Genomic DNA, 112,326 nt, shown 5'->3' with positions numbered 1-112,326 from the left:
CCCGGTCCGAGACCGGGAGCCTTGACTGGCACGAGGGGTACATCCGCCCTGACGTGCCGTAACGCTGGAGATCTCGATCTCGGACGAAGCTTCTCCTGGTGCGACGCCTAAGCTTCGAGACCGGCACGCTGGAGCAACCCGCGTCGGCAGAGGCCGTTCCTACTGGTGTTCGCGGAGCTGCCGCTCCAGGTCGATCGCCTGGTCGGCATTGTAGGCGCGTTTCAGCAACGAATTGCGTTCCTGCCCGGGAGGCTTCTGATCGGCCTCCTCGCGCAAGTTCATGGCGAACTGCGCCAGCCTGGCTTCGAGAGAATCTGTTTGCCTGAATCGTCGCCTGCGCTTGATCAACGTTGACACTCCCTTCAGTCGTCGGGAGTTGTATCTCCGCCGCAATGCAGGCCGCAGGAACATAAGTTAATATGTCCATGCAGTCTTTTTTTGTCCGGTCGTATCAAATGTTACGGTGGGCGAGCGGCCCGGCGGCTGGTCCGATCATCAGAATTGTCTTCGGGCGGCTACCAATTGCTGTGACAGTACACTTAAAACTCAGACAGCGGCTTCACCGCAGAAGCGTCGTGAGTTCATAGACGGCGACAGCCGTTCCGAGACAGCGCCGCCAGGGGTTGACGCCGCGAACGATCTCGTCGGCGGCCCAGACCAGAAGTCCGCCCTTGACGACAGCCGCAAAGGCAACGCTGACCTGACCTGACGAGGGCCAGATCCAGAGCAGAAGCGCCGCCACGATCACGATCCACAGCACGAGATTGGGCCACTGCGCGACCGTGATGGCGCCAGTCACGCGATTGCGGAAAAACCAGTTCAGGATCTTGCGCACGATTCTCGTATGGTTTGAACCATCTGCCGCGTGTTAACAACCAAGCGTTGGGATCGTTGCCATAACAAGCCGATCGGGCAGAGATCATGTTCGACGTTCTGATGAACCTCCTTATTCTGTCTTTCGGTTTTCCCGCCATCCCATGGCTTTTCGGGTCCCAATGGGGATCGAGAGGCGTTTGGTTCAGTACAGGATTAGCCGTCGTCTTCCTGCTATGTCTTTTTCCAATATTGCTTTGGGTTACATGCGGTGCCTGTGGGCAGGGCGCGATCGCCATCTTCGTGCTGGGGCCGGTCTGGATTGTTTCGGCATTGCTCACGGTGACTTCGGCGGCGCTGGCACACTACAAATTCGCGCACTGATCTCCGCAAGACCGCGAAGACGCGGGGGTAACATGCTTCCCACAAGCACGCGACAGACGCGATTGAACCGGAACGGACCTCGTCAAGCGTACACACCCGTTGCAGACGATCTGTACAACACGTACCGTCGCCGATACCGAAGCAAGGAACCCCAATGACTGATCGAGAAAAGATTCTGATTGCCCTTCGCGAAAAGCCCCTGAAGACTTTCGAAATCATGAAGCGCGTGAACATAAAGAACCAGGACGACTGCCAATCGCTTCTGTTGAAGATGCGTGACGACGGTGCCGTGAAGTTCGACATTCACAAGGGAAACTGGCGCGTTGCGTGACGTTCGCTTGGTCACCGACGGCGGGTAGAGCTGCCTCCAATTGCCTTTCAGCACAGGGAAAGCGATTAGCTGCTTTCGGGCAGTTTTTCTTTTGGCGGTAACTTCCATTAGTCACTTCAGACATGGCCTTGGGCTGCGGGATGCCCGTTCGTACGGGTAAACCTGTTCGAAGGGAATCAAGGCGCCGAGTTGCGAAATCGACCGATTGGAGACAATCTGCGGGAGATTTGACAGGCACCTCGAATTGCCAAGGAGGCTGTAATGCCCGTGAGGAAAGCATTTTCCTTTCCCATTTTTGCGGTGATTGGTTTGGCGCTTGTGACCGAGAGCGCCGTGGCTGACGAACTCAAGCGGGTATCAATCAACGGCTATGAGCTTGCTTACGTCGAGCAGGGGCAGGGGGAACCGGTAGTTTTCGTTCACGGCGGATTGCAGGACTATCGTATGTGGCGCGCGCAGCTTCCAAAATTCGCGTCCCGCTATCGTGCCATCGCGTACAGTCGTCGGAATAACTATCCGAATGCAGTGAGCCCGGAAGGCACCCCGGATGGCGCGGCAGATGTGCACGGCGAGGACCTCGCGGCGTTGGCGAACGCTCTTGGTTTTTCAAAAATTAGAGTAGTGGCACATTCTTCGGGAGCGCACGCAGCGCTGTTCTTTGCCGCCAAACACCCGGACATGATCGTCAGTCTGGCCGTGAATGAGCCGCCAGCCCTCGGTATGCTGAGCGGCCTCCCAAACCGGGCGGAGATTTTAAAGGAGTTCGCCGGCTTAGGGGCCGCCAGAGAAGCTCTCAAGGCCGGCGACGTCCAACGCGGCATCCCCATGTTTGTGGATGTGGTCGGCGGCCCGGGAGCCTATGAACGCCGTTCGGATGCTGACAAGAAGATGAATCTGGACAACGTCTCGTCGTACCAGGCGGATGCCATCAAGTTGCCGCGACCAATTTTCACATGCGAGATGGCCAAGGCGATCACGGCGCCCACGCTTCTGTCTGATGCGGAACGCAGCCCACGTCTATTTCATCACGTCCTGGATCAGCTGGAAGATTGCTTGCCAAACCGAGAGAGGGTCGAAATTCCCACGAGTTCGCACACCGTTACGGTCGATAATCCCAACGCCTACGAGCAGGCCGTCCTCGCATTCTTCGCAAGACATTAGCAGTGCGCTGCCATGGCAGATGCGCCAGCTTGTGGGCCGTGGGAGATATGCCGGGCGGTCTGACGATGTTCATTCACAGAGTTGGACCGGAAGAACGGTACGCGGCCAAAGTGACGCGATTGACCCGAAGCGGACTCTGTCGCGCGTTCGACTGATAATTATAGGTTCGGATGCTCAATCGAGGGGAACGGCTTCGAACAGGCCGAAGCTTGCGCCGTCCATAAGCGGCCCAATCCGCACCAGCCGGAAACCTGCGCGGTGTAACAGGGACCGATACCATTGCTAAAGCCCTTTGCTGCGGTGTGGTGGCAAGCTTGTCAAAGATGCAGCAGTGCTGTCCTTTTGACCCCCAAATCCATGGTGATAGTGTTGTAAGGGCGGTCTGTCCGGGAGGACACAATGCGATGGTTTGACCGGCTGTTTGGAAGGGCGTCGGCGCCTGCTACCAGACTCTTTGCGAGATTTAGGCGGAAATCGCGGGCACCCACAGATCCTGATCTTCTGAAGATTGCCAAAGACCGAAAAGGGCATATTTCGCGAAGAGCCGTGAGAGATGAATATAACCGGCTGCTTTTGGAGAAGTACGCGCACGACAGGTCCTGATCTTAATCTCATCCGGTAGTTCCACTGCGTGCCAGCGAAGCTCTTCGTCTCGGCGGCTTCTTTCTCGCCTCGCTTATTGGCCCTCAACGGGACAGGCTGACTGCCGCCATCGAGAGCCGTTGCCCTCCAAGGGACGCTTACATGAAATCTCCCTCCCTCGAGTTAGCTTGAAATATAAAGTGCAGGCCAATGTCGTCATTGTCGCTCAGGTTCTGACCCATGAAGCGACGGCGCTACGTCAGTATCGGCAGCATGGTTATCGCCGTGGGTCTGGTTTTTGCCGGGGCCGTGGTGGTCGGTCAATCGCACGTGCCGTCAGAGGCCATAGCGACATCGGTAACGCGTACTCCGGAGCTTATGGAGCGTGCGTGGCACCTGCCCGTGGCAGCTACATTCCAAAGCCACGTTAACTGGCAGTCAAATGGCTCTCGCTGCGGACCTGCAGCTGTTGCGAATGCGTACCGGTCACTTGGCGAGGCGGCAAGGACGGAGGGCCAGGTGTTGGCCGGTACATGGAGCTGCTGGACAGGCGTATGCATCATGGGTCTCACGCTCGATGAGCTGGCCAAAGTCGCCCAGGCCAACACGAGCCGGAAAGTCAGGGTCCTACGCGATCTCAGTGAGAACCAGTTTCTAGAGCATCTCCGTCGCTCCAATGATCCGGGCCGACGCTACATCGTCAATTTCGATCGCACTCGAATCTTTGGTGCCGGAAGCGGACATCATTCCCCAATTGGGGGCTATTTCGAAGCCGAGGATCTCGTCTTCGTGCTCGATGTCAATTTCAACTTCCAGCCATGGCTGATCGAGCGGAAGCGGCTGTTCGACGCTGTAAATACGTTCGACGGCGATAAGAAGCGCGGGCTGCTGTTGGTCGAGTGATATCCCACTGCGTGTCGCCTTTTGGCCCGAATGCGAAGTCTAAGCGGGCCGCCAAAAGTCTGCTTACTGGGGGTGACCGGAAACGGCGATGCGCCCGCGAGCAATAGCCTCTGCACTCGCGGCCGGTTGTTCAAGGACGTCCGACAAGCAACGGCAGCACATCTGCACCGCCCGCCATGAGCGGATTCGACGGCTCGAAATGTTCCCGCAATTCTCGCTTCCGGACGAGTGAGCGCGCATCGAGGAACGCATCCTTCAGGCTGACGGCTTTCCGGAGCGCGACGTTGAAAAAAGCATCGCCAAAATAGGTCCACTTGGCTTTGTCCTGGCAGCCGAACGACGGATGCTTGTCATCGGCCGCGGTGATGACCAGCACATCGGGAGTCGCCAGGCGCGGGATAAAAACCCCGGAATAACAAGCCGAGATGACCACCACCTTGTGTCGCACACCTGTCTTCGCGAGCATGTCGCGGAGACGAGATGGTGTGAGCGTTTCTGTGAGCCGCCCCGCCTTGATTGCAAGGCCATCAGGAGAGCCATGCGAGGTGAGAATCAAAAAGAGAACATCTTTCTCGGCATCCAAGCGGCTGGCTGCCGTCTGCAACGACTTGGCCAGAGCTTCGATCGTTGCACTTCCCCCTTTCTTGGAATTGTACTCCACGTTGATCGGTCCAGTCTCGAAACGGCTGGCCACGACCTGAGCCGCGCCGGTCGCTTCGGATCTAAACACGCCTTGATCCCCGTACAGTCCAAAGGACACCACGCCAACCTTTCCAGCGTCCGCAATAGCATCTACCGGAGGAACCAACGGCCAGATGGTCAGAAAGAAAGCGACGAGCGGCGCGCCGAGCCGCCTGATCGAGGACCTGGAGGTCATCGCGAACCTCGTTTCGAGATCGCCGCTACAGAACTGCGGCTCAACACAACATAGCGGAAAGCCCGTGAATTTCATCCATCCTTCGGAATGGCACGAGCAAGGGCCCGGATATGGCCCATCGGCGAGGTGCCGGCAGTCCTCCACGATGTCCGCTCACCAAGGCATGGCGGACCGGATTTGCTCACGTTGAGATCTTCGCATTTTGACCCGTAGCTGACCTCGCCACTCCGCTGACGACCTCGTTGCGTCCAGAAGCGGACAACCACGGCTGAGATTTGCGTGCTCACCGGAAGAGAGAAACCGCTTCGAGCCGCGGCTGGTGACAAGGCGATCGGCACCAACTTATCTGCCGACGGGAAAGGAACTCTGGATTACCGATATTTCAGCGACAGCAGCTGGCTTTGTTGAGCCGCTGCCGACCGACTCATGCGCAATTGACGCCGGGCCGCACGTTGATCTTTGCGAGCTCACGACGCTCGGCCTCCGACAACTGCCAATCCTCGCACTGACTGCCGAGCTGCCGGAAAACGTCATGTAGCTTGCTTCGAGCGACCTTGACGATTTCGGTGTCGTCGAATTCGCAAGAATTCAGGAAGATTGGCAAGGCAAAACTGGTTTGATGGCTCTCGAATTGAAACGTCAAACGGATGTCCTCGCCTCGTTCGTTCGGCGAAACCATCTCGATGCGTGCGACCCTTATCTTGAATTTGCCCATTGTCTCACCTCGCTGGGTCGATTTTGACCGATCCTTCCGGATGAAACATCACTTACCAAAGGCAGCGCGGACTTCTGGTCCTCATGCCGATCGGGCTGAACAGCGATGTGGCCGTGATCGTAACCAGAATGCCAGCGAGGCTGAGTGCGATCCGGCAGCGCTCCTCTGGCGGTCTTATTTATAGCTGGGGCTCGCTATTCAGCCCTTCGTCCCCACATCCAAGTCTACCTTGGTCAACCATCGATATTGACCAGAGTGCGCGGAGACTTCCCAACGAAAGGGCTCTGCATATGTTCAAATCTCAGCAGCATCGCACGAGAGCAACCGCGTCCGGCGAACTCGTCAAGGATTCGATCTGCGCTGAGGAAAGCAGCGAATTCAAGACCTGGAGCGCCGGCTTCGTCTTGTTGACGGAGCACAGGCGCAAGAATGAAGCCGGTCGCAACAAGCTGCCTTTAACGAGGAATACGCCTAGCGATGCGAGATCTGGCGATGCCGCTCTGTCGCGATGGGAGAACGAGGGAGGCTCAGTCCGCGGCGAACTGCCGATGTGAGTAAACGCAGAAAAACCGGAGGACTCATGATGTCACTTGCACAGTTTAGCGTCGATGACGGTCCCCATAGCATGGATGGGCTACGGCTTTTTGCCCAAGATGGAACTGAACGCATCGAGGCGTTCGTAGGCCGCAAAGTGATGGACGTCTGGCCGAATCTGCCGAGCACCATGGCGGGCGGCAAAGTCTGTTCCGCGATCAATACAATGCGTTTGGCGAACTGAACCTGGCGGCGTCCAACGGATCGTCCGTTCAGGTGTTCCTTTTTGAACAGACTGCCACGTCTCTCCCCGATTTATTCCGTGCATTGCCTGACTTGGAACATATTATCGATCAGCCCGGCCCTCATGGTCGGGCTTTTCGCTTGGGAGGCCGTTCGCGGTCGATGCGGGTCGAACAGCAGCCTCACCTCGGCGTCCAGGCAAGCGAGAAGAGCTTCCTTGGAAGAGTTCGCCGGACTGCGGGTACGCAGCCGGGTCTCGTGTCTTTTCCTTTGAGCAGATAGTCGTCTGCCTCCTGGAAATCGGTCCATCCTTTCCCTTGTCTGCCGTTCGGCCATGAGCGAGTTGACCTAGAAATCCATACCACCCATGCCTCCCATGCCTCCCATGCCGCCGCCACCCGCAGGCACGCCGCCGCCCGCATTCCTCTTCGGCACCTCGGCCACCATGGCTTCAGTGGTAATCAAGAGAGCCGCGACCGAGGCCGCGTTCTGGATCGCCACGCGAACCACCTTGGTCGGGTCGATGATGCCCTTCGAGATAAGGTTGACGTACTCGCCTGTCTGAGAGTCGAACCCGTAGGCGTAGGTTTTGCTCTCCAGGATCTTGCCCACGATCACCGAGCCGTCTTCGCCGGCGTTGATCGCGATCTGGCGAGCGGGGTAGGACAATGCCTTGCGCACGATCTCGACGCCGGTCTTTTGATCGTCGTTCTTGGCGCGCAGGCCCTTGAGTTGCTCGGAGGCGCGGAGCAAGGCGACGCCGCCGCCCGGGACGATGCCTTCCTCCACCGCCGCGCGGGTCGCATGCATCGCGTCATCAACGCGATCCTTGCGCTCCTTCACCTCGACCTCGGTCGCGCCGCCGACGCGGATCACCGCGACGCCGCCTGCGAGCTTGGCGAGACGCTCCTGGAGCTTCTCTCGGTCGTAGTCCGAGGTGGCTTCGTCAATCTGGGCCTTGATTTGATTGACGCGCGCCTCGATGTCAGCCTTCTTGCCCGCGCCACTGACGATCGTGGTGTTTTCCTTGTCGATCATCACCTTCTTGGCGCGACCGAGCATTGCAAGCGTCACGTTTTCCATCTTGATACCGAGATCTTCCGAGATCGCCTGGCCGCCGGTCAGGATCGCGATATCCTGCAGCATGGCCTTGCGGCGATCGCCGAAGCCCGGCGCCTTGACCGCGGCGACCTTCAGACCGCCACGCAGGCGGTTGACGACGAGGGTAGCAAGCGCTTCGCCTTCGACGTCCTCGGCGATGATAACCAACGGCTTGCCGCTCTGAACGACCGCTTCGAGCAGCGGCAGCAGCTCGTTGAGCTGAGACAGCTTCTTTTCGTTGATAAGGACGTAGGCATCCTCCATTTCAACGCGCATCTTGTCGGCGTTGGTGATGAAGTAGGGCGAAATGTAGCCGCGATCGAACTGCATGCCCTCGACCACCTCGAGCTCGGTCTCCAGCGACTTGGCTTCCTCGACGGTGATCACGCCCTCGTTGCCGACCTTCTTCATGGCATCGGCCAGGAACTTGCCGATCTCCGCGTCGCCGTTCGCCGAGATGGTGCCGACCTGGGCGATTTCGTCGTTCGAGGTGACCTTCTTGGAGTTCTTGATGAGGTCGGCGACCACGGCTTCCACCGCGAGGTCGATGCCGCGCTTGAGGTCCATCGGGTTCATGCCGGCCGCAACCGACTTGGCGCCCTCGCGGACAATCGCAGCCGCCAGAACAGTCGCGGTGGTGGTACCGTCGCCGGCCGCGTCAGCGGACTTGGAGGCGACTTCGCGCACCATCTGCGCGCCCATGTTCTCGTACTTGTCCTCAAGCTCGATCTCCTTGGCGACGGTGACGCCGTCCTTGGTGATGCGGGGAGCGCCGAACGACTTGTCGAGCACGACGTTGCGGCCCTTGGGACCAAGGGTCACCCTGACAGCGTTTGCGAGAATGTCGACACCGCGAAGCATGCGATCGCGCGCGTCGACGCCGAATTTGACTTCTTTGGCTGACATAGGATCTCCGTTTTCAACTGGTCAAATCTCAAAGAGCGCGCAACTGGCGAGCTTTTGAGGGATGAGATTTGAATTGCGGCCTTACCCTTCGGAGAACCCGGCTAAGCCGAATCGCTAGGGTAAGGAAAACTGGTTGGCGCTTACGCGGCCTTCTTCTTGGTAGTGGGCAGATCGGCGAGAACGCCCATGATGTCGCTCTCCTTCATGATCAGCAGGTCTTCGCCATCAAGCACGACCTCGGTACCGGACCATTTGCCGAACAACACGCGGTCACCGATCTTGACGTCGATCGGAATGAGCTTACCCGCTTCGTCGCGCCCTCCCGCACCCACCGCGATGATCTCGCCCTGCGAGGGCTTCTCCTTGGCAGTGTCCGGAATGATGATGCCACCAGCGGTCTTGTCTTCGGCCTCAATGCGCTTGACCACGACACGGTCATGGAGCGGACGGAATTTCATGCGATTCTCCCTGGCTTTTGTAATTGTTTCTGGATTGGCAGTCGTAATGCACTACGTGCCGTAACCGGAGTCTTCCGCGTCCATGAAGACGAGAGTCTTCGTTTTCAAAAATTAGCGGCGACCAGATCGTAAGAACCCCTGCTGCCGCGGACGTACACCCTGGCAGCGGCGGCACATATCAGATCACGATTGGAATCGAATGCGTTTAGGAAACCCGATTCATTGGGGTGAGCGCCCGGTTGAAGTCGCCTCAGCGCGTCTTCCTCTATGAAAAACGACGCCTCTAGCGCGCTATCGTATCCCCAAAAACGCACGGCATGCCGCGTTCGGTCATATGAACGACTATGATTTGGAAACTCGATCATGGTGGGTCCGATCAAGTCTGCGCACCGGGAGGAGATGCTGAAAGCAATCCGGCGGCGCTAATCTGTAAATGGCTACTCTGGAATCGGATTACAACTGCCCGCGACAATTAAGCCTACGACCAGCCTCGTGATTCGGCGGAGCGTCACCATATCCCCCACATCACCGCGCGTCCCCCGGGTGTTATCGGTGACTGAGAGTGTTGCGCTCCCGCCCTTTTTGAAAAGGCGGTCCCAAATGTCGAATATCGATAGATTCAGTGTTCGTGAGTGGCTCGTACCTCCAGTATTGCTGCCGATCTTTTTCGGGCTGTTGATCGTCGCTGCAATGGTCATTCAGCGGTAGTCGCCCTCGGCGATGTCCGCTATCGCGCGTTATCGGCGGAAAGCGGACATCACGTGCGCCGGAGCCGAGCGCTCCGGTCTAATCTGCGTAGACGCGGCCTTGGGCGCGCCTACTCCTCGTCTTCGTCTTCATCGTCCTCTTCATCATCCAGCTCTTCCAGGTGCTCGAGCGTCGCGAGCGGCAGCGTCTCGCGGAACAGATCGCCTTCCGCGCCCATCCAAAGGCAGAGAATGTTGTCGCCTTTCACCTCGGCGACGGTCAGCGGCTGGCCGCCGGATTTCAGCATGACGATATCGCCGGCTTTCAGTTCCATGGATGGTCCTTTCGTTGATTGACTTTAAGAAGCTAGCAAGCCGGCATGACAGGCCGGTCACGGCATGCTCGATCGGCGATGTGCTGCGGCAGCGCGCATCCGCTGCCCAGGCTGTCGAAGCGCCGATGAGGGCGCTTCAAGCCGGAAGCGGGACCATGACGGAGGCAAGAACGCCTGCTCGATGGGTTGCGCAGGGGCTGTTTCGTCCCATGCGCCGCGATGATGGCATCATGCGCCTGTTTTGCCCGACGGGTCAAATGATTTCGAAAATTCAGCAATTCGGTTGCGGTTGCCGCAAGCCCTTGATTTTGCAGCAGTCGGCTACTGTGCATGGGGTTGTTTTCGATGTTTTTGCTTTGGTGCCCCGGTCTAATCGCGGCCGGGCACCAGCTCGGTCAGCGACCGGATGATGCGGTCGGGCTTCACGGTCGAGCCTTCCGGCAGGCCGTCGCCATGCACGTCGATCCAGATCGAATAAATGCCGAGCCGCTGCGGCGTCACGACTTCCCATTCCAGATTGTCGCCGATCATCCAGGTGTCCTCGGCGCTGACGCCGAGCGCCTCCATCGCGTGCAGATAGGCGCGCTCCTCGGGCTTGCCGAAACCGTGCTCGCCCTCGATCTGGATGTGGTGGAAGCGGTGCGCGAGCTCGAAGCGCTCGACCTTGGCGCGCTGGGTGTCGCCGGCACCGTTGGTCACCAGCGCAAGCTTGATGCCGAGCGCCTTCAACTGATCGATCGCCTCATGCGCGCCGGGGAAGACGAACATCTCCTCCTCGCGATAGGCGGTGAAGCGGTCGGCGAGGCGAATGGCGAGGTCGTCGGAGAGGGCGCGGTGGCCGGCGGCCGCGAGCGCGGCGAAGCCGCCCTTGACGGTTAGATGCCGGGCTTCGGCGAGCTTCAGCCGCCACGAGGCGTCCGCATTGGCCCAGAAGTTTCGTGCGAAGGCGAGGACGGTGGTTGCGACCAGCTCCGGCGGTAGCGGTGCAAGCTCCTCGGCGAACTCGTTCGCGATCGTGTCCCAGGCGATCTCGGGCCGGCCATAGGCCGACAGGATGGTGTCGTCCATGTCGATCAGCATGGCGCGCGGCAGCGGCCTCATGGCAGGCTTCATCGTCGTCATGGCCATTTCACCTCCGGCGGCAGCGACGACAGGATGGAATCCACATTGCCGCCGGTCTTGAGCCCGAAGATGGTGCCGCGGTCGCAGAGCAGGTTGAATTCGACATAGCGGCCGCGCCGGATCAGTTGCTCCTCGCGATCCTCAGCGGTCCAGGCGGTCGCAAAATTGCGCCGCACGATCTCAGGGTAGATCTTCAGGAAGGCGCGGCCGACATCCTGGGTGAAGGAAAGGTCGGCGTCCCAGTCGCCGCTGTCGTGCCAGTCGTAGAAGATGCCGCCGATACCGCGCGCCTCCTTGCGGTGCGGCAGGTAGAAATACTCGTCGCACCACTTTTTGTACTTGTCGTAATCGGCGACGCCGTTCGGCTGCGCACAGGCCTGCTTCATCGCGGCGTGGAAAGCGATGCTGTCGGCGTCGTCCTGCGTGCGCCGGCGCTCGAGCACCGGCGTCAGATCGGCGCCGCCGCCGAACCAGGCTTTCGTGGTGACGACGAAGCGCGTGTTCATGTGCACGGCGGGGACGTGCGGATTGCGCAAATGCGCGATCAGCGAGATGCCGGAGGCCCAGAATTTCGGGTCGTCCGCCGCGCCGGGAATCTGCGCACGAAACTCGGGCGCGAATTCGCCGTGCACGGTCGAGCAGTGCACGCCGACCTTCTCGAACAGGCGGCCATGCATCATCGACATCACGCCGCCGCCGCCGGCCGCGCCGGTGTGGTCGGTGCGCTGCCAGGGCGTGCGCTCGAAGCGGCCGGCCTTGCCGGCATAGAGGCTTTGCGGCGCGTCGTCCTCGATCTGTTCGAAGCTCGCGCAGATGTCGTCGCGCAAGGCTTCGAACCAGGCGCGGGCACGGCTTTTGCGGTGTTCGATCAAAGTCGAGTCCATCGTGGATGCCATTCCCTCAGCCCTGCGGACCGTAATAGGTGCAGCTCTCGTTGCAACTGTCGCGGTGGATGCTGACGCGCGTCAACGTGCCGATATGCGCCAGCCGCTCCCAGACGAAGCGCGAGAGGTTTTCCAGCGTCGGTGTGCCCAGCGCCTCGATCTTGTTGAGGTACTTGTGGTCGAGCGTCAGGCGCACCTCCTCGATGGCGCGCTGGAGGAGGCCGAGATCGACCACCATGCCGGTCGCAGGGTCGGGCACGCCGCGCACCGTCACCTCGGCGCGGAAGGAGTGGCCGTGGATCTCTTCGCTGGCCGCGCCGAACGTCGTTCCCGACAATGAGTGCGCCGCCTCGAAGCGAAACGATTTCGTCAATTCCCACATCTGTCCGTCAACCGATCCTATCTGATGCCGAGCGATTTATGCGTCTGCACGCTGAGCCGCCATTGCGGATGACGCAGGCAATAGTCGATCGCGCGCGCGGTGTTTTCGGCGACCTCGGGCCCGTCCATCGGCTGCAGCGAGAAGCGCTCGAAAGCGAGATCCTCGAAAGTCTCGGGCGCCGCGAGCGCCTGCGGATAGACCAACTTCAGCTCATGGCCGCGGCGCAGCACCAGCTCGCTGCCGCCCTTGGGGCTGACGCAGATCCAGTCGAGCCCTGCGGGCGCAGCAATCGTGCCGTTGGTCTCGACGCCGATCTCGAAGCCTTGGGCATGGAGCGCGTCGATCAGGGCGGCGTCGACCTGAAGCAGCGGCTCGCCGCCGGTCAGCACCGCGTAGCGATTGCCGGCGGAGGCGGTCCATTGCGCCGCGATGGTGTCGGCGAGTTCCGCAGCCGAGGCATAGCGGCCGCCGAGCGTGCCGTTGGTGCCGACGAAGTCCGTGTCGCAGAATTTGCAGGTCGCGCCCGCGCGGTCGGCCTCGCGGCCGCTCCAGAGGTTGCAGCCGGCAAAACGGCAGAACACCGACGCGCGCCCGGCCTGGGCGCCTTCGCCTTGCAGGGTCAGGAAGATTTCCTTGACCGCGTAACTCAATCGTCTCTCCTCAATCCTATGGGCCCGTGGGGTTCCGGAGCTGCCGCAGCGCCTCGCCTGCGGCCATCGCCGCGGTCATGGCGACATTGAGCGACCGCAGTCCCGGATTGATCGGGATCACCAGCCGCGCGTCCGCGGCCTCGACCACCGCGTCGGTGACGCCGGCGCTCTCGCGCCCGAATAGCAGGATGTCCGCCGTCTGGTAATGAAAATCGCGGTAGTCGGTGGCCCCCTTGGTGGTGAACAGCAGCAGGCGGGCGCCCTGTGCCGCGCGCCAGTCCTCGAATTTCGACCAGGAGTCGTGGCGGGTCAGGCTGACATGGTCGAGGTAGTCCATTCCCGCCCGACGGAACAAGCGGTCGGAGACAGGGAAGCCCGCCGGTTCGATGATATGGGCGGCGATGCCCAGACAGGCGCACAGCCTGAGAATCGTGCCGGTGTTCTGGGCAATGTCGGGTTGGAAAAGCGCGATCTGCATGGGCTGTGCACGGGCTGTATCGGGGGTCGATGCGGGCCGGAAATGTCTCAATAAAACATCGCTGGCCGCGGAATTCGTGCATTGCACGCTCCCACGCCGTTAGCGGGCTTGCGCTCGCCCGGCAAGGGTGCCAATAGAACGATTCTGGACTGCTGTTTTCGCCTTGTTTTGGCGGGGACGAGTGAAGTTCTGCCGCCGCGGGGGGCCGCGGGCGCTGGCAGACTGTTCCGGGGACCTTGGGGGCTCCCGGAACGGTTCCACCGGCAGCATAAGAAGAAAGGGTTGGAATCGTGACGACAGCGTCTTCGGCGGACCATCCGACACGCCGTGATTTCTTATTCGTTGCAACGGGGGCAGCTGCAGCAGTAGGGGGCGCGGCTGCGCTCTGGCCCTTCATCTCCCAAATGAATCCTGATGCGTCGACCATCGCGGCCGGTGCGCCGATCGAGGTCGATCTCAGCCCGGTCGCCGAGGGCCAGGACATCAAGGTGTTCTGGCGCGGCAAGCCGATCTACATCAGCCACCGCACCAAGAAGCAGATCGACGAGGCGCGCGCCGTCAACGTGGCGAGTCTGCCCGATCCGCAGACCGACGAGGCCCGGGTCAAGTCCGGCCATGAACAGTGGCTGGTCGTGATCGGCATCTGCACCCATCTCGGCTGCATCCCGATCGCCCATGAAGGCAATTACGACGGGTTCTTCTGCCCCTGCCATGGTTCGCAGTACGATTCGTCCGGCCGCATCCGCCAGGGGCCCGCGCCCGCGAACCTGCCGGTGCCGCCGTACACTTTCGTTTCCGACACCAAAATCCAGATCGGCTGAGCTTCGGACCCGCATCCGACGCTTCGCGCCGTCTCGTCGTTTTATTTCCTCAGGATCGCATCATGAGCGGACCATCCGACTACCAGCCGAGCAATCCGGCCCTGCAATGGATCGAGCGACGTCTGCCGATCCTCGGTCTCGTCCATTCCTCCTTCGTCGTCTATCCCACCCCGCGCAATCTGAACTACTGGTGGACGTTCGGCGCCATCCTCTCCTTCATGCTCGGGATACAGATCCTGACCGGCGTGATCCTGGCGATGCACTACACGCCGCACGCCGATCTCGCCTTCAAGTCGGTCGAACTGATCGTTCGTGACGTGAACTATGGCTGGCTGCTCCGCAACATGCATGCGGTCGGCGCGTCGATGTTTTTTGTCGCCGTCTACATCCACATGTTCCGCGGCCTCTATTACGGATCCTACAAGGAGCCCCGCGAGGTGCTGTGGATCCTGGGCGTGATCATCTACCTGCTGATGATGGCCACGGGCTTCATGGGTTACGTGCTGCCTTGGGGCCAGATGAGCTTCTGGGGCGCCACCGTCATCACCAATCTGTTCTCCGCCATTCCCTATGTCGGCGAGAGCGTCGTGACGCTCTTGTGGGGCGGCTATTCGGTCGGCAACCCGACGCTGAACCGCTTCTTCTCGCTGCACTATCTGCTGCCGTTCCTGATCGCGGGCGTCGTCGTGCTCCACGTCTGGGCGCTGCATGTTGCCGGCCAGAACAATCCTGACGGCGTCGAGCCGAAGACGGAAAAGGACACGGTTCCGTTCACGCCGCACGCGACCATCAAGGACATGTTCGGCGTCACCTGCTTCATGCTGCTCTACGCCTGGTTCATCTTCTACATGCCGAACTATCTCGGCGACGCCGACAACTACATTCCGGCGAATCCGGGCGTGACGCCGCCGCACATCGTGCCGGAATGGTATTACCTGCCGTTCTACGCGATCCTGCGCTCGATCCCGAACAAGCTCGCGGGCGTGATCGGGATGTTCGGGGCGATCATCATCCTGTGCTTCCTGCCGTGGCTCGATGCCGCCAAGACCAAATCGTCGAAATATCGTCCGCTGGCCAAGCAGTTCTTCTGGATCTTCGTCGCGGTCTGCATCCTGCTCGGGTACCTCGGTGCGCAGCCGCCGGAAGGCATCTACGTGATCGCCGGCCGGATTCTGACGTTCTGCTATTTCGCCTACTTCCTGATCGTGCTGCCGCTGCTTTCGCGCATCGAGACGCCGCGGCCGGTGCCGAACTCGATCGCCGACGCGGTGCTCGCCAAGACCGGCAGCAAGTCGACGCCGATGGTGTCGACCGCGATCGTGCTGGCGCTCGCCGGTTCGTTGTTCGCGGGCTCGATCGACAGCGCGAAAGCGTCTGAAGGAAGCGACACGCCGCCAGCCAACAAATGGTCGTTCTCCGGCCCTTTTGGTAAGTTCGACCGCGGCGCGCTCCAGCGCGGCCTGAAGGTCTACAAGGAGGTCTGCGCCAGCTGCCACGGCCTGTCCTACATCGCCTTCCGCAACCTCGCGGAAGCCGGCGGACCCGGCTATTCGGTGGCGCAGGCGGCCGCCTTCGCGTCCGACTACAAGGTCAAGGACGGTCCGAACGACGCCGGTGACATGTTCGAGCGTCCCGGCCGGCCGGCCGACTACTTCCCCTCGCCATTCCCGAACGAGCAGGCAGCGCGTGCCGCTAACGGCGGTGCGGCTCCGCCCGATCTCTCCCTGATCGCCAAGGCGCGCTCCTATAAGCGCGGCTTCCCGATGTTCATCGTCGACTTCTTCACCCAGTACCAGGAGCAGGGCCCGGACTATGTCGCGGCGGTGCTTCAGGGCTTCGAGGACAAGGTGCCGGAAGGCGTGACCATTCCGGAGGGCTCCTACTACAACAAGTACTTCCCGGGCCACGCCATCAAGATGCCGAAGCCGCTCAACGACGGCCAGGTGACCTATGACGACGGCTCGCCGACCACGGTGGCGCAATATTCCAAGGACGTCACCACGTTCCTGATGTGGACCGCCGAACCGCACATGGAAGCGCGCAAGCGCCTCGGCTTCCAGGTGTTCGTCTTCCTGATCATCTTCGCGGGCCTGATGTACTTCACCAAGAAGAAGGTCTGGGCCGACTCCCACTGAGTGGCGCGAAACACGATATGAAGAAGCCCCCGCGAGGGGGCTTTTTTGTTGGACACGAGCGTGTGTTGATTACCGCGTTGCCTATCGCGCTCCGAGCGGCCAAAATACCTCCAACTGCTCCCCAGCACATCGTGGAGGACATCATGGGAACCGCCATCACGTTCAAGCGCCCGGACGGCAAGGACGCATCGGGCTATCTCGCCAACGCCGCGCGCGGCAATGCGCCGGGCGTGGTCGTGATCCAGGAATGGTGGGGCCTGTCGGATCAGATCAAGGGCCTGTGCGACCGCTTTGCGCTGGCCGGTTTCGACGCGCTGGCGCCCGATCTCTACAAGGGCAAGGTGGTGCCGTATCACGACACGGATGCGGCCGGCAAAGAGATGAACTCGCTCGACTTCATGGACGCCACCACGCAGACCGTGCGCGGGGCCACCCAATATCTGTCGCGCAACGGAGCCAAGGTCGGTCTGACCGGCTTCTGCCTCGGCGGCGCTGTTACCATCATCGGCGCGGTGCATGTGCCGGAACTCACCGCCGGCGTCGTGTTCTACGGCATCCCGCCGGAGCAGGCCGCCAAGCCTGCCGACGTCAGGATCCCGCTCCAGGCCCATTTCGCCAACAAGGACGACTGGTGCACGCCGGAGCTGATCAACGGCTTCGAACAGGCCATGAAGGCCGCCGGCAAGTCGCTGGAGCTGTTCCGCTACGACGCCGAGCACGCCTTCGTCAATGAACAGCGCCAGGCCGTGCACGACCGCGAAGCCGCCGAGCTCGCTTGGGGCAGGGCAACGGAGTTTTTCCGGAAGCATCTGGGGTAGGACCATAGCGACCGATCGGAGCAGCGGAGCATGTCGACGTCGTCTTTCACACGTCTTGTGCTTGGGCTGATCGTTGGATCGATGGCCGGCGTTGCTGGCGTCACCGCGCTGACGACCGCTCAGGCGGCGGCGCAGCAGGCATTCGTCACGCTGAACGGCGACCTAAAGAAAGAGGCCTGGTGGGTCATTGCGGATTTCCATCCGTTCACGACCGAGGTTCGCGGCATTCCTGCGAACCAGATCCGCAACAGCTGGTGCAAGGCGACTGAATTCCGCAAGGACCTGGTTCCGAAAGAGCTGTTGTTCGAAGATGGTGTCGATGTGATGCAGTCAGCCGGCATGTCGTTTGCCGTCGAAGGCCGCTTCGACGGCACGGCGGCAAGGCAGATCGCGGTGGTCGGCGTCTTTCAGGAGTGCGCTGGCCCGAAGGGCCGGTTCGTGCTGATCCTCGATCACTCCGCCGACGGAAAGCCCAAGGTGCGGTTTGTCACCGCCGTGCGCACGGACCGTCAGTTCGGCGCGCTTCGGAAGGGGAAGGGCGGCACGCTGGTCGCCTCGGCGTGCATGCAATGCGACGACAGCTCAGTCCTGAAATGGGATCGGAGGAAACGCAAATTCGACTGGGTGCCTGACGCCGACGAGCTTTAGCCGCGCGCAGGCAACCGCCGGCTGGCGGGCGCTCAGTCCGAACTGGCCCAGGTTCCCCGCCCTTGACGCCGTCGCCCGGCCATGGTGAGTATCCGCCCATGAGCACCGCCGTCCGCCCAGCCCGTCTTTGGTGGCGCACCTCCTGAAGAGGTGGCCGGTGCGATTTCATTTCCCAAAATCGTCTGAGGTCGCCCACGCAGTGCGGCGGCCTTCTCGTTTGTCCTGTGTGGCGTTTCCTCGGCAAGTTTCGTAAGAGGACGACATGAACAGGACAGTCTTTGCCCTCCCGGCCAGAAGCGATTACGTGACCCGCGCGGGTCTCGCGATCACGCGCGTGGCCGAGCAGTTTACCGGCGGCGCCAGCCGGCTCGACGACCTCGTCAACCTGCTCGACCGCCGCCGCGGCGTGGTGCTGTCGTCGGGCACGACCGTGCCGGGCCGCTACGAGAGCTTCGACCTCGGCTTCTCCGATCCGCCGCTCAAGCTCGAGACCACTGGCGTCAATTTCAAGCTGGAAGCGCTGAACGAGCGTGGGCAGGTGCTGATCGCCTTCCTCGCCGATGTCCTGCGCCAGCCCTGCGTCGTGATCTCCGAGAAGACCACGTCGCGGCTCGCCGGTCACATCATCCGCGGCGATGCACCGATCGAAGAAGACCAGCGCACGCGGCGCGCCAGCGTGATGTCGCTGGTGCGCGATCTCGTTGCCGCCTTCTCGGCCAATGACGACGGGCTGCTCGGCCTGTTCGGCGCCTTCGCCTATGACCTCGTGTTCCAGATCGAGGACCTCGTGCAGAAGCGCCCGCGCGAGGCCGATCAGCGCGACATCGTGCTCTACGTCCCCGACCGCCTGCTCGCCTATGACCGGGCCACCGGCCGCGGCGTGGTGCTGACTTACGATTTCGCCTGGAAGGGCCAATCCACCGCGGGCCTGCCGCATGAGACGGCCGAGAGCCCGTACCAGAAGACGCCCCGCCAGGGCTTTGCCGATCACGCGCCTGGCGAATATCAGGCCACCGTGGAGACTGCGCGCGCCGCCTTCGCGCGCGGCGATCTGTTCGAGGCCGTGCCCGGACAACTCTTCGCCGAGCCCTGCGACCGCTCGCCGGCCGAAGTCTTCCAGCGGCTCTGCGTCATCAACCCGTCCCCTTATGGCGCGCTGATGAATCTCGGCGAGGGCGAATTCCTGGTGTCGGCGTCGCCCGAAATGTTCGTGCGCTCCGACGGACGCCGTGTCGAGACCTGCCCGATCTCGGGCACGATCGGGCGCGGCCTTGATGCGATCGGCGATGCCGAGCAGATTCGCCAGCTCCTGAACTCGGAGAAGGACGAGTTCGAGCTCAACATGTGCACCGACGTCGACCGCAACGACAAGGCGCGCGTCTGCGTTCCCGGTACGATCAAGGTGCTGGCGCGGCGGCAGATCGAGACCTATTCGAAACTCTTCCACACCGTCGACCATGTCGAGGGCATGCTGCGCCCCGGTTTCGACGCGCTCGACGCCTTCCTCACCCATGCCTGGGCCGTCACCGTGACAGGCGCGCCAAAGCTCTGGGCGATGCAGTTCGTCGAGGACCACGAACGCTCGCCGCGGCGCTGGTACGCCGGCGCGATCGGTGCGGTGAATTTCGACGGCAGCATCAACACCGGCCTCACCATCCGCACCATCCGCATGAAGGATGGTCTGGCCGAAGTGCGCGTCGGCGCAACCTGCCTGTTCGACTCCGATCCCGCCGCGGAGGACCGCGAATGCCAGGTCAAGGCGGCCGCGCTGTTCCAGGCGCTGCGCGGCGATCCGCCAAAGCCGCTGTCGGCGTTCGCGCCTGATGCGACGGGCTCGGGCAAGCGGGTGCTGCTGATCGACCACGACGACAGCTTCGTGCACATGCTTGCCGATTACTTCCGCCAGGTCGGTGCCGACGTCACTGTGGTCCGCCATGTGCATGCGCTCGACATGCTCAAGCGAAAGACATGGGATTTGCTGGTGCTGTCGCCTGGTCCGGGACGCCCCGAGGATTTCGGGATCAAGAACACCATCGATGCGGCGCTGGAGAACAAGCTGCCGGTGTTCGGCGTCTGCCTCGGCGTGCAGGCGATCGGCGAATATTTCGGCGGCGAACTCGGCCAGCTCACGCATCCCGCCCACGGCCGGCCCTCGCGGGTGCAGGTGCGCGGCGGACGCTTGATGCGCAACCTGCCGAACGAGATCGTCATCGGCCGCTATCACTCGCTCTTCGTCGAGCGCGACAGCATGCCGGAAGTTTTGTCCGTCACTGCCAGCACCGAGGACGGCGTCGCGATGGCGCTGGAGCACAGGACGCTGCCCGTCGCCGGCGTGCAATTCCACCCGGAATCGCTGATGTCACTCAGTGGCGAGGTGGGTTTACGAATTGTCGAGAATGCGTTCCGGCTGAATGCGGACGTCGATTGAGAGGCACCAATGACCTTTGACCACGATCTGAAGGCGAGCGTCCGCACCATCCCCGACTATCCCAAGCCGGGGATCATGTTCCGCGACATCACGACCCTGCTCGCGGATGCGCGCGCGTTCCGCCGTGCGGTCGACGAACTCGTCAATCCCTGGGCCGGCAACAAGATCGACAAGGTCGCCGGCATGGAGGCGCGCGGCTTCATCATCGGCGGCGCGGTGGCGCATCAGCTCTCGGCTGGCTTCGTGCCGATCCGCAAGAAGGGCAAGCTGCCGCACACCACCGTGCGGATCGCCTACTCCCTGGAATACGGCATCGACGAGATGGAGATGCATGTCGACGCCATCGCGCCCGGCGAGCGCGTCATCCTGGTCGACGACCTCATCGCCACCGGCGGCACTGCGGAGGGCGCGGTGAAGCTGCTGCGCCAGATCGGCGCCAATGTGGTCGCGGCCTGCTTCATCATCGACCTGCCCGAACTCGGCGGTGCCGCCAAGCTGCGCGCCATGGACGTGCCGGTGCGCACGCTGATGACGTTCGAGGGGCACTGAGTAGCACGGGCGAAATAGATCGCCCGGGTCAATTTACAAATCAGGACCGTTGCAGGATCAGGCTGAGCTCCAGCTCCCGGAACGCGAGGTAATTGCGCCGGGTCCATTGGTGCAACTCGGTCGAGGTGTCCTTCTCCTGCCGGAGGTAACCGGTGAAAGAGAAGTTCAGCCGGTCGATATAGGTCTTGAGGAAGCCGGGCAGCGCGGGCAGGCGGAATAGACGGCCGCCTTCCATCGCAGCAGGCAATTCGCCGCGGATGACATATTCGTTGTCCACCGTGATCAGGTTCATCCGCGGGATCTGGCCGCGCAGCATCTCGTGGGCGCGGGCCGAGACGCGGTCGGTGTCGGCGACAAACAGGATCTGCGGTGCGACATGCCGGCGCGCCGCTTCCTTCAAAAGCCCGATCTCGTCGGCCATCTTGAAGAACTCGTCGAAGGCGTGGAAGCCGAGGTCGATGACCTTGGCAACACCATCATCGACGATGACCCGGTCCATCAGCTGCATCTTGCCGAACGTATCGATCACGTCCGCCGTTTCGGTGACCTTCGGCAGGTAATCGAGCAGCGACGGCTCCTTCAGGTTGACGTCGAAGGCCGCGACGTTGCCGTTCTTGAGCAGCAGGAATTCGGCAAGCAGCCGCGCCAGCAGGGTCTTGCCGACCTGCGGGCGGGGCGAGCAGATGATGTAGACGGGTGTCGCGGGCATCACGAGCTATTATCTGAGCGAACTCTCCGCCCAATCCAGCCGTATCCACACCTCGCCCGCAACTATTTTTCGCTATTGCGGCCGGCGGACTTCGAACCGACGATGTCGGTCAGGCGGATGCGGTCGAACTCGCTCCAGACGTTGGCCAGCCAGTGCCGGACGTAACCGCGCAGCACGAACGAATAGTTCGCGGCCTCGTCGTTGATGCCCTTGTTGGCGACGAATTTCAGGAACGGGACCGAGGACACCTCGACCTGCTCGTAGGCCATCTCGTTGAGCTTGGGGATGGTCAGCTCGGTCGCGTCCTTGATGCGGTGGAAGTAGGAATTGTAGGTCGCCTGGTCCCACTGGAAGAACTGGGTGTCGTTGATGAAGTTCTTCACCAGGAAATATTTTGCGCCGGTCATGAAGCCCGCGGTCTCGGCGATCTCGTCCAGCGAAGCGATCGAGGGGCCCAGGATGTGGAACACCGCAAAGGTGATCTGGCCGGCCTTGGCGGCGTCGAGGAAACCGATGTCACGCAGCGAGGCCAGAGCCGGCGAGAGCAGGCCGGCGCGGACGTCGATCACGGTCACCGACGGGCTGGTCGCGTTGAGCGTGTCGAAGATCTTCATCTGATCCGACGTCGTCGTCATGTCGACGATCTCGGTGATGTCAGGGTGGAAGCGCTTCAGGGTTCCGCGGGGCGACTCCGTGTCGAAGGCGCGTGTCGGCACGTTGTTGGCGGAAAAATAATCGAGCAAGGTACGCGACACCGTGGTCTTGCCGACCCCGCCCTTGTCCGCGCCTACCACAACCACTGCCGGCTTTGCCATTGCTGTCCCCTAACGCGCCCTCCGATTGCGCTTTGCAACCGGCCGGGCCCCAAATCGATGTCCCGAGTCTGCTGTTGGGCGCGAACATGGCAGAAACAAGGGAGAATTCAAATCTCTGGCACCCGGTTGAGGCAATTCCCGGAGTTTTTCCAAGGCCTCGCGAAACCAGCCGCACGTGACGGCAAATCACGCCCCTCAATGGCGGCCCCAAGGGCCCATGGGATTGATCGGGGTGGCTGTTGCGGTTCCGGCGGGACTCGGCGCGGGCACGGGCGGCGGACTGGCCGGGCCGCCTGCATCGTCCCAAGGTCCTTGGCGCAGCGGCGGCGGTTCGTCCTGCTGTTCGGACTGCGCCTCAGGCGCGTCCGCCTCGTCGCCGGGCGTCGGCAGCGGGCCGGGATCATGGCCGCCGGCGAACTTGACCAGCGCGTCGACCCGCGACTGCACCGACGGATGGGTCGCGAACAGATCGGCAAAACCCTCGCGCGGGTTGTCGACGCAGAGCTCCATCACCGCCGAGGTCGCGCCCGGCAGTTCGCCGCGGTTCTCGATCTTGCGCAGCGCCGAGATCATGGCATCGGGGTCCTTTGTCAGTTCGACCGAGCCGGCGTCGGCGAGATATTCGCGCGAGCGGGACAAAGCGAGCTTCACCACCTGCGACAACAGCCAGGCCACCACGATCAGCACGACCGCGATGATGATGACGATCACCGCCCCGCCGCCGGAGCTCTTGCTGTCGCTGGATGACGAGGACGATCGCGAGGATGAAGAGGAGTCCGACGACCACGAGCCGCCACCGGAGTTCCAGCTCAAATTCGTGAACAGGCGGAAGAACAATTCGCCGAAGAAGCCGACCACGCCGGCGATGATGACGGCGACGACCATCAGTTGCACGTCGCCGTTCCTGATGTGGGTCAGCTCGTGGCCCAGCACCGCCTCGATCTCCTTGTCGTTCAGCGCATCGAGCAGACCGGTGGTGACGGTGATCGAATATTGCCGCGGATTGAGGCCGGTCGCGAACGCGTTCAGCGCCGGGCTGTCCATGATCTTCAGCTTCGGCATGGTGATGCCGCGCGAGATGCAGAGATTTTCGAGCAGATTGTAGAGCCGCGGCTCTTCCTGCCGGGTGATGTCGTGACCGCCGGTGACTGCATCGATTATCGACTGGTGGAAGAAATAGGCGATCACGACCCAGGCGGCCGCAACGATCGTCGCAACCGGCGCGGCGACGATCAAATCGTGGAAGGCGCGGCTCAGGTAGAAAGCAACGGTCTGGTTGCTGTCGATGAGAGCCTCGGCGATCAGCGCACCGGCATAGACCAGTACGTAGATCAGCAGGAACAGGCCGGCAAGCAGCAGCATCGAACGAAACTTGTTCGAGGCGATGTGCGTGTAGAGACCATACGCGGCCATGACGCGCCTTCGTCAATGTCCATCGTTCCGGGGCGCGCCGAAGGCGTGAACCCGGAACCTCGAGATTCCGGGTTCGTCGCTTTGCGACGCCCCGGAATGACGAAGAAAAATAATGGACATGTCAGACAATCAGAACTTCACCTGGGGCGTGGCCTCGACGTCGGTGCGGCTCGCGCCGAGATCGAAGAAGTCCTTCTTGGTGAAGCCGAACATGCCGGCGAACAGGGCGGCGGGCATCTGCTGGATGCCGGTGTTGTATTCCTGGACCGCGCTGTTGAAGAAGCGGCGGCTCGCCGCGATCTTGTTCTCGAGGTCGGAAAGTTCGCTGGCGAGTTGCTGGAAATTGGCGTTGGCCTTGAGGTCGGGATAGGCCTCCGACAGTGCGATCAGCCGGCCGAGCGCGCCGGAGAGCTGGTTCTCGGCGGCGGACACCTGCGACGGTCCCTGCGCGGACATCGCCGAATTGCGCGCCTTGATGACGTCGTCGAGCGTGCCGCGCTCATGCGAGGCATAGCCCTTCACGGTCTCGACCAGGTTCGGGATCAGGTCGTGACGCTGCTTGAGCTGCACGTCGATGTCGGCAAAGGCCTGGCCGACCCGTTGGCTCAGTGCCACCAGGCGGTTGTATGCGCTGAACGCCAGGAACACGAGGACGACGATGACGCCGAGAACGATCCAGCCGGTCGACATGGAGAACTCCTGAAGGGGGAAGAGGCGGGTGCAGCCTAGACCAGATTGGCGCGGAGCGAGAGCCCCGGCGCAGAGGGAAGGTAGGATTTGGTCGGAGCGGAAGCCATCCGAGTTCAAGGCGAAAGCGGCGATCGAGGTTAACTTTCGGACAGAACGGCGTCGCCCCAGCGCCAGCGTCGGGCGCTTGCATAAGCGGCCCTGTCGCGGCGCGGCACCTTCGTCGCGGCGACACCGTCCTCAGTGCAGAGCTTCGCCGTGATTTCGGCCTTGCCGACCTCCGGCGGCGCCAGCACGCGCGAGGTGCGCGTGGCGGGCGGCGTGCGGGTCAGGGCGACGTAAATAAAACGCTCGTCCTCGAACGGCACGTCGGCGCCCTTGATCTGGCGGTGCGCCTGCGAGCGCGGCAGGCGCTGGTTGAAATGACACCAGTCCGGTGCGGTGAGGGGGCAGGGCTTTTCATGCGGGCAGGGCGCGGCGACATGAGCGCCGGCTGCGATCAATTGCTGGCGCAGCGCGAGGATGCGCGCGTAACCGGCGGGCGTGCCGGGCTCGATCACGACCAGCGCGCGGCGGGCCTTGGCCCACATGGCGTCTGCGAGTTTGCGCTGATCGCCCTCACCGAGCTCGCCGATGACGTAGCTCGCGACCACGAGATCTGCCTGCGATGCGTCGGCGAGGTTGGTGCCGGCATCGCCCGGCAGATAGCGGCAGTCCGCCAGACGCGTGCTGTCGCGGGCGAGTTCGAGCGCGAGCCGGCTCAAGGTGGCGTTGGCGTCGAGCAGCGTGAAGTCCTGCAGCGACGGAAAGGCTTCCGCCGCGGCCCAGCTTGCGGTGCCCGGACCCGCACCGACGTCGAGCAGTGTCTCCGGGGCAAGGCTTGGTGCGATCTCGGTCAAAGCGTTCAGGCTGGCGGCCACCGCCGCGTAGGTCGCCGGCATGCGCGCCAGAGCATAGGCCAACGCATCGGCGTCGGTTTTGATCGTGCCCGAGCCGCCGCCGGCGCGGTAGGTGGTCGAGATTTTCTGCGAGCGCTGTGCAGCGTCGGTGCGCGAAAAGCCCTGGAGCTTGCCGTCGAGGGAGGCCTTGAGTTCAGGCGGGAGTGTGGGCGAGATCATCTTAATTCGCCGTCATTCCGGGGCGCGCGTAGCGCGAACCCGGAATCTCGAAATGGTGGCACGAGATTCCGGGTTCGATGCTGCGCATCGCCCCGGAATGACGGCCAAAAAATCACGCCACGTTCTGGTCGAGGATGTCCACCGCCTCCGACAGGCTCACCGACACCAGTTGCGAGACGCCGCGCTCGGCCATGGTGACGCCGAACAGGCGGTTCATCCGCGCCATCGTGATCGGATTATGCGTGATGATGATGAAGCGTGTGTCGGTCGAGCCGGTCATCTCGTGCAGCAGGTTGCAGTACCGCTCGACGTTGTGGTCGTCGAGCGGCGCGTCGACTTCGTCCAGCACGCAGATCGGCGAGGGATTGGTGAGGAACACCGCGAAGATCAGTGCCATCGCGGTCAGCGCCTGCTCACCGCCCGAGAGCAGCGACAGCGTCTGCGGCTTCTTGCCCGGTGGTTTTGCGATGATCTCGAGGCCGGCTTCCAGCGGGTCGTCGCTCTCGATCAGGTGCAGCGCGGCCTCGCCGCCGCCGAACAGTTCGACGAACAGGCGCTTGAAGTGGTTGTTGACCACCTCGAACGAGGTCAGCAGCCGCTCGCGCGCCTCCTTGTTGAGGCTCTGGATGCCCTGGCGCAGCCGCTTGATGGCCTCGACGAGGTCGTCGCGCTCGGTGACGAGACCGGTGTGCTGGGTCTCGACCTCGCGCAGCTCTTCCTCGGCGCGCAGGTTCACCGCGCCCAGGCGCTCGCGGTCGCGGCGCATCTTCTCGAGCTCTTCCTCGATGTCGTGCAGCGGCGGCAGCTCGGCGCCGGGCTCGATCTCGGCGAGGCCGGCAACGGCCTGCGGCTCGACCTCCAGCATGTCGCGGATCTCACGCTCGATGTCCTCGAGGCGGCGCCGGGCGCTCTCCATGCGCTCCTCGGCGCGGGCGGTGGCCTCGCGGGAGCTCGACAGCGCCTCGAGCGTCAGCTTCGCGACGCGATCGGTTTCGGCCATCGCGCTTTCCGCGGCGGCGAGCGCGTCGGCGGCCATCCGGCGGTCGTTTTCGGCGTATTCGATCTCGGTGATCAGCGCGCTGCGTTTCTCGGCGAACACCGCGGGCGCGTTTTCGAGATCGCCACGCTCGATCGAGAGCTCGGCGATGCGGGCCTGGATGGTGTCGATATGGGAGGCCGCGCTCTCCTTGCGGTTCTGCCACTCCGTGCGCTCGGCGAGGATCGCCTGGACGCGGCGGTCGGCGAGCTCGGCCTCGCGCGCCAGCGCCTGCGCCTCGGCGCGGACCTGGGCGGCCATGCGGCGATGGCCTTCGATGTCACTGCGGACGGCCGCGAGATGGGTCTCGGTGTCCTCGCTCGACGGCAGCTCGGTGATGCCGGCCTCGGCATATTCGTACGCGGCCTCGGCCTCGGCGCGGTCGGCGGCGAGGCGGCTGTGCGCCTCCGACAGCGTCGCCTTGCGGGCGGCGTGGCGGCTGATCTCCCGCTCGGCGGTGGCGTGGCGCTCACGCGCGACGTTCAGCTCGCGCTGCGCAGCGCGCCAGGCTTCGCGGCTGGCACCTTCGGTGCTCGCCGCCATCTGCAGCTCGGACTCGGCGTTCTCCAGCGCCTGACGCTTGATCTGCGCGTCGATGCGGGCCTGCTCCAGCTCGTTCTCGATGTCGACGAGACGGGCGCGCTCGGCAAGCCGCCGGGCCGCGCCGGTCGGAGCGTGAGCCGCCGCGACGAAGCCGTCCCAGCGCCAGACGTCGCCTTCGGGCGAGACCAGCCGCTGGCCGGTCTTGAGCTGCGAGACCAGCTCGGCACCGCGCTCGCGCGGCACCACGCCGATCTGCGCCAGGCGGCGGGCCAGCTCGGCCGGGGCCTGAACGTGATTGGCAAGCGGCACGACGCCCTCGGGCAACTCCGGATCGCCGTCAGTGACGCCGGCATTGGTCCAGCGCATCGGCGCGGAGGGATCAACCGGCGCATCGAGATCGTCGCCGAGCGCGGCGCCGATCGCCTTCTCAAACCCCTTGTCGACGGTGATGCCGTCGATGATCGGCGGCCACAGATTCTTGGTCTCGCCGTTGACGATCTTGGAGATCGTGCGCGCCTCGGTCTCGAGCCGCTGCACGCGCTTGTCGGCTTCGACCAGCGGCGAGCGCGAGGATTCCAGCGTCTGGCGCGCGGCGACATGCGCAGCTTCGCTGGCCTGCGCGGCGGCTTCCGAAGCTGCCAGCGTCTGCTCGGCGGTCTCGACCGTCGCGGTCAGCTCGTCGAGATCGCCGAAGCCGCCGGTCTCCGTAGCGAGCTTCTGCTCCTCCGCGGCGACATTCGCGATCTCCTGATCGAGACGGGCGAGCTTGTCGCGATGGGTGCGGACGTTGGCTTCGAGCTGGTTGCGCTTGGCGGTGAGGTCGGCGAGCGCGGTGGTGAGCTCGGCGAACTGCTGCTCGGTTTCGGTCAGCACCGCCTCGGCTTCGGCGACGCGCTCGTCGACGCCGGAGCGCTTCTCGACGCGCGACTTGATCTCTTCCTTCAGCTCGGCGTCTTCGGTGTCGAGCCGCTGCAGCGCGACGTCGGCGTCCATGGTCTGCTGCTGGGCGCGGGAGATGTCGCCCTCGAACTGGGCGAGGCGGCGCTCGAGTTCGGCGACGCGCTCCTTGGCGCGCTCTTCCTCGCGGTCGAGCAGCTCGCGGGCATTGGTGAGGCGCTGCAGCCCCGCCGCAGCGCGCGCTTCGGCATCGCGTAGCGCCGGCATTTCTGCGGCGCGGATGGCCTGGATGCGGGCGGCTTCGGCCTGGTGCTGGGTACGCTCGGCCATCTCGCGAACGGCGAGATCATGGGTCTGGCCGGACTCGTTGACGTCGGCATGGGCGCCGATCCAGCGCAGATGGAACAGTGTGGCTTCGGCCTTGCGGACCTTGGCCGCGACCTCGCGATAGCGCACGGCCTGGCGGGCCTGCTTCTTCAGCCCTTCCACTTGCCCCGCGAGCTGGCCGATCACGTCCTCGACGCGGGTGAGGTTGGTTTCGGCCGCCTTGAGCCGCAGCTCGGCCTCGTGGCGGCGGGCATGCAGGCCAGCGACGCCGGCGGCGTCTTCCAGCACGCGGCGGCGCTGCTCCGGCTTGGCCTGGATGATCTCGCCGATCTTGCCTTGGTGGACGAGGGCCGGCGAGCGCGCGCCGGTGGCGGCGTCGGCGAACAGGATCTGCACGTCGCGGGCGCGCACGTCGCGCCCGTTGATGCGGTAGACCGAGCCGGCCTCGCGCTCGATGCGGCGGGAGATTTCCAGCAGCTGGCTGTCGTTCATCGCCGCCGGCGCGGTGCGATCGGCATTGTCGATCGTCATCGTCACTTCGGCGTGGTTGCGGGCGGGACGGTTGCCGGAGCCGGCGAAGATCACCGCGTCCATGTCGGCGGCGCGCAGCGACTTGTACGAGGTCTCGCCCATCGCCCAGCGCAGCGCTTCGACCAGATTCGACTTGCCGCAGCCGTTGGGTCCGACCACGCCGGTCAGGCCGGGCTCGATGACGAAGTCGGTCGGCTCAACGAAGGACTTGAAGCCGTGAAGTCGCAGGCGGGTGATTTTCATAAGCACGCATCTCTGTTGGCAGGCGCGAATCCCCCTGCCGGGACAATACCATGGAAGGCAGTGTCGCTATCCGGGCGAGTCGCGCGAGGCGCCTCATGCGGTCGGACAATGGCCGCCGCGCGCCGCGAGGGCAACCGGCGAAAGCCGCTTTTCCCAAGGGATTTATGCCGGGAAAGCTACGGCTTTCGAGATGCGAATCAGGATCGTGACGAGCGAATCAGCTCTTCAGCAGCGGATTGATCTTCTTGGCGAAGTCCTCGAACGAGGTCTCGCCCTTGATCTTCTCGCCGTTGATGAAGAAGGTCGGTGTCGAATCCACCTTCAGCACGTCGCTGGCATATTTCTGGTCGGCGGCGATCTTGTCGAGCAGCGCCTGGTCCTTCAGGCAGGCCTCGACCTGCTGCTGGGTGAGGCCGGCCTGCTTGCCGATCCGTGTCAGGGTCTCGGTGGTGTTCTTCATCACCCAGTCGTTCTGCTGGCGGAACAGCATGTCGGTGACCGCGAAGTATTTCGGCGCGTCGTCCTTGGCGATGCAGCGCGACAGCATCGAGCCGGCGGCGGCTTTGATGTCGAGCGGGAACTCACGGAAGATGTAACGCACCTTGCCGGTGTCGATGTATTCCGACTTGATCTTGGGGAACACCTGCTCGTTGAACGCCGCGCAATGCGGGCAGGTCATCGAGGCGTACTCGGTGATGGTGACGGGGGCCTCCTTCGGACCGAGCGCCATGTCGGGCAGCGACACCGGCTTGGCGACGTCGCCGGCCGCCTGCGCCATGGCGTCGGAGATGAATCGCAGCGGCGAGAACCCGGCAACCGCGGCAAGCCCGGTCAGCGACAGCATCGTGGTGAAGGCGCGGCGGGTGATGATCAAGGTCGGCTCCCGAATTGGCGTGGCTCGCCCGCGTATCGTAGGTTCCGGGCGGCCTGTCGCTAGCTTGAAACGTGGTTTGAGGCAATGGCGAGCGGCAGGGACGGGTCCAGATTGGGCGCGAAATAAGGCTCAATTTCGCTTGATGGCGGCCCCGAGCCGCGCCAGCGCCGTCTTCAATTGTTCATCTTCGATGTCCCCCAGGCTCTCCGCCTCCCTGGCCACCGATTTGGGATCCGGCGGGGCGGGGCGGGCCGGCCGATGGGCGCGCGACAGCGGAGCCTGGCGGAAGGCGAGCTTGCCGACCGCGCTCCAGCCGAAGAAGCGGTTGACCCGCTCCAGGATCACGTCGGCCGAATGCTGGATCTCCAGCGCCATTGGCCCTTCGACCCGCAGCACCAGGGTTGCCGGCTCCTGCGGCTGGCCCTCCACCGGCCGCGGCCATTGCATCTTGAGCGGCTCGGCATGGGCCGCGATCTCCGGTCCGGCGATCTGCGCCCACCGCGTCACCAGCTCGCGGGCGGCAAAACCCTGCTTGGCATAGGCCTCGGCAAAGACGTCATTGAGCAGGACCCCGAGCGGCTTGGCACTGATGGGACCGGGCTTGAAGATGGGAGGAGGCTTGGACATGGGCCCTGTCCGTTATGCCGCCGCGCGGGGCCGGATGGCCTTGAGGTCGCGATCGATTTCACGGCGCCGCTGCATCAGATCGTAATCCATCTGGAGCCCCAGGAAGAAGCCCTCCGACAGACCAAAATAGCGGGCGAGCCGCAGGTCGGTGTCGGCGGTGATATCACGCTTGCCCAGCACGATCTCGTTGATCCGGCGCGGCGGTACGCGAACGGCACGCGCCAGCGCATTCTGGCTGAGATCCATCGGCTTCAGGAACTCCTCGAGCAGGATTTCACCGGGATGGGGATTGCGGAGAAGCCCGTTCCTAGTCGTGGTAGTCGACGATTTCGACATCTCTCGGTCCTCCGTCGTCCCAAACAAAGCAGATGCGCCATTGATCGTTGATCCGGATCGAATGCTGGCCCTGGCGGTCGACCTTAAGAGCTTCGAGCCTGTTGCCCGGAGGAACCTTGAGATCGGCCAACAGCCGGGCTTGATTCAACAGACGCAGCTTTCGCAAGGCTACATTTTGAATGTCGGGCGGCAGTTTCCGACTTCGCCGCCCGGACCAGATCAACTCTGTCTCGGAGTTGGCGAAGCTCTGGATCATGCTTGTGTATAACGCAAGGCGTTATAGCAGGCAACTTCCCTGTCGCGCTGGCCACGGGCGTAATCCTCCTCTAGTAAAAGCGGATGCCCCCCACGACCGCGCTCAAGAAGGAACGGAGCTCGGCGGCGAGCACCTCATCGGCTCGCCCGAAGCTTCTGCTCGCCTGGTACGACCGCCACCGCCGCCGATTGCCCTGGCGCGCCGCGCCCGGGGAGGCGTCGGATCCCTACCGCGTCTGGCTGTCGGAGATCATGCTCCAGCAGACCACGGTGAAAGCCGTCGGGCCCTATTTCGAAAAATTCGTCGCGCGCTGGCCTGACGTCACAGCGCTGGGGCGGGCGTCGCAGGATGACGTGCTGCGGATGTGGGCCGGGCTCGGCTATTACTCGCGCGCGCGAAACCTCCATGCGTGCGCGGTCGCGGTGACGCGCGAGCATGGCGGCGTCTTTCCCGATACGGAGGCGGGGCTGCGCGCGCTGCCCGGCATCGGGCCCTACACGGCGGCGGCGATCGCGGCGATCGCGTTCGATCGCCGCACCATGCCGGTCGACGGCAATATCGAGCGCGTGGTGTCGCGCCTCTTTGCTGTTGAAGAAGAGCTGCCGCAGGCCAAGCCGCGGATCCAGCAGTTGGCGGCGACGCTGCTTGCGGATTCTCGCGCCGGCGACAGCGCGCAGGCGCTGATGGATCTCGGTGCCTCGATCTGCGCGCCGAGGAAGCCGGCCTGCTCGCTGTGCCCGTTCAGCGATGATTGCACCGCGCGCGCGCTGGGCACACAGGAAACCTTTCCGCGCAAGGCGCCGAAGAAGAGCGGGACGTTGCGGCGCGGCGCGGCCTTCGTCGTCACGCGCGGCGACGAGCTGCTCGTCCGCTCGAGGCCTGAAAAGGGCCTGCTCGGTGGCATGACCGAGGTTCCGGGCTCGGATTGGCTCGCCGGTCATGACGACGCTCAAGCCAAGCAGCAGGCGCCCGAGTTGAAGGGGCTGTCGCGCTGGCAGCGCAAGGTGGGCGTCGTCACCCACGTCTTCACGCATTTTCCGCTGGAGCTGGTGGTCTACACGGCGACGGTCGAGGCGCGTACCCGCGCGCCCGAGGGCATGCGCTGGGTGCCGATCGCGACGTTGGTCAGCGAAGCGCTGCCCAACGTCATGCGCAAGGTGATCGCGCACGGATTGGATCTCTAGGATCCATCCTGCTGACACCATGCTGTCAGTAGCGGTGCGCTATCCAGCGACGGCAACGGAGGTTTGCATGGTCAAGACTGCGCTGGACAACTTTCGAAAGCCGCCCTGCGCCGAGCTGCTCGGCTGGCGCCTGCTCGATGCGCGCCCGGAGGAGGGCTGGATCAAGCTCGCCTTTGAGGGCAAGCCGGAGTTCTGCAATCCGGCGGGGTTCATCCAGGGCGGCATGCTTTCGGCGATGCTCGACGACACCATGGGGCCGGCGGTGCTGGTGATGAGCGAGGGCCGGCTCTACACCACCACGATCAGCATGACCGTGAATTTTCTCAGCCCCGCCAGGCCCGGCCCCATCATCGGCGAGGCGAAGGTCACGCAACTCGGCAAGACGATTGCGTTCGTCGAAGGCAAGCTGATGGCCGAAGACGGCACGGTGCTGGCGACGGCCAGCGCGACCGAGCGGCTGCTGGAAGCGGCGAGGGTGGTTGGTAAATAGCCAGCCGCGGTTTCTTCTTCCCTTAGGTGGCGCGAAGCGCCGGTTGAGGGGTTGGTTCAGCGATCTCGAATGCGAGAGGTTTACTCGGAGAGAACCCCTCACCCGTGTGAGCCCGCGTCTACCGGCATTGCTGCCCTCTCCCACAAGGGGCGAGGGCACATCAATGCGCATCTCGCTACAGCGAGAGTATTACCCGCCCACCCGCTTCGCATCCCTACTCACGATCGGCGGCTTCGCGTTCAGCGCTTCGACCTGGAATCCCGCTACGCGCTTGTAGTTCGCGGCGATGTCTTCCAGCTCCTTTTGCGACAGCACGTCGGTCACGACGCCATAACCATGCGGCGCGCGCTCCTCGACCAGCTGCATCACCTGCTCGGGCCCGTTCTTGCGGTTGAGCAGGACGAGGTCGGTGGTCGCGGGCCGCCGCTCGGCCTCATAGGCGAGCAGAGCGGCCTGCGTCGGACCATGCGCCAGGATCTCGCGGGTGATGGTGCGGGCATCCAGGATCGCCTGCGAGGCGCCGTTCGAGCCGATCGGGTACATCGGATGCGCGGCGTCGCCCATCAGCGTGACCTTGCCAAAGGTCCATTGCGACACCGGATCACGGTCGACCAGCGGATATTCATAGGCGTGCGGGCAGTTCTTGATCAGGCCGGGCACGTCCAGCCAGTCGAACTGCCAGCTCTCGAACCACGGCAGAAACTCCTCCAGCCGCGCGGTGCGGTTATAGTCCTCGCGCCGCCATTGATAGGTCGGCGGCATGTGCCGCTCGGCAACCCAGTTGATCAGATGGTCGCCCGCCGCATCCGGCGCCTTGGAGATCGGGTAGCAGACGAATTTCAGGATCTCGTGCCCGGCCATGATCATGGTGCGGCCGGACAGGAAGGCTTTTGCCGGCGTGACTCCGCGCCAGAGGATGCGGCCGTTCCAGATCGGCGGGCCTTCGCCCGGATAGAGCTTTTCTCGCGCGGCGGAATGGATGCCGTCGGCGGCGATCAGGATCGCTCCGTCATAGGTCCCGGCGGCCTTGCCGGTCGCCCTGTCGATGAAATCGGCGCGCACGCCGTTTGCCGTCTCGCTCCAGCCGGTCAGATGATGGCTGGTCAGGATATTCTCGCGGCCGAGCCGCTCGATCGCGGTGTCGAGCAGGAGCTGTTGCAGCGTGCCGCGATGGATCGAGAATTGCGGCCATTTGTAGCCGGCCTCCAGCCCGCGCGGCTCGCTCCAGATCGGCTTGCCGTGCTTGGAGAAATAGGCGAGCTCGCGGGTCCGCACGCCGCTGGCATCCAGTTTGTCCATCAGCCCGAGCTCGATCAGCTCGCGCACCGCATGCGGCAGCACGTTGATGCCGACGCCGAGCGGCTTCAGCTCCGCGACGCTCTCGAACACTTTTGCGGGAACGCCGATTGCGTGCAGGCTGAGCGCGAGCGTCAGCCCGCCGATGCCGCCGCCGGCGATGAGTACGGTCATGACAAAACCCCTCCGATTGCTGGCGTCTTGGCACAGGCGAGCGGATGTGGGCAACTGCGAAGAGAATGTCCTGCTATAGACCTGAGGGGCGACAGCCGCTAATTTCCAATTTTCCCATGAGGTCCGACATGCTCAAGCTCTACTACGCCACCGGCACCTGCGCGCTCGCCACCTACATGACCCTGGAGGAGGCCGGCGCCGATTACACGGCTGAACGGCTGAGCTTCAAGGACAACCAGCAGACCAGCCCGGACTATCTCGCGATCAATCCGAAGGGCCGTGTGCCGGCGCTGGTGACCGATCGTGGCGTCCTCACCGAGACGCCGGCGATGCTGGCCTATATCGCGCAGACCTTCCCCAAGGCCAAGCTCGCGCCGCTCGACGACCCCTTCGACTTCGCCCAGGTGCAGTCGTTCAACTCCTATCTCTGCTCGACCGTGCACATCAACCATGCCCACAAGATGCGCGGCGCGCGCTGGGCCACGCAGGAGAGCTCGTTCGCCGACATGAAGGCGATGGTCCCGAAGACCATGGGCGCCTGCTTCGCCCTGATCGAGCAGAAGATGTTTAGAGGACCCTGGGTGATGGGCGATCAGTTCACGATCTGCGATCCCTATCTCCACACGCTCTCGCACTGGCTCGAAGGCGACAGCGTCGACATCAATGCCACGCCGAAGATCGCCGATCACTTCAAGCGCATGTCCGACCGCCCCGCGGTGCGCAAGGTGATGGACGCGCAGAAGGCGTAACAACCTCGGTGTCGTCCCGGGCAAGCGTAAGCGCAGACCCGGGACCCATACCGCGGAATCTATCGATCGCGTTCGCCAGAAGTACCGAACGACCAGTCTTCGCCAAACCACGCCCTGTGGTTATGGGGCCCGGATCGGCGCTTCGCTCCAGACAACGCTACGCGTTGCAAGAGCTGCGCTTGTCCGGGACGACAGCGGATTTTTTGAAGCCGCGTTCTATCCGGCCTTCCGCTTCTCCAGCCCCCGTCCCGTCTCCAGCATCAGCCGCCGCAGCCAGATCGAGCCGGGGTCCATTTGAGCGCGGGTCGGATAGAACATGAACTGCTCGTCGATCCCGGGGTCGAGCGGCGGCGCCACCGCGACGAGGCCAAACTGCCTTGACAACGCCGCGATGAGGCGGCGCGGCACGAAGGCGACGAGGTCGGTGCGGGCGGCGACGTGGAGCGCCTCGAGATAACCTGACACCATCAGCGAAATGTGCCGCTCGATGCCCTTGGCTCGCAGCCAGGTGTCGATCAGGTCCTCGCTCTGGCCACGGATGATCACGCCGACATGACGCGCGGCGAGGAAGGCCTCGTGCCGCTTCAGCTTCGCGCCAACCGGATGGCCGCGCCGGACCGCCAGCGCATCGCTGTCGGTGTAGAGCAGCTGGCGGTGAAAGCCCTTGAAGGCGTTGCCGATCGAGATCACGAGATCGATGGTGCGGGCGAAGTCGGCGTGGAAGATCGGAGAACTCCGCCACGGCACGACGTCGATGCGGACGTTGGGGGCGGCCCGCGTCACCTTCTCCATCAGCGGCGGCATCAACAGCTCGACCGCGAGATCAGGCATCATCAGGCGAAATTGCCGCTCGCTGCGCGCGGCGTCGAAATCATCAGGCACGAACAGCCCGCGCACCTGGTCGAGTGCCTGCGCCAGCGGCGCGCGCAGGGCTTGCGCCCGCGGCGTCAACTCCATCCGCGCGCCGGCGCGCACCAGCAGCGGATCGCCAAAAATGTCGCGCAGCCGCTGGAGCGCGTGGCTCGCGGCCGGCTGCGACAGTCCGATCCGAAGTGCGGCGCTGCTGACGCTGGCATCGCGCAGCAGCGCGTCGAGCGCGGTCAGCAGATTGAGGTCAAGCGAATTCAAATTCATGAGGCGAATAGATATCATATTCGATATCGATTTGAAGAATTCATCTCGCGCAGCGATCATCTTCGTATCGCCACCACACGGAGATGCCGCCATGAGCGCGAGCGCCAACAAGAAACTGATGCAGGATATCTTCGCCGCTGCCGCCAACCCCGACCCGGCCGTGCGCGACCGCTCCCTGTTCACCTCAAGCCTTGCCGACGATGCCAGATGGGTCGTGACCGGCCAGTATTCCTGGTCGCGCACCTTCACAGGCAAGGAAGCGATCCTCAACGATCTGCACGGCTATGTCCGCACCCGCCTGCGTGACCGGACACGCACCGTCGCCCACCGCTTCATCGCCGAGGGCGATACCGTCGTGGTGGAAGCCAAGGGCGACAACGTCACCCCGGAAGGCGTGCGCTACGACAACGACTATTGCCTGGTGTTCCAGCTGGAGGACGGCAAGATCAAGGAGATCAGGGAATATTGCGACTCGATCCTGACCGAGAAGGCGCTCGGTCCGTTCCCGCAAACGGGTGCGAGGGCCGCGAGCTGATCCGGTTGAGGACCATCTCGTCCGCCGGCCGGTGTCGTCCGCCCCGGCCGGCGGTGGTCGCGTCGATCTGGCGCAAATTGTCAGCGATCGTCCGTATCAGGCGCGAGCGGTCGCGGGCCCGGTATCACCTCGCCGCCATGAGCGAGCGCGAACTCCAGGACTGCGGGATGTCTCGTGCCGAGATCGCGTACGAGCTGACGAAGCCTACCCGGCGAAAATAGAGCGCGCGAGGGCTGCGGGGCGTCAGATTGCAGCAGGCCACCGCCTGACAAGCATGCCTCCGGGCTCCCGTGCAGAGATTTGCATGGGGGCGCCGGCCTTGCGCCGGATCATCGCGCAACTGGCCACAAAATCAGCAGATTTTGTGCGCGCGACGCGGGGGCGCGCGAAAAATGGGAAGGTTCAATTAACAAGTGTCCCTCATTGTGTCGCAGTGCAGCGTGGGCGCCGAAAGGCGGCTTGCGGCTGCCGGGGTGGCCGTGACGATCGCCGGAGTCGTTGGTCCGCCCGAATTCACATGCATCCGGGTGGACAGTGGGAATGCCGAACTTTCGTTTGCGGATCAGGGGACGCCTGTACGCAGGATTCATGGCCTTGGTGGCGGTTGGTCTCGTGATGGCGGTGGTTGCCGTCTGGAATTTACGGGAAGTGCAGGATCAGGTCGGGCGACAATCGGCGCTTTCGGACAGCACCGCACGGGTCCTGGAGATCTCGACCCATCTTCAGGCGATCCAGCGGGCCAATCTGCGATACATCTACGACGCCAGCGAGCCCGCAATGAAGGAGGCCGCAGAGCGCGAGACCGCGGCGACCGAGCTGTTGCAGGTCGGCGCGAAAGGCACCGCCTCCGAGGAGCGGCGGAAGCTCTACAATGAGTTGATCGCCGACATTGCCAAGATGAAAGGCCTGCGCGACAATCTCGGCGATGCCGTCAACGAGGCGAGAACGGGCAAGGCGACGCTGCTGCCGAGCGGCGACGAATTGACGGTCAAGATGAACAAGCTGGTCGATGTGGCGCGGGCCGCCGTCGACGAAGACACCGGGGCTCTCGTCGCCGATCTCGAATCCAGGCTGCTCCTCGTTCAGATCGCGAACTGGCGTTTCTTGGCGCTGCGCGACGTCAAGGGGCCCGCCAACTTCAGAACCAATGTGGACCGGGCGTCGCAGCGGCTTTCAGCGCTCGAAAAGAGTCCGCAGGCAACCGAATTGCGGACCACGCTCGCACCGGTGAAGACCTCGCTCGGAATCTACAAATCCGCCTTCGAGACCACGTCGGCGGCGATGCTCCAGGCCGACGAGATCTACCACAAGAACCTCGCGCCGCTCATCGTCGACAGCATTGCCAAGCTCAAGGTCGCCGAAGCCACCCTGAAGAAGGACTACAAGGAGTCGCGCAACACCGCCGAAGCCGTGATCGACGGCACGACCACCGTGCAGGAGATCGCGGGCGGCCTTGCCATCCTGTTCGGATTGATCGTCGCTTTCCTGATCGCCCGCAGCATCGTCGGTCCCCTGACGTCGATGACGCGCGCGATGGCGCTGCTTGCCGGCGGCAATCTCGAGGTCGAGATCCCCGGCCGCGGCAAGGCCGACGAGATCGGCGACATGGCCAAGGCGATCGAGGTGTTCAAGACCAACATGATCGACACCGAGCGTCTGCGCAATGAGCAGAGCGAGATCGAGGCGCGACAGGCCGAGAGCCGCAAGTCCGACATGGTTCGGCTCGCCGACCAGTTCGAGCAGGCGGTCGGCGAGATCGTCGACACCGTGTCGTCGGCATCGAACGAGCTGGAGGCCTCGGCCGGCACGCTGACCGCGACCGCGACACGCGCGCAGGATCTGTCGACCGAGGTGGCGTCGGCGTCACAGGAGGCCACGGCCAACGTGCAGGCCGTTGCCTCGGCGACCGAGGAGCTGTCCTCCTCGGTGACGGAGATCGCCCGCCAGGTGCAGGAATCCGCCCGCATCGCCAGCGAGGCGGTCGGTCAGGCGACCAAAACCAACGAACGCGTCAGCGAGCTCTCCAAGGCGGCCGCCCGCATCGGCGACGTGGTCGAGCTGATCAGCACCATCGCCGGCCAGACCAACCTTCTGGCGCTGAACGCCACCATCGAGGCCGCGCGTGCGGGCGAGGCCGGCCGCGGCTTTGCCGTGGTCGCCACCGAGGTCAAGGCGCTTGCCGAGCAGACCGCCAAAGCCACGGGCGAGATCGCCCAGCAGGTCTCCGGCATCCAGGCCGCGACGGAGGAGTCGGTCGGCTCCATCCGGGAGATCAGCGGCACCATCGAGCGGCTGTCGGAGATCTCCTCGGCGATCGCCGCCGCCGTGGAGGAGCAGGGCGCGGCGACGCAGGAAATCTCCCGCAACGTCCAGCAGGCGGCCCACGGCACGCGGCGCGTCTCGACCAATATCGGCGACGTGCAACGCGGCGCCTCCGAGACCGGATCGGCCTCCTCGCAGGTGCTGTCGGCGGCGCGCTTGCTATCGGCCGACAGCAGCCGCCTGAAGCAGGAAGTCGCCAGGTTCCTGAGCTCGGTCCACGCCGCCTGAGCCTCGAGACGCCAAAGGCCACGCGCATGCGCGTGGCCTCGACGGGCGGCACGCCCGATCAGGCGACCTTGGTCGTCATGTGCTTGAACATGTTGGCTCTCGCCTCGTCGTCCATCTCGGCCTTGAAGGTGAACTTGTCCTTCAGCGCGACCGCGCGCGCCGCCGCCGGCCGCGCCGAGATTTCGTCCACCAGCCGCTTCACATTCGGGTATCGCGCAAAGGCGTCGTCGCCGAGCTTGAACGGCACCATCCGCGCCCAGCCCCACAGCGCCATGTCGACGATCGAATAATCGTCGCCGACCATGTAGCGGCGGCCCTTGAGGTGACCGTCGAGAATCCTGTAGTGGCGATCGGTCTCGTACTGGTAGCGGTTGTGGGCGTAGTCGTGGTTCTGGTCCTTCGGCGCAAAATGCTTGAAGTGCACAGCCTGGCCCGAATACGGCCCGACGCCGGACGCGACGAACATCAGCCAGGACAGCGTCTCGCCGCGCGCGCCGGCGGCGGGCAGGAACTTGCCGGTCTTCTCGGCGAGATAGAGCAGGATGGCGTTGCTGTCGAACACGATGGTGCCGCCATCGTCGATCGCCGGCACCTTGCCGTTCGGATTGATCTTGAGATAGTCCGGCGTGAACTGCTCGCCCGTCCGGGTGTCGATCTTCGCCGGCTCGAAGGGCAGGCCGGCCTCTTCGAGATAGAGCGCCACCTTGGTCGGGTTCGGCGACCCGTTGAAATAGAATTTGAGCATCAATCATCTCCCATTGTTTGTCGGCCGAGAGCGAACGCGGCGGCATGGCCGCGAGGCTGCCTTCCCTTGCCTGAACCTAGTCGGCGAGGGCAACCGGCGAGTTTGCCGGGCGGTGTCTGCGCGGTACGCAGGTCAGCCGGCGTAACAAAGGCCGATCGCCGCCGTAATGATCATGGCCGCGCCCACGGCCTCCAGCCGCAGCCCGAGCCGCGCGGCGAGATGCATGTCGGAGGCCCGTGCCTTGCGCTCCGATCCGCGTGAATAGCCGTGGACGATGACGTCGTGATTGAAATTGTCGTGGGCCTCGTTGCTGCTGGCGAGCCCGACGCAGATCACCAGCACGCCGAACAGAGCGAGGCCGAAGAATCCCAGGAGCGCGATCAGGAACATCGGAAACATGCCGATCAGGAAGATCGGCAGCAACGGCACCAGCAGCAATGTCTCGGACTGTCGTCGCATGGGAGCCGGACCGGTCAGGACGGGGCTGACCGGGCGAATGTAGTCCTGGCGGCGGCGGCTTTCAACCACTGCCGCCGTCATTCCGGGGCGCGCCTCTCGGCGCGAGTCCGGAATCCATTGGGCCGCATGTTGTGTGGTTAGATGGATTCCGGGTTCTCGCTTCGCGAGCCCCGGAATGACGGGGAGGGAAAACTACCCCGCTCCCATGCCCGCGCGGATCTCGGCGCGCAGCTCGTCGATCAGCTTGAGACCCTTCTTGGTCTCGACGTGCCAGTAGGTCCAGCCGTTGCAGGCTTGGGCGCCTTGCGCCACGGCGCCGATGCGGTGGATCGAGCCGACCTTGTCGCCCAGCATGATGGCGCCGTCGGCGCGGACCAGGGCGCCGAGCTTCTTCTTGGCGTCGAACAGCTTCGTGCCGGGCATGATCATGCCGCGCTCGATCAGCTCGGAGAACGCCACCCGCGGCGCTTCGCGCGCGGTCATGAACGGGGCGAGGCTTGCCTCGGGCAGCGGCTCGACCGCGGCGATGCGCGCTTCAGCCGCCTTGGCATAGGTCTTGTCGCGCTCGAAGCCGATATAGGAGCGGCCGAGGCGCTTTGAGACCGCGCCGGTGGTGCCGGTGCCGTTGAAGGGGTCGATCACGAGATCGCCGGGCTTGGACGACGACAGCAGCACGCGCGCGAGCAGGCCCTCCGGCTTCTGCGTCGGATGCACCTTCTTGCCGTCGGCGCCCTTGAGGCGCTCCTCGCCGGTGCACAGCGGGATCAGCCAGTCGGACCGTGCCTGCACGTCCTCGTTCGCGGCCTTCAGCGCTTCGTAGTTGAAGGTATAGCCCTTGGCCTTCTCGTCGCGCGCGGCCCAGATCATGGTCTCGTGCGCGTTGGTGAAGCGGCGGCCGCGGAAGTTCGGCATCGGATTGGTCTTGCGCCAGACGATGTCGTTCAGGAGCCAGAAGCCGAGGTCCTGCATGATCGCGCCGACGCGGAAGATGTTGTGATAGGATCCGATCACCCAGATCGTCGCCGACGGCTTCATCGCGCGGCGGGCGGCAAGCAGCCAGGCGCGGGTGAAATCGTCATAGGCGGAGAATGAATCGAACTTGTCCCAGTCGTCGTCGACGGCATCGACATGGGATTCGTCGGGGCGCTTGAGATCGCCCTTGAGCTGGAGATTGTAGGGCGGATCGGCGAACACGAGGTCGACCGAACCAGCCTGAAGCTTCGACATCTCGGCGACGCAATCGCCGAGAATGATGCGATGCGAAGGGGACTCGAAATTTGTGCGGGGCGCCCTTGCAGACGCCCCGCGACGCGACTCTACCATGACTCAAGAACTCTGACTCAGGCGACGCTGTCGGCGACGCGGGACCAAACAACCGACTGACCGTTACATTGAAGCGGCAAAGTAAAAATCGACTTAACCCGCCGCTTTCGTGAGCAGCCATCGCATCGTGTGCCGAGCGCGGAGCATCGCGCGCATTCGCCGTGTTTTACAGTGTATTTCGCGTTCGCCTTGCCGACGGAGCAATCATGGCTCCAAAAAGGCGCCAAATTTCTCTCGGAAAAAATTGCTCGACCCTCGGAAAAAATTGCTGGCAGGCGCACGCTGTCGCACTAGGCAATAATTGCCGAGCGGGATATTGATTAAAGCAACGGAAATTTTACGTGTGTGGCGCGTTGACCTTTGGCGCTCTTGCGCCCCCGAGCAACGCCCACCAAGGACCGAGGAAGCCCGCCATGCGCTATGATGATTTCCGCCGCAGCGACGATATCGAGGATCGTCGCGATGATGGTGGCGGAGGCGGTGGTGGAGGCGGGTTCGGCTTGCCGATGGGCGGCGGCGGTTTGGGCATCGGCACCATCATCGTGCTCGGCCTGGTCGGCTATGCCTTCGGCATCGACCCACGCATTCTGATCGGAGGCGCCGAGATCCTCACCGGCGGCGGCCATGCGCCGAGCTATCAGACCGATCGTCAGGCCTCCTCCGGCAAGCGCGGCGCGCCGACCGACGAGATGGGCAGCATGATCTCCGGCATCCTCGGCGAGATCGACGACCGCTGGACCGAGATCTTCCAGGCCTCGGGCCAGTCTTTCACCGGTCCGAAGGTCGTGCTGTTCCGCAACGTCACCAATGGTGGGCGCTGCGGCCGGGCGGAGTCGGCGATGGGACCGTTCTATTGTCCGCCCGACCGCACCATCTTTCTCGACACCGGCTTCTTCCGCGAGGTCGAGACGCGCTTCCGTGGCTGCTCCGGCAAGTCCGCCTGTAACTTCACCACCGCCTACATCATCGCGCATGAGGCGGGCCATCATATCCAGAACCTGCTCGGCATCATCCCGCGCGTGACGCGGATGCAGCAGCAGGCCGGCAGCAAGGCCGAAGCCAACGCGCTTCAGGTGAAGGTCGAATTGCAGGCCGACTGCCTGTCCGGCGTCTGGGTCAACCGCGAGGCGCAGAAGCGTCCGAATTTTCTCGAGCCCGGCGACATCGATGCCGCGCTGACCACGGCGAGCGCGATCGGCGACGACACGCTGCAGCGCCAGGCCACCGGCCGCGTCGTGCCCGATTCCTTCACGCACGGCTCGGCGGCGCAACGCAAGCAATGGTTCATGACCGGCTATCAGCAGGGCACGGTCCAGGCCTGCAATACGTTCGGTAGCGGGTCGTAATCGTTATATGACCTCGTGCCCCGGACGCAGCGCAGCGCTTCTTCAGCGGTGCGCTGCAGAGCCGGGGCCCACAACGCCGGTCTCCCGGATAATGGGTCCCGGCTCTGCGCTGCACCGCTGACGCGCTGCATCGCGTCCGGGACACGTGAGGAAGTACCAATGGCCTCCATCGACGAGACAAAACAGTTCATCCCGCTCAACATCGCGGTTCTCACGGTCTCCGACACGCGTGCACTTGCCGACGACAAGTCCGGCCAGACGCTGGTCGATCGTCTCACCGCGGCAAGACATCGTCTCGCCGCGCGCGAGATCGTCACCGACGATGTCGAAGCGATCCGCAGCACGATCCGCCGCTGGATCGCGGATGCCGGCATCGATGTCGTCATCACCACCGGCGGCACCGGTTTTACCGGACGCGACGTCACGCCGGAGGCGATCGAGCCGCTGTTCGAGAAGCGCATGGACGGTTTCTCGATCGCATTCCACATGCTGAGCCACGCCAAGATCGGGACCTCGACGATCCAGAGCCGCGCCACCGCCGGCGTGACTGGTGCGACCTACATCTTCTGCCTGCCCGGTTCGCCCGGCGCCTGCCGCGACGGCTGGGATGGCATCCTCGCCGCTCAGCTCGACTACCGCACGCGCCCGTGCAATTTCGTCGAGATCATGCCGCGCCTGGACGAGCATCTGCGAAGGCCGAAGGCGCAGGGCGCGACGGTGTAGCTTTAGCATCTCGGCCCAGCTGCATTTGGCTGTGCGAGATCGCTACAAATCCCGCTCCCACGTTTCCCCAATCAGGTCCTGCCCAAAACTGTGATGCGGCTCGGTGGCGACCAGCTTGAACCCTGCGCCCTGATAGATGCCGCGTGCGGCGACCAGGATGCTCTGCGTCCACAGTGTCATCTTGCTGTAGCCTCGCTCGCGTGCGCCCTGGATGCATTGCTCGACCAGCGCCCGGCCGACACCAAGTCCCCGCGCTTTCTTCTCCACCTGCAACAGGCGCAGCTTGGCGATCTCGTCGGTGGCCTTGACCAGGAAGATCGAGCCGACCGGCTCGCCTCCCACCTCCGCGATCCAGCAGTGCTCGCGCGCGGCGTCGTAATTCTTGATGAACTGCGCGCAGATCTCGGCGACCAGCGCTTCGTAGCTGATATCCCAGTTGTAGTCCGCGGCATAGGCGGCCGCTTGCTTCGAGATGACCCAGCCCATGTCACCGACGCGATGGCTGCGCAGCATGAAAGAAGCCGGCTGGCTTCGACGTTGCTCCAGCACGGCCTCGATGGTCGCCATCGCCTGCGTGAGCCGCGCTGCATCCTCGGCCGATAGATCAGCCAGCATTGCGGCGACCTCGTTTTGCGAACCCAGGTTCAGCTTGGCGAAGGCTTGGCGGCCTTTGGCGGTGAGGCTGAGCTGGTATTGCCTGCGATCCGCGGGCAGGGGCTTTCGCGTAATCAATCCTTTTTCGTCGAAGCTTTGTATGATGCGACTGAGATAGCCGAGGTCGAGGCCAAGTTCGTTTCCGATCTCCTTTGCCGCAAGGTCCTCGCGTTGCGCGAGCTCGTAGAGCACGCGGGCCTCGCTGAGCGAGAACGGGCTCTTTCCAAGGTGCTGGTCGAGCACACCGAGCTTGCGGATATAGAAACGGTTGAAGGCGCGAACTGCTGCGATCTGATCGTCGGTACCGTTGCTTGCCATCGGCTCACCTCAATATTTGCCATTGTCAAACAATTATTTGACTTTGGCAAATATTTGGCGGCTTCAGCCGACCATGACGATCCGGCTGCGCAGCATGATCCGGGACGAGCGGCCGAGCCGCCGCAGCAGCCGCGCCTCGGCACGGCGGGCCTGGGGCGGATAGCCGCCGATCCGGTCGTAGTGATCACGGGCGATCAAAAGTCCCTGATCGCCGAACGGCCCGGCCAGCTTGCGCGCCACGGCGCGGAGAATATCCCAGAAGCCAGCATCGGCGTATGGCGAACGTGCGTAGCGGAACACCGCTGCACGATCGCGGCCGCTGGTCGCGACGGCCTGGATGAATTGGGTGGTCTCCTCGATCCAGCCGGTTTCCAGCACAGCGCCGGCGGGGAGGAACATCAGCCAGGGCGAACGTGCCTGGAGTGCGCCGGCGGCGAGCGCCGCGCCCTGCGAAGACCCCTCGAAGCCGATGAAACGGCAGCCGGCGACGTCGGCAACGCGCTCGATGACGCCATTGCGGGTGCCGTCGACCAGCAGCACTTCGCGGATGACGCCCGCGGCCGCACCGGGGACCAGCGCGGCGAGAGTTGCGACCGCCGTCTGCTCGACGCCTTCGGTCGGAATGATGACGCTCAGCATGATTGAGGCTTCGGTGTCTGCACTTCGGGAGAAGCGTAGCTCGTTATGATGTTGTCATAAACACGCGGTGCTGCCGAGTGCAACTTTTCGGCGGCCCCGCGGCATGCGATGGTAAACTGCCGGAGCCGTCGCATCCAAATATGTCCCGCACGGGGTGGCGATATTGCTGAATGTTTCGGCACAACCGCACCCTGACCGTATTAATCCGGTGTTCGGCCGCGATATCGCGCGCGCGAGGTCCGCGCGCGGGATCAGGAAAATCGTGCAATCCACGGTGCTGACGAGGGCTTTGAATGAACGCCGATCAACTTGCCGTTAACGCGCCGGCAACGTCTCCCAGGCCGGACGCTGCGCCAACCTTGCGGATCCGCGCCGTGATGCTGGGCGAGCGCATCAATCCCTCCGGGCTCGAGATCGGCCCGGTGGTTTCGTCGACGCCTGCCGCCTTTCGCCTCCATGCCGGCCTCGTGGTCATCTTCCGCTACGGGGTCGTGGTGTTGATCGGCTTGCTGCCTTCGGAGGAGAAGGTTCTGATCGACAGTCTGAAGCCGAGGGTGACCGGCGAGCTCAGTCCTCATGAGGAGGAGACGGCGCAGGCCCAGCTCTGCAAGGACGAAAGCGCGGAGGCGATCCAGCCCGGCGGGCCGATCTGCCTCGCCAAATTCTCCGACGACCGGCTGCTGCTGATCGCGGACGCGCTCGCCAAGAGCACCTCGCTCGCCCGCGACGAGCGCCGCGTCGCCGCGGTCTTCGACGTGATCGAGCCCTTTGCGCGCAAGCTCGCCGAGCAGGGCCGCACGCCGCCGAGGCGCAAGGGCATTCTGCAGCTGATCGGCAATGCGCTGCTCGTGCAGCAGCGCGTGGCCGGCCGTGTCGCAGTCGCTGAGAAACCGGACGTGCTCTGGGAGAAGCCCGAGCTCGATCGTCTCTATTCCCGCCTCGAGGACGAGTACGAACTGAAGGAGCGTCTCGACACGCTCGAGCGCAAGGTGACCGCGATCTCGGAAACGGCCAACGCGCTCACCGACATCATCGATACCCAGCGCTCGCTCCGGCTCGAAATCGCGGTGGTGGTGCTGATCGTGATCGAGGTCGCGATCGGGTGTTTTCAGATCTGGTCGGGTATTCACTGAGACTTTTGCAGCACGGCCGCGCAATGCCGCGCGATCATCAGCTCCTCATCTGTCGGAATGACGAAAACATCAATGGTGCTGTCGTCACCACTGATGCGCGTGCGTGCCTCTTCATTCGCAGCCGCTTCGATGCGCACGCCGAGCCAGCCGAGATGCTCGCCGACCGCGCTGCGGATCTCCTTGGCGTGCTCGCCGATGCCGCCGGTGAAGACCAGGCAATCCAGTCCGCCGAGCGTGGTGGCCATCACGGCGACCTGCTGCGCGGCGCGCAAGGTGAAGAGCTCGACCGCCTCCCGCGCCGCAGTCTCGTGGCTTGCGAGCAGCGTGCGCATGTCGGCGGAGAGGCCGGAAACGCCGAGCAGGCCCGACTCGTGATAGAGCAGGTGCTGGATGTCCTCGGTGGACATCTTCTCGTGCTGTTGCAAATACAACAACACGCCGGGATCGATCGTGCCGCTTCGCGTGCCCATCACGAGACCGTCGAGCGGCGTCAGCCCCATCGTGGTGTCGACGCTGCGGCCGTCGCGCAATGCGCACAGGCTGGCGCCATTGCCGAGATGCGCGATCACGGTGCGCTTTGCGACAAGCCCGGGCGCGATTTCGGCGAGGCGACCCGCGACATATTCGAACGAAAGGCCGTGGAAGCCATAGCGGAGAATGCCGCGCTCCTCGAAGCGTCGCGGGATCGCGAAGCGGCTCGCGGGTGGCGCCATGCTCTGATGGAAGGCGGTGTCGAAACAGGCGACCTGCGTCAAATCGGGCTTGATCGCCCCGATGGTGCGGACCGGCGCGAGGCTCCGCGGCTGGTGCAGCGGCGCCAGCGGCGTCAGCGCCTCCAGACTTGCGGTGAGGTCGTCCGTCAGCGCGACCGGGCCTGAATAATCCGGCCCGCCGTGAACGATGCGGTGGCCGACCGCGCGCAAGCTGTCTGCGCCGAACCGGTCGTCGACGAAGGCGAGCACGTCGGCGAACAGGTGGCCGCCGTCGGCATCCTTCGCTTCGCTCCGCCTCTCGAACAGGTTTTCGCCCGCCGGGCCTTTCACCAGGAGCCGCGGCTTGTCCTCGTGCTCGTCGAGCAGGCCCTTGCCAAGCAAGGAGGGGTCGGCCGCCGAGATATCGAACAGGCCGAACTTGATGCTCGACGAACCCGAATTGAGGACGAGGACTGTGTCCGGCATGGCGACGTCAATCGCCGGCTTCGGCCGGCGTGTTGCCGCCGGCGCTATTGGGCCAGACCCAGTCGCGCACCTCAGGCATGTCCTCGCCATGCTCGCGGACGTAACGCGAATGCGCAATCAGCTTGTCGCGGAACTGCTGCTTCACCTGCGCGGCCTTGGTGGCGAGGCCCGGCACGCGCTCGATCGCTTCGATTGCGAGGTGATAGCGGTCGAGTTCATTGAGCACGACCATGTCGAACGGCGTCGTCGTGGTGCCTTCCTCGGCGAAGCCGCGCACATGCAGGCCGGCATGGTTGGTGCGGTTATAGGTCAGACGGTGGATGAGATAGGGATAGCCGTGATAGGCGAAGATCACGGGCTTGTTTGTCGTGAACAGGCTGTCGAAGTCGCGATCGGACAGGCCGTGCGGATGCTGCTCATTGGGCTGCAGCGTCATCAGATCGACGACGTTGACGACGCGGGTCTTCAGGTCAGGCAGCGCCTTGCGCAACAGGTCGACGGCGGCGAGCGTTTCCAATGTCGGCACGTCGCCGGCGCAGGCCATCACCACGTCGGGCTCTCGTCCTGTGGCCTCGTTGCCGGCCCAGGTCCAGATGCCGATGCCGGCATCGCAATGCGTGGCCGCGTCCTGCATAGACAGCCATTGCGGCGCCGGCTGCTTGCCGGCGACGATGACGTTGATGCGGTCATAGGTGCGCAGGCAGTGGTCGGCGATCCATAGCAGCGTGTTGGCATCCGGCGGGAAGTAGATGCGGACGATGTCGGCCTTCTTGTTGGCGACGAGATCGACGAAGCCGGGGTCTTGGTGGCTGAAGCCGTTATGGTCCTGGCGCCAGACATGCGAGGTCAGCAGATAGTTCAGCGAGGCGATGGGGCGACGCCACGGCAGATCGCGGGTCACCTTCAGCCATTTGGCGTGCTGGTTGAACATGGAATCCACGATGTGGATGAAGGCCTCATAACAGGAGAACAAGCCGTGCCGCCCAGTGAGCAGATAGCCCTCGAGCCAGCCCTGGCAGAGATGCTCGCTCAGCACCTCCATGACGCGGCCGTCCTGTGCGAGGTGCACGTCGTACGGCCCGGTCGGCTCCATCCAGACGCGTTCGGTCGCCTCGAACACCGCGTCCAGCCGGTTTGACGCTGTCTCGTCCGGGCCCATGATGCGGAAGTTGCGCTGCCCGGCGTTGAGGCGGATGACGTCGCGCAGGAATTTGCCGAGCTCGCGCGTCGCTTCTCCCACGACGGAGCCGGGCTGCGGCACGTCCACGGCGAAGTTGCGGAAGTCCGGCAGCTTCAGCTCCTTCTTCAACAATCCGCCATTGGCGTGCGGATTGGCACCCATGCGCCTGTTACCTTCGGGCGCCAGCGCCTGAAGCTCCGGAATCAGGGCACCGCTCGCGTCGAACAGCTTTTCGGGTTCGTAGCTGCGCATCCAGTCTTCGAGAATCTTGAGATGCGCCGGGTTCTCGCGGCAGCTCGCAACAGGAACCTGATGCGCCCGCCAAAAGCCTTCGACCTTCTTACCGTCGACTTCCTTCGGGCCGGTCCAGCCCTTCGGGCTGCGCAGCACGATCATTGGCCAGCGCGGCCGCTCGATCGACTTGCGCCCGTCGCGGGCGTGCTGCTGGATCGAGCGGATGCTGGCGAGCGCGACGTCGAGCGCATCCGCCATGGCCTGGTGCATCAGCCGGGGTTCGTCGCCTTCGACGAACAGCGGCTCGTGGCCGAGCCCGCGGAAGAGTTCGCGGATCTCGCGGTCGGGCATCCGCCCGAGCACGGTCGGGCTCGCGATCTTGTAGCCGTTGAGATGCAGGATCGGCAGCACCGCGCCGTCATGCGCGGGATTGAGGAACTTGTTGGAGTGCCAGGAGGCCGCAAGCGGGCCGGTCTCGGCCTCGCCGTCGCCGACGACGCAGGCGACGATCAAATCGGGGTTGTCGAACGCTGCGCCATAGGCATGCACCAGCGCGTAACCGAGCTCGCCGCCCTCGTGGATCGAGCCCGGCGTTTCCGGCGCCGCGTGGCTCGGGATGCCGCCGGGGAAGGAGAACTGCCTGAAAAGTTTTCGCAATCCGTCCGTATCGCGCGCGATATCAGGATAGATCTCGCTGTAGCTGCCCTCGAGATAGGTGTTGGCGACCATGCCCGGGCCGCCATGGCCGGGGCCGCAGACATAGAGCACGCTGACATCAAGCGCGCGGATAACGCGGTTGAGATGGGCGTAAATGAAGTTCAGACCGGGCGTTGTGCCCCAATGTCCGAGCAAACGCGGCTTGATGTGCTCGGGCCGCACCGGCTCGCGCAGCAGCGGGTTGTCGAGCAGATAGATTTGCCCGACCGAGAGGTAGTTCGCAGCCCGCCAATAGCGATCGAGCAGATCGAGGTCGCTGCTCGCCGCGCGCGATTGTTGTTGATTTGTCATGTTCCTACCGACTTTGACCGCGATCGTCACCAACCGAGTTCCGGCGAGATCGATCCTTTGGCGGCATCAAACGGGATCGGGGTCACGTGGTGTTCCGTGACGTCAAAGGCTGCCGCGCGAAATTTGGGCAGCTCTACTGTGCATGGGGTTGTTTTCACGTTTTTTGTTTGTGTTCTTGATTTGTTCCTACGGCGTGCTATCTTGGCTTCATGAGTCCAGCATCCTCTCATGCTCTCAAGCACCCGCCGGTCACGGCGCCCTCCGAGCCGGCGGGTGCGCCTTCTGACTTCCCTGAGCTGGCGGTCGCCATCGACCGCCAGCGCAGGCGAGGCCGGGGCGCGCAATCCAACGCCAGCGGCCGCTATGAGGCCGAGGCGCGCGTCGCCTTCGACGACGGCTGGCAGAGCCTGGAAGACCTGCCGCCATTCAAGACCAGTGTCGCGGTCGATACCTCGCGCAAGGTGATCACCCGCAACGATTCCCCCGACATCGGCTTCGACCGCTCGATCAATCCCTATCGCGGCTGTGAGCACGGCTGCGTCTATTGCTTCGCGCGGCCGACGCACGCCTATCTCGGCCTGTCGCCGGGGCTCGACTTCGAGTCAAAACTGTTCGTGAAGCCCGATGCGCCGGCGCTGCTCAAAAAAGAGCTTGCCGCAGCAGGCTACGAGCCGCGGATGATCGCGATCGGCACCAACACCGATCCCTATCAGCCGATCGAGCGCGAGCGCAAAATCATGCGCGGCATTCTCGAGGTGCTGGAGCGCGCCGGCCACCCCGTCGGCATCGTCACCAAATCGGCGCTGGTCGTGCGCGACATCGACATTCTCGCGCGCATGGCCAAGCGCAATCTCGCCAAGGTCGGAATTTCCGTCACCTCGCTCGATCCGAAGCTGGCGCGTACCATGGAGCCGCGGGCGTCGACGCCGCCGAAGCGGCTGGAGGCTCTGAAGCAGCTTTCGGAGGCCGGCATTCCCACCACCGTGATGGTTGCGCCCGTGATCCCCGCACTGAACGATTCCGAGATCGAGCGCATTCTCGACGCCGCCGCCCATGCCGGCGTCAAGGAAGCCTCCTACGTGCTGCTGCGGCTGCCGCTGGAGGTGCGCGATCTCTTCCGCGAATGGCTGATGGCCAACTATCCGGACCGCTATCGTCACGTCTTCACGCTGATCCGCGACATGCGCGGCGGCCGCGACTACGACGCCAAATGGGGCGAGCGGATGAAGGGCACCGGCCCGATGGCCTGGACCATCGGCCGCCGCTTCGAGATCGCCTGCGACAAGCTCGAGCTCAACAAGCGGCGCTCCAAGCTGACGACGGATCACTTTGCCAGGCCGAGCCGGAACGGCGATCAGCTCAGCCTGTTCTGACGAGTCGCTGAATAACGGGAATTGCGCGCGGTTCCCGGTTGCGCAGGCCGGGCTGCTTGCGCACGATCCCGGCCATGATTCGGGACCATTCCGCCAAGAAGCCGGCCCAAGACGCGCCCAGGAAGGCCGCTGCGAAGCAGCTCGCGCCCGCGACGGCGGCCAAGACTGCCGCGACGAAGACTGCTGCCGGCAAGACCGCTGCCGGCAAGAAAGGCATCATCGCCGTCGCGCCCCCAAGCTTCCGCCGCGAGCGCACGCTGATCAAGCGCGGCGTCTGGCCGGTCGCCGGCTGCGACGAGGCCGGGCGCGGGCCGCTGGCCGGTCCCGTGGTGGCGGCCGCCGTGATTCTCGATCCCGACCGCATCCCGCGCGGTATCGACGATTCCAAGCGGCTGACGGCCGAAGAGCGCGAAAGGCTATTCGACAAGATCTGCGCCACCGCGCAAGTCTCGGTCGCCGTCGCCTCACGCGCCCGGATCGACCGCGACAACATTCTGCGCGCCTCGCTGTGGGCCTTGAAGCGCGCCGTGGTGGCGCTGCCCGAGCCGCCCCGTCACGTCTTCGTCGACGGCCGCGACCGGCTGGATACGTCGTGCGACTGCGAGGCCGTAATCGGCGGCGACGGCATCGTGCTGTCGATCGCCGCGGCCTCGATCGTTGCCAAGGTGACGCGCGACCGCCTGATGTGCGCGCTGGCGCAGGACTGTCCCGGCTATGGCTTCGAGCAGCACAAGGGCTATGCCGTGCCCGAGCACCTTGACGCGCTCGACCGCCTCGGTCCCACCGTCCATCACCGCAGCTTCTTCGCCCCCGTCGCGGCGGCCCGCGCCAAGCACATGCCATGGACCATCGAGCCGGTGCAGGACCTGTTCGCGGTCGCCGAGGTGGAGGTGCAGGTGGAAGCCGCCCTCGAAATCGATGCGACACCGAGCCCCTAGAACAGACTGCCGTTGCCACGACGCGCAGCGCCCTTTATCAAAACAGTCGTGAGCGAACAGGGCCGGCTGGACGGGTTGGCTGCATCTTCAGGCATTGCATGCGGTTTACCTCCCTGGTCATCGAGCTCATTCGCGCCCGGCCGCGGCTGATCGTCTGGATCGCCGTGCTGCTCCAGTCCGCGATGTGGCTGTTCGTGGCGCTGGTGTTTTACCGCAGCCCGCCGGGTGCGCTCGCCACGCTTTTGGCCTTCGGCCGCGAATACCAGGTCGGCACCGATCTCGGCCCACCCTTGCCGGTCTGGCTCGCCGACATCGCCTACCGCGCCGCTGGTGGCCACATGTTCGGCGTCTACGTCCTCGCCCAGCTCTGCGAGGTCGCGACCTTCGTCGCCCTCTACCATCTCTCCCGCGCCGTGGTCGGCTCGCAGCAGGCGGTGCTCGCCGTGCTCTTGACCATGACCGTGCTGGCCTTCTCCTCGCCCGCACTCGATTTCGGATCCCTGGTGCTGGCGCGTCCGCTCTGGGCGCTGCTGCTGCTGCATTCCTGGCAGATCATCGGCCAGCGCCGCGGCAATGCCTGGTTCGCCTGGTCGATCGAGGCGGGCCTCTTGCTGCTGACGACACCCGCAGCGATCTTCCTGCTGCTCCTGCTCGTCATCTTCGCCGTCTCGACCGCCCGCGGCCGTCGCACCTTGCGCGCGCTGGATCCGCTGTTCGCGCTGATCGTCGTCGCCGTGCTGGCGCTGCCCTATGCGGTCTGGCTGATGCGCGCCGAGACGCTGGTGCTGCCGAATCTGCCGCAAGTCGACGAGCTGAACGCCCGGGCGCTGCATGCGGCCTGGCTGCTCGGCGGGCTCGTGCTCGGGGCTGCCGCGATCCCGGCGCTGACCTTCCTCAATGCCGGCCTGTTCGTCGCCAAGGGCGAGGAGGCGCCGATCATCTATCGTCCGCCGGTCGAGCCGCTCGCGCGCAACTTCGTCCATTTCTTCGCGCTGGCGCCCGCGCTCGGCGCGGTCCTGATCTCCGGCATCCTCGGGCTCGAGACCCTCGTCGCCGGCGCCGGTGTCCTGCTGGTCATGTCCGGGCTTGCCGTGGTCGTCGTGGCCGGCGATCTCATCGCGATGCGCCGCGCGCGGATGCTGCGGACGGTGTGGGCCGCCGCCGTCGTGGCGCCCGCAATCGGCGTCGTGCTCGCCGTCCTGCTTCTGCCCTGGACCGGCACCGGCGAGATCGCGACCTCGATGCCGGCACGCGCGATCTCCGATTTCTTCGACGAGAGCTTTGCCCGCCGCACCAATCATCGCCTGCGCGCGGTCGCCGGCGAGACTCAAATTGCGAGCCTGATCGCGCTGCATTCCGGCCGGCCGCATCTGTTCATCGACGCTCAGCCCGCGCGCACGCCGTGGATGAGCCAGGCGAAATTCAGCGAGACCGGCGGCGTCGTGGTCTGGCGCGCCTCCGAAACCGCCGGCACGCCGCCGCCGGAAATCCTCGCGCGTTTCCCCGGCATCGTGCCGGAAGTGCCCCGCGCTTTCGAGTGGCTGGTGACCGGCCGCCAGCAGCTTTTGCGGATCGGCTGGGCCATCGTGCGGCCGAAGGGGACGTAGCGACAACGCAGCAATCGTAGCGTGGGCAAAGGCGCAAAGCGCCGTGCCCACCGTCAAGTCTATCCGTCGTCGAGATAAAGATGGTGGGCACGCTTCGCTTTGCCCACCCTACGAGAGCCTGCTACCCCGCCAGCACCTTTGCGATCGCCCGCAGATCCTGCCAGGCCAGCCGCTTGTAGGAGGGCGAGCGGAGCAGATAGGCCGGGTGGAAGGTCGGTAGCGCGCGGATCGTGCGGCTGCCCGTCTCGTACTCGAACCAGCGGCCGCGCGTGCGCATGATGCCTTCGCGGGTTCCGAGCAGCGTCTGCGTCGAGGGATTGCCGAGCGTCACCAGCACGTCGGGATTCACCAGCTCGATCTGGCGCTGGATGAAGGGCAGGCAAATTTGTGTCTCCTGCGGCGTCGGCGTGCGGTTGCCGGGCGGCCGCCAGGGAATCACGTTGGCGATGTAGGCCGTGCTGCGGTTGAGGCCGATAGCTCCTATCATCAGATCGAGCAGCTTGCCGCTGCGCCCGACGAAGGGCAGCCCCTCGATGTCCTCGTCGCGGCCCGGCGCTTCACCGACGAACATGATGCGCGCCTGCGGGTTGCCGTCGGCGAACACCAGCCGCGTCGCGGTGTGCTTCAGCGCGCAGCCCTCGAAACTCTGCATCAGCTCGCGCAGCGCCTCGAGCGTCGGCGCGGTGCGCGCGGCCTCGCGCGCGGAGGCGATCGCGATCTCGGGCGCAGGTGCGGCTTCGCCGCGCATCACCGCGGGCGCTGCGACCGGCCGCGGCGCCTCGATGGGCGGTGCTGCGCGCGGGGCCGGCGGCGGGGCGTCCAATTCCGCCAGGCGGTCGATCGGCTCCTCCGCGAGCGCGCAGTCGACCCCGGCCTCCAGATAGAAGGCGAGAAGCTCTCGGACGGTGGGTGCGGGGTCGGGGATCATTTGGAAAGTCAGACTTTTATATCAGTTTGCGCCGCCTTGCATCCCACCGGAACGCATTTCCGTGGTTGTCCTACCCGGAAAAATCGGAAACAAGAGGGCGCAATCGACCCAAGGACCGTCTCAAGGGCTGAGATCAGATGAGCACCGAAGAACTTCCTCCGCGCGAATCCATGGAATTCGACGTCGTCATCGTCGGCGCCGGCCCCTCGGGCCTGGCTGCGGCGATCCGGCTGAAGCAGCTCAACGCCGATCTCAACGTCGTCGTGGTGGAGAAGGGCTCCGAGGTCGGTGCGCATATTCTCTCCGGCGCCGTGATCGACCCGGCCGGGCTCGACAAGCTGATCCCGGACTGGCGCGAGGATTCCGATTGTCCGCTGAAGACGCAGGTGAAGGACGACCGCTTCTACTGGATGACCGCTGGCGGCGCGATCAAGCTGCCGAACTTCATCATGCCGCCGCTGATGTACAATCATCACTGCTATATCGGCTCACTCGGCAATGTCTGCCGCTGGCTGGCGCGCAAGGCCGAGGCGCTCGGTGTCGAGATCTATCCGGGCTTTGCCGCGGCCGAGGTGCTCTATGACGAGCAGGGCGCGGTGAAGGGCATCGCCACCGGCGACATGGGCGTCGGCAGGGATGGCAAACCGAAGGATTCCTTTACCCGCGGCATGGAATTGCTCGGCAAGTACACGCTGTTCGCCGAAGGCGCCCGCGGCAGCCTGACCAAGCAGTTGATCGCGAAGTTCGCACTGGACTCCAACAGTGAGCCGGCGAAGTTCGGCATCGGCCTCAAGGAAGTCTGGCAGATCGATCCCGCCAAGCACCAGAAGGGGTTGATCCAGCATTCCTTCGGCTGGCCGCTCGACCTGAAGACCGGCGGCGGCTCGTTCCTCTATCATTACGATGACAATCTCGTCGCCGTCGGCTTCGTCGTGCATCTCAACTACGACGACCCGTACCTGTCGCCGTTCGACGAATTTCAGCGCTTCAAGACCCATCCGTCGATCCGCGGCACCTTCGAAGGCGCCAAGCGGCTCGCCTATGGCGCGCGCGCCATCACTGAAGGCGGCTATCAGTCGGTGCCGAAGCTGACCTTCCCCGGCGGTGCGCTGATCGGCTGCGCGGCCGGCTTCGTCAACGTTCCCCGCATCAAGGGCGTGCACAATGCTATGGGCACCGGCATGCTGGCTGCCGAAAATGTCGCAGCGGCGCTCGCCGCAAATCGCGCCAATGACGAGATCATCGACTACGAGAACGCGTGGCGCTCCTCGTCGGTCGGCAAGGATTTGTTCCTGGTCCGCAACGTCAAGCCGCTGTGGTCGAAATTCGGCACCGTGCTCGGCGTCGCGCTCGGCGGCTTCGACATGTGGTGCAACACGCTGTTCGGCGCCTCGCTGTTCGGCACCCAGTCGCATGCCAAGCCCGATCGCGCCACGCTCGATCCGGCCAAGCAACATGCGCCGAGGACCTATCCGAAGCCGGACGGCAAGATCACCTTCGACAAGCTGTCCTCGGTGTTCCTGTCCAACACCAACCATGAGGAGGACCAGCCGGTTCATCTCAAGGTCACGGACATGAATCTGCAGAAGACCTCCGAGCACGACGTGTTCGCCGGTCCCTCGAACCGCTATTGCCCGGCCGGCGTCTATGAGTGGGTCGAGGAAGGTTCGAGCCCGCGCTTCCAGATCAACGCCCAGAATTGCGTCCACTGCAAAACCTGCGACGTGAAGGACCCCAACGGCAACATCACCTGGGTTCCCCCGGAGGGGGGCGGCGGCCCGAATTACGAGGCGATGTAAGCCGGGACAATTGGACCGAGGCGATCAAGCCACGGCCAATGTGACGTGCCTCCGGCATTGTGACGCACGTTCGCGTGAGAACCGGGCCGTGGTGGCGGCCCATGGCCACGATAAGGCCATACTGGCAGCGTCTTGGGGCGCTGACGGCCGGTTTGGGACGCGCGGAGGGGATCGCACGCCCGAATCCTTGCGGTGAAGCGCCAAAAGCGGCATTGTCGGCCTGACGGTTCCGGGTCCCGATGCCACCGGCCGCGTTGGCATGCGATACGGCCTTCTGCTGCAAACCCAGGCACTACCAACTCAAGGCGAGCCCTGATGTTCTCAAATCGTTTCAACCGCTGGACCGCTGCCGCCATCGCCCTCATGGGCACCGCGATTGCGACGGTCCCCGGCGCGGTCCTGGCGCAGACACCGGATCATCCGTCCGACACGGCGGCGCAATTTCCGACCCGAAACGATCTGAAGTCGCTGACGACCTCCGGCAGCTATCTCGCTGCGCGCCACGCCAGCGTCGAGCGCGACGCGACCTCCGCCGCCGCCTTCTACCGCTCGGCTCTGCGCACCGACCCGAAGAACAACGAGCTGCTCGACCGCGCCTTCATCTCGTCGGTCGCCGACGGCGACATCGACGAAGCCGTCAAGCTCGCCGAGCGCATCCTCACCATCGACAAGACCAACCGCGTCGCGCGTCTCGTCGTCGGCGTGCACGATCTCAAGACGAAGAAATATGCGACGGCGCAGACCAACATCAACCAGTCGATCCGAGGTCCGATTACCGATCTCGTCGCTACGCTGTTGTCGGGTTGGGCCGCCTATGGTGCGGGCGATGCCAAGGCCGGTGTCGCCACCATCGACAAGCTCGCCGGTCCCGAATGGTATCCGCTGTTCAAGGATCTCCATGCCGGCATGATCCTCGAGCTCTCAGGCAAGGAGAAGGATGCGGGCACCCGTTTCGAGCGCGCCTACAAGCTCGACGATTCCATGCTGCGCGTCACCGAGGCCTATGCGCGCTGGCTGTCCCGCAACAAGGACTCCGCCGCCGCGACCAATGTCTACCAGGCCTTCGACAAGAAGCTCGCCCGCCATCCGCTGATCGTGGACGGCCTGCGCGATACCAAGGCCGGCAAGAAGATGCCGCCATTGGTCGATTCCGCGCAAGCCGGTGCGGCCGAAGCGCTCTACGGCATCGGCGCCACGCTGACTCGCCGCGGCGGCGAGGATCTGGCGCTGGTCTATCTCCAGCTCTCGCTCTACCTCCAGCCGACCCATCCGCTGGCGCTGCTCTCTCTCGCCGATCTCTACGAATCGGTGAAGCGGCCGCAGATGGCGATCAAGGTCTACGAACGCGTGCCTGCGAACTCGCCGCTGAAGCGCAACGCGCAGATCCAGCTCGCCATCGATCTGGACTCCGCCGACCGCACCGAAGAGGCCATCAAGATCCTCAAGGGCGTCACCACTGACGATGTCAAGGATCTCGAAGCCATCATGGCGCTCGGCAACATCGAGCGCGGCCGCAAGAAGTTCGGCGATTGCGGCGCGACCTATTCGCGGGGCATCGACGTGCTGCCTGCCGGCAACGACAAGGCCAACAGCGTCTGGTATTATTATCGCGGCATCTGCGAGGAGCGCTCCAAGCAATGGAGCAAGGCCGAAGCAGACATGAAGAAGGCGCTCGAACTCCAGCCCGACCAGCCGCACGTCCTCAACTATCTCGGCTATTCCTGGATCGACCAGGGCGTGAATCTCGACGAAGGCATGAAGATGATCAAGCGCGCCGTCGAGCAGCGGCCCGACGACGGCTACATCGTCGACTCCCTCGGCTGGGCCTATTACCGCATCGGCAATTACGAGGAGGCGGTGAAAAACCTCGAGCGCGCGATCGACCTCAAGCCCGAGGATCCCACCATCAACGATCACCTCGGCGATGCCTATTGGCGCGTCGGCCGCACCTTGGAAGCCAAGTTCCAGTGGGCGCATGCACGCGATCTCAAGCCCGAGGCGGAAGAGCTTCCGAAGATCGAGGCCAAGATCGCCAACGGTTTGACCGAAGACAATGCGAACTCCTCGGCCGCACAGGCGGAGAAGAAGAAGGACGACGGCAAGGGCGGCTAGTCTGAGTGAAGTTGGGGGTTGCTCGGCAATGCCGGCGTTGATTGAAGAAGGACGGGCGAAGGTCAATCTGAGCCTTCGCGTAATCGGCCGTCGTGCCGACGGCTATCATGACCTCGAAAGTGTGGTCGCGTTTGCCGACTGTGCCGACCGGCTCACGCTGGAGCCCGGCGGCGAGCTGAAGCTTTCCACCACGGGGCCGCTTGCCGCAGCCTGCGGCGATACCGCGGACAATCTCGTGTTCAAGGCGGCCAAGCTGTTGGCCGAGGCCGTGCCGAACCTGAAGCTGGGCGCCTTCGCGCTCGACAAGGTGCTTCCCGTTGCGGCCGGCATCGGCGGCGGATCGGCTGATGCCGCAGCGGCGCTTCGGCTGTTGGCGCGTCTCAACAATCTGTCGCTCGATGATGCCCGTCTTCAGAAGGTCGCGCTCGCGACCGGCGCCGACGTGCCGGTGTGCCTGTTCTCGCGCGCCTGCGACATGACCGGCGTCGGTGAGCAGCTGTTGCCGCTCGCGCTGCCGAGCATGCCCTGCGTGATGGTCAATCCGCGCGTGCCTGTCGCCACCAAGGACGTGTTTCGGGAACTGGGCCTGCGCAACGGCGAATTGCTGGTCGGCGTCACCGATGTCATCCGCGCTACGGCATGGCCGGACGAGGGCGCCTCCATTGCCGATTGGGTCGATATCCTCGAAAACATACCCAACGATCTCGAAGCCCCTGCGCTGCGCATCCAGCCTGTCATCGGTGACGTGCTGGAGGCCTTGCGCGACTCCGCCGGCGTCAAGCTCGCTCGCATGTCCGGCTCGGGCGCGACCTGCTTTGCGATCTATGGCACGCCTGCCGATGCGCATGCCGCCGCCGAAAGGATCCGGCGTGATCACTCCGGCTGGTGGGTGCATGCGGGGATGTTGAGCTAACCGCCGTGTTCAGCGAGCCCGAGAAACCGACGGATCTCGCCCAGCACCTCCTGCGGCTTGTCATGCTGCAGCCAGTGCCCCGCGCCGGCGATCGTCTCAATACGCGCGTCTCGGAAATAGCGCTCCAGCCCCGCCGCCCTGGCGCCGGCGAGAAAGCTCTCGCCGGCATTGAGCAGCAGCGTCGGGCAGGCGATGCGCGACCACAGCGCGACGTGATCGTCTGGCCACAGCCGGTGCGGCGCAGAGGCGCGCTGGTAGGGATCGAACTTCCAGCTATAGGTGCCGTCCCCGTTCTGCCGCGTGCCGTGCGTGGCGAGGTGCAGCGCGAGCTCGCGGGACAGCCGCTTGTTGTGCAGCACCATCTGCGCGGCCGCGTCTTCGAGAGTCGCATAGCGGCGCGGCGTGCGCTCGTGCAGCCTGTCGAGCTGGCCGACCCATTTGGTGATGCGCTCATGCGTTGGCGCTTTGGGCGTGTCCGGCAGCATGGTCACGCCGTCGAGGACGACGAGCTTCGAGACCTTCTCGGGGAAAGATCCTGTAAAGATCAGGCTCACCATGCCGCCCATGGAATGGCCGATCAGAGTGATCTGAGGCGCCGCGATGCTGCGGACGAGCTGGGCGAGATCGTAGACATACTCCGTCAGCGCGTAGCTGCCGCCCTTGGTCCAGTCGGAATCGCCGTGGCCGCGCAGGTCGGGCGCGAGCACGTGGAAATGCGGCTGCAGCGACCGGGCGATGACGTCCCAGCTCCGGCAATGATCGCGGCCGCCGTGAACTAGGATGGCGACCGGCGCGCCCTCATTGCCCCAATCGGCATAATGCAGCCGCAAGCCGTGCGATTCATGGAAGCGGCTTTGCGGAGCGCTAGCCATTGGCCGGGCGCCGCGCCAGTGCAAGCGAGAGGCCGAGGCCGGTGATGAACAGTCCGGAGCCCTGGGTGAGGCGCCGCATGAGCTGCGGCCGTCCAATCAGCCGCGTGCGCGTCGCGGAGGCCATCAGCACCACCACGACGTCGGCAAGCGTGTTCAGCGTCACGGAGATCGCACCCAGCACGATGAATTGCAGGGTGATGTTGGATCCCGCCGGATCGAGAAACTGCGGAATGAAGGCGAGGAAGAACGCCGCGGTCTTCGGGTTCAGCGCCTCGACCAGCACGCCGTCGCGAAACGCGCGGCTGTCGCCGACCAGCTCGCTCTCCAGCGACGCCGCGCGGCCGGCGCTGCGAAAGGTCCTGATGCCGAGCCAGACCAGATAGAGCGCGCCGACGAATTTCACCGCGGCAAACAGCTCGGCGCTGGCCAGGATGATCGCGGAGATGCCAAGGCTGCCCGCGACGACATGAACCATCCCGCCGAGTGCCGTGCCCGCGGTCGAGGCGAAACCGCTGGCGCGTCCTTCCGACAAGGTCCGGGCCGCGACGTAGAAGATGCCTGGGCCGGGAACGGCGGCAATGAGACAAGCTGCGGCCAGGAACAGCCAGAAATTCGTTCCGATCATCCTGTTTTGGTAACGAAGCCTGCCGCGATTGCAAGGCCTCTCATCAGCCCATCCGGCGGAAGATCGCGCTGGCGTTGACCCCGCCGAAGCCGAAGCCATTGGTGATGGCGCTCTGCATCGGCATCGGCCGCGCACGGCCTGAGACGATGTCGATGCCATCAGCGCCCGCATCAGGATTTTCGAGATTGAGCGTCGGCGGCGCGATCTGGTCGCGCAGGGCGAGGATTGTGAAGATCGCCTCGAGGCCGCCGGCGGCGCCGAGCAGATGGCCGGTGGCCGATTTGGTCGCGCTCACGGCAATCCCGCGGTTGCGGCCGAACAGCGCGGCGATGGCGCCAAGCTCGCCCTCGTCGCCGGCCGGCGTCGACGTCGCGTGCGCGTTGAGGTGCTGCAGATCGGCGGGCTCAAGGTTGGCCTGCCGAAGCGCGATCTCCATGGCGCGGCGGGCGCCGTCGCCGTCGGGCGGACCCGACGTCATGTGATAGGCATCCGCCGTCGTGCCGTATCCGACGAGCTCCACGATCGGCGTCGCGCCGCGCGCCAGCGCATGCTCGAGATCCTCGATCACCAGGATGCCGGCGCCCTCACCCATGACGAATCCGTCGCGGTCGCGATCGAACGGGCGCGAGGCGCGTGCGGGCTGGTCGTTGAAGGAGCTCGACAGCGCGCGGGCCGCGGCAAAGCCGCCGAGGCTGACGATATCGATGCAGGCTTCCGCGCCGCCGCAGATCGCGATGTCGGCTTCGCCGCCGCGGATCATGCGCGCGGCATCGCCGATCGCCTGGACGCCGGCGGCGCATGCCGTGACCGGCGTGCCCAGCGCGCCCGTGTAGCCGTATTTGATCGAGACGTGGCCGGCCGCGAGATTGGCGAGGAACGAAGGGATCGTGAACGGCGAGAGCCGGCGCGCGCCGCGCTGCTCGGTGATGCGCACCGCCTCTGCCATTGCGGGGAAGCCGCCGACGCCGGAGCCGATGATCGTTGCGGTTCGTTCCAGCGCGCTGGCGTCCTGCGGCATCCATTTGGCCTGCGTCACCGCTTCCGCGGTGGCGAGCAGCGCGAACAGGATGAAGCGGTCCATCTTGCGCTGGTCTTTTGGCGCGGCGGCCTGCGCGGGATCGAAACCGCCGTCGGCATCGTCGGCCTTGTCGGGCACGCGGCCGGCAATGCGCGCAGGCAACGCCTGCGCCCATTCGGGCAGGGGGCGCAGTCCGCTTTGGCCGGCGAGCAGCCGCTGCCAGGACAGTTCAACACCACAGGCGAGCGGCGACACCGCGCCCATTCCCGTCACGACGATACGACGCATGTCAGTCTCCCGCCGGCGCGACGGCCGGGTTCATGGCTTTGAGCGAGGCGAGCCGCGCGCGCATGCCGCGGCTGGCGCGGGGACCCGCGATAAGCACCGCATTGGCGAGCGTGATCGGACGCATGTCGGCGGCATCGACCACGATCGGATCGAACGGACGAACGTCACTCCGGTTCGCCAGCACGATCGATTCGCCCTTCGGCGCGAGATGCTTGTTGCCCCAGGCGAGCAGCGCCGCGACCACGGGAAAGAAATCCCGTGCCTTGTCCGTCAGCACATAGTCGTAACGCGGCGGCCGCTCCTGATAGCGGCGGCGGACGAACATGCCGCTCGCGGTGAGATGGGCAAGCCGCCGCGACAGGATGTTCGGCGCAATCCCGAGGCTTTGCGAGAATTCGTCGAACTTGGTCGCCCCCTGGAACGCATCCCGCAGGATCAAAATGCTCCACCACTCGCCGACCGTCTCCACGGCGCGGCCGACCGGGCATTCCTGGATGGACGGCGATTTGGGCTGCATGGCGGCAAGGTAGGGGAGTAGCTTGCAAAATGCAAGTCACTAGCCGGGCTGCCCGGACGCAGCGCAGCGCTTCTTCAGCGGTGCGCTGCAGAGCCGGGGCCCATGTTGCTGATGATTGCGGATGTCGCGTGGGTCCCCGGATCTGCGCAGCAGCGTTTCACGCCGCAGCGCGTCCGGGACACGAGAGTGGGGCGACGCCGGCGCACCCTCCTCCATCATTGCGAGCGCAGCGAAGCAATCCAGAATCTTTCCGCGGTGGCGGTCTGGATTGTTTCGCTGCGCTCGCAATGACGAGGGGGAATGGCTCACCCATATCTATCACCGTCACCCTGAGGTGCTCGCCTCTTCGGCGAGCCTCGAAGGGCGGCGGCCGGCTGCATCGCGGCCGTGCATCCTTCGAGGCTCCCCATGGGACGCGTTGCGTCCCATGCCTCGCACCTCAGGATGATGACGGGCTACTGCAAGTGTAGGAGCGACCAGCGCGTCGAGCCGAAACGCGAATTAATGCGACCTTGCCAAACAGAACGCCACGACCTGCTCCAGCGCGCTCTTCATCGGCGACGACGGGAACAGCGCGAGCGCATCGACGGCCATGGCGCCGTAGTGGTGGGCGCGGCTGATTGTATCCTCAAGTGCGCGGTGCTTGTTCATCAGGCCGATGGCGTGGTCGAGATCGCCGTCACCGATCTCGCCGCGCTCCAGCGCGCGAATCCAGAAGGCGCGCTCGGTGTCGTTGCCGCGGCGGAAGGCGAGCACGACCGGCAGCGTGATCTTGCCTTCGCGGAAATCGTCGCCGGTGTTCTTGCCGAGTTTCGCACTCTTGCCGCCATAGTCGAGCACGTCGTCGACGAGCTGGAAGGCAATGCCGAGATTCATGCCGACAGAGCGGCAGGCGGTCTGCTCCGCCTTGGGGCGGTTGGCGATCACCGGCCCGACCTCGCAGGCGGCGGCGAACAGCTCGGCGGTCTTGCCGCGGATCACGGCGAGATACTCGTCCTCGGTGGTCGCGGTGTTCTTGGCGGCCGCAAGCTGCATCACCTCGCCCTCGGCGATGGTGGCGGCGGCGGCGGAAAGGATGTCGAGCGCGCGGAGCGAGCCGACTTCGACCATCATGCGGAAGGCCTGGCCGAGCAGGAAGTCGCCGACCAGCACGCTCGCCTCGTTGCCCCAGAGCATGCGCGCCGACAGCTTGCCGCGTCGCATCTCGCTCTCGTCGACGACGTCGTCGTGGAGCAGGGTGGCGGTGTGCATGAATTCGACGGACGCGGCGAGCTTGACGTGGCCGTCGCCGGTGTAGCCGGCGAGGCTGGCCATGGCGAGCGTGAGCATCGGGCGCAGGCGCTTGCCGCCGGAGGAGATGAGGTGGTTGGCGACCTCCGGGATCATGGTCACGTCCGACCCGGTCCGCGACAGGATCGTGGTGTTGACGCGCTCCATGTCGCCGGCGACAAGGGCAACCAGCTGTTCGATCGACGCGCCGGGAGTTTCGAAAGGTACGATGACGGCCACGCCGGTCTCCAATATTTTCCCCGGAAGGGCTATTCTGATGGAAAGACAATAGAAACTGGCGGCGGATGCGGCAAGGGCTGCAGAACCATTGACATTCGCCGCTTTAACCCCCTTCAGGCAGGAGACCTGCTTTGCGCGAACTGGTTCGAACCAACGATATTGTGCTGGTGTCGGCGATCGGCGCGCTGCTCGACGGCGCCAACATCCATCATCTGGTGCTGGACCAGAACATGAGCATCATCGAGGGCTCGCTCGGTATCTTGCCGCGGCGGATCCTGGTCCATGAGGACGACGCCCAGGAGGCCAGGGAACTCCTCACCGAGGCCGGCCTCAGCCACGAACTGCGCGGCGATGATTGAGGCCCTGCCGGACATCACCGAGGACGCCTTTCTCGGCGGCCAGCTGCGCCTGAAGCAGAAGCGGTCCGGCCATCGCGCCGGGCATGATGCCATTTTGCTCGCGGCGGCCACGGAGACCCGAGCCGGCGAGCGTGTGGTCGATCTCGGCGCCGGGATCGGCACCGCCGGGCTGGCGCTTGCCCGGCGTGTGGCCGGGATCAGACTTGGTCTGATCGAGATTGATCCGGAACTGGCGGAGCTCGCGCGCGCCAATGCGGCGGCGAATGCGATTGCGGCCGAGACGATTGTGCTCGACGTGACGGCCGACGCGCAGGCGTTTGCGGCAAATGGCCTCGGGCCCGACAGCGTCGACGTGGTGCTGATGAACCCGCCCTTCAACGATCCCGCACGTCATCGCGGCTCGCCGGATCAGGCGCGCCACACCGCGCATATGGCGACGGAGGAGACGCTGCATGCGTGGGTGCATGCAGCGCGGCGCATCCTCCGGTCGAATGGCGCGCTGACATTGATCTGGCGTGCAGATGGGATTGGCGATGTCCTGGCAGCGTTGTCGCGCGGCTTTGGCAGCCTGGCGATCCTGCCGGTTCACGGCGAGGCGGGCCGGCCCGCGATCCGCGTGCTGGTGCGCGCGGTCAAGGGCGGCCGGGCGCGAACGCGGCTGCTGCCGGGGCTCATGCTCAACGACGAGCGAGGCGTGCCTGACAACGAGGTGAGGGATATCCTGGACGGGAGAGCGGTGTTGCCGCTGGCGGAGTCGTGAATGCTTACTGGGGAAGCGATTCCGACTGCTGGTCCTGCGGCGTCGTCAGGCGGATCGCCATGAACAGCGCACCGATCAGCAGCATCAGCAGGTAGATTTTCATGGCGTTCTCCGCTGCCTCATTGCAGCCTCTCAACGGAGATTCTGCAAAACACGTTCCGGGCACTTCCAATGACAGTCGCGTGATAAGAAATGGTTAATCAGAGGTAACGGCATGGCCGAAAAATTGAACGATCGTGAGAGTTCCGGCCTGGCCGACAAGCTCATGCAATATCTGCCGGCGCGATTCCGTCCCGGCACGGCGGTCGTGCCGGTGGTGCGGCTCTCGGGCGTGATCGGCGCGGTGACGCCGCTGCGCCCGGGCATGTCGCTCGCGGGTGTCGCGCGCGTGCTGGAGCGGGCGTTTTCGTATCGGAACGCCAAGGCGGTGGCACTGGTGATCAATTCGCCCGGCGGCTCGCCGGTGCAGTCGCGCCAGATCTATCTGCGCATCAAGCAGCTGGCCGCGGAGAAGAAGCTAAAGGTCCTGGTGTTCGTCGAGGATGTCGCGGCCTCCGGCGGCTACATGCTCGCCTGCGCCGGCGACGAGATCATCTGCGACCCGTCCTCGATCCTCGGCTCGATCGGCGTGGTCGGCGGTAGCTTCGGTTTCCAGGAGGCGATCAGGCGGCTCGGCATCGAGCGGCGGCTCTACACGGCCGGCTCGCACAAGGCGATGCTCGACCCATTCCTGCCGGAAAACCCTGACGACGTGGCGAAGCTCAAGGCGATCCAGCGCGAGATCCATCAGATCTTCATTTCGCTGGTGAAGGAGAGCCGCAGCACGCGGCTCAAGGGCAACGACGACACGCTGTTCACGGGCGAATACTGGGCCGGCGAGAGCGCGATCGCGCTCGGGCTCGCCGATGGCATCGGCGATCTCCGCTCAACTCTTCGTGCCCGCTATGGCGAGAAGGTTCTCACCCCCGTGATTGCGCAGCCGACCGGACTGCTCTCCGGCCTTTTGGGGCGCAAATCGCCCGGCGCGGGTCAGCTTTCGGCTCTGGAAACGATCGCCGGGCTGCCGGACGAGCTGATCTCGGCGGTCGAAACGCGGGCGATTTGGGCGAAATTCGGGTTCTAGGCGGCGCCCGCCCGCGCCATTTGGTCCGAGGGGATTTGAACTCGGGCCAATTGCGGTGCGGTCCGGTCTGCGCAAGAATGTGCGTGGGGGCTGAGCACTCAACAAGGATCGACCGATGCCGCCGTTCGTCGCTTTCGCGGGCGTCCTGGGCGGGCTTGCCGTGGTCCGCTGGGCCTACAAGACCGCTGTCCGGATCAACCAGGAGCTGGAGGAGATGCGCCTGTCACGCGTCGCCGAGGCCGCCCATGCCGGGACTATTCAGACGTTGAAGCGTGACCCGGTGACGGGAGCTTATCGGCCGGGTTAGTTACACATTCTCCGTCATTCCGGGGCGCCCAAAGGGCGAACCCGGAATCTCGAGATTCCGGGTTCGATGCTCCGCATCGCCCCGGAATGACAGCCATTTTGGCCCCTTTGCCTTGATTCCCACCCCCGCCGTCGATACGGTCCCGCGCGATTCACCCCCCGCGAGAGCCTGATCTGACGATGGACGCCTCATTGCCCGCCCATATGCGCCCGGAACGCTCGTTCCAGGGTTTCATCCTCGCGCTCCAGCGGTTCTGGGCCGAGCAGGGCTGCGTGATCCTGCAGCCCTACGACATGGAGATGGGCGCGGGCACCTTCCATCCGGCCACGACCCTGCGCGCGCTCGGGCCAAAGCCCTGGAACGCCGCCTATGTGCAGCCCTCGCGCCGGCCCAAGGATGGCCGCTACGGCGAAAACCCGAACCGGATGCAGCACTACTACCAGTTCCAAGTGATCATGAAGCCGTCGCCGCCGAACCTTCAGGATCTGTACCTGAAATCGCTGGCCGCGATCGGCATCGATTCCGCCGTGCACGACATCCGTTTCGTCGAGGACGACTGGGAGAGCCCGACGCTGGGCGCCTGGGGTCTCGGCTGGGAGTGCTGGTGCGACGGCATGGAAGTCTCTCAGTTCACCTATTTCCAGCAGGTCGCGGGTTTTGAATGCGCGCCGGTGGCGGGCGAGCTCACCTACGGGCTCGAGCGCCTCGCGATGTATGTGCAGGGTGTCGACCGCGTCTACGACCTCAATTTCAACGGCCGCGAGGGCGACGCCAAGGTCACCTATGGCGATGTGTTCCTGCAAGCGGAGCAGGAATATTCGCGCCACAACTTTGAAGTTGCCGACACCGCGATGCTGTTCGAGCAGTTCAAGATGGCGGAAGGGGCATGCCGGAAATATCTTGAGGCTGGCTGGAAAGACGGCAAGCGCGAGGCGCATCTGATGGCGCTGCCGGCCTATGACCAGTGCATCAAGGCGAGCCACGTCTTCAACCTGCTCGACGCGCGCGGCGTGATCTCCGTGACCGAGCGGCAGAGCTACATTCTTCGCGTGCGTGAGCTGGCCAAGGCTTGCGGCGAGGCCTGGATCCATACCGAAGCGGGCGGAGCGGCCTGATGCCCGATCTTTTGCTTGAACTATTCTCCGAAGAAATCCCCGCGCGGATGCAGGCCAAGGCGGCCGACGACCTGCGCCGCATGGTCACCGACAAGCTCGTCGCCGAAGGCCTCGTCTACGAAGGTGCCAAAGCGTTCGCGACACCGCGCCGCCTCGCGCTGACCGTGCACGGAATCCCTGCGCGCCAGCCCGATCTGAAGACCGAACGCCGCGGCCCCAAGATCGGCGCGCCCGATGCGGCCGTGCAGGGCTTTCTGAAAGCGACAGGCCTGAAATCGCTCGATGAGGCCAAGATCCAGCGCGACCCCAAGGGTGATTTCTACATCGGATTGATCGAGAAGCCCGGCCGCGACGCGATCGACGTGCTCGTCGAGATTCTGCCGGTGATCATCCGCACCTTCCCCTGGCCGAAATCGATGCGCTGGGGCGCGCGCTCGGGCAAGCCGGGATCGCTGAGCTGGGTGCGTCCGCTGCACGCGATCACCGCGACCTTCGGGCTCGAGACCGAAGACCCCGATGTCGTGAAGTTCGAGGTCGACGGCATCGAAACCGGCCAAACCACCTACGGCCACCGCTTCATGGCGCCAGCTGCGATTTCCGTGCGCCGTTTCGAGGACTATGAAGCGAAGCTGAAGGCTGCCAAAGTCATCCTCGATCCGCAGGCGCGCAAGGACATCATCTTCGCCGACGCCAAGGAGCTGACCTTCGCGCAAGGATTCGAACTGGTCGAGGATCAGGTGCTGCTCGACGAGGTCTCGGGCCTGGTCGAATGGCCGGTTGTCATGATGGGATCGTTCGAAGCCGAATATCTCGCGATCCCGGACGAGGTGATCCGCGCCACCATCCGCAACAACCAGAAGTGCTTCGTCGTTAAAGATCCGAAGACGGGCAAGCTGACCAACAAGTTCGTGCTCACCGCCAATATCGAGGCGCCCGACGGCGGCGAGACCATCGTCGCCGGCAACGAACGCGTGATCCGTCCGCGCCTGTCGGATGCGAAGTTCTTCTACGAGACCGATCTCAAGACAAAGCTGGAAGACCGTCTGCCGAAGTTCGAGCAGATCGTGTTCCACGAGAAGCTTGGCACCCAGGCTGAACGCATCAAGCGCATTGAACGTCTGGCCGCCGAGATCGCGCCGCTGGTGGGCGCTGATGTCGCGAAAGCCAAGCGTGCCGCGCATCTGGCGAAGGCGGATTTGCTGACCGAAGTCGTCGGCGAATTCCCTGAGGTGCAGGGCCTGATGGGCAAGTATTACGCCATGGCGCAGGGCGAGGATGCCTCCGTTGCTGCCGCCTGTGAGGAGCACTACAAGCCGCAGGGGCCGGCCGATCGCGTGCCGACCGATCCGGTCAGCGTGGCGGTGGCGCTCGCCGACAAGCTCGACACGCTCGCTGGCTTCTGGGCGATCGACGAGAAGCCGACCGGCAGCAAGGACCCGTATGCGCTGCGGCGTGCGGCGCTGGGCGTGATCAGACTGATTGCCGAGAACAATTTGCGTCTGTCGCTCATGAAGGTGGCGGCCTCCGCACTCGGCGGCTTGTCCGTAAAGTCGGCGGATGTGGAGAAGCTTCCGGGCGACCTGCTTGCCTTCTTCGCCGACCGCCTGAAGGTCCAGCTTCGCGAGCAGGGCGCGCGTCACGATCTCGTCGACGCCGTGTTTGCGCTCGGTGGCCAGGACGATCTGCTGATGATCGTCCGCCGCGTCGAGGCGCTCGGCAAGTTCCTCGAGACCGACGACGGCAAGAACCTGCTTGCCGGCATCAAACGCGCCAGCAATATCCTTGGCATCGAGGAGAAGAAGGACAAGCGCACATTCGACGGTACGCCGGAGCCTGCGCTCTACAGTCTCGCCGAGGAGAAGGCGCTGGCCAAGGCGATCGGCGAGGTGACGGTGGAAGCCAGCGCTGCCGTCGCCAAGGAAGACTTTGCCGCGGCGATGAGTGCGATGGCAAAGCTGCGTCCGCCGGTCGATGCGTTCTTCGAGAAGGTACGCGTCAACGACGACGATGCGAAGGTGCGCGAGAACCGCCTGAAGCTGCTGAACGAAATCCGCAGCGCCATCCGTGCGGTGGCGGATTTCTCCAAGATCCAGGATTGAGTGTGCCCCGGACGCTGCGCAGCGCATCTTTGCGGTGCGCTGCAGAGCCGGGGCCCATGTCACGGCGTGCTCGGAGCTTCTGGGTCCCGGGTCTACGCTTCGCTTGCCCGGGACACGAGAGCACGCGCACACGAAAAAGCCCCGCCCGGCGGGGGGAAGACCGGGCGGGGCCTGATGTCCGATTTAACACTGCTCGCGCCAGCCTGATATGGCGCGCCGGACATCGAGTTGAACTCGTGTCGAGTTGGACGCTAGTTCAGCACCTCGACGATGCGACGCGAGCGCGGCTCGACCAGCACGGTCTCGCCGTTCACGACGGTGTAGCGGTACGTGGTAGCGCCGAAACGTTGTGGCACGTCATAATAGGTGATGCCCGTCTCGGGTAAGGTGGCACCGACCACCACGCGATCGGGAGTGCGGAAGGGCGGCACACGTTGCTCGACGACATAGTCACGGAAAGCCGGCCGCTGTTCGACCGCAATCGTTGGGGCGCTGTCGACCACGGCGGGCGCGCGTCCCACCGTGACATCGCTTTGCGCCTGCACCGCAAGGGGCGAGCCGATCGCGGCCGCGAGCGCTGCAAGAGCGAAAATTCTGTTCCGCATGGGCAACTCCTTCGAGAAGGTTTTCGGGAAGCGCCAGTGGCGCGACCGGTCGCCAATGCTGCGACGCGCGCGATGTTCCGGAAAACGCCCTGCCGCATTCGCGGCATTTTCAGGCAGTTTTCGCGAAGGCGGGAACCTGTTTGCCCCCAAGGGCGTCTCTACCCGCGGAACCCGGTCCGCTATGATCCGGCCGCGATTCGCCTCAGCCCACGGAAAGACAATTCATGCACATCACCGTCGCCCACATCTCGCCGCTTCTGTCGCTGCTTGCGGGCGTGCTCATTCTGATCATGCCGCGCCTTCTCAACCTGATCGTTGCGATCTTTCTCATCATAAATGGTGCGATTGGGCTCGGATTGTTGAAGTGGCTCCATCTCTAGGCCTTGATTTTCCGGAACTCTTCGACTTGCGCGGGCCTGCCCAAAGTGGTGTAAGGCCCGCGATTTCCCTTTCCTCTCGCAGGTTGTGTGCAAGCTATGGCCAAAGCCGCCTCGAAGCCGAATAAAACTCCAGCGAAAATACCAGCGAAATCAAAGTCCTCCGCGAAAGCGACCGCCGCGCCGGCGGCCCGCAAGGCGCTTCCGAAGAGTGCCTTGAAGAGCGCCCCGAAGCCGGTCGCCAAGCCCGCAGCCAAGACGGCCGCACCCAAGGTCACTGCGAAGCCTGCATCGAAGAAGCCTGCACCGAAAAAGGCTGCGCCCACCAAAGCGGCGCCAGCTGCGGCCAAGGCCGGCAAATGGGTGTTCACGTTCGGTGGCGGCAAGGCCGAGGGCCGGTCGGAAATGCGCGACCTGCTTGGCGGCAAAGGCGCCAACCTCGCCGAGATGGCCAATCTCGGCCTGCCGGTGCCTCCGGGCTTCACCATCCCGACCTCGGTCTGCACCTATTTCTACGCGCACGACAAATCCTACCCCAAGGAATTGCAGTCGCAGGTTGAGAAGGCGCTCGACCATGTCGGCAAGTTGACCGGCAAGGTGTTCGGCGACACCAAGAACCCGCTGCTCGTCTCCGTGCGCTCCGGCGCCCGCGCCTCGATGCCGGGCATGATGGACACCGTGCTCAATCTCGGCCTCAACGACGAGACCGTGGAAGCGCTGTCGGAGCTGTCGGGCGATCGCCGCTTTGCCTATGACAGCTATCGCCGCTTCATCACCATGTATTCCGACGTGGTGCTCGGCTTCGAGCATCATCACTTCGAGGAAATCCTCGACAGCTTCAAGGACAGCCAGGGCTATACGCTCGACACCGACCTGTCGGCCCAGGACTGGGTCGAGCTGGTCGGCAAGTACAAGGACGCGGTCGCGCGCGAGACCGGCAAGGACTTTCCGCAGGATCCGCACGACCAGCTCTGGGGCGCGATCGGCGCGGTGTTTTCATCCTGGATGAACGCGCGCGCGGTGACCTACCGCAAGCTGCACGACATTCCGGAATCCTGGGGTACCGCGGTCAACGTGCAGGCCATGGTGTTCGGCAACATGGGCGAAACGTCGGCGACCGGCGTTGCCTTCACGCGCAACCCGTCGACCGGCGAGAGCAAGCTCTACGGCGAGTTCCTGATCAACGCGCAGGGCGAGGACGTGGTCGCGGGCATCCGCACGCCGCAGGACATCACAGAAGAGGCGCGGAAAGAGTCGGGCTCCGACAAGCCGTCGATGGAATCGGCAATGCCGGAGGCCTTCAAGGAGCTGACGCGGATCTATACGCTGCTCGAGAAGCACTACCGCGACATGCAGGACATGGAGTTCACGGTCGAGCAGGGCAAGCTGTGGATGCTGCAGACCCGCGGCGGCAAGCGTACCGCCAAGGCGGCGCTGCGCATCGCGGTCGAGCTCGCCAATGAAGGCCTGATCACCAAGAAGGAAGCGGTGTCGCGGATCGATCCGGCTTCGCTCGACCAGCTCCTGCATCCGACCATCGATCCCAACGCCAAGCGCGACGTGATCGCGACCGGCCTGCCGGCTTCGCCGGGAGCTGCCTCCGGCGAGATCGTGTTCTCATCGGATGAAGCGGCCAAGCTTCAGGGCGACGGACGCAAGGTCATCCTGGTCCGTATCGAGACCAGTCCGGAAGACATCCACGGCATGCACGCCGCCGAAGGCATCCTGACCACCCGTGGCGGCATGACCTCGCACGCCGCGGTGGTCGCGCGCGGCATGGGCAAGCCCTGCGTCTCCGGCTGCGGCACCATCCGCGTCGATTACGGCCGCGGCACCATGAGCATCGGCTCGCGCACCTTCAAAACCGGCGACGTCATCACCATCGATGGCTCGCTCGGCCAGGTGCTCGCCGGTCGCATGCCGATGATCGAGCCGGAGCTCTCCGGCGAGTTCGGCACGCTGATGAACTGGGCCGACCAGGTCCGCAAGATCGGCGTGCGCGTCAACGGCGACACGCCGGACGACGCGCGCACCGCGATCAAGTTCGGCGCGGAAGGCATCGGCCTCTGCCGCACCGAGCACATGTTCTTCGAGGAGACGCGCATCCGCACGGTGCGCGAGATGATCCTCTCCGAGGACGAGCAGTCGCGCCGTGCCGCGCTGGCGAAGCTTCTGCCGATGCAGCGCGCCGACTTCGTCGAGCTGTTCGAGATCATGAAGGGCCTGCCCGTCACGATCCGCCTGCTCGATCCGCCGCTGCACGAGTTCCTGCCGCACACTCACGCCGAGGTCGAGGAAGTGGCGCGTGCCATGAACACCGACCCGCGGCGCCTCGCCGACCGCGCGCGCGAGCTCTCCGAGTTCAATCCGATGCTCGGCTTCCGCGGCTGCCGTATCGCAATCGCCTACCCTGAAATCGCTGAGATGCAGGCGCGGGCGATCTTCGAGGCGGCAGTCGAGGCCGAGAAGCGCACCGGCAAGGCCGTCGGCCTCGAGGTGATGGTGCCGCTGATCGCGACCAAAATGGAGCTCGATCTCGTCAAGGCGCGCATCGATGCCACCGCGAAGGCGGTAATGCGCGAGACCAACACCAAGCTGGGCTACCAGGTCGGCACCATGATCGAGCTGCCGCGCGCCTGCCTGCTCGCGGGCGAGATCGCGCAGTCGGCCGAGTTCTTCTCGTTCGGCACCAACGATCTCACGCAGACCACCTACGGCATCAGCCGCGACGACGCGGCGAGCTTCCTCGGTCCATACGTCGCAAAGGGCATCCTCTCGGTCGATCCCTTCGTCGCGCTCGACCAGGAAGGCGTCGGCGAGCTCGTCAAGATCGGCGTTGCCCGCGGCCGCAAGACGCGCCCGCAGCTCAAGGTCGGCATCTGCGGCGAGCACGGCGGCGATCCGGCCTCCGTCGCCTTCTGCCACAACATCGGCCTCGACTACGTGTCGTGCTCGCCCTACCGCGTGCCGATCGCGCGGCTGGCCGCGGCGCAAGCCGCGCTCGGCAAGGCGGTTGCGAGCCAAGCGTAGGCGAAGAGTTGAGATGTTGAATGCGAAGAGGCGGGGCCAAACCCCGCCTCTTTCATTTTACTCAATGTTGTTTCCACGTACTCGCTGTCGTCGCCCGGCTTGACCGGGCGATCCAGTACGCCGAGACATGGGTAATTGAATCGAGACGCTGCGGCGTACTGGATGCCCCGCTTTCGCGGAGCATGACAGCGGTGGTGTGGAGGCGCTGTGCACAACAGCGGAAACATACGCGTATCCCGTAGTGCTACGCGTTCCTAAGAGTTCCTTCACCATTCGCGTTGACCGATTGTTTACCGCTTCACATCAGGCGGCGTTTACCAACGCGTATCATTGCCCGTGAAAACACCTGCAATCGCTTGCGTGTGCCGCGCGTGCAACCCCGATTAACGCCCCGGCAACCTAAATTGGATACTTACGATAAAGATCGAATTGCACGGATGTACTGCTGGTCGATCTTCCTGGCGTAAGCGTAGCGTGAGCGTGTCGATGTCAGTGTTGCGTAACCATCCGAAGGGCGCGCGGTTCGCGTCCTTCGGAATCGGTCTCTGCATCTTCGCATTGATGCCGAGAGAGACCGGCTATCAGGACATTTCGTCGTTGCTGGCGCGTCAGCCCGGCGTCGCCGAGCGTTGGCAGAAGCAGGTCTTCTCCGCAGCGTCCTCGATCCAGCTCGCCACCTACAGCTTTTCCCGTCCCATCGGCACCTCGATTCCGCAGAGCGCGATGGTCCGCCTCGCGAGCCTCGATAGCCGCGACGTCACCGGCGCGATCAGCCGCAATCCGGCGCTGCAGGCGCCGCCGCGCTACCAGGCCGCCGATTTTCCCAAGGTCGATCGCTCCATGAAGGGCGATCGCCTCGCAATCGCTACGCCGACGCAAGCTCCCGGCACGGCGGCGCCATCCGCAGCGCCAGCGCAGCAAGATCCCGCAACCTCGAACAGCTCGGTGTTCGGCGCCAAGACCGTCGCGTTACCACAGGCAATGTCGCCGGAATCCGCGGCTGCGCTCGACCCTGAGCTCGCGGAAGCCCTGCGTGCGCCGCCGCTGCCGCAATATGTCAATCCACCGCAAGCCAGCGACGCCGCGCGCGCGTTCGCGGTCCAGCCGCTCGAAACGCTGAAGCAAGCGACCATTCCAGAAGCACCGCCGCGCGATCCGTTCCGCGTGAAGACCTCGAACCTGTTCTTCGGCAGCTCCTCGCTCGGCGGCAATGTCGAGAGCATCGAGAGCTGGCAACCCGGCGCCGAACCGCTGATCGTGATGCCGGATCCCGATATGAAGGTGACGGCGTCGTTGACGCCACCGACGGCCGGGATCGCCAAGGACATCGAAAGCGGCGAGAGCGTCGCGCCCAAGGGTGCGGTCAACGCCGATAACCAGCGCGCCAGATCGCCGGCGGAGCGGCTCGGACTCGACGACAAGTCTCGCGCGAAGTCAGAGAAGTGCCTCGCGGATGCCATCTATTTCGAATCGCGCGGCGAGGCCGTGCGCGGCCAGATGGCGGTTGCGCAGGTCGTGATGAACCGCGTGTTCTCCGGCAAATATCCCGACACCGTGTGCGGTGCGGTCTATCAGAACAAGCACCGCCACTTGGCCTGTCAGTTCACCTTCGCCTGCGACAACAATGCCGACGTGATCCGCGAGCCCGAGATGTGGGAGCGCGCCAAGAAGATCTCGAAGGCGATGCTCGACGGGCAAATCTGGTTGCCCGAGGTCGGCAAGTCCACGCACTATCACGCCTACTGGGTACGCCCGTCCTGGGTCGCCGAGATGAAGAAGATGTACAAGACCGGCGTGCACACCTTCTATCGCCCGCGCGCCTGGGGCGACGGCAGCGAAGAACCGAGCTGGGGTACCCCGGCCCAGACCGCAGCGCTATCGGCCGAGCTCGCGCAGGCAGCCAAGAGCTCCGCGGAGATGGGCGTGAGCGAACGAAGGTAGCCGTTCACGCCGCGATATCCAGCGCGCAGTCGAAATTCGGCGCCGAATGGGTCAGGGCGCCGGCTGAGGCGTAGTCGACGCCAGTCGCGGCGATGGCCGCGATCGACTCCAGAGTGACTCCGCCGGACGCCTCCAGCTCGAGGCGGCCCTCGTTGAGCCTGACAGCTTCGCGCAGCGTCGCAAAATCCATGTTGTCGAGCAGCACGGCATCGGCGAGCCCGCTGTCGAGCACCTCACACAGTTGCGACAGCGTATCGACCTCGATCTCGATCTTGACGAGATGACCGCCATGGGCGCGGGCGCGCTCCAGCACGGGGCGAATCCCGCCCGCGACCGCAATGTGGTTGTCCTTGATCAGGATCGCATCGTCGAGGCCGAAACGATGGTTGAAGCCGCCGCCGCAACGCACCGCATACTTCTCCAGCGCCCGTAGCCCCGGCGTGGTCTTGCGCGTGCAACAGATGCGCATTGTCGTGCCTTCGGTTCGCGCGACGTAGTCGGCCGTGAGCGTCGCGACGCCCGACAGGCGGCCGACGAAATTGAGCGCGGTCCGTTCCGCGGTGAGAATGGCGCGGGCCGGACCCGAGATCGTCAGCACATGCTGCCCGCGAGCGACGCGCGCGGCGTCGCGGACATGCGCGCGCACCTCGATGTCGGACGAGAGCTTTTGCAGCGTCGCCAGGGCCAGCGGCAAGCCGGCGATCACGCCGGACTGGCGCGCGACGAGGACGGCTTGCGCCCTGGTCGCTTCCGGGATCGTGCCCAGCGAAGTGATGTCGCCGGCGCGGCCGAGGTCCTCGTCGAGAGCGCGGTGCACGGCCTCGTCGATGGCGAGCGGCGAGAGGAAGGCGTCGGGATAGAGCAGGGAAGTCGGGTTGATCATGGGGTTTCCTTCAGGCGATCATGGGTTGGCCGATCCGGGCGAGCGGGCGCTCCCCCAGGCCTTCCGCGACCTCGCGCGCTGCGGCGAGAGTGGTCATCGTTCTCTGCCTCAGCGCGGGGAGGTCGGAGGGATGGTCAATGCGGAAATGCGCGCCGCGGCTCTCGTGCCGGCGCCACGCCGCGGCGGCGACGAGCAGGGCCGTCGTTGCCATGTTGCGGACCACGATGCCGGTTGCCTCGCGTTCGAGCGCGGCGAAGCTGCGCACGGCCTCCGCCAGCCCGTCACCGTCGCGGATCACACCGACATGCGCGCTCATCGTCGCTCGCAGCCGCTTCACGGCCGATGCGTCCGGTTCGCCGGCGCGCGGCGTCACCGCCGCGTCGGCAAGCCGTGCAGGCGAGGGGACGGCGCGGCCGGCGATGTCGTCGGCGATCCGCGCGGCGTAGACCACGGCCTCCAGCAGCGAGTTCGAGGCGAGGCGGTTGGCGCCGTGCGCACCGGTGGACGACACTTCGCCGCCGGCCCAGAGCCCGTCGATCGAGCTGCGGCCGCGCGCGTCCACCGCGATGCCGCCCATGTGGTAGTGCGCGGCCGGCGCGATCGGGATGGCTTGCGTAGCGGGATCGATGCCGGCGGCGATGCAGCTTGCATGCACGGTCGGAAATTTTTCGGCGAAGCGCGCACCCAGCGCCTGCCGCGCATCGAGGAAGGCGCCGCGCCCGGCCGCGATCTCGGCGAAGACGCCACGGGCCACGATGTCGCGCGGCGCGAGCTCGGCGAGCGGGTGGCGCGCCAGCATGAAACGTTCGCCATGGCCATCGATCAGCGTCGCGCCTTCGCCGCGCAGGGCTTCGGTCGCGAGCGGCGCCGGATCGCGCCCGACCATGATGGCGGTCGGGTGGAACTGGACGAATTCAGGGTCGGCGATAACAGCACCGGCGCGTGCCGCGATCGCCAGGCCCGATCCGCTGGCCTCGATTGGATTGGTGGTGGCGGCATAGAGATGACCGATGCCGCCGGTCGCAAGCACGACCGCGCGTGCGGCGAGCAGGACCGGCGGGGCCGCCGCGTTGCCGGCTTCACGCAATTGAAGGCCGGTCACGGCACCATCCTCCGTCAGCAGCGCCTCGGCAACGAGACCTTCGATCAGGCGGATCGACGGCGTTCGTCGCACGGTTTCGCTCAACGCCGCGATGATCGCGGCACCGGCACCGTCGCCGCGCACATGCACGATGCGCCGCGCTGAATGCGCGGCCTCGCGTCCGACCGCGAGCCGGCCTTCGAGGTCGCGGTCGAACGGCACGCCATAGGCGAGCAGATCATGAATTCGCGGTGCGGCCTCGCGCGCGATTCCGAGCGCGATGGCTTCATCGACGAGGCCGCCACCGACCGCGATGGTGTCGGCAACGTGTGCTTCAGGCGTATCGCCGTCAGCCACCGCCGCGGCGATGCCGCCTTGCGCCCATGCGGACGATGCGCCCTGTCCGAGCGGAGCGGCCGAGATCAGCGTCACCGGGCGCGGCGCCAGCTTGAGCGCGCAAAAGAGCCCGGCGAGGCCACCGCCGGCGATGACGACGTCGTTGGTGATGCGGGCGAGATTGTGGATGTTGTTGGTCATGATATTTCCTCTTGCTCCTCTCGTCCCCGCGAAAGCGGGGACCCATAACCCCAGGGAGCAGTTGCGACGCGAGCTCGTCACCACGCGTCGTCGCCAAACATCTTCCTGTGGCTATGGGTCCCGGATCTGCGCATCGCTCCGCTACGCTTGTCCGGGACGACAGCTATGCTTGTTGCTGCGTGTTGCCTTCAGTTCTTCAGATTGATCATCCGCTCGACCGATCGCCGCGCACGTTCCGCAAGCGCGGGATCGATCGTCACCTCCTCGCGGAGCGTCAGCAGGCTCTCCAGAATGTTGGCGAGCGTGATGCGCTTCATGTGCGGGCAGAGATTGCAGGGACGCAGCATCTCGACGTCAGGCAGCTCGGCGCGGACATTGTCGGCCATCGAGCATTCCGTGATCATCACCAGCCGCCGCGGCCGCTTTTCGCGCACCCAGTTGATCATGTGCGCGGTCGAGCCGGTGAAATCGGCCTCCGCCAGCACGTCCGGCGGACATTCGGGATGCGCGATGATCTGCACGGTCGGGTCGGCCTCGCGATAGGCGCGCAACTCCTCGCCGGTAAAACGCTCGTGCACCTCGCAGGCGCCTTTCCAGGCGATGATCTTTACGTCGGTCTTCGAGGCCACGTAAGTGGCGAGATAGCGGTCGGGCAGGAAGATCACGGTCGGCGCGTTCAGGCTCTCGACCACCTGCACCGCGTTCGACGAGGTGCAGCAGATGTCGACTTCAGCTTTCACCTCCGCCGAGGTGTTGACATAGGCGACAACTGGGACGCCCGGAAATCTTTCGCGGAGCAGGCGGACGTCCGCACCGGTGATGCTGGCGGCGAGAGAGCAGCCGGCGCGCATATCCGGGATCAGCACCGTCTTGTCCGGGTTGAGCAGCTTCGACGTCTCCGCCATGAAGTGCACGCCGCACTGGACGATGATGCCGGCCTTCACCTTGGTGGCTTCGACGGCAAGCTGGAGCGAGTCGCCGCCGATATCGGCGACACAGTGGAAGATCTCGGGCGCCTGGTAGTTGTGTGCGAGGATCACCGCGCCGCGCGCCTGCTTCAGCTCATTGATCGCCTTGATCGTCGGCGCCATTAGCGGCCACTCGATCGCCGGGATCACGTGCTTGACGCGCTCATAGAGCGGCGCGGTGGCCGTCGCGACCTCGTCCGTCCATTCCAGCGAGGGCATGGGCAGCGAGGACCCCGGTCGAGCCGGCGCAGCGGGGCGAGAGATCGTGATCTGGCCTTTCGGCCGGTCTGCAAAGTCGTCGGGGCCGTAGATTCCAGTGATCGGCATCGAAGCCTCCCATGCTAATTATGCTCCATTTGAGTATATATGGAGCCTGAGAAATCCGGCCGAGGGGCCGGTGCAGTTTCATCAGAGCTCACATATACTCAATCTGAGTAAATCAAAGATAACACTCCTTGCGAGAGGCCGCTAGGTCCACCCGCACACATTCTCGTCAAAGGGCATGCCATGCGCCTCGGGCGAGGTTGCATTGAAACGCAATGCTCCCGCGCCAGCCCTTCCTAGAACGCAACCGTTTTTGACTTGGGGTTTTCATGCATCTGCATTAAATGCCCTGGTCAGCGGCTGCCCATTCCGGACCCGCCAACGAGACGAGGAACACGATGTCGACTCAAGCTGGCGAGCTCGGTCCTGTCTCACGTTCCTCCTCCTGGCGCACGCCGGCAATCATCATTCTCTGCGGCTGCGCGATCGGGATGCTCGGCTTCGGCCCGCGCTCGGCGCTGGGCTTCTTCGTGCAGCCGATGAGCCACGAATACGCCTGGGGCCGCGACGTGTTCGGCCTCGCGATCGCCTTTCAGAACTTGCTGTGGGGACTGGGCCAGCCCGTCGCCGGCGCGGTCGCCGATCGCTTTGGCGTGTTCCGGGTGATGTGCGTCGGCGCTCTGCTCTATGCCGGCGGCTTGCTCCTGATGCGCTATTCCTCGACGCCGCTGTCGCTGAACATCGGCGCTGGCGTCATGGTCGGCTTCGGTCTCGCCGGCTGCTCGTTCAATCTGGTGCTGTCGGCATTTACCAAACTCTTGCCGGCCGAGAAGCGCGGCCTTGCGCTCGGCGCCGGCACTGCGGCGGGATCGTTCGGGCAGTTCCTGTTCGCACCGATCGGGGTGGCCCTGATCGACAATTTCGGCTGGCAGCAGGCACTCACCGTGTTCGGCTTCCTGATGCTGCTGATCATCCCGCTATCGCTGGCGCTCTCGACGCCGCCGGTCGCAACTACAGCAAAGGCGGCGCCCGCGGACGAGCAGACCTTCACCAGGGCGCTCGCGGAAGCCTTCGGCCATCGCTCCTACGTGCTGCTGGTGCTCGGCTTCTTCACCTGCGGCTTCCAGCTCGCCTTCATCACGGTGCATCTGCCGGCCTTCCTGGTCGATAGCGGCATCTCCACGCAAATCGGCGGCTGGGTGATCGCGGCGATCGGCCTGTTCAACATCATCGGCTCGCTCAGCGTCGGCTATCTCCAGAACAGCCTGCCCAAGCGCTACATTCTCTCCGTCATCTATTTCACCCGTGCGCTTGCGACGCTTGCCTTCATCTCGTTCCCGATCACGCCGTTCTCGGCGATTGCGTTCGGCGCGGTCTCCGGCCTGACCTGGCTGTCAACGGTGCCGCCGACCTCGGCGCTGGTCGCACTGATGTTCGGCACGCGTTGGTTCGCCACCCTCTATGGCTTCGCCTTCGTCAGCCATCAGGTCGGCGGCTTCCTCGGAGTCTGGCTAGGGGGCATCGTGTTCGAACGTTTTGGTTCCTACACGCCGATCTGGTGGCTCTCGATCCTGTTCGGCGTGCTCTCCGCGCTGATCAATCTTCCGATCGTGGAGAAACCGGTCCACCGGGCGGTTGCGCTGCCTGCCTGATCGGCTAAACATCGCTGAAACAAGTCAGGGAGTTCAGCCGTGGCCACATTCAAGGCGATCCGGATCGACAAGGCGGACAAGGGAACTACCGCGCAGCTCGCGCAGTTCGACGAAGCCGAGTTGATGGACGGCGACGTCACCGTCCGCGTCGAATGGTCGACGCTGAACTACAAGGACGGCCTCGCGCTGACCGGCAAGGCACCGGTGGTGCGCCGTTTCCCGATGATCGCCGGCATCGATTTCGCCGGAACCGTCGAAGCCTCCTCGCACCCGCAATGGAAGGCGGGCGACAAGGTCGTCTGCACCGGCTGGGGCATGGGCGAGACCCATCTTGGCGCCTACGCGGAGAAGGCGCGGGTCAAGGGTGACTGGCTGGTCGCCTTGCCGCAGGGCCTGTCGGCGCGCGACGCGATGGCGATCGGCACCGCCGGTTTCACCGCGATGCTGTCGGTGCTGGCGCTGGAGAAGCACGGTATCTCGCCCAAGAGCGGCCCGGTCGTGGTGACGGGCGCGGCCGGCGGCGTCGGCTCGGTCGCGACCGCCGTGCTGTCGAAGCTCGGCTACCACGTCATTGCGTCCACCGGGCGTGCCTCGGAAGCCGACTATCTCCAAGAGATCGGCGCGGCCGAAGTGATCGACCGCAACGAATTGTCGGCGGCCGCCAAGCCCCTCGCCAAGGAGCGCTGGGCGGGCGGCGTGGACAGCGTCGGCTCGACCACGCTGGCGAATCTGCTGTCGATGACGAGATACGGCGGCGCAATCGCGGCCTGCGGGCTGGCGGCTGGCATGGACCTGCCGTCGTCTGTCGCGCCCTTCATTTTGCGCGGGGTGTGCCTTCTCGGCATCGATTCGGTGATGTGCCCGATCGAGCCGCGGAAAGCTGTCTGGCAGCGTCTGGCATCGGATCTTGATCGGACGAAACTAGCTGAAATCACTCATGAAATTTCGCTCGACCAAGTTTCGGAGTGGGGCGCGAAAATCCTGGCCGGCCAAGTCCGGGGCCGCATCGTGGTAAAAATTGTCTAACGGCGTTCAGACTTTACCAACCAAGCTGCTTCAATGTCGCCATGGTTAGTATGGTAAGCAGCGGGTAAAGAGATAAGGCATAGCCCGCTGCGGGGTTGGTTCGGAGTTGAGCATGCTTGCGCGTATTGTGTTGGGGGCTGTCACGGCGGCAGCGACGTTTGCGCCGGCCATTGCTGGAAGCATGAACGCCGACGAGGCGCGCCGCTTCGTCGCCGGCAAGGTGTTCGCTTTCACCTGTTTCGACGGCACCCGCGGTGCAGGCCGCATCCTGGACGACCTCGGCGCCGCTGGCGCCGTGCAGTTCTCGGGCGCAGGCCCGGTGAAGCATCTTCGCCTGCCCGGCAACACGCTCCAGATTCGTGGCCAGAACGTCTGCGCCTCGATCAAGGGCATTCCGTTCGAGCCCTGCTTCAACCTGGAAAAGACCGATGATCGCAGCTTCCGCGGCTCGGTATCCGGGATGGGCTTCGCCTATTGCGACTTCCACCATCAGGGCGGCAATCAGATGCTGATGGCGCGTGCCGCCGCGCGTCCGCGCTCGCTGCGCTCTTCGGAGCACACCGGCTCGGTCGGCGCGTCCAACACCGAAGTCGCCGCGCGCGTCGAGACGCCGCGTGTCGAGAGCAGCCGGCTCGAGCCGGTGAAGTCGGAAGCCAAGCCGGAGCCCGCCAGGACCGAGGCTCCGCTGGAGCTGCGACGCTCGACACAGTGAATTGGCGGCGCGGGATCGTTCGCGCAATTTGTCATTGAAGCCATCCGCCGAATACGAAGCTGCTGCGCCGTAGTCATACGGACGGCGGCCTTCATGCGTTGGTAGCGACTCGCACCCCAGTTTGCGGCACGGCCGGGGGGCGCAAGGGTTCACGATGTCGCTGTACTTCTTCCGCATCAGCACGGGCCGCTATTCCGGCGCTGCCGACCACCCCTATGAGTTCGAGGATCGTGCCGCCGCCTGGACCGAGATGACCGAGGTCTGCGCCAATCTGCTCGGCGGCATCGCGCGCGGCCTGAAGCAGAATGCCGAGTGGCGCATGGAGCTGCTCGACGAGAACAAGGAGCCGGTGTTCCGGATCAGCCTCGTCGGTGAGAGTCAGAAGGCCAGCGACCGCGTCGACTAGAAACTCGGCATCCTGCCGCGTGTGATTAACCTGCCAAGCGCGCGGACCGTGCCATAAGACCGGCTCGGCGTCCTCGCAGGTGCTGGCGGCGGCGCAGTCGCTGTCCGGCGAAAGCAACCGCCTCAGGCTCGAGTTCGGCAAATTCCTCGATACCGTGCGCGCGGCGCAAATGGTCGCGCCGAGATTCTCGAGGCAGTTCGCGAGACGTCCGCCTCGTCGGGTGAGTCGCTTTCTGTCTTGTTCTCCCTGCGAACGCCGTGCGCCAGACTGCAGGGAGCCCGCGGCTGCAAAGGCGAACTGTGGCGACCTCAAGCTGCAATTTGCAACTTTTTCGCGAAATCAGCAATCGCGTTTCAATCATTTGGTTCAAAATCTCAGTAGTAGTGCCAAGTCCCCCGTTAATCAGAATAGGGACTTTGGCAGCTAGCTTCGCCGCAAGGACGATCAACGTCCATGCGGCCGGCAAGGACTTGGCTGCGTGTTTCCTATGGGGGAAACGGACCATGTTGAGTCTTGCCCAGAGTCAGCAAGCTCGAGCCAATGTCGCCGGCGCATCGAACCGGCTTGGACATGTTCGGATCGGCACAATTTTGCCAGCCATCATCGCAGCGCTGGTGCTGCTGGGGTTGGCCTCGGCGGGATTCGTCGCCTACCAGGCCATCGTCAAGAGGCAGGAGTCCCAAGCATTCCTGAAGGTCAATCGAGCTGCGCAACTGCTGCTGCGCAGTGCAGGACATTGGGCAATCGAACGCGGCATGACCAACGCGGCGCTGAAGTCTCCCGATGCCGTGAGCTCCGAGCGCCGCGCCGACATCGAGAAGGCGCGCGCTACGGCAGACGACGCCTTTCGCGAAGCCGTGCTCGCCATTCGTTCGATACCCGAAATGACGAGAGAACAAAGGCAGGTTGCGGACGCCGTGGGCAAAGTCGAGGCACTGCGCCTGTTGCGCGAGAAGGTCGATGGAAGTCTCGCGCGTCCACGCGCGGAACGGGCGCCCGACGTGATCGACGGCTTCGTTCCGGCGATTACCGACGTGATCGATGTTGCGAGCAACCGTTTGCGGCTGACGCTCGAAACCCTCACCAGCCCGCCTGTCGCAAGGCTGGCGCAACTGATCGGCTTGCGGCATCTTGCAGCCCAGATGGCCGAGAATGCCGGACGGGAGCGCGCCTTGCTGGCCGGGGCCGTCGGTGCGCATGCGAAGCTCGGCACGGAAGGCCTTGAGCGGCTGTCTGCGCTACGGGCAAAGGTAGAACTCGCGTGGGATACGATATTGCCGGTGCGGCTGCGCCCGGATCTGCCGGCGCAGATCGGGGACGCGATGACCGAGGTCGAGAATATCTATTTTGGTCTCTATGGTGAAACGCGCGCGCTCACGCTCGCCTCGGGACAAAGCGGCGACTACAAGATCACCGGTTCCGAATACTTTGCGCGGGCCACTGCCGGCATCAATGCGGTGCTGAAACTCGGCGAGGCCATTGGCGCGGTCGCCGGCCTGGAAGCCACGATGCAGGCGGAAGCCAGCGCGCGCAATTTCATGCTTACGGCTCTGTTGCTTTGTGCCTCTCTGCTGCTCGCGGGCCTCAGCTTCTGGATCACCTTCTCGCGGATTCTCAATCCGCTCTCAGCTATTTCGGGCGCGATGGGCCGGCTCGCCAACGGCGATCTTGGCACCGCGGTGCCCGGCACCAGCCGAGCTGATGAGGTCGGCGCGATGGCGCGTACAGTCGAAGTCTTCAAGCAGCACGGTCTTGAGGTCGAACGCATGCGTAGCGAGCAGGCGGAGACCGAGAAGCACGCCATGGCGCAACGCAGGGCCGAGATGCACGAGCTCGCGAATGGTTTCGAAAGTGCCGTCGGCGAGATCGTCGATACCGTCTCCTCGGCCGCGACAGAGCTGGAGGCTTCGGCCTCGACGCTGACCTCGACGGCGGAGCGTGCCCAGGAACTGACGACGATGGTGGCTGCGGCCTCCGAAGAAGCATCCACCAATGTGCAATCGGTAGCGTCCGCAACCGAGGAGCTGTCGTCCTCGATCACCGAGATCAGCCGCCAGGTGCAGGAATCGGCACGGGTCGCGAGCGAGGCGGTCAGCCAGGCCCGCACCACGACCGACCGCGTCGGCGAATTGTCCAAGGCTGCGGCACGGATCGGCGACGTGGTCGAGCTGATCAATACCATCGCCGGCCAGACCAATTTGCTGGCGCTCAACGCCACGATCGAGGCGGCGCGCGCCGGCGAGGCCGGCCGCGGATTTGCGGTCGTCGCCTCCGAGGTGAAGGCGCTCGCCGAGCAGACCGCGAAGGCGACCGGCGAGATCGGCCAGCAGATTTCCGGCATCCAGGCGGCGACGCAGGACTCCGTCAGCGCTATCGGAGCCATCAGCAACACCATCGAAAAGCTGTCGGAGATCTCGTCGACCATTGCGGCGGCGGTCGAGCAGCAGGGCGCGGCGACGCAGGAGATTTCCCGCAACGTGCAGCAGGCTGCGGCAGGCACCCATCAGGTGTCGTCCAACATCATCGACGTGCAGCGCGGAGCGGGCGAGACCGGCTCGGCATCCTCGCAGGTGCTGGCGGCGGCGCAGTCACTGTCCGGAGACAGCAACCGCCTCAAGCTCGAAGTCGGCAGATTCCTCGACACCGTGCGGGCTGCATGACGGCGGAGCACTTTGGACTCGGTGCGGGGTCCGCCGCGCCGAGTGTTGCACCGCAAGCGGCGCGCTCGCGTTGCGGTATGGGGTGCAGGTGCAGCTGCAACAGATGGTTGCAGAGAAAATAACGACGGCCGGGACTGTCCGGTAGTTTTACGTAGGCCCCTGTTAACGCCTGTTTGCAACTATGAGCGCAGTCTTACGGGATAAGAACCAGCCAGCATTGTTGGAATGACTTCCGCCCTGTCGTCCGTCGCGATGATGGTGGCGCGGGTGATTTGTGCGTTGCTGGGTATCATTGGGATTTGCTGTGATGTCGAAGTTGTCGATCGTCTTCAAGCTTCTGACCGTGCTGTCGGTCCTCGTGCTGTCGCTCGCGGGAGTCGGCGTGACGGCGATCGGCACCATGCAGAACATCAATTCTCACACCGTCGAGATCGCGGAGAGCTGGCTGCCGAGCGTGCGTGCGCTCGGCTCGCTTCGCGCCGACATCAACGAGCTGCGCGTCGCGCTTCGCCTGCACCTGATGCAGGAGACCGCCGAGGGCAAGGAGGCCGCCGAGAAGCGCCTCGCCTCGCTGCGCGAGCGCATCGAGAAGACCCGCACGGTCTACGAGCCGCTGATCACCGGTGCCGAAGAGCGCGCGCTCTATCAGCAATGGACCAAGGCGTGGGCCGAATATCTGAACGGCGTGCAGGACGTGATGGCGCTGTCGCGCAAGAGCGTCGGCCGCTTCCCGACCGATGCCAACGAGCTTCTGCAGACCAAGGTCGCGAAGATGGCCCAGGCGGCCGACCCGTTGCTCCAGAAGGGCATCGAGATGAACAATCGCGGCGCGGAACTGGAAACCAAACAGGCGGCCGACAGCTATGCCATGATCTTCCGCGTGCTGGTCGGCATCATCGTGCTCTCCGTCGTGATCGCGATCGGCGCCGCCTATTATCTGGTGCGCGACGTCTCGCGTGGCATCGCCTCGATCATCAAGCCGATGCAGTCGCTCGGCGAGGGCGACCTCTCGGCCGAGGTGCCGCATCGCGGCGAGAAGACCGAGATCGGTTCGATGGCGGATGCGCTCCAGATCTTCAAGGAAGCGCTGATCGCCAAGAAGGCCGCCGACCAAGCCGCTGCGGCCGACGCCGAGGCAAAGATCGAGCGCGGCCGCCGCGTCGACGCCATCACCCGCAAGTTCGAGGCCATGATAGGTGAGGTTGTCGGCACCGTGTCGTCGGCCTCGACCGAGCTCGAGGCCTCCGCATCGACGCTGACCAACACGGCGCGGCGCGGGCAGGAGCTCGCGACCGTCGTTGCTGCTGCCTCCGAAGAGGCCTCCACCAACGTGCAGGCGGTCGCATCCGCTTCGGAAGAGCTGTCGTCCTCGATCACCGAGATCAGCCGTCGGGTGCAGGATTCGGCGCGAATGGCCGCAGAAGCCGTCGAACAGGCGACGCGGACCAACGCGCGCGTCAATGAGTTGTCGCAGGCGGCCGCCCGCATCGGCGACGTCGTCGAGCTGATCAACACTATCGCTGGCCAGACCAATCTGCTGGCGCTGAACGCCACCATCGAGGCGGCGCGCGCCGGTGAGGCCGGCCGTGGCTTCGCGGTCGTCGCCTCCGAGGTCAAGGCGCTGGCCGAGCAGACCGCGAAAGCGACCGGCGAGATCGGGGCGCAAGTCTCCGGGATTCAGGCCGCGACGCAGGACTCCGTCAACGCCATCCAGGAGATCGGCGGCACCATCGAGCGGCTGTCGGAGGTTTCGGCCGCCATCGCCGCTGCCGTCGAGGAGCAGGGCGCCGCGACGCAGGAGATCTCTCGCAACGTGCAGCAGGCCTCGGTCGGCACGCAGGAGGTCTCGATGAACATCACCGACGTGCAGCGCGGCGCGATCGAGACCGGCGAAGCCTCGACCGAGGTGCTGTCGGCGGCGAAATCGCTCGCGACCGACAGCACCCGCCTCAAGGTCGAGGTCGCGCAGTTCCTGGATTCGGTCCGCGCCGCCTGACGCTCTACGTGCCTGCCTGCGGAGCCGGCGGTGGCGCGACCTGCCGCCGGAACAGGATGCGCTGGTAGAGCCAGCCGATCGCCACCAGCACGATGCCGAGGCACATGAACGACAGCGCGCGATAGACGCCCGTCAGCGTCGACATGTCGATCACGAAGGCTTTGAGGATCGTCAGCGCGATCACGACCGCCGACGCCAGCCGCGCCCGCTCCGAGTTGACGAGAATGCCGACGCCGAGCAGCACCACGCCGAAGCCGAGCCAGCCGATCGAATAGGTGTATTGCTCCGCACCCGTGGTGCCGCCGTAGAGCAGGACCGGGCCGTGATAGAAGCGGCGGATCTCCAGCGTCACGTAGCTGAGCGCGAACACCAGCGCGCCGCCCGCGATCGTGTTCGCATAGGCGACTGGGCGATGTCCGGCCACCGCATAGGACAGCAGCAGCATCAGCACGGCCGGCAGAGCGTAGCCGAGCAGCAGCAGGTTGAAGACGAGGCCCCCGACATTGACGCCGGAGAGCAGCAGCGGATTCTCCAGGATCAAGAGGCCGAACACGCTGATGATCCCGGCGATCGCGGTGAGCACGACCGCGCCGACATTGTGCACGATGCTGTGGCTGCGCAGCCACAACCGCTCCAGCCCGATCGCCATCGCGAGCATGACGCAGACTTGCAGCGCGAATTCGAGCAGCGAGGGCGCCGCCGTCATGCGGCCGCCGGTCGCAAGATGGCGAATTTCCATGAAGGCGAGCAGTGCCGTGAACAGGATCGCGGCGGTCTCCACCATCCGCAGCGGTGCGTCGTCGCCTCGGCGGCGCAGGAACACGCTCGCCGCCCAGAACGACGCCGCCGGCAGGCCATAGCCCCATAGCAGCCAGTTGAAGATCGGCGTGGTGCCGACCGCATCGCCGACGATGCGCGGATCATAGCCGATACGTGCCGTGACGATGCCCGCAAAGATGGCGGCCAGCCAGCGCAGGAACGGGATCGGCCGCTGCATCGAGATCCAGGCGGTGCCGAGCGACATCAGCGCCAGTGCAATCGTGAGCCAGCCCTTCTCCAGCGCAAACGTCAGCGCCAGCGCCAGCGCACCGAGCGTGCCGGTCGCGAACAGCGCGGTGGCGATTGCGACGCCCGGCCGGGTCTCACGCCGGGTCAGGGATTCGGTCGCAGCGCCAAAGGCGGCGGCGAGCAGCACGGCGAGGATGGCGAACGGGATCGAACGGTCGAGATGGGCAATGCGTGCGTAGAGTGCAACCAGGATCGCGATCGGGGTCGCAACTGCGGTCGCCGACCACACCACCGGAATGATCGCCGAATTCGAGCGGCCCTGCGCGAGAAAGCCGGCGATGCCGAAGCCGGCGGCGAAGATCGCGGCCATCACCAGATGAAGCGTCACCGCGCTGTCGATCGCCGTTGGCCCGACGCCGGCGATGGGCCCGCCCGGCAGCACCAGCATGTCCGGGTTGGCGCGCACCGCCCATTCGGCGAACACGATGAAGACGGTCGCCGCGGCCGCGCCGAGTGCCCCAGTGGCTGCGGGCGCCCGCCACGCGACGAACAGCGTCGCACCGACCAGCAGGGTGAAGGCGATCAGCGCGAGATCCGCATGCGCGCTCGACAGCACGATCAGCATCGCGCCGAACAGATAGGCGCCGAGCGAGCTCGACGAGACCGGCTCGATCTCGCCGTCCTCGACGGCCGGGCCGAACATGAAGCCGCAGACGACGAGCAAGGCCGCGAGCACGAAGCCTGCGATCACGTGGAAGGCGTGCGGCGCGACCTGCAGATCGCCGGTATCGAGGCCCGGGAAGATCCAGAGCACGGCGAAGGCGATCGTCGTGACCGCGAGCCAGCGCCACAGCCGGATTCGGGCGAGACCAAAACTCGCGGCGGTGACGATGGCGAGGTAGATATAGAGCGCCCAATAATCCGGCTTGCCGCTGGAGACGAGGATCGGCGTCACGAAGGCGCCGACCACGCCGAGGCCCGCGAGCGCGGGCCCGTGCAGCAGTGCTGCGGCAAGCGTGCCCATCGCAACGATGCCGAGCAGCACGAAGGCGGTCGCCGGCACGAGGAAACCGTAGAGCGCGTAGGCCGCATAGATGGTCGCGAACGCCACGGCTGTTCCGGCCGCGGTGAGAATCGCGGGGATATTGGCGATCGGCAGCGCCGCGATGTTGGAGATGCTCTCCTTCCGCCGCGACCATTCGCCGGAACCCAGCAGGGCCAGCGCGAACAGGCCGCCGAGGAATACGCGCACGCCGGGGCCGACGAGGCCGGCCTCGATCGAATAGCGCACCATGAAGAAGCCGCCGAGCGCGAGCGCAAGGCCGCCGATCCACACCACCCAGCGCGTGCCGAGCCGTTCCTCGAAGCCGGGCACCGGTGCGGGCGGCGGCGGTGCATCGGCCGCCGTGCCCGCTTCAAGCGGCGGCGAAGCTTCTTCGGTGACGAGCGGCGGTGGCGCTGCTGCAGCTTCGGGCGCGAGCGGCGGCGGCTCTGCTGGAGCTGTTGCGGGCGCCTCGGCCTGCACGACATAGGCGGGCATCGGCGGCGGCTGCACCGGCCGCTGCGCGTAAAACATCTCTTCGAGCGAGTTCAGCTTGCGCCGCAGCTCGGCCGCCTGGCTGGAAGCCTTGATCGCGATCAGGAAGGCGATAATCGCAATGATCAGCGCAAAGAAATCAAACGGGCCGTCGAACATGAAGCCTCCAGGCAGCCGGCGGGGAGGGGCCGGTCGCGAATCCTAAGGTCACTAGCGCCGGGAGCGCATGCGCAAGCCCGGCGCGGGCCGCTCCTGGAGTACGTCGCGGCGGAAGCGGTAGAGCGCGGCCGGCCGTCCGCCCGTCTGTGTCGACATCACCCCGGTCGGTTCGACCAGGGCTTCCGTTTCGACCAATCGGCGGAAATTCTGCTTGTGCAGGTGCCGGCCGGAGATTGCCTCCACCGTGTACTGCAGTTCGGTAAGTGTGAACTCGGCGGACAAAAGTTCAAACACCACAGGACGATACTTCAATTTCGCACGCAGCCGCGCGATTCCCGTGGCAAGAATCCGGCGGTGATCGAAGCGCATGGAGGTGCCGAGCACGGGCAGGGCGTTGCGCGCTATTGCCGCAGGACGGCCGTCGCGTCGTGCCTCCTCGATCAACCCAGCTTCGTAGAGCAGCTCGTAGCGGTCGAGCACGCGCTCCTCGTCCCAAGGCGCGCCGTCGAGGCCGAAATAGAACCGCACGCGATCCCTCCGCGGCAATGCGCGCGTGGTCTCCGGCGTCTCCTGATCGGCCCAATCGGTCAGCGCCGGAATGATGTCGCGGGCGATGATCGCGGGCGGCTCCTCGCGCCAGTCTTCCCAGGGCAGGAAGCGATACCATGGCTCGAAGCTCGCGCCGGTTGCCGCGAGCGCGCCGCCGACGGCACGCGTCAGCGCAAGATATCCGATCGACACCATATGCGCGCCGGTATCGCCGGCCTCGGCATGGCGGCCGCGATCGCCAAATGTATAGAGCTGCTCGACATAGCCGAGCCGCAAGCCGGCCTGTTCCTCGACCCAGGCGCGCAGGCCGATCTCGAAGGTGCGATGGCTCAGCGCATCAAAGGGACCGAACGGCAGGCCGGCCAGTCCGTCACTGCCGCGCGCGGTCAGGATCAGCGGCTCGTGATCCTCGATCGCGACGATCGCCGCGGTCAGGCCGATTTCGATCGGCGTCAGCAGCTTGTCGCTCATGAGGTGACGATCGCAGCTGTCATTCGAGCTCGATCACGAAGGGGCGGCCCTCGACCATCATCGCACCCGGGCCCATCTCGTCGAGCGCGCGCAGCATGCGGCCGTTGCGCCCCAGTGCGCGGTCAGCGAGGCCGACGATGCGCCGGTTGGGCGAGGCGATCGGCGAGGCCGCACGGATCTTTTTAGCGATCTCGATCTCGTCGCGATCCGGATTGAGCGCGCAGACCGCCGCGAACGCGCTCGCGGTGGAGCGGCTGATGCCGGCGTAGCAATGCACCACCAGCGGCGCGATGCGATCCCAGCCGCGCACGAAATTCAGCACCTTCTCGATATGCGCCTCGGAGGGCGCGACGAAGCCGTCCATCTCTTCCGTGATGTCGTCCATCGACACCTTGAGATGGTTGGCCGGCAGCACCGACACTGGCCGCGCGACCTGCTCGACATTGGCCATCACGGTCAGCACGTGGCTGGCCTTGGTGAGGCGGACGGTTTCGGGAAGGGCGGCGAGGGAACAGACGTGGATCATGGCGGACCTTTTTGCTGATTATAGCCGCGGCCGTAGGGTGGGCAAAGCATCCACATCGTCGTCCCGGACAAGCGTAGCGAAGCGGAGCGCAGATCCGGGACCCATAACCACAGGATTGGGTTCTGGTTAAGACTCGCGGTTGCCTGTTTTGCGCCGCAACGTCCCCCTGGGGTTATGGGTCCCCGCTTCCGCGGGGACGACGGCGAATGTGGGGCGCCACCAACCCAAAACAACGCTCACGCAAACACCGCGCCAAACCGCTCTAGAAACTGCTTCTCGGCCCGCGCCGCGGTCCAGGGCGTGAGATAGTCCCGCCGGACACTGTCGGAGAGGCCCGGGTCCTTGCCGAACAGGCGCCTCGCCTCGCTTTCGCTGAAGCCGGCAAGCTCGGTCGCCTCCAGATAGGCCGCGCCGCGATCGGCGGCCTTGATGGACTGCGTGATCTCCTCCGGCAACGCCGGCGGCAGGCCGAAGCGGATGTGGATGGCGCCGAGCAGGCGCTTCTCAACCGCCTTGTAATGGCCGTCCAGCACGGCCTTGAACGGCGAGATCATGTCGCCGATCACATATTCGGGCGCATCGTGCAGCAGCGCGGCAAGCCGCACGCGTCGGTCGACGCGCGGGTTCTCGTGCCGCATCACGGTCTCGACCAGCAACGTGTGCTGCGCGACCGAGAAGATGTGCGCGCCGGTGGTCTGGCCGTTCCAGCGCGCCACGCGCGCCAGCCCGTGCGCGATGTCGGCGATCTCGATATCGAGCGGGGAGGGATCGAGCAGATCGAGGCGCCGGCCCGACAGCATGCGCTGCCAGGCGCGGGACGCCGCCTCGCGTGCGGTCTTCTGCGCGGTCATTTGACCTTGAGGCGCGGCTTGCCGCAGCTTGCATGACAATGACAGTCGACGAGATGGTCGTTGACCATGCCGGTCGCCTGCATGAAGGCGTAGACGATGGTGGGGCCGACGAATTTGAAGCCGCGCGAGGACAGCTCCTTGGAGATCTGCACCGACAGCGGTGTCGAGGCTGGCACGCTCGCGGTGGTCTTGAAGTTGTTGACCTTGGGCCTTCCGTCCATGAAGTCCCATAGCAGTTTCGAGAAGCCCGGGCCCTTCTCCATGATCTCCAGATAGGACTTCGCGCTGAGGATCGTGCCGTCGATCTTGGCGCGGTTGCGCACGATACCGGCGTCGTTCATCAGCGCGTGGACTTTCTTGTCGTTGTAGCGCGCGATCTTCTCCGGCTGGAAATCGTCGAAGGCTTTGCGGAAATTGTCGCGCTTGCGCAGGATCGTGATCCAGGAGAGGCCGGCCTGAAAACCGTCGAGGATCAGCTTTTCGTAGAGCGCGCGGTCGTCATATTCCGGCACGCCCCATTCGGTGTCGTGATAGGCGACATAGAGCGGATCTTCGCCGGGCCAGGGGCAGCGCGTCTTTCCGTCGGGATGCAGTCGGGGCGCGCGGCTCATGCGATGGGCTGCTTCGTTGGAATGCGCACGACTTCGGGTTCGGCGAGTCTCACAACAAGGCCACCGGCGGTGAGCGGCTGGCCGGCATCGAGCGCATCGGCGACGCGGTCGATGCGCACCAGCGCGATGCCCTTGCCGTGCGCAGACGAGCCCATCGTGCCGACCGGCTTGTCGCCGGCCATGACACTGACGCCGGCCTCCGGCGAGAAGTCATCGAGCAGCACCTTCACGCTGCGGGTGCGCGCGGTGCCGCGATGCTGCATGCGCGAGACGACCTCCTGGCCGACATAGCAGCCCTTGTCGAAATCGACGCCGGCAAGCCGGTCCATGTTGGTCTCGTGCGGGAACGCATCGCTGTAAATGAAATCGAGCCCGCCGCGCGGCACGCCGAGCGCGATGCGGTGCGCCTCGTAGTCGGCCGCATCGACCAGTTCGGCCCCGATCAGATCGGACAGCGTCTGCTTGAGATCTTCGGGGATCAGGATGCGATAGCCGAGCTCGCCATTGCGCGGATCGGCGAAGGCGAGGTCCGGCTGAGCGGCAGGCTGGCCGTCCCAGGCCGCGAGCACGCCGAGATCGAGATTTTCCACGGTGACCTTGGCGCGCAGTTTGTAGAATTTGAGCTTGGTGGCGAGGCCCTCCGCCAGCGCTTTGGGGCAGTCGATCAGGAACCCGCCGCCGTGGCCCGCGGGCACCTCGGTGATCAGGAAATCGACGATGATCTTGCCCTGCGGCGTCAGCAGCGCGCCGAATCGCCCCAGGCCCGGCTTGAGCCTGTCGAGGTCGGTCGTAACGAGGCCGTTGAGGAAGTTGCGCGCATCCTCGCCTGCGACCTTGATCACGCCCCGTTCGGGAAGAAACGCTGATTTCATGCGAAAATCTCTTGCGACATGTTGCTCCGGAACGTAAGCCCGCGAGGCATAAACGACAAGACCTCGAGCCCCGCGCTTGGGGACGAGAGAGGCCTCTAGCCATGACCCAGCGTTTCGATGTGATCCTCAAAGGCGGCACTGTCGTCAACCAGGACGGCGAGGGTGTTCGCGATATCGGCATGGTGGGGGGCCGCATCGCCGAGCTGGGTTCGCTATCTCAAGCCAGCGCGGCGGAGGTGATCGACTGCAAGGGTCTGCACATCCTGCCCGGCGTGATGGATACGCAAGTGCATTTCCGCGAGCCCGGGCTGGAGCAGAAGGAAGACCTCGAGACCGGTTCGCGCAGCGCCGTGATGGGCGGTGTCACGGCCGTGTTCGAGATGCCCAATACCTCGCCGCTCACGGTGACCGAGGCCAACTTCACCGACAAGGTGAAGCGCGCGCATCACCGCATGCATTGCGATTTTGCCTTCTTCATCGGCGGCACCCGCGAGAATGTGCAGGACCTGCCGGTGCTCGAACGCGCGCCGGGCTGCGCGGGCGTCAAGGTGTTCATCGGCTCCTCGACCGGGGCGCTGCTGGTGGAGGACGACGAGAGCCTGCGCCGCATCTTCCAGGTGATCCGCCGCCGTGCCGCGTTCCATGCCGAGGACGAGTACCGCCTCAACGAGCGCAAGCCGCTGCGCATCGAGGGCGATACGCGTTCGCATCCGGTCTGGCGCGACGAGACCGCAGCGCTGATGGCGACGCAGCGGCTGGTCAAGCTCGCGCACGAGACCGGCAAGCGTATCCACGTGCTGCACATCTCGACCAAGGAAGAGATCGAATTTTTGCGCGACCACAAGGACGTCGCGTCCTGCGAGGCGACGCCGCATCATCTCACGCTGGTTGCGCCCGAATGCTACGAGCGGCTCGGCACGCTGGCACAGATGAACCCGCCGGTGCGCGGCGCCGATCACCGGGCCGGCATCTGGCGCGGCATCGAGCAGGGCATCATCGACGTGCTCGGCTCCGACCACGCCCCGCATACGCTGGAAGAGAAGCAGAAGACCTATCCGGCCTCACCCTCGGGCATGACCGGCGTGCAGACGCTGGTGCCGCTGATGCTCGATCACGTCAACGCCGGCCGCCTGTCGCTGGCACGGTTCGTCGATCTCACCAGCGCCGGCCCTGCGCGGCTCTACAACATGGCCTGCAAGGGCCGCATCGCTGCCGGCTATGACGCCGACTTCACCGTCGTCGACCTCAAGCGCAGCGAGACCATCACCAACAAATGGGTGGCGTCCAAGGCCGGCTGGACCCCTTACGACGGCGTGCGCGTCACCGGCTGGCCCGTCGGCACCTTCATCCGCGGCCGCCGCGTGATGTGGCAGGGTGAACTCGTGACGGCCTCGCAGGGCGAGCCGGTGCGGTTCCTGGAGACGCTGAAGCGGTAGGGCAATATTGCGCCGTCAACTCCGCTGTCATGCCCCGCGAAGGCGGGGCATCCAGTACGCCGCGGCCTCTCGATTCAAATTGACGCCTCTGGAATACTGGATTGCGCGCCTTCGCGGACAATGACAGTGTCGGGCAACCGACAGCCTGAACGTGGGGAAGCAACGATGGCCACGCCAACATCCCTCATCACCACCGAGCAGCTCGCCTCCATCCTCGGCAATCCCGACCTCCGCCTCTACGACTGCACGACCTACAACGAACCGGTCCCCCCCGGCAGCGACGTTCCGTATCGCGCAGTCCCCGGCGACAAGACGTTCGCGGCCGGCCACATCCCCGGCGCCGATCTCCTCGACCTGCAAGGCGAGTTCTCGGACACCTCCGCGCAACAGTTCTTCATGATGCCTGACATCGCCCAGCTGGAAGCCGCCTTCGGCCGCCACGGGCTCGACGCATCCAAGACGATCGTCCTCTACAGCATCGGCACCATGATGTGGTCGACGCGGTTCTGGTGGATGCTGCGGTCGCTCGGCGTCGATGCGCAGGTGCTCGATGGCGGCCTCGACAAATGGAAGGAGGAGGGCCGGCCGATCGAGACGGGCGCGCCGAAGGGGTATCCAGCCTCGACGTTCAAGGCCACGCCGCGCGCGGGCTTCTTCGTCGACAAGAATGTCGTGAAGGCACGGATCGGCGACCCCTCGACCGTCATCGTCAACGCCCTCGGGCCGCAATTTCATGAAGGCCGCGAGCCGAGCCGCTACGGCCGGCCCGGCCGCGTTCCCGGCAGTGTCAATGTTCCCGCGGCCACGCTCGTCAAAGCCGACAAGACGCTGACGAGCTTTGCCGACGCCGAAGCGAAATTCGCCGCGGCAGGCGTCACGCGCGACAAGAACGTGATCCTGTATTGCGGCGGCGGCATTTCGGCGACGATCGATTTGCTGCTGCTGACGCAGCTCGGCTACGACAAGCTGACGCTGTACGATGCATCGATGGGCGAATGGGCGAGGGATCCGGCGCTGCCGATCGAGACGGATTAAAGGTCCTTTTTCGGGAACGTTCTCGGCGGATGTGCATCCAATGTCCGAAAGAGGGAGGAGACGCCCGTGACCGCCACGCATCGCACCGCAACATTCCCGGCCGTGGACGCCGGCGCGCCCGAGGCGGAATTGATCCGCCGGGCCCAGGCCCGCGACGAGGCGGCGCTGCGCGCCATCATGCAGGCCAACAACCGCAGGCTCTATCGGCTCGCCCGTGGCATCCTGCGCAACGACAGCGAGGCCGAGGATGTGGTGCAGGACACCTATGTCCGCGCCTTCACGCATCTCGACGGCTTTCGTGGTGAGTCCGGCCTGTCGACGTGGTTGTCGCGCATTGCGATCAATGAAGCGCTCGGCCGGGTGAGAAGCCGCAAGCCAGACGTCGAGTTGGACACGTTGCCGGAAGCCGTGCTCGAAGCTCAGATCATCCGGTTTCCCCTATCGTCAGCATCAAGCGATCCGGAAAAGTCCATGGCCCAACGTGAGATTCAGCGTGTCGTCGAGCATGCGGTCGATGAATTGCCGGACGCCTTCCGCATGGTCTTCATCGCGCGTGTGATGGAGGGGATGACGATGGAGGAAACCGCGGAGTTGCTCGGCGTCAAGCCCGAGACCGTGAAGACCCGGCTGCACCGGGCGCGCACGATGTTGCGCGCGAATGTCGAGAAGAAGATCGGTCCGGTGGTGATGGACGCGTTCCCGTTTGCCGGCGAGCGCTGCGAGCGCCTCACCGAAACCGTGCTGAAGCGCCTTGGGGTCGGTGCGTAATATTCTTGGGAACGTTCGCGCGGAATTCGCATCCAACTCCCGTGCAAGCAACGCGCCGGCAAAGGCCCCGGCGCCACAGGAGTGTCAAATCATGTTCGTCAGATGGAGCGCGGCGATCGCTGCGGTCGCCCTTTTGTCCAGCCCGGCGCTCGCGCAAGGCGCCAAGCCGAGCGATCCGCAGATTGCGCATATCGCCTACACCGCAGGCGTGATCGACATCAACGCCGCCAAGCAGGCGCAGAAGAAGGCCAGGAACAAGGACGTCAAGGCATTTGCCGAGGACATGCTGCGCGATCACGAGGCCGTCAACAAGCAGGCGCTGGCGCTGGTCAAGAAGCTGAACGTCACGCCTGAAGACAACGACACCAGCAAGGCCCTGTCGAAGCAGGCGAGCGAGAAGCTGGCCGAGCTCGACAAGCTGGACGGCGCGGCCTTCGACAAGGCCTATGTCGCCAACGAGGTCGCCTACCACAAGGCGGTCAACACAGCGCTGGAGACCCAGCTGATTCCGTCCGCCAGCAATGCCGAGCTGAAGAGCCTGTTGCAGACCGGCCTGAAGATCTTTCAGGGCCATCAGCAGCACGCCGAGCACGTCGCGGCCGAGCTGAAGTAAGGAGTGCGTCATGATGTCGGGACGGCTGTCTGCGATCACCATGGCACTTGTTTTCGCGGCGATGGTCGTCCCGGCGCGCGCCGCGACGATCGAGATCACGATGGAGAATCTCGAAATGTCGCCGAAAGACGCTTCGGCGAAGGTCGGCGACACCATCGCATGGATCAACAAGGACGTCTTCGCCCACACAGCGACCGCTGGGAACGGCGATTTCGACGTGAACCTGCCGGCGAAAAAATCGGGGACGTTCGTTCTGAAGAAAGCGGGCACGGTCGAGTATTACTGCCGCTATCATCCCAACATGAAAGCGACGCTCAAGATCGAGCCGTGATGAATGGCCCCGCTCGTGTGGCGGGGCTGTGTCGGCAACGCCTACTGCCGGCAGATATCGACGGAGAACTCGCCGTTGCGGATGCGCCCCGGAAAACCCTCGACGAATTTCGCCACCGCGTCCTCGCCATAGGTGCCGACCAGCTCGGCGAGCGCCGCAAACAGGCTTGCCTGCGCCAGGCAGTCGCCGTCGACGCCGTCATGGCGCGCTTCGGCCCAGGCCTCGTTGAGATAGCTCAGTGCGGCCTGTTTCTGCTCGTGATCGGGCAGCGGCGCGCGGGCGGGGGCGTAGGAAATCGGCTGGCTCATGAAACTCGATCAGGGCTGGGGCGCGATCCACGGCGATGCGCTGTGCGAGAGGTGTAGCACGCGCGTTAACGACCGCTAGGCCACATCTTTAGGAACGGTTAATGGCGGTGGACAAAGTCGATGACGGGTTCCCGTCGCGCGTCTCAGTTCGCGTAACGCGCCGTGAGATCGCGCGAGATCTTCGAGCCTTCCTCGATATAGCGGCGGATCGCCACCGTCGCGGCCGGCGTGCAGCTCCGATAGGTCTGCTGGAAGCCGTTATAGCCGCGGTTGAAGCCGGCGATCATGCGGGTGCGGCGCTCGCCCGAGGGGGTTTCGGCATCGATCAGCGCCTGCATCTCGCTGCGCCATTTGTTGCCCTCGTTGGCCCCGCAGATGCCGCGCAGATAGTGCAGGCCGCCCAAGATCTCCGCCAGCCGTTGCAAATCGCCATCGAACGGCGCCGCACCGTCCTGCGCCCGGACGGGCGCGGAAGCGCAGGCGAGAATCAGGGCAAAAATGGCCAGAAATCGCGTGGACATCGGCGGGGTGTATGCCCCTTCACGCTGGTGGAAGCAAGGCGAGGCGGTCAGGACCCGGTAAGCCGGGCGGCGGCTTGAATGACCTCCTCCAGCCCTCCGGTCAGCTTGAGCTCGCCGAGGCCGGCCAGGGCGTCCGGGGCGATCCAGCGGTAATCGTCGAGTTCGTCGTTCAGGACTGGCTCCCGGGCCGCCCAGCGGGCGGCAAAGGACATGATCAGATAATGGCCGGCGCCGGGAGTGACCGGCAGCACCTCGCGCCAGCCGGCAAGGCCGATGATCTCGATCTCCAGGCCGGTTTCCTCGTCAACCTCGCGCATCAGGGCCTGGTGCAGCGATTCGCCGAACTCGACCCGGCCGCCCGGCAGTGAATAGAAACCTTTGGCGGGCGAGCGGGCACGGCGGGTCAGCAGCACCTTGCCGTCGCGAAAGATCGCGGCACTGACCGCGATCTGGGGACGGGTGGGCTGGATGACCGTGGCCATGACTTCACCTGTTCTGGCCTAGTTCGCCATGATGGTGTCGACGTCGGCTTCCGCCCCGCCATTGATGATGCCGCCGCAGGCGGCGATCAGCGGCTTGACCCAGAGGGCGGCCTGCTCGGCCAGACGGACGCGGGTCGTGTCCTTGTCGACCTCGCGCATGGCCGAGCCGACCGCCGACAGGATCGAGGTCATCGTGTCGGTGATGTGGTCGAACTGGGCCCGCACGTTGGGATCGGCCTTCTCATAAGCCTCGATTGCCAGATCCCGTGCCTTGAAGTTCGACGCCGTGAAATGCTCGGCGTAGGACAGCGGGGACCAGGTCAGAAAATCTTCCGCGCATTCCGGCATGTCCGGGACCATTTCCAGCAGCATCACGGCTTCATTGAAATGGTTGAGATAGTCGGTGGCAAGCCCAGTCCGCGGGTTGATGTTGGCCACGCGCAGCCGTTCGGCCCAGGCGGCAGCCTCGGGGCCCGTCTGTACGTGCGTCCGCGCGGGTTGGGAGGCCGTTGAGCTCATCTGCCGCAGTGTTAACGTTGTGGGTTAAAAGGACCTGAACGAACCCTATATGGACGCCCAGGGATGTGTGGACGCTTTGTCATAACTTCGGCCCCCGCGGCTTTGCGGCAACTGTTCGGCTATGTCGAGCAGCCGAACTTCCCGCCCCGATACAACGTCGCCCCGACGCAACCGATTCCGGTCGTATGGATCGAAAACGGCGCGCGCCATTTCCGGCTGATGCGCTGGGGCCTGTTGCCGGGCTGGGTCAAGGATCCCCGCGGATTTACGCTTCTGATCAATGCCCGCTCGGAGACCGTGCTGGAGAAACCCGCCTTCAAGAACGCGATTCGCCGGCGGCGCGGCCTGATCCCAGCCGACGGCTATTACGAGTGGAAGGCGGAGGGCGGCCGCAAGCAGCCCTTCTTCATCCATCGCGCTGATGGCACGCCCCTGGGGTTCGCTGCAGTGTTCGAGACCTGGGCCGGGCCGAACGGCGAGGAACTCGACACGGTCGCCATCGTCACGGCGGCAGCAAGCGAGGATCTTGCCGGGTTGCATGACCGCGTGCCCGTCACCATCAGCCCGCGCGATTTCGAGCGCTGGCTCGATTGCCGCGGCGATGAGCTCGAGGGAATTTTGCCGCTGATGGCGGCCCCGCGCATCGGCGAATTCGCCTGGCACCCGGTTTCAACCCGCGTCAACCGCGTCGCCAATGACGATGACCAGCTGCTCTTGCCGATCAGCGCGGAGGAGATGGAGGCGGAAGCAGAGGCCGCGAAGCCGAAGAAGGCGGTGCGGAAAGCCGCGGGTGGATCGGCCGATGACGGGCAGGGGTCGCTGTTTTAGCCAGGTACTCCGCTGTCATCCCGGACAAGCGCGCCTAAAGCGCGCGCCGATCCGGCCCATCGCCGCAGGAAGAGGTTATGATGCGAGACGGCGACCACGAGTCTTGGCAAAACTGAATCCTGTGGTTATGGCTCCCGGATCTGCGCTGACGCTTGTCCGGGACGACAGGTGAGTTTGTAGCCGCTCTTCAAACAATCTCCCGCGCCCGCAGCGCCGCGATTTCCGCCGCATCGAAGCCCAGCTCGCCCAGCACAGCATCGGTATCCGCGCCCAGCTCCGGCGCCATCCGGTCCAGCTTGCCGCTGCCATGGGCGAGCTTGAATCCGCTGCCGGCGAAACGAAGCCGGCCGTAGGGCGTGTCCAGCTCCTGGATCGCGCCGCGTGCCTTGATCTGCGGATGATCGATCACTTCCTCGACCTTCCAGATGCTGGCGCAGGGCGCGCCGGCGTCTTCCAGGATCGTTTCCCATTCCCGCGCAGGCCGTTTCGCGAGCGCCTCTTCGATGATGGCGCGTAGCGCTGGTTCGTTCGCGTTGCGCGCAAACCAGTCGGCGAAGCGCGGATCGCTCAGCGTGTCCTCGCGGCCGAGCGCAGCCATCAGCGCGCGGTACTGCCTCTCGTTGTTGACCGCGAGCAGGATGTGGCCGTCGCCGCATTTGAACAAATTCGCCGTGGTCCTGCGGCTCACGGCTTGATTGCCTGACAACTGTTGCCGATGACCGGCCACCGACCAGTCCGCGATCTGCCCCGAGAGAAACGCCAGCGTCGCCTCCAGCATGGAGACGTCGATGAACTGGCCCACTCCGGTGCGGTCGCGCTGGTACAGCGCGCTCGACACCCCGAACGCAGCGGTTGCACCGGAGAGCACATCGCAGACCGCAAAGCCGGCGCGCGTCGGCCCCGTCTCGGGATGGCCTGATATCGCCATGATGCCCGACAGCGCCTGCATCTTGCCGTCATAGCCGGGCCGCAGCCGATCCGGTCCGGTCTGGCCGAAACCCGATACCGCGCAATAGATCAGTTTTGGATTGATCGCCGACAGCGCCTCATAGCCGATGCCGAGCTTGTCCATCACGCCCGGGCGAAAATTCTCCATCACGACGTCCACCTGCGCCGCGAGCTTCTTCACGATTGCGACGGCGTCCGGCTTTTGCAGGTCGAGCGTCAGGCTGCGCTTGTTGCCGTTGATGGCCTGGAATGCCGGCGCCAGCCCGCGCTCGGCCCATGTCCTCGCCCTCGCGCCGCTCGACCTTGATGACGTCGGCGCCGAGCAGCGCGAGCTGGTAGCTCGCATAGGGGCCGGCCAGCACTTGTGTGAAGTCCAGTATCTTCACGCCCTCGAACGGTCGCGTCACGTCGCTCTCCCTTTTTGTCTTGCTTGTCGGAGGACGTCAGGCGGCGCGGTTGCCGCGCGCGATCTCCTTCTGCTTGTCGAATTCGGCGCGGCGGCGTGCCAGCTCTTCCGGCGAAAGCTGCGCGACGTTGTTGTAGTCGAGCTTCCAGGAGGCGTCCTCGCTCCAGCGCAGCGGCGATTGCATGGTCGTCTGCGGGCCGCTCGCGGTCTCCAGCAGCTTGAACGCCAGCTCGAGCGTCTGTGCCTGCGAGGCGACGTCGTGCGGCTTGCCGGCGGAATTGCCGAGCGGGAAGTCCGAGAACAGGAACCGAGGCACGGCGGCGTGCTCGATGATGTCCTTGGCGCAGCCCATCACCACGGTCGGAATGCCGTTCCGCTCCAGGTGTCGCGCCACCAGCGCCGTGGTCTGGTGGCAGACCGGGCAGTTCGGCACCAGCACGGCAACGTCGACCTTGTCGGCGAGACAGCGCGCCAAAATCTCCGGCGCGTCGGTGTCGAGCGTGACGCGATGGCTGCGATTGGTCGGCGCGCCGAAGAAGCGCGGGGCAACCTCGCCGATGCGGCCGGCAGCGCTGGCCGTCAAGAGCTGCGGCAGCGGAAACCAGGTGCCGTTGTCGGTGGCCGAGGTGTGCTTGCGGTCGTAGCCGATATGCGAGATGCGCAAATCGTGCTGCTTCGCGGTATCGCCATCATAGACCTGGTAGAATTTCGCGCCGCCGTTATACGCCGCGCCCGGCCCCTGGTCGCCCTTGGTCGGATCGTAAGGCGCGGCGGTGGTGATGATCGTGACGCGCGACTGCGACAGCTTCTTCTTCAGCGGCTGGAACGGCGCCTCGGTGTAATGCGCCCAGCGATACGCCGTGGTGTAGCCGATCGCGGCGTAATACTCGCGCGTGCGCTGCATGTAGGGAATGGGGGCATCATAGTCGGGCGCAAAGCCGAATTCGTCGTCGCGCGGTGCGGACATGGGCGCGTCTCCTGGTTCTTGATTAGAGCCAGACTAGAGATAGTTGGCGGTCAGCTCAACAGGCCCCATGGCCGCGCAGGTCAGAATTGCAGGCCGCGGGTGGGGCTACCGAAACACATGCAGCGCCACATATTGCAGCAGCATGATCGCCTTGGCGTCGATGATCCGTCCATCCGCGATCATGGCCAGGGCCTCGTCGATGGAGAGCTCCAGCACCTCGATGTCCTCGCCCTCGTGCTCCAGGCCGCCGCCGTCGCTGACGCGCATCTCCCGCTCGTACTCGGCGATGAAGAAATGCAGTTTTTCGGTGATCGCGCCGGGGCTCATGAAGGCCTCGAACACCTTTTCGACGTGGTGCAGGCGATAGCCGGTTTCCTCCTCGGCCTCGGCGCGGATGCGCACCTCCGGGGCGGCATCGTCGAGCACGCCGGCGGCGGCTTCGATCAGCAGATCGTCGTAGCCGCGAATGAAGGCCGGCAGGCGGAATTGCTTCACCAGGATCACCGTCTGCCGCGCGAGATTATACGGCAGCACGGCGGCTGCGTTGTCGCGCTCATAGGTCTCGCGGTGCTGCGTCTGCCACTCGCCATTGGCGCGCCGGTACTCGAACGTGGTGTTCTTCAGGGGCGTCCAGTTGTTCGAGAGCACGCGGACGTCCTTGATGCGGACGCGGTCGGAAATGGTCATGGCAGGATCTCAGTTGCTTGGCGTGGTCGCGCGGCCGTCGAGCCACTTCTGGAACATCACGGAGGTGGATTCCGTAAAGCCCAGCGACCCGTAGAAGGCGTTGGCCTGCTCATTCCCGCGGCGGACCAGGAGCTGCAGCTTCGCAATGCCGGCACTCCGCAGCCAGTCCTCGGCGGCCGCCATGATCAGGCGGCCGTAGCCGCGCTTCTGGCAGTCGGGATCGACCGCGACGTAATAGACCCAGCCGCGATGGCCGTCATGGCCGACCATGGCCGTCGTGACGACCGCGCGGCCATCGCGGCCGACCACGTCGAATTGTCGCGCCGCCGCGCCAGCGCGATGTCGGCATGTGGATCGTTCCACGGCCGGGTCAGGCCGCAGCGCTGCCACAGCGCGACCACCGGCTCGACGTCGGCGTCGGTGATCGCGTCGATCTTGAGAGTGCTCACAGCACCTTCCCCGGATTCATGATTCCCTGCGGATCCAGCATCGCCTTGATCGCGCGCATCAGCTCGATCGCGGTCTTGTCCTTCACCTCGGGCAGCTCGTCGCGCTTGAGAACGCCGATGCCGTGCTCGGCCGAGATCGATCCGCCCATGCGCAGCACGATCTCGAACACGACCGCGTTCATCTCGTGCCAGCGCGCCAGGTAATCGGCGGTGTCGGCGCCGATCGGCTGGCTGACATTGTAGTGCAGATTGCCGTCGCCGAGATGGCCGAACGGCACCGGTCGCGCGCCCGGGATCAGTTTTACGACGGCGGCATTGGCCTCGTCGATGAAGGCGGGGACGGCGGCAACCGGCACGGAGATGTCGTGCTTGATCGAGCCGCCCTCGGGCTTCTGCGCCGACGACATCTCCTCGCGCAGCTTCCAGAAGCCGTTGCGCTGGGATAGGTTGGCCGCGATCACGGCGTCGTCGACGATCTCCTCCTCCATGGCGCGGGCCAGAATCGTCTCCAGCGGCGTGCGGGCGTCGTCGCTAGGGGAGGACAATTCCATCAGCACGTACCAGGGATGCTTGGCTTCAAGCGGATCGCGCACGTCGATGCCGTGGCGGACCGAGAAATCGACCGCCATCTCCGAGAGCAGCTCGAAGCTCGTCAGCGCATTGGCGGCTTCGCCTTGCGCGATCGTCAGCAGCTTCAGCGCCGCTTCCGGCGATTTCAACCCGACGAAGGCGGTCTCGATCGCCCGCGGCTTCGGAAACAGTTTCAGCGTCGCCGCCGTGATGATGCCGAGCGTGCCTTCCGCGCCGATGAAGAGGTTGTGCAGATTGTAGCCGGTGTTGTCCTTCTTCAGCTTCGACAGCACGTTGAGCACGCGCCCGTCGGCGAGCACCACCTCGAGCCCCAGCGCCATCTCGCGCGCGACGCCATAGGCGAGCGCCGCCGTGCCGCCGGCATTGGTCGAGAGGTTGCCGCCGATGGTGCAGCTCCCTTCCGCACCCAGCGAGAGCGGAAACAGCCGGTCCACCTCCGCCGCCTTCGCTTGCGCGATCTGCAGCACCACGCCGGCCTCGCAGGTCATGGTGTTGGAGGCGGTGTCGACCTCACGGATCTTGTCGAGCCGGCGCAGCGACACCACCACCTCGCCATTGTGTGGCGTCTGCCCGCCGACGAGTCCGGTGTTGCCGCCCTGCGGCACCAGCGCGATTCTGTGCGCGGAGGCGAGCTTGCAGATCGCGGAGACTTCCGCCGTCGAGCCCGGCCGCAGCACCAGCGGTGAGCGGCCGTGGAACAGGTTGCGCTCCTCGGTGACGTAGGCCTCGATGTCGGCCGTGTCCGTGATCGCATGGCGCTCGCCGACAATTTTGCGGAATTGCGCGATCAGCTCGGGCGCAAGCGGAGCGGTGGCAGGCTTGTTGATGTTCATTGTCTCGTCTCTACTTCGCTTCTTTCCGTTTGCGCATGATCTTGTCGGAAAACCGCTACACACTTTGCGCTAACGCGGCCCTTCGGGTCCGGATCATGCGCTATCTCGCCACGGCCGCCCGGCGCAGCCGGTCATTGATCGCTTCGCCAAGTCCGTCTTCGGGAATCGTCATCACCGCAATCGCCCGCGGGCCCTTTGCATCCAGGCTGCGAAGATAGCCGAACAGATTGGCGGCCGCTTCATCAAGATCAGCCGCGGGCGATAAATTTATGACAGCGGCGGCGGCATCAACGCCCGGCAGGCGATCAGGCCCGAACGCCAGCAGCGCTTCGCCAGGCGCCACGTTGCGCGCGTTGAGCCGCACGCTGGCGCGCGGCGCGTAGTGCGAGGCCAGCATGCCCGGCGCCAGCGGCTGGCTGTCGTCGCTTCCGGTCTCCGCAGGCGGCCGCTCCAGGGCTGCACCGAGCACGGCTTCGATCCGCTCGCGCGAGAGACCACCGGGGCGAAGCAGCATCGGGGCGTCGAAGCAGCCGACAATGGTCGATTCGACCCCGACCGCAACCGGCCCGCCGTCGACGATCAGGTCGATCCGCCCGGAGAGATCGCTTGCGACGTGGGCGGCCAGCGTCGGCGAGACGTGGCCGGAGATGTTGGCGGACGGCGCCACCACCGCCCCGCCGAAGGCGCGCAGGATCGCCTGCGCCACCGGGTGGGCGGGAATGCGGATCGCAACCGTGTCGAGGCCCGCGGTGGCGAGATCCGCGACCGGGCAGTTTTCGGTCTTCGGCACCACCAGCGTCAGCGGCCCCGGCCAGAACGCCTCCGCAAGCCTCGACGCGCAGGCATCAAACCGCCCGATCCGCCGCGCGGCCGCGAGGTCGGCGACATGGGCGATCAGCGGGTTGAAGGCCGGCCGTCCCTTGGCGGCGTAGAGATGGGCGATTGCGGTGGCATTGGCGGCATCCGCCCCGAGCCCGTAGACCGTCTCGGTCGGAAACGCGACCAGCCCGCCGGCGGCCAAAGTCCCGGCGGCGGCCTCCGCGCCGGCCGCGCCGGCCGGCAAAATCAGCGTTTCAAGACCCGTTTTCACAGGGATAAAATTCCTCATGCCGGCCGCTTGCGGTGCGCCAAACCCGACGCTATAAGCCGGCCTCTTGTCGGAGTGTGGCTCAGCCCGGTAGAGCACTGCGTTCGGGACGCAGGGGTCGCAGGTTCGAATCCTGCCACTCCGACCATTCTTCCAAAAATCGACGTTTTCCTAGAAGCTTGTTCCTGAAGGCTTGGCGGACCGGCCGCCGGCGCCTCGGGAGCCTTTTTGCAACGATTTAGGGCGCGGGTCCACGGCCGATTTGGCCGGGCAGGGCAGCCTGTTGCGGCGACATGGCTTGTCGGGTTCAGGATGAACTGGCGGGCCTGGGTGCGAACGAGATGGCAACCCGCTTGGCCTTGATCCGGCCGTGCACGCCATAGCTGGACTCGAAGCTCAGCGTAGTGCCGTCGGGATCGATCTCGATTTTGAGCCCGAACATGATCCCAGCCTCGGTGAAGTCCAACAGCTGGACCTCGATCAGCTCGAAGATGGTGAACGTGACGTCCACATGCTTCGTCAGCACGAAATATCCGCGTGCGTCGACCTCGGACGTCATTTGGAAGGCGTGGGCAACCAGGCGGCTCGGAGCGCCCTGGCGAAGCTCCAGCTCCCGCAACGTCGCATCGTGGAATGAGGGGACACCCTCGTACCAGGCGCACAATGCTGCGCCACCTTCTAGATCGCCAATCGTGGCCTTCGCCATCAAAAATATCCGTGCGCCAATTTGATTGCGCAAACTATCGGGATTTCAATGGCGGTGCCACTTGGCGCTTGTCTTGCCACTGGCGAAGGACGCTACCGCCTCGCCACCAGCACGCCCACCAGAAACGCCACCATCAGCGACGGCAGCGGCGCCTCTCGCACCATGCCGCGAACGATATCCGGCCAGTGTTGCTCCGGGACGAGTTTTGGAGACCTGACTTCAGCCATCGGCGTCATGCCCCACTCCGACGCAAGCTCGGCAAGCTCGCTCGCGGCCAAGCGCGAGTCGTCGCGCACGCGAAAGACGGCTGCGTCCGCCCGCTCGCGCGGCGCGAGCGCCATCAGCGTCGCGATCGCGGTGCGCAACGTCATCTCGCCGTAGCCTTGCAGTCTCACCGACTCCTCGGGGTCGGACGTCATGCGATAGTCCTCACAGCGGCAAGTGGCGCGCGATGGCGAACGCCGCCGTCGCGCACAGGACCAGCGTGGAAACCGTGCCGGCCACGCTACGCGCGAGATCGGCTCGCGTCTGGAGCCGGGTCATGATTTCGCTCCATGCTCTCATGGAAATCGCAGTGCGCGGCGTTGGTTCCCCGGCGCGGCGTCGAATCGGCGAGGCGCGACTATTTCCGCAGCAGCTCGCTCAGCGCCGCCGTCGCCTCGGCGCAGCGGATGTCGTCGATCTCGCGCGACAGGCTGAGCGCGCTCGATCTCAGCTCTTCGACTGTCCGACTCTCGGGCTGCTGACTTTCAAGCTGGCCGAGACGCTTGTTCAAATCATCCAGCCTCGACTGGAGCTGCGAGACGCTGGCGGCCCCATTCACTTTCCAAACGCGCTGTGCACGCATCGTCATTCCCCTGTAGTCTCACGGCGTTGTGAGAGCGGTTCGTGGCCGGAATGGGAGTTTCTTTTGTCCGGCTTCAGACCGTGGGGAACCGTTGCAGTTTGGCAACGAAAGTTCCGCGATTTGAGGTGTGCGGCTCGATTGCCGCTGCGAAGTAGATGAAGAGGCATGGAATTTGATTGTGCGCCCTCGATAGGCGAACGAAGGACAGACGCGTGGCGAGGTTTCTGAATGTCGCGGCCGGCCAGCTCGGCCCGATTGCGCGAGCCGGGACGAGAACTGCAGTCGTGGCGCGGCTGACGGCCATGATGCGCCAGGCCCATGCCAACGGCTGCGATCTGATCGTCTATCCAGAGCTCGCGCTGACCACGTTCTTCCCGCGCTGGTATTTTGAGGATCAGGCCGAGATCGACAGCTTTTTCGAGCGCGAGATGCCGGGCTCGGCAACGCGGGCGTTGTTCGAGCTCGCGCGCGAGCTCGGCATCGGCTTCTATCTCGGCTACGCCGAGCTGACCGTCGAGGAAGGTGTCACCAGGCGCTACAACACCTCCGTTCTCGTCGACAAGAGTGGCGCGATCGTCGGCAAGTACCGCAAGGTCCATTTGCCCGGCCATGCCGAGCACGAGCCGTGGCGCAAATTCCAGCATCTCGAAAAACGCTATTTCGACCCCGGCAGCGGCTTTGGCGTGACCGAGGCTTTCGGCGGCGTGATGGGCATGGCGATCTGCAACGACCGCCGCTGGAGCGAGACCTACCGGGTGATGGGCTTGCAAGGCGTCGAGATGGTGATGATCGGCTACAACACGCCGGTGCACAATCCGCCCGCGCCGGAGCATGACGATCTCTCGCTGTTCCACAATCATCTGGTGATGCAGGCCGGCGCCTATCAGAACGGCACCTTCGTGGTCGGCGTCGCCAAGGCCGGCGTCGAGGAGGGCGTCGACCACATCGGCGGAAGCTGCATCATCGCACCATCGGGCGAGATCATCGCGCGATGCACGACCAAGGGCGACGAGATCGCGCTGGCGCGCTGCGATCTCGATCTCTGCAATTCCTACAAGCGCACGACGTTCAATTTTGACGTTCACCGCCAGCCGCGGGCGTACGGGATGATCGTCGAGCGCAAGGGCGTGACGACGATGGCGGATGGGACGCCAGTGCCGAAGAAAGGCTGAGCTCCTGTAGCCCGGATGGAACGAAGCGTAATCCGGGGCCGCTGTCGCTCGTTGCAAGAACCCCGGATTTCGCTGCGCTCCATCCGGGCTACAGCCTTGCGTTGCCCGACGGGCAAAACACCGTATCGGACGTCAAGCCCTCCTCGTAAAAATATTCCACTTTACCGAAATTCGGAAACGACGTATGTGTCGGTCATCCCGGCTCGACCTTGAGGGGCGATCGTACGTCACGATACGCGAGCCGGGGTGCGGTGGACGCGACAGCGTCGGCACGTAAGGTGCGGGCAGGGCGGGTAGTCCCTGTGAGCCCGTGGCCGCGTGCGACGGACGGCGCTGAAAGGTTCGTCTCGTCTGTAAGTTTCCGGCTCCGTCGACAGGGCCGGGAATACTGCGGCGACATGGCGAACCGTGCGTACGGCAAAACCGTGTGGTCCTGGCCGTCGTTGCTACGGTCAAGTTCTTGCGAAGGTGCGAGCGAGCCCAACCGGGCGGACAGCATCGTCAATTCGCGAGGCGAGGGAGGCCAGAAGGAATTCGGCTCCCGGGAGAGCGCGGCATAAGCCGTCCAACCATCGCGCAGGGAAGGCCGAGTGATTGGCACCACCTGTATGCTGCTGTGCGGTTTTTCTGCGTGTGCTTTTCGCGCAGCGGACCGCGGGTGCGAGGTCAGCACCCGGCCTTCCCTGCGCCCTCTTGGATTTGAGGGTGAAGTGACCAGGCAAAACTCGGGCGAAATGCGCCGCGAGGATGAACATGTGCGTCTGCAACCACACACTCTGTGTCGTCGCCCGGCTTGCCGCCTTCGCCGAGGCTTCGGCGGCCGAGCACCCCCTGTGGGCCCGGCGTAGCCTGGCGGAGCCGGGACCGGGCGATCTAGTACTCCGAGACGATCGTGATTAAATCACTCCGCTCTCGTGCCCCGGACGCGGCGCAGCGTCCCTTCGACGGTGCGCTGCTGAGCCGGGGCCCATGTCTCCGCATTCGGCCGTGCCACTTCTGGGTCCCGGCTCTGCGCAGCAACGCAAGAGCGTTGCGGCGCGTCCGGGACACGAGAACTGGCAATTTGTCTAGCTACTCGCATCACAATTCCGTGTCTTTATTCGGGAACGACCATTCCCTATTATCTCGCAATGCAAAAAGCCGCCCGCATATCGCAACCTGCCCGTCCGCCGGGCCGCCCCCGGGAATTCGACATGGACATTGCGCTCGACCGCGCCCTGCGGGTGTTTCGCGAGCGCGGCTACCATGCCACCTCGATCGGGGATCTCACCGCGGCGATGCGGCTGGCGACCGGCAGCGTGTACAAGGCATTTCGCGACAAGCATGCGGTGTTCCTCGCCGCCTTCGAGCGCTACGTTGCGCTGCGCCAGGAGCAGACCCGCAGCGCCGCCGCGCGCGGC

At 64.8% G+C, this 112,326-nt stretch carries 108 protein-coding genes, 1 tRNA gene and 3 pseudogenes (1 of these 112 running past the window's edge); 51 read left to right on the top strand and 61 right to left on the bottom strand.

Annotated elements, in window-relative coordinates:
- Positions 1-159 precede the first annotated feature (159 nt).
- Both QSV46_RS15560 and QSV46_RS15555 read right to left on the bottom strand, forming a co-directional pair.
- Positions 160-348: a hypothetical protein gene (locus QSV46_RS15560; RefSeq protein WP_314952650.1), complete on the bottom strand. Its 189-nt coding sequence runs from the start codon at positions 346-348 to the stop codon at positions 160-162.
- Positions 349-559: 211 nt separating this feature from the next.
- Positions 560-835, bottom strand: coding sequence for a hypothetical protein (locus QSV46_RS15555; RefSeq protein ID WP_314952648.1), 276 nt, complete (start codon positions 833-835; stop codon positions 560-562).
- An 86-nt stretch (positions 836-921) separates the two neighbouring features.
- On the opposite strand from QSV46_RS15555, the gene QSV46_RS15550 reads away from it, so the two are divergent.
- The 4 genes from QSV46_RS15550 to QSV46_RS15535 all read left to right on the top strand — a co-directional run bounded on the left by QSV46_RS15550 (position 922) and on the right by QSV46_RS15535 (position 4,174).
- A complete protein-coding gene (locus QSV46_RS15550) occupies positions 922-1,197 on the top strand; it encodes a hypothetical protein (RefSeq protein WP_314952646.1) in 276 nt (91 codons plus the stop codon).
- 154 nt (positions 1,198-1,351) lie between these two features.
- Entirely contained in the window at positions 1,352-1,528 is a 177-nt protein-coding gene (locus tag QSV46_RS15545; RefSeq protein ID WP_211398841.1) for a hypothetical protein, read from the top strand.
- 261 nt (positions 1,529-1,789) lie between these two features.
- Positions 1,790-2,689 carry an alpha/beta hydrolase gene (locus tag QSV46_RS15540; protein WP_314952643.1) on the top strand — a complete coding sequence of 300 codons (900 nt, stop codon included), beginning with the start codon at positions 1,790-1,792 and terminating at the stop codon, positions 2,687-2,689.
- A gap of 822 nt (positions 2,690-3,511) precedes the next feature.
- Positions 3,512-4,174, top strand: coding sequence for a phytochelatin synthase family protein (locus tag QSV46_RS15535; protein ID WP_314952642.1), 663 nt, complete (start codon positions 3,512-3,514; stop codon positions 4,172-4,174).
- A gap of 130 nt (positions 4,175-4,304) precedes the next feature.
- Here the strand turns inward: QSV46_RS15535 and QSV46_RS15530 are convergent, their stop codons facing one another.
- Together QSV46_RS15530 and QSV46_RS15525 are read right to left on the bottom strand one after the other, a co-directional pair.
- Positions 4,305-5,126, bottom strand: a complete 822-nt coding sequence (locus QSV46_RS15530) for a C13 family peptidase (protein ID WP_314952640.1) — start codon at positions 5,124-5,126, stop codon at positions 4,305-4,307.
- A gap of 349 nt (positions 5,127-5,475) precedes the next feature.
- A complete protein-coding gene (locus QSV46_RS15525) occupies positions 5,476-5,766 on the bottom strand; it encodes a hypothetical protein (protein ID WP_314952638.1) in 291 nt (96 codons plus the stop codon).
- Positions 5,767-6,349: 583 nt separating this feature from the next.
- Between QSV46_RS15525 and QSV46_RS15520 the strand changes: the two are divergent.
- Positions 6,350-6,555, top strand: a pseudogene (locus tag QSV46_RS15520) (signal transduction histidine kinase); the annotation flags it as partial.
- A gap of 336 nt (positions 6,556-6,891) precedes the next feature.
- Here the strand turns inward: QSV46_RS15520 and groL are convergent.
- From groL to QSV46_RS15475, 9 genes are all read right to left on the bottom strand, one after another.
- Complete coding sequence (groL, locus tag QSV46_RS15515; protein WP_314952636.1) at positions 6,892-8,550, bottom strand: chaperonin GroEL; 1,659 nt, start codon at positions 8,548-8,550, stop codon at positions 6,892-6,894.
- A 140-nt stretch (positions 8,551-8,690) separates the two neighbouring features.
- A complete protein-coding gene (locus QSV46_RS15510) occupies positions 8,691-9,008 on the bottom strand; it encodes a co-chaperone GroES (RefSeq protein ID WP_314952634.1) in 318 nt (105 codons plus the stop codon).
- A 104-nt stretch (positions 9,009-9,112) separates the two neighbouring features.
- Positions 9,113-9,373: a DUF1488 domain-containing protein gene (locus QSV46_RS15505; protein WP_314952632.1), complete on the bottom strand. Its 261-nt coding sequence runs from the start codon at positions 9,371-9,373 to the stop codon at positions 9,113-9,115.
- Positions 9,374-9,825: 452 nt separating this feature from the next.
- Complete coding sequence (locus QSV46_RS15500; protein WP_314952631.1) at positions 9,826-10,029, bottom strand: YodC family protein; 204 nt, start codon at positions 10,027-10,029, stop codon at positions 9,826-9,828.
- A gap of 369 nt (positions 10,030-10,398) precedes the next feature.
- On the bottom strand, positions 10,399-11,151 hold the full coding sequence (locus tag QSV46_RS15495) for an HAD family hydrolase (protein ID WP_409997174.1): 753 nt from the start codon (positions 11,149-11,151) through the stop codon (positions 10,399-10,401).
- Positions 11,148-12,035, bottom strand: coding sequence for an oxygen-dependent coproporphyrinogen oxidase (gene hemF / locus QSV46_RS15490; protein ID WP_314952629.1), 888 nt, complete (start codon positions 12,033-12,035; stop codon positions 11,148-11,150). The genes QSV46_RS15495 and hemF overlap by 4 nt, the downstream gene beginning before the upstream one ends.
- Before the next feature lie 16 nt (positions 12,036-12,051).
- On the bottom strand, positions 12,052-12,417 hold the full coding sequence (locus QSV46_RS15485; RefSeq protein ID WP_314952628.1) for a 6-carboxytetrahydropterin synthase: 366 nt from the start codon (positions 12,415-12,417) through the stop codon (positions 12,052-12,054).
- 17 nt (positions 12,418-12,434) lie between these two features.
- The gene (queE, locus tag QSV46_RS15480) at positions 12,435-13,067 is read right to left on the bottom strand and encodes a 7-carboxy-7-deazaguanine synthase (RefSeq protein ID WP_314952626.1); all 633 of its coding nucleotides are present in this window, start codon (positions 13,065-13,067) and stop codon (positions 12,435-12,437) included.
- A gap of 16 nt (positions 13,068-13,083) precedes the next feature.
- Positions 13,084-13,545 carry a tRNA (cytidine(34)-2'-O)-methyltransferase gene (locus QSV46_RS15475; RefSeq protein WP_314952624.1) on the bottom strand — a complete coding sequence of 154 codons (462 nt, stop codon included), beginning with the start codon at positions 13,543-13,545 and terminating at the stop codon, positions 13,084-13,086.
- 290 nt (positions 13,546-13,835) lie between these two features.
- On the opposite strand from QSV46_RS15475, the gene petA reads away from it, so the two are divergent.
- The 6 genes from petA to QSV46_RS15445 all read left to right on the top strand — a co-directional run bounded on the left by petA (position 13,836) and on the right by QSV46_RS15445 (position 20,944).
- Entirely contained in the window at positions 13,836-14,366 is a 531-nt protein-coding gene (petA, locus tag QSV46_RS15470; protein ID WP_212282490.1) for a ubiquinol-cytochrome c reductase iron-sulfur subunit, read from the top strand.
- Between the two features lie 62 nt (positions 14,367-14,428).
- Positions 14,429-16,501, top strand: a complete 2,073-nt coding sequence (gene fbcH, locus QSV46_RS15465; RefSeq protein ID WP_314952618.1) for a cytochrome b/c1 — start codon at positions 14,429-14,431, stop codon at positions 16,499-16,501.
- A gap of 143 nt (positions 16,502-16,644) precedes the next feature.
- Positions 16,645-17,319, top strand: coding sequence for a dienelactone hydrolase family protein (locus QSV46_RS15460; protein WP_314952616.1), 675 nt, complete (start codon positions 16,645-16,647; stop codon positions 17,317-17,319).
- 30 nt (positions 17,320-17,349) lie between these two features.
- Entirely contained in the window at positions 17,350-17,967 is a 618-nt protein-coding gene (locus tag QSV46_RS15455) for a hypothetical protein (RefSeq protein ID WP_314952612.1), read from the top strand.
- A 262-nt stretch (positions 17,968-18,229) separates the two neighbouring features.
- The gene (locus QSV46_RS15450) at positions 18,230-20,395 is read left to right on the top strand and encodes an anthranilate synthase component I (protein ID WP_314952609.1); all 2,166 of its coding nucleotides are present in this window, start codon (positions 18,230-18,232) and stop codon (positions 20,393-20,395) included.
- A gap of 9 nt (positions 20,396-20,404) precedes the next feature.
- The gene (locus tag QSV46_RS15445) at positions 20,405-20,944 is read left to right on the top strand and encodes an adenine phosphoribosyltransferase (protein WP_314952605.1); all 540 of its coding nucleotides are present in this window, start codon (positions 20,405-20,407) and stop codon (positions 20,942-20,944) included.
- Between the two features lie 40 nt (positions 20,945-20,984).
- Here QSV46_RS15445 and QSV46_RS15440 read toward each other — a convergent pair whose 3' ends face one another.
- From QSV46_RS15440 to QSV46_RS15395, 10 genes are all read right to left on the bottom strand, one after another.
- Positions 20,985-21,653: a hypothetical protein gene (locus QSV46_RS15440; protein ID WP_314952603.1), complete on the bottom strand. Its 669-nt coding sequence runs from the start codon at positions 21,651-21,653 to the stop codon at positions 20,985-20,987.
- A gap of 62 nt (positions 21,654-21,715) precedes the next feature.
- Positions 21,716-22,468 (bottom strand): hypothetical protein, encoded by a 753-nt coding sequence (locus QSV46_RS15435; RefSeq protein ID WP_314952600.1) that lies wholly within the window; start codon positions 22,466-22,468, stop codon positions 21,716-21,718.
- Positions 22,469-22,663: 195 nt separating this feature from the next.
- A complete protein-coding gene (locus QSV46_RS15430) occupies positions 22,664-23,881 on the bottom strand; it encodes a M48 family metallopeptidase (protein WP_314952597.1) in 1,218 nt (405 codons plus the stop codon).
- 129 nt (positions 23,882-24,010) lie between these two features.
- Positions 24,011-24,571 (bottom strand): LemA family protein, encoded by a 561-nt coding sequence (locus QSV46_RS15425; RefSeq protein WP_314952592.1) that lies wholly within the window; start codon positions 24,569-24,571, stop codon positions 24,011-24,013.
- A gap of 137 nt (positions 24,572-24,708) precedes the next feature.
- Positions 24,709-25,686, bottom strand: a complete 978-nt coding sequence (locus QSV46_RS15420; protein WP_314952589.1) for a small ribosomal subunit Rsm22 family protein — start codon at positions 25,684-25,686, stop codon at positions 24,709-24,711.
- 112 nt (positions 25,687-25,798) lie between these two features.
- A complete protein-coding gene (gene smc / locus QSV46_RS15415) occupies positions 25,799-29,263 on the bottom strand; it encodes a chromosome segregation protein SMC (protein WP_314952587.1) in 3,465 nt (1,154 codons plus the stop codon).
- 217 nt (positions 29,264-29,480) lie between these two features.
- Complete coding sequence (locus QSV46_RS15410) at positions 29,481-30,137, bottom strand: DsbA family protein (RefSeq protein WP_314952584.1); 657 nt, start codon at positions 30,135-30,137, stop codon at positions 29,481-29,483.
- Between the two features lie 129 nt (positions 30,138-30,266).
- Positions 30,267-30,764: a DUF721 domain-containing protein gene (locus tag QSV46_RS15405; protein WP_314952581.1), complete on the bottom strand. Its 498-nt coding sequence runs from the start codon at positions 30,762-30,764 to the stop codon at positions 30,267-30,269.
- A 12-nt stretch (positions 30,765-30,776) separates the two neighbouring features.
- Positions 30,777-31,100 (bottom strand): HigA family addiction module antitoxin, encoded by a 324-nt coding sequence (locus tag QSV46_RS15400; protein ID WP_028134868.1) that lies wholly within the window; start codon positions 31,098-31,100, stop codon positions 30,777-30,779.
- Positions 31,072-31,356, bottom strand: a complete 285-nt coding sequence (locus tag QSV46_RS15395; RefSeq protein WP_314952575.1) for a type II toxin-antitoxin system RelE/ParE family toxin — start codon at positions 31,354-31,356, stop codon at positions 31,072-31,074. The genes QSV46_RS15400 and QSV46_RS15395 overlap by 29 nt, the downstream gene beginning before the upstream one ends.
- Before the next feature lie 83 nt (positions 31,357-31,439).
- On the opposite strand from QSV46_RS15395, the gene mutY reads away from it, so the two are divergent.
- Entirely contained in the window at positions 31,440-32,540 is a 1,101-nt protein-coding gene (gene mutY, locus QSV46_RS15390; protein ID WP_314952572.1) for an A/G-specific adenine glycosylase, read from the top strand.
- 67 nt (positions 32,541-32,607) lie between these two features.
- The gene (locus QSV46_RS15385) at positions 32,608-33,030 is read left to right on the top strand and encodes a PaaI family thioesterase (protein WP_314952571.1); all 423 of its coding nucleotides are present in this window, start codon (positions 32,608-32,610) and stop codon (positions 33,028-33,030) included.
- Positions 33,031-33,219: 189 nt separating this feature from the next.
- Here QSV46_RS15385 and QSV46_RS15380 read toward each other — a convergent pair whose 3' ends face one another.
- On the bottom strand, positions 33,220-34,500 hold the full coding sequence (locus tag QSV46_RS15380) for a flavin-dependent oxidoreductase (RefSeq protein WP_314952569.1): 1,281 nt from the start codon (positions 34,498-34,500) through the stop codon (positions 33,220-33,222).
- 128 nt (positions 34,501-34,628) lie between these two features.
- Between QSV46_RS15380 and QSV46_RS15375 the strand changes: the two genes are divergently transcribed.
- The gene (locus QSV46_RS15375; protein WP_314952567.1) at positions 34,629-35,249 is read left to right on the top strand and encodes a glutathione S-transferase family protein; all 621 of its coding nucleotides are present in this window, start codon (positions 34,629-34,631) and stop codon (positions 35,247-35,249) included.
- A 216-nt stretch (positions 35,250-35,465) separates the two neighbouring features.
- Here the strand turns inward: QSV46_RS15375 and QSV46_RS15370 are convergent, their stop codons facing one another.
- Positions 35,466-36,383 carry a LysR family transcriptional regulator gene (locus QSV46_RS15370; RefSeq protein ID WP_314952564.1) on the bottom strand — a complete coding sequence of 306 codons (918 nt, stop codon included), beginning with the start codon at positions 36,381-36,383 and terminating at the stop codon, positions 35,466-35,468.
- A 91-nt stretch (positions 36,384-36,474) separates the two neighbouring features.
- On the opposite strand from QSV46_RS15370, the gene QSV46_RS15365 reads away from it, so the two are divergent.
- From QSV46_RS15365 to QSV46_RS15355, 3 genes are all read left to right on the top strand, one after another.
- A complete protein-coding gene (locus QSV46_RS15365) occupies positions 36,475-36,918 on the top strand; it encodes a nuclear transport factor 2 family protein (RefSeq protein ID WP_314952562.1) in 444 nt (147 codons plus the stop codon).
- Positions 36,919-36,971: 53 nt separating this feature from the next.
- Entirely contained in the window at positions 36,972-37,139 is a 168-nt protein-coding gene (locus tag QSV46_RS15360) for a DUF1127 domain-containing protein (RefSeq protein ID WP_314952847.1), read from the top strand.
- Between the two features lie 319 nt (positions 37,140-37,458).
- Entirely contained in the window at positions 37,459-39,468 is a 2,010-nt protein-coding gene (locus QSV46_RS15355; protein WP_314952561.1) for a methyl-accepting chemotaxis protein, read from the top strand.
- 58 nt (positions 39,469-39,526) lie between these two features.
- Here the strand turns inward: QSV46_RS15355 and QSV46_RS15350 are convergent, their stop codons facing one another.
- The 3 genes from QSV46_RS15350 to QSV46_RS15340 all read right to left on the bottom strand — a co-directional run bounded on the left by QSV46_RS15350 (position 39,527) and on the right by QSV46_RS15340 (position 41,995).
- Positions 39,527-40,213, bottom strand: coding sequence for a glutathione S-transferase family protein (locus tag QSV46_RS15350; protein WP_314952558.1), 687 nt, complete (start codon positions 40,211-40,213; stop codon positions 39,527-39,529).
- Between the two features lie 132 nt (positions 40,214-40,345).
- Positions 40,346-40,753, bottom strand: a complete 408-nt coding sequence (locus QSV46_RS15345) for a hypothetical protein (RefSeq protein WP_314952556.1) — start codon at positions 40,751-40,753, stop codon at positions 40,346-40,348.
- Between the two features lie 111 nt (positions 40,754-40,864).
- Positions 40,865-41,995, bottom strand: coding sequence for a site-specific DNA-methyltransferase (locus QSV46_RS15340; protein ID WP_314952553.1), 1,131 nt, complete (start codon positions 41,993-41,995; stop codon positions 40,865-40,867).
- A gap of 413 nt (positions 41,996-42,408) precedes the next feature.
- Between QSV46_RS15340 and QSV46_RS15335 the strand changes: the two genes are divergently transcribed.
- Positions 42,409-43,341: a neutral zinc metallopeptidase gene (locus QSV46_RS15335; protein WP_314952550.1), complete on the top strand. Its 933-nt coding sequence runs from the start codon at positions 42,409-42,411 to the stop codon at positions 43,339-43,341.
- A 159-nt stretch (positions 43,342-43,500) separates the two neighbouring features.
- Positions 43,501-44,064 (top strand): molybdenum cofactor biosynthesis protein B, encoded by a 564-nt coding sequence (moaB, locus tag QSV46_RS15330; protein ID WP_314952547.1) that lies wholly within the window; start codon positions 43,501-43,503, stop codon positions 44,062-44,064.
- Between the two features lie 42 nt (positions 44,065-44,106).
- On the opposite strand, the gene QSV46_RS15325 is transcribed toward moaB, so the two are convergent.
- Positions 44,107-45,036, bottom strand: coding sequence for a helix-turn-helix domain-containing GNAT family N-acetyltransferase (locus QSV46_RS15325; RefSeq protein ID WP_314952544.1), 930 nt, complete (start codon positions 45,034-45,036; stop codon positions 44,107-44,109).
- A gap of 63 nt (positions 45,037-45,099) precedes the next feature.
- Entirely contained in the window at positions 45,100-45,675 is a 576-nt protein-coding gene (locus tag QSV46_RS15320) for a glycosyl transferase (protein WP_314952541.1), read from the bottom strand.
- Between the two features lie 293 nt (positions 45,676-45,968).
- Between QSV46_RS15320 and QSV46_RS15315 the strand changes: the two genes are divergently transcribed.
- Entirely contained in the window at positions 45,969-46,808 is an 840-nt protein-coding gene (locus tag QSV46_RS15315; protein ID WP_314952539.1) for an RMD1 family protein, read from the top strand.
- On the opposite strand, the gene QSV46_RS15310 is transcribed toward QSV46_RS15315, so the two are convergent.
- Positions 46,802-47,986, bottom strand: a complete 1,185-nt coding sequence (locus QSV46_RS15310; RefSeq protein ID WP_314952536.1) for an acetate/propionate family kinase — start codon at positions 47,984-47,986, stop codon at positions 46,802-46,804. The two genes, QSV46_RS15315 and QSV46_RS15310, sit on opposite strands and share 7 nt — an antisense overlap.
- A gap of 7 nt (positions 47,987-47,993) precedes the next feature.
- Positions 47,994-50,408 carry a phosphoketolase family protein gene (locus tag QSV46_RS15305; protein WP_314952534.1) on the bottom strand — a complete coding sequence of 805 codons (2,415 nt, stop codon included), beginning with the start codon at positions 50,406-50,408 and terminating at the stop codon, positions 47,994-47,996.
- Between the two features lie 209 nt (positions 50,409-50,617).
- Here QSV46_RS15305 and QSV46_RS15300 point away from each other — a divergent pair, with 209 nt between their 5' ends.
- From QSV46_RS15300 to QSV46_RS15290, 3 genes are all read left to right on the top strand, one after another.
- Entirely contained in the window at positions 50,618-51,781 is a 1,164-nt protein-coding gene (locus QSV46_RS15300; protein WP_314952531.1) for a PA0069 family radical SAM protein, read from the top strand.
- A gap of 74 nt (positions 51,782-51,855) precedes the next feature.
- On the top strand, positions 51,856-52,719 hold the full coding sequence (locus QSV46_RS15295; RefSeq protein WP_314952529.1) for a ribonuclease HII: 864 nt from the start codon (positions 51,856-51,858) through the stop codon (positions 52,717-52,719).
- Between the two features lie 98 nt (positions 52,720-52,817).
- Positions 52,818-54,326: a glycosyltransferase family 39 protein gene (locus QSV46_RS15290; RefSeq protein ID WP_314952524.1), complete on the top strand. Its 1,509-nt coding sequence runs from the start codon at positions 52,818-52,820 to the stop codon at positions 54,324-54,326.
- Positions 54,327-54,447: 121 nt separating this feature from the next.
- Here QSV46_RS15290 and QSV46_RS15285 read toward each other — a convergent pair whose 3' ends face one another.
- Positions 54,448-55,254 (bottom strand): uracil-DNA glycosylase, encoded by an 807-nt coding sequence (locus QSV46_RS15285; protein ID WP_314952522.1) that lies wholly within the window; start codon positions 55,252-55,254, stop codon positions 54,448-54,450.
- Positions 55,255-55,391: 137 nt separating this feature from the next.
- On the opposite strand from QSV46_RS15285, the gene QSV46_RS15280 reads away from it, so the two are divergent.
- From QSV46_RS15280 to QSV46_RS15270, 3 genes are all read left to right on the top strand, one after another.
- The gene (locus QSV46_RS15280; RefSeq protein WP_314952519.1) at positions 55,392-57,053 is read left to right on the top strand and encodes an electron transfer flavoprotein-ubiquinone oxidoreductase; all 1,662 of its coding nucleotides are present in this window, start codon (positions 55,392-55,394) and stop codon (positions 57,051-57,053) included.
- Between the two features lie 315 nt (positions 57,054-57,368).
- A complete protein-coding gene (locus QSV46_RS15275; RefSeq protein ID WP_314952516.1) occupies positions 57,369-59,165 on the top strand; it encodes a tetratricopeptide repeat protein in 1,797 nt (598 codons plus the stop codon).
- Positions 59,166-59,193: 28 nt separating this feature from the next.
- Complete coding sequence (locus QSV46_RS15270) at positions 59,194-60,078, top strand: 4-(cytidine 5'-diphospho)-2-C-methyl-D-erythritol kinase (protein ID WP_314952513.1); 885 nt, start codon at positions 59,194-59,196, stop codon at positions 60,076-60,078.
- Here QSV46_RS15270 and QSV46_RS15265 read toward each other — a convergent pair.
- From QSV46_RS15265 to QSV46_RS15250, 4 genes are read right to left on the bottom strand one after another with little or no spacing between them, the layout of a single operon-like run.
- Entirely contained in the window at positions 60,075-60,950 is an 876-nt protein-coding gene (locus tag QSV46_RS15265) for an alpha/beta hydrolase (RefSeq protein WP_314952510.1), read from the bottom strand. The two genes, QSV46_RS15270 and QSV46_RS15265, sit on opposite strands and share 4 nt — an antisense overlap.
- Positions 60,943-61,575 (bottom strand): LysE family translocator, encoded by a 633-nt coding sequence (locus QSV46_RS15260; RefSeq protein ID WP_314952508.1) that lies wholly within the window; start codon positions 61,573-61,575, stop codon positions 60,943-60,945. Before QSV46_RS15260 ends, QSV46_RS15265 begins: the two co-directional genes overlap by 8 nt.
- Before the next feature lie 43 nt (positions 61,576-61,618).
- Positions 61,619-62,881, bottom strand: coding sequence for a beta-ketoacyl-ACP synthase II (gene fabF / locus QSV46_RS15255; protein ID WP_314952505.1), 1,263 nt, complete (start codon positions 62,879-62,881; stop codon positions 61,619-61,621).
- Position 62,882: 1 nt separating this feature from the next.
- On the bottom strand, positions 62,883-63,398 hold the full coding sequence (locus QSV46_RS15250; protein WP_314952503.1) for a helix-turn-helix domain-containing protein: 516 nt from the start codon (positions 63,396-63,398) through the stop codon (positions 62,883-62,885).
- 102 nt (positions 63,399-63,500) lie between these two features.
- Here QSV46_RS15250 and QSV46_RS15245 point away from each other — a divergent pair, with 102 nt between their 5' ends.
- A complete protein-coding gene (locus QSV46_RS15245; protein WP_314952500.1) occupies positions 63,501-63,689 on the top strand; it encodes a hypothetical protein in 189 nt (62 codons plus the stop codon).
- A gap of 210 nt (positions 63,690-63,899) precedes the next feature.
- On the opposite strand, the gene QSV46_RS15240 is transcribed toward QSV46_RS15245, so the two are convergent.
- Positions 63,900-64,907, bottom strand: a complete 1,008-nt coding sequence (locus QSV46_RS15240; RefSeq protein WP_314952497.1) for a polyprenyl synthetase family protein — start codon at positions 64,905-64,907, stop codon at positions 63,900-63,902.
- 131 nt (positions 64,908-65,038) lie between these two features.
- On the opposite strand from QSV46_RS15240, the gene QSV46_RS15235 reads away from it, so the two are divergent.
- The 6 genes from QSV46_RS15235 to glyS all read left to right on the top strand — a co-directional run bounded on the left by QSV46_RS15235 (position 65,039) and on the right by glyS (position 70,670).
- Positions 65,039-65,266: a DUF2007 domain-containing protein gene (locus QSV46_RS15235; protein WP_314952495.1), complete on the top strand. Its 228-nt coding sequence runs from the start codon at positions 65,039-65,041 to the stop codon at positions 65,264-65,266.
- Positions 65,259-66,026 (top strand): tRNA1(Val) (adenine(37)-N6)-methyltransferase, encoded by a 768-nt coding sequence (locus QSV46_RS15230; protein WP_314952492.1) that lies wholly within the window; start codon positions 65,259-65,261, stop codon positions 66,024-66,026. The genes QSV46_RS15235 and QSV46_RS15230 overlap by 8 nt, the downstream gene beginning before the upstream one ends.
- A gap of 214 nt (positions 66,027-66,240) precedes the next feature.
- Positions 66,241-67,149, top strand: coding sequence for a S49 family peptidase (locus QSV46_RS15225; protein ID WP_314952490.1), 909 nt, complete (start codon positions 66,241-66,243; stop codon positions 67,147-67,149).
- A 115-nt stretch (positions 67,150-67,264) separates the two neighbouring features.
- Positions 67,265-67,456, top strand: coding sequence for a hypothetical protein (locus tag QSV46_RS15220; protein ID WP_314952487.1), 192 nt, complete (start codon positions 67,265-67,267; stop codon positions 67,454-67,456).
- Between the two features lie 179 nt (positions 67,457-67,635).
- Entirely contained in the window at positions 67,636-68,571 is a 936-nt protein-coding gene (locus tag QSV46_RS15215) for a glycine--tRNA ligase subunit alpha (protein WP_314952483.1), read from the top strand.
- Complete coding sequence (glyS, locus tag QSV46_RS15210) at positions 68,571-70,670, top strand: glycine--tRNA ligase subunit beta (protein ID WP_314952481.1); 2,100 nt, start codon at positions 68,571-68,573, stop codon at positions 70,668-70,670. Before QSV46_RS15215 ends, glyS begins: the two co-directional genes overlap by 1 nt.
- 251 nt (positions 70,671-70,921) lie before the next feature.
- Here glyS and QSV46_RS15205 read toward each other — a convergent pair whose 3' ends face one another.
- Positions 70,922-71,275 (bottom strand): DUF1236 domain-containing protein, encoded by a 354-nt coding sequence (locus QSV46_RS15205; RefSeq protein ID WP_314952478.1) that lies wholly within the window; start codon positions 71,273-71,275, stop codon positions 70,922-70,924.
- Positions 71,276-71,499: 224 nt separating this feature from the next.
- Here QSV46_RS15205 and QSV46_RS15200 point away from each other — a divergent pair, with 224 nt between their 5' ends.
- The 3 genes from QSV46_RS15200 (at position 71,500) to QSV46_RS15190 (ending at position 76,623) form a co-directional block, all read left to right on the top strand.
- Positions 71,500-71,655, top strand: coding sequence for a DUF3096 domain-containing protein (locus QSV46_RS15200; protein WP_014497329.1), 156 nt, complete (start codon positions 71,500-71,502; stop codon positions 71,653-71,655).
- 96 nt (positions 71,656-71,751) lie between these two features.
- Positions 71,752-74,682, top strand: a complete 2,931-nt coding sequence (gene ppdK, locus QSV46_RS15195; protein ID WP_314952454.1) for a pyruvate, phosphate dikinase — start codon at positions 71,752-71,754, stop codon at positions 74,680-74,682.
- Positions 74,683-75,168: 486 nt separating this feature from the next.
- The gene (locus QSV46_RS15190) at positions 75,169-76,623 is read left to right on the top strand and encodes a cell wall hydrolase (protein ID WP_314952452.1); all 1,455 of its coding nucleotides are present in this window, start codon (positions 75,169-75,171) and stop codon (positions 76,621-76,623) included.
- A gap of 4 nt (positions 76,624-76,627) precedes the next feature.
- Here QSV46_RS15190 and nadC read toward each other — a convergent pair whose 3' ends face one another.
- The 3 genes from nadC to nadA form a co-directional block, all read right to left on the bottom strand.
- Positions 76,628-77,506: a carboxylating nicotinate-nucleotide diphosphorylase gene (nadC, locus tag QSV46_RS15185; RefSeq protein ID WP_314952450.1), complete on the bottom strand. Its 879-nt coding sequence runs from the start codon at positions 77,504-77,506 to the stop codon at positions 76,628-76,630.
- A gap of 10 nt (positions 77,507-77,516) precedes the next feature.
- Complete coding sequence (locus QSV46_RS15180; protein WP_314952447.1) at positions 77,517-79,124, bottom strand: L-aspartate oxidase; 1,608 nt, start codon at positions 79,122-79,124, stop codon at positions 77,517-77,519.
- 188 nt (positions 79,125-79,312) lie between these two features.
- Positions 79,313-80,419: a quinolinate synthase NadA gene (gene nadA / locus QSV46_RS15175; RefSeq protein ID WP_314952444.1), complete on the bottom strand. Its 1,107-nt coding sequence runs from the start codon at positions 80,417-80,419 to the stop codon at positions 79,313-79,315.
- Positions 80,420-80,754: 335 nt separating this feature from the next.
- Here nadA and QSV46_RS15170 point away from each other — a divergent pair, with 335 nt between their 5' ends.
- From QSV46_RS15170 to QSV46_RS15145, 6 genes are all read left to right on the top strand, one after another.
- Positions 80,755-82,008, top strand: a complete 1,254-nt coding sequence (locus QSV46_RS15170) for an MFS transporter (RefSeq protein WP_314952442.1) — start codon at positions 80,755-80,757, stop codon at positions 82,006-82,008.
- A 39-nt stretch (positions 82,009-82,047) separates the two neighbouring features.
- Positions 82,048-83,034, top strand: a complete 987-nt coding sequence (locus QSV46_RS15165; RefSeq protein ID WP_314952439.1) for an MDR family oxidoreductase — start codon at positions 82,048-82,050, stop codon at positions 83,032-83,034.
- Between the two features lie 112 nt (positions 83,035-83,146).
- The gene (locus QSV46_RS15160) at positions 83,147-83,746 is read left to right on the top strand and encodes a hypothetical protein (RefSeq protein WP_314952436.1); all 600 of its coding nucleotides are present in this window, start codon (positions 83,147-83,149) and stop codon (positions 83,744-83,746) included.
- 154 nt (positions 83,747-83,900) lie between these two features.
- The gene (locus QSV46_RS15155; RefSeq protein ID WP_314952434.1) at positions 83,901-84,152 is read left to right on the top strand and encodes a DUF6894 family protein; all 252 of its coding nucleotides are present in this window, start codon (positions 83,901-83,903) and stop codon (positions 84,150-84,152) included.
- Between the two features lie 503 nt (positions 84,153-84,655).
- Positions 84,656-86,812, top strand: a complete 2,157-nt coding sequence (locus tag QSV46_RS15150) for a methyl-accepting chemotaxis protein (RefSeq protein WP_314952432.1) — start codon at positions 84,656-84,658, stop codon at positions 86,810-86,812.
- Between the two features lie 307 nt (positions 86,813-87,119).
- Entirely contained in the window at positions 87,120-88,808 is a 1,689-nt protein-coding gene (locus tag QSV46_RS15145; protein ID WP_314952430.1) for a methyl-accepting chemotaxis protein, read from the top strand.
- 4 nt (positions 88,809-88,812) lie between these two features.
- Here QSV46_RS15145 and QSV46_RS15140 read toward each other — a convergent pair whose 3' ends face one another.
- The 6 genes from QSV46_RS15140 to QSV46_RS15115 form a co-directional block, all read right to left on the bottom strand.
- Positions 88,813-91,512 carry a DUF2339 domain-containing protein gene (locus QSV46_RS15140; RefSeq protein WP_314952428.1) on the bottom strand — a complete coding sequence of 900 codons (2,700 nt, stop codon included), beginning with the start codon at positions 91,510-91,512 and terminating at the stop codon, positions 88,813-88,815.
- A gap of 51 nt (positions 91,513-91,563) precedes the next feature.
- Positions 91,564-92,532: an NrtR DNA-binding winged helix domain-containing protein gene (locus QSV46_RS15135; protein WP_314952426.1), complete on the bottom strand. Its 969-nt coding sequence runs from the start codon at positions 92,530-92,532 to the stop codon at positions 91,564-91,566.
- A gap of 19 nt (positions 92,533-92,551) precedes the next feature.
- Positions 92,552-93,058 (bottom strand): protein tyrosine phosphatase, encoded by a 507-nt coding sequence (locus tag QSV46_RS15130; protein ID WP_314952423.1) that lies wholly within the window; start codon positions 93,056-93,058, stop codon positions 92,552-92,554.
- Between the two features lie 236 nt (positions 93,059-93,294).
- On the bottom strand, positions 93,295-93,909 hold the full coding sequence (locus QSV46_RS15125) for an HD family hydrolase (RefSeq protein ID WP_314952421.1): 615 nt from the start codon (positions 93,907-93,909) through the stop codon (positions 93,295-93,297).
- Positions 93,906-94,520, bottom strand: coding sequence for a DNA-3-methyladenine glycosylase I (locus tag QSV46_RS15120; RefSeq protein WP_314952418.1), 615 nt, complete (start codon positions 94,518-94,520; stop codon positions 93,906-93,908). The genes QSV46_RS15125 and QSV46_RS15120 overlap by 4 nt, the downstream gene beginning before the upstream one ends.
- Complete coding sequence (locus QSV46_RS15115; RefSeq protein WP_314952415.1) at positions 94,517-95,392, bottom strand: folate-binding protein; 876 nt, start codon at positions 95,390-95,392, stop codon at positions 94,517-94,519. Before QSV46_RS15115 ends, QSV46_RS15120 begins: the two co-directional genes overlap by 4 nt.
- Positions 95,393-95,493: 101 nt before the next feature.
- Here QSV46_RS15115 and QSV46_RS15110 point away from each other — a divergent pair, with 101 nt between their 5' ends.
- From QSV46_RS15110 to QSV46_RS15090, 5 genes are all read left to right on the top strand, one after another.
- Complete coding sequence (locus tag QSV46_RS15110; RefSeq protein WP_314952410.1) at positions 95,494-96,828, top strand: dihydroorotase; 1,335 nt, start codon at positions 95,494-95,496, stop codon at positions 96,826-96,828.
- A gap of 165 nt (positions 96,829-96,993) precedes the next feature.
- Entirely contained in the window at positions 96,994-97,863 is an 870-nt protein-coding gene (locus QSV46_RS15105; protein ID WP_314952407.1) for a sulfurtransferase, read from the top strand.
- A 102-nt stretch (positions 97,864-97,965) separates the two neighbouring features.
- Entirely contained in the window at positions 97,966-98,631 is a 666-nt protein-coding gene (locus QSV46_RS15100; protein WP_314952406.1) for an RNA polymerase sigma factor, read from the top strand.
- Positions 98,632-98,722: 91 nt separating this feature from the next.
- A complete protein-coding gene (locus tag QSV46_RS15095) occupies positions 98,723-99,244 on the top strand; it encodes a DUF4142 domain-containing protein (RefSeq protein ID WP_314952405.1) in 522 nt (173 codons plus the stop codon).
- 13 nt (positions 99,245-99,257) lie between these two features.
- A complete protein-coding gene (locus QSV46_RS15090) occupies positions 99,258-99,575 on the top strand; it encodes a cupredoxin domain-containing protein (protein WP_314952846.1) in 318 nt (105 codons plus the stop codon).
- A gap of 41 nt (positions 99,576-99,616) precedes the next feature.
- Here the strand turns inward: QSV46_RS15090 and QSV46_RS15085 are convergent, their stop codons facing one another.
- The 4 genes from QSV46_RS15085 to QSV46_RS15070 all read right to left on the bottom strand — a co-directional run bounded on the left by QSV46_RS15085 (position 99,617) and on the right by QSV46_RS15070 (position 101,405).
- Entirely contained in the window at positions 99,617-99,883 is a 267-nt protein-coding gene (locus QSV46_RS15085) for a hypothetical protein (protein WP_314952400.1), read from the bottom strand.
- A gap of 143 nt (positions 99,884-100,026) precedes the next feature.
- Positions 100,027-100,404 (bottom strand): TIGR02301 family protein, encoded by a 378-nt coding sequence (locus QSV46_RS15080; RefSeq protein WP_314952397.1) that lies wholly within the window; start codon positions 100,402-100,404, stop codon positions 100,027-100,029.
- Between the two features lie 47 nt (positions 100,405-100,451).
- Positions 100,452-100,886 (bottom strand): NUDIX hydrolase, encoded by a 435-nt coding sequence (locus QSV46_RS15075; RefSeq protein ID WP_314952394.1) that lies wholly within the window; start codon positions 100,884-100,886, stop codon positions 100,452-100,454.
- A gap of 18 nt (positions 100,887-100,904) precedes the next feature.
- Complete coding sequence (locus QSV46_RS15070; protein WP_314952392.1) at positions 100,905-101,405, bottom strand: hypothetical protein; 501 nt, start codon at positions 101,403-101,405, stop codon at positions 100,905-100,907.
- 63 nt (positions 101,406-101,468) lie between these two features.
- Between QSV46_RS15070 and QSV46_RS15065 the strand changes: the two genes are divergently transcribed.
- Positions 101,469-102,233, top strand: a complete 765-nt coding sequence (locus QSV46_RS15065) for an SOS response-associated peptidase (RefSeq protein ID WP_314952389.1) — start codon at positions 101,469-101,471, stop codon at positions 102,231-102,233.
- Positions 102,234-102,552: 319 nt separating this feature from the next.
- Here QSV46_RS15065 and QSV46_RS15060 read toward each other — a convergent pair.
- From QSV46_RS15060 to QSV46_RS15035, 6 genes and pseudogenes are all read right to left on the bottom strand, one after another.
- A pseudogene (locus tag QSV46_RS15060) lies at positions 102,553-103,543 on the bottom strand (CaiB/BaiF CoA transferase family protein); the annotation flags it as partial.
- A gap of 81 nt (positions 103,544-103,624) precedes the next feature.
- On the bottom strand, positions 103,625-104,554 hold the full coding sequence (locus QSV46_RS15055) for a glycine reductase (protein WP_314952386.1): 930 nt from the start codon (positions 104,552-104,554) through the stop codon (positions 103,625-103,627).
- Positions 104,555-104,659: 105 nt separating this feature from the next.
- Positions 104,660-105,241, bottom strand: a complete 582-nt coding sequence (locus tag QSV46_RS15050; RefSeq protein WP_314952383.1) for a GDP-mannose pyrophosphatase — start codon at positions 105,239-105,241, stop codon at positions 104,660-104,662.
- A gap of 9 nt (positions 105,242-105,250) precedes the next feature.
- Positions 105,251-105,690: pseudogene (locus tag QSV46_RS15045) on the bottom strand (GNAT family acetyltransferase).
- On the bottom strand, positions 105,687-107,114 hold the full coding sequence (locus QSV46_RS15040; RefSeq protein WP_314952380.1) for an FAD-binding oxidoreductase: 1,428 nt from the start codon (positions 107,112-107,114) through the stop codon (positions 105,687-105,689). Before QSV46_RS15040 ends, QSV46_RS15045 begins: the two are co-directional and overlap by 4 nt.
- A gap of 100 nt (positions 107,115-107,214) precedes the next feature.
- A complete protein-coding gene (locus QSV46_RS15035; protein WP_314952378.1) occupies positions 107,215-108,204 on the bottom strand; it encodes an L-threonylcarbamoyladenylate synthase in 990 nt (329 codons plus the stop codon).
- Positions 108,205-108,272: 68 nt separating this feature from the next.
- Between QSV46_RS15035 and QSV46_RS15030 the strand changes: the two genes are divergently transcribed.
- Positions 108,273-108,349, top strand: a tRNA-Pro gene (locus QSV46_RS15030).
- 159 nt (positions 108,350-108,508) lie between these two features.
- Here QSV46_RS15030 and QSV46_RS15025 read toward each other — a convergent pair.
- The 3 genes from QSV46_RS15025 to QSV46_RS15015 all read right to left on the bottom strand — a co-directional run bounded on the left by QSV46_RS15025 (position 108,509) and on the right by QSV46_RS15015 (position 109,754).
- Positions 108,509-108,907 (bottom strand): hypothetical protein, encoded by a 399-nt coding sequence (locus QSV46_RS15025; protein ID WP_314952377.1) that lies wholly within the window; start codon positions 108,905-108,907, stop codon positions 108,509-108,511.
- A 92-nt stretch (positions 108,908-108,999) separates the two neighbouring features.
- The gene (locus QSV46_RS15020; protein ID WP_314952374.1) at positions 109,000-109,326 is read right to left on the bottom strand and encodes a hypothetical protein; all 327 of its coding nucleotides are present in this window, start codon (positions 109,324-109,326) and stop codon (positions 109,000-109,002) included.
- 203 nt (positions 109,327-109,529) lie between these two features.
- On the bottom strand, positions 109,530-109,754 hold the full coding sequence (locus tag QSV46_RS15015; protein ID WP_314952371.1) for a hypothetical protein: 225 nt from the start codon (positions 109,752-109,754) through the stop codon (positions 109,530-109,532).
- Between the two features lie 212 nt (positions 109,755-109,966).
- Here QSV46_RS15015 and QSV46_RS15010 point away from each other — a divergent pair, with 212 nt between their 5' ends.
- Both QSV46_RS15010 and QSV46_RS15005 read left to right on the top strand, forming a co-directional pair.
- Positions 109,967-110,926, top strand: a complete 960-nt coding sequence (locus QSV46_RS15010; protein ID WP_314952368.1) for an N-carbamoyl-D-amino-acid hydrolase — start codon at positions 109,967-109,969, stop codon at positions 110,924-110,926.
- 1,130 nt (positions 110,927-112,056) lie between these two features.
- Positions 112,057-112,326, top strand: the beginning of a protein-coding gene (locus tag QSV46_RS15005) for a TetR/AcrR family transcriptional regulator (RefSeq protein ID WP_409997173.1). The gene runs 348 nt beyond the window's last position; only the first 270 of its 618 coding nucleotides appear in the window; its start codon is at positions 112,057-112,059; its stop codon lies beyond the right edge, outside the window.

Origin of the sequence: Bradyrhizobium cosmicum (genome assembly GCF_032290525.1) — a bacterium.
Classification (GTDB): domain Bacteria; phylum Pseudomonadota; class Alphaproteobacteria; order Rhizobiales; family Xanthobacteraceae; genus Bradyrhizobium; species Bradyrhizobium cosmicum_A.
The sequence above is the reverse complement of the archived record's forward strand: the minus strand, read 5'-3'. Positions and strand labels throughout refer to the sequence as shown.

Bases quoted from the DNA above. Each gene is read 5' to 3' on its own strand.
- QSV46_RS15550 (WP_314952646.1), top strand. From the start codon at position 922: ATGTTCGACGTTCTGATGAACCTCCTTATTCTGTCTTTCGGTTTTCCC.
- QSV46_RS15545 (WP_211398841.1), top strand. From the start codon at position 1,352: ATGACTGATCGAGAAAAGATTCTGATTGCCCTTCGCGAAAAGCCCCTG.
- QSV46_RS15540 (WP_314952643.1), top strand. From the start codon at position 1,790: ATGCCCGTGAGGAAAGCATTTTCCTTTCCCATTTTTGCGGTGATTGGT.
- QSV46_RS15535 (WP_314952642.1), top strand. From the start codon at position 3,512: ATGAAGCGACGGCGCTACGTCAGTATCGGCAGCATGGTTATCGCCGTG.
- QSV46_RS15530 (WP_314952640.1), bottom strand. From the start codon at position 5,126: ATGAAATTCACGGGCTTTCCGCTATGTTGTGTTGAGCCGCAGTTCTGT.
- QSV46_RS15525 (WP_314952638.1), bottom strand. From the start codon at position 5,766: ATGGGCAAATTCAAGATAAGGGTCGCACGCATCGAGATGGTTTCGCCG.
- groL (WP_314952636.1), bottom strand. From the start codon at position 8,550: ATGTCAGCCAAAGAAGTCAAATTCGGCGTCGACGCGCGCGATCGCATG.
- QSV46_RS15510 (WP_314952634.1), bottom strand. From the start codon at position 9,008: ATGAAATTCCGTCCGCTCCATGACCGTGTCGTGGTCAAGCGCATTGAG.
- QSV46_RS15505 (WP_314952632.1), bottom strand. From the start codon at position 9,373: ATGATCGAGTTTCCAAATCATAGTCGTTCATATGACCGAACGCGGCAT.
- QSV46_RS15500 (WP_314952631.1), bottom strand. From the start codon at position 10,029: ATGGAACTGAAAGCCGGCGATATCGTCATGCTGAAATCCGGCGGCCAG.
- QSV46_RS15495 (WP_409997174.1), bottom strand. From the start codon at position 11,151: ATGACGACGATGAAGCCTGCCATGAGGCCGCTGCCGCGCGCCATGCTG.
- hemF (WP_314952629.1), bottom strand. From the start codon at position 12,035: ATGGACTCGACTTTGATCGAACACCGCAAAAGCCGTGCCCGCGCCTGG.
- QSV46_RS15485 (WP_314952628.1), bottom strand. From the start codon at position 12,417: ATGTGGGAATTGACGAAATCGTTTCGCTTCGAGGCGGCGCACTCATTG.
- QSV46_RS15475 (WP_314952624.1), bottom strand. From the start codon at position 13,545: ATGCAGATCGCGCTTTTCCAACCCGACATTGCCCAGAACACCGGCACG.
- fbcH (WP_314952618.1), top strand. From the start codon at position 14,429: ATGAGCGGACCATCCGACTACCAGCCGAGCAATCCGGCCCTGCAATGG.
- QSV46_RS15460 (WP_314952616.1), top strand. From the start codon at position 16,645: ATGGGAACCGCCATCACGTTCAAGCGCCCGGACGGCAAGGACGCATCG.
- QSV46_RS15455 (WP_314952612.1), top strand. From the start codon at position 17,350: ATGTCGACGTCGTCTTTCACACGTCTTGTGCTTGGGCTGATCGTTGGA.
- QSV46_RS15450 (WP_314952609.1), top strand. From the start codon at position 18,230: ATGAACAGGACAGTCTTTGCCCTCCCGGCCAGAAGCGATTACGTGACC.
- QSV46_RS15445 (WP_314952605.1), top strand. From the start codon at position 20,405: ATGACCTTTGACCACGATCTGAAGGCGAGCGTCCGCACCATCCCCGAC.
- QSV46_RS15440 (WP_314952603.1), bottom strand. From the start codon at position 21,653: ATGCCCGCGACACCCGTCTACATCATCTGCTCGCCCCGCCCGCAGGTC.
- QSV46_RS15435 (WP_314952600.1), bottom strand. From the start codon at position 22,468: ATGGCAAAGCCGGCAGTGGTTGTGGTAGGCGCGGACAAGGGCGGGGTC.
- QSV46_RS15430 (WP_314952597.1), bottom strand. From the start codon at position 23,881: ATGGCCGCGTATGGTCTCTACACGCACATCGCCTCGAACAAGTTTCGT.
- QSV46_RS15425 (WP_314952592.1), bottom strand. From the start codon at position 24,571: ATGTCGACCGGCTGGATCGTTCTCGGCGTCATCGTCGTCCTCGTGTTC.
- QSV46_RS15420 (WP_314952589.1), bottom strand. From the start codon at position 25,686: ATGATCTCGCCCACACTCCCGCCTGAACTCAAGGCCTCCCTCGACGGC.
- smc (WP_314952587.1), bottom strand. From the start codon at position 29,263: ATGAAAATCACCCGCCTGCGACTTCACGGCTTCAAGTCCTTCGTTGAG.
- QSV46_RS15405 (WP_314952581.1), bottom strand. From the start codon at position 30,764: ATGTCCAAGCCTCCTCCCATCTTCAAGCCCGGTCCCATCAGTGCCAAG.
- QSV46_RS15400 (WP_028134868.1), bottom strand. From the start codon at position 31,100: ATGTCGAAATCGTCGACTACCACGACTAGGAACGGGCTTCTCCGCAAT.
- QSV46_RS15395 (WP_314952575.1), bottom strand. From the start codon at position 31,356: ATGATCCAGAGCTTCGCCAACTCCGAGACAGAGTTGATCTGGTCCGGG.
- mutY (WP_314952572.1), top strand. From the start codon at position 31,440: ATGCCCCCCACGACCGCGCTCAAGAAGGAACGGAGCTCGGCGGCGAGC.
- QSV46_RS15385 (WP_314952571.1), top strand. From the start codon at position 32,608: ATGGTCAAGACTGCGCTGGACAACTTTCGAAAGCCGCCCTGCGCCGAG.
- QSV46_RS15380 (WP_314952569.1), bottom strand. From the start codon at position 34,500: ATGACCGTACTCATCGCCGGCGGCGGCATCGGCGGGCTGACGCTCGCG.
- QSV46_RS15375 (WP_314952567.1), top strand. From the start codon at position 34,629: ATGCTCAAGCTCTACTACGCCACCGGCACCTGCGCGCTCGCCACCTAC.
- QSV46_RS15370 (WP_314952564.1), bottom strand. From the start codon at position 36,383: ATGAATTTGAATTCGCTTGACCTCAATCTGCTGACCGCGCTCGACGCG.
- QSV46_RS15365 (WP_314952562.1), top strand. From the start codon at position 36,475: ATGAGCGCGAGCGCCAACAAGAAACTGATGCAGGATATCTTCGCCGCT.
- QSV46_RS15355 (WP_314952561.1), top strand. From the start codon at position 37,459: ATGCCGAACTTTCGTTTGCGGATCAGGGGACGCCTGTACGCAGGATTC.
- QSV46_RS15350 (WP_314952558.1), bottom strand. From the start codon at position 40,213: ATGCTCAAATTCTATTTCAACGGGTCGCCGAACCCGACCAAGGTGGCG.
- QSV46_RS15345 (WP_314952556.1), bottom strand. From the start codon at position 40,753: ATGACGGCGGCAGTGGTTGAAAGCCGCCGCCGCCAGGACTACATTCGC.
- QSV46_RS15340 (WP_314952553.1), bottom strand. From the start codon at position 41,995: ATGGTAGAGTCGCGTCGCGGGGCGTCTGCAAGGGCGCCCCGCACAAAT.
- QSV46_RS15335 (WP_314952550.1), top strand. From the start codon at position 42,409: ATGCGCTATGATGATTTCCGCCGCAGCGACGATATCGAGGATCGTCGC.
- moaB (WP_314952547.1), top strand. From the start codon at position 43,501: ATGGCCTCCATCGACGAGACAAAACAGTTCATCCCGCTCAACATCGCG.
- QSV46_RS15325 (WP_314952544.1), bottom strand. From the start codon at position 45,036: ATGGCAAGCAACGGTACCGACGATCAGATCGCAGCAGTTCGCGCCTTC.
- QSV46_RS15320 (WP_314952541.1), bottom strand. From the start codon at position 45,675: ATGCTGAGCGTCATCATTCCGACCGAAGGCGTCGAGCAGACGGCGGTC.
- QSV46_RS15315 (WP_314952539.1), top strand. From the start codon at position 45,969: ATGAACGCCGATCAACTTGCCGTTAACGCGCCGGCAACGTCTCCCAGG.
- QSV46_RS15310 (WP_314952536.1), bottom strand. From the start codon at position 47,986: ATGCCGGACACAGTCCTCGTCCTCAATTCGGGTTCGTCGAGCATCAAG.
- QSV46_RS15305 (WP_314952534.1), bottom strand. From the start codon at position 50,408: ATGACAAATCAACAACAATCGCGCGCGGCGAGCAGCGACCTCGATCTG.
- QSV46_RS15300 (WP_314952531.1), top strand. From the start codon at position 50,618: ATGAGTCCAGCATCCTCTCATGCTCTCAAGCACCCGCCGGTCACGGCG.
- QSV46_RS15295 (WP_314952529.1), top strand. From the start codon at position 51,856: ATGATTCGGGACCATTCCGCCAAGAAGCCGGCCCAAGACGCGCCCAGG.
- QSV46_RS15290 (WP_314952524.1), top strand. From the start codon at position 52,818: ATGCGGTTTACCTCCCTGGTCATCGAGCTCATTCGCGCCCGGCCGCGG.
- QSV46_RS15285 (WP_314952522.1), bottom strand. From the start codon at position 55,254: ATGATCCCCGACCCCGCACCCACCGTCCGAGAGCTTCTCGCCTTCTAT.
- QSV46_RS15280 (WP_314952519.1), top strand. From the start codon at position 55,392: ATGAGCACCGAAGAACTTCCTCCGCGCGAATCCATGGAATTCGACGTC.
- QSV46_RS15275 (WP_314952516.1), top strand. From the start codon at position 57,369: ATGTTCTCAAATCGTTTCAACCGCTGGACCGCTGCCGCCATCGCCCTC.
- QSV46_RS15270 (WP_314952513.1), top strand. From the start codon at position 59,194: ATGCCGGCGTTGATTGAAGAAGGACGGGCGAAGGTCAATCTGAGCCTT.
- QSV46_RS15265 (WP_314952510.1), bottom strand. From the start codon at position 60,950: ATGGCTAGCGCTCCGCAAAGCCGCTTCCATGAATCGCACGGCTTGCGG.
- QSV46_RS15260 (WP_314952508.1), bottom strand. From the start codon at position 61,575: ATGATCGGAACGAATTTCTGGCTGTTCCTGGCCGCAGCTTGTCTCATT.
- fabF (WP_314952505.1), bottom strand. From the start codon at position 62,881: ATGCGTCGTATCGTCGTGACGGGAATGGGCGCGGTGTCGCCGCTCGCC.
- QSV46_RS15250 (WP_314952503.1), bottom strand. From the start codon at position 63,398: ATGCAGCCCAAATCGCCGTCCATCCAGGAATGCCCGGTCGGCCGCGCC.
- QSV46_RS15245 (WP_314952500.1), top strand. From the start codon at position 63,501: ATGTTGCTGATGATTGCGGATGTCGCGTGGGTCCCCGGATCTGCGCAG.
- QSV46_RS15230 (WP_314952492.1), top strand. From the start codon at position 65,259: ATGATTGAGGCCCTGCCGGACATCACCGAGGACGCCTTTCTCGGCGGC.
- QSV46_RS15225 (WP_314952490.1), top strand. From the start codon at position 66,241: ATGGCCGAAAAATTGAACGATCGTGAGAGTTCCGGCCTGGCCGACAAG.
- QSV46_RS15220 (WP_314952487.1), top strand. From the start codon at position 67,265: ATGCCGCCGTTCGTCGCTTTCGCGGGCGTCCTGGGCGGGCTTGCCGTG.
- QSV46_RS15215 (WP_314952483.1), top strand. From the start codon at position 67,636: ATGGACGCCTCATTGCCCGCCCATATGCGCCCGGAACGCTCGTTCCAG.
- glyS (WP_314952481.1), top strand. From the start codon at position 68,571: ATGCCCGATCTTTTGCTTGAACTATTCTCCGAAGAAATCCCCGCGCGG.
- QSV46_RS15205 (WP_314952478.1), bottom strand. From the start codon at position 71,275: ATGCGGAACAGAATTTTCGCTCTTGCAGCGCTCGCGGCCGCGATCGGC.
- QSV46_RS15200 (WP_014497329.1), top strand. From the start codon at position 71,500: ATGCACATCACCGTCGCCCACATCTCGCCGCTTCTGTCGCTGCTTGCG.
- ppdK (WP_314952454.1), top strand. From the start codon at position 71,752: ATGGCCAAAGCCGCCTCGAAGCCGAATAAAACTCCAGCGAAAATACCA.
- QSV46_RS15190 (WP_314952452.1), top strand. From the start codon at position 75,169: ATGTCAGTGTTGCGTAACCATCCGAAGGGCGCGCGGTTCGCGTCCTTC.
- nadC (WP_314952450.1), bottom strand. From the start codon at position 77,506: ATGATCAACCCGACTTCCCTGCTCTATCCCGACGCCTTCCTCTCGCCG.
- QSV46_RS15180 (WP_314952447.1), bottom strand. From the start codon at position 79,124: ATGACCAACAACATCCACAATCTCGCCCGCATCACCAACGACGTCGTC.
- nadA (WP_314952444.1), bottom strand. From the start codon at position 80,419: ATGCCGATCACTGGAATCTACGGCCCCGACGACTTTGCAGACCGGCCG.
- QSV46_RS15170 (WP_314952442.1), top strand. From the start codon at position 80,755: ATGTCGACTCAAGCTGGCGAGCTCGGTCCTGTCTCACGTTCCTCCTCC.
- QSV46_RS15160 (WP_314952436.1), top strand. From the start codon at position 83,147: ATGCTTGCGCGTATTGTGTTGGGGGCTGTCACGGCGGCAGCGACGTTT.
- QSV46_RS15155 (WP_314952434.1), top strand. From the start codon at position 83,901: ATGTCGCTGTACTTCTTCCGCATCAGCACGGGCCGCTATTCCGGCGCT.
- QSV46_RS15150 (WP_314952432.1), top strand. From the start codon at position 84,656: ATGTTGAGTCTTGCCCAGAGTCAGCAAGCTCGAGCCAATGTCGCCGGC.
- QSV46_RS15145 (WP_314952430.1), top strand. From the start codon at position 87,120: ATGTCGAAGTTGTCGATCGTCTTCAAGCTTCTGACCGTGCTGTCGGTC.
- QSV46_RS15140 (WP_314952428.1), bottom strand. From the start codon at position 91,512: ATGTTCGACGGCCCGTTTGATTTCTTTGCGCTGATCATTGCGATTATC.
- QSV46_RS15135 (WP_314952426.1), bottom strand. From the start codon at position 92,532: ATGAGCGACAAGCTGCTGACGCCGATCGAAATCGGCCTGACCGCGGCG.
- QSV46_RS15130 (WP_314952423.1), bottom strand. From the start codon at position 93,058: ATGATCCACGTCTGTTCCCTCGCCGCCCTTCCCGAAACCGTCCGCCTC.
- QSV46_RS15125 (WP_314952421.1), bottom strand. From the start codon at position 93,909: ATGACCGCGCAGAAGACCGCACGCGAGGCGGCGTCCCGCGCCTGGCAG.
- QSV46_RS15120 (WP_314952418.1), bottom strand. From the start codon at position 94,520: ATGAGCCGCGCGCCCCGACTGCATCCCGACGGAAAGACGCGCTGCCCC.
- QSV46_RS15115 (WP_314952415.1), bottom strand. From the start codon at position 95,392: ATGAAATCAGCGTTTCTTCCCGAACGGGGCGTGATCAAGGTCGCAGGC.
- QSV46_RS15110 (WP_314952410.1), top strand. From the start codon at position 95,494: ATGACCCAGCGTTTCGATGTGATCCTCAAAGGCGGCACTGTCGTCAAC.
- QSV46_RS15105 (WP_314952407.1), top strand. From the start codon at position 96,994: ATGGCCACGCCAACATCCCTCATCACCACCGAGCAGCTCGCCTCCATC.
- QSV46_RS15095 (WP_314952405.1), top strand. From the start codon at position 98,723: ATGTTCGTCAGATGGAGCGCGGCGATCGCTGCGGTCGCCCTTTTGTCC.
- QSV46_RS15090 (WP_314952846.1), top strand. From the start codon at position 99,258: ATGTCGGGACGGCTGTCTGCGATCACCATGGCACTTGTTTTCGCGGCG.
- QSV46_RS15085 (WP_314952400.1), bottom strand. From the start codon at position 99,883: ATGAGCCAGCCGATTTCCTACGCCCCCGCCCGCGCGCCGCTGCCCGAT.
- QSV46_RS15080 (WP_314952397.1), bottom strand. From the start codon at position 100,404: ATGTCCACGCGATTTCTGGCCATTTTTGCCCTGATTCTCGCCTGCGCT.
- QSV46_RS15075 (WP_314952394.1), bottom strand. From the start codon at position 100,886: ATGGCCACGGTCATCCAGCCCACCCGTCCCCAGATCGCGGTCAGTGCC.
- QSV46_RS15070 (WP_314952392.1), bottom strand. From the start codon at position 101,405: ATGAGCTCAACGGCCTCCCAACCCGCGCGGACGCACGTACAGACGGGC.
- QSV46_RS15065 (WP_314952389.1), top strand. From the start codon at position 101,469: ATGTGTGGACGCTTTGTCATAACTTCGGCCCCCGCGGCTTTGCGGCAA.
- QSV46_RS15055 (WP_314952386.1), bottom strand. From the start codon at position 104,554: ATGTCCGCACCGCGCGACGACGAATTCGGCTTTGCGCCCGACTATGAT.
- QSV46_RS15050 (WP_314952383.1), bottom strand. From the start codon at position 105,241: ATGACCATTTCCGACCGCGTCCGCATCAAGGACGTCCGCGTGCTCTCG.
- QSV46_RS15040 (WP_314952380.1), bottom strand. From the start codon at position 107,114: ATGAACATCAACAAGCCTGCCACCGCTCCGCTTGCGCCCGAGCTGATC.
- QSV46_RS15025 (WP_314952377.1), bottom strand. From the start codon at position 108,907: ATGGCGAAGGCCACGATTGGCGATCTAGAAGGTGGCGCAGCATTGTGC.
- QSV46_RS15020 (WP_314952374.1), bottom strand. From the start codon at position 109,326: ATGACGTCCGACCCCGAGGAGTCGGTGAGACTGCAAGGCTACGGCGAG.
- QSV46_RS15015 (WP_314952371.1), bottom strand. From the start codon at position 109,754: ATGCGTGCACAGCGCGTTTGGAAAGTGAATGGGGCCGCCAGCGTCTCG.